General features: G+C 43.0%; 101 protein-coding genes, 3 rRNA genes, 2 pseudogenes and 1 riboswitch (1 of these 107 only partly in view). Of the genes and pseudogenes, 78 read left to right on the top strand and 28 right to left on the bottom strand.

From position 1 onward, the window contains the following. The 4 genes in view from GKZ87_19345 to lysA are tightly spaced (each overlapping or abutting the next) and all read right to left on the bottom strand, a layout consistent with a single transcriptional unit that may run on beyond the window. On the bottom strand, positions 1–793 hold the 5' portion of the coding sequence (locus GKZ87_19345; GenBank protein ID QSI27492.1) for a 4-hydroxy-tetrahydrodipicolinate synthase. Its footprint begins 89 nt before the window's first position; 793 of the gene's 882 nt are visible here — the first part of the coding sequence; the start codon lies at positions 791–793; the stop codon falls past the left edge of the window. After that, complete coding sequence (locus tag GKZ87_19340; protein ID QSI27491.1) at positions 786–1,607, bottom strand: diaminopimelate epimerase; 822 nt, start codon at positions 1,605–1,607, stop codon at positions 786–788. The genes GKZ87_19345 and GKZ87_19340 overlap by 8 nt, the downstream gene beginning before the upstream one ends. Then, positions 1,604–2,803, bottom strand: a complete 1,200-nt coding sequence (locus GKZ87_19335) for an aspartate kinase (protein QSI27490.1) — start codon at positions 2,801–2,803, stop codon at positions 1,604–1,606. The genes GKZ87_19340 and GKZ87_19335 overlap by 4 nt, the downstream gene beginning before the upstream one ends. Continuing rightward, positions 2,800–4,086 (bottom strand): diaminopimelate decarboxylase, encoded by a 1,287-nt coding sequence (gene lysA, locus GKZ87_19330; GenBank protein ID QSI27489.1) that lies wholly within the window; start codon positions 4,084–4,086, stop codon positions 2,800–2,802. Before lysA ends, GKZ87_19335 begins: the two co-directional genes overlap by 4 nt. Positions 4,087–4,462: 376 nt before the next feature. On the opposite strand from lysA, the gene GKZ87_19325 reads away from it, so the two are divergent. The 3 genes from GKZ87_19325 (at position 4,463) to GKZ87_19315 (ending at position 7,318) form a co-directional block, all read left to right on the top strand. Next, complete coding sequence (locus GKZ87_19325; protein ID QSI27488.1) at positions 4,463–5,569, top strand: amidohydrolase; 1,107 nt, start codon at positions 4,463–4,465, stop codon at positions 5,567–5,569. A gap of 268 nt (positions 5,570–5,837) precedes the next feature. Next, positions 5,838–6,254: a hypothetical protein gene (locus tag GKZ87_19320; GenBank protein ID QSI27487.1), complete on the top strand. Its 417-nt coding sequence runs from the start codon at positions 5,838–5,840 to the stop codon at positions 6,252–6,254. 689 nt (positions 6,255–6,943) lie between these two features. Further along, positions 6,944–7,318: a hypothetical protein gene (locus GKZ87_19315; protein QSI27486.1), complete on the top strand. Its 375-nt coding sequence runs from the start codon at positions 6,944–6,946 to the stop codon at positions 7,316–7,318. A gap of 190 nt (positions 7,319–7,508) precedes the next feature. Here GKZ87_19315 and GKZ87_19310 read toward each other — a convergent pair whose 3' ends face one another. Further along, the gene (locus GKZ87_19310; protein ID QSI27485.1) at positions 7,509–7,892 is read right to left on the bottom strand and encodes a hypothetical protein; all 384 of its coding nucleotides are present in this window, start codon (positions 7,890–7,892) and stop codon (positions 7,509–7,511) included. Between the two features lie 1,601 nt (positions 7,893–9,493). Between GKZ87_19310 and GKZ87_19305 the strand changes: the two genes are divergently transcribed. Then, positions 9,494–10,507 carry an Rpn family recombination-promoting nuclease/putative transposase gene (locus tag GKZ87_19305; protein QSI28024.1) on the top strand — a complete coding sequence of 338 codons (1,014 nt, stop codon included), beginning with the start codon at positions 9,494–9,496 and terminating at the stop codon, positions 10,505–10,507. 346 nt (positions 10,508–10,853) lie between these two features. Here the strand turns inward: GKZ87_19305 and GKZ87_19300 are convergent, their stop codons facing one another. Together GKZ87_19300 and GKZ87_19295 are read right to left on the bottom strand one after the other, a co-directional pair. Next, a complete protein-coding gene (locus GKZ87_19300) occupies positions 10,854–11,690 on the bottom strand; it encodes a Cof-type HAD-IIB family hydrolase (protein ID QSI27484.1) in 837 nt (278 codons plus the stop codon). After that, positions 11,687–13,615 (bottom strand): annotated as a pseudogene (locus tag GKZ87_19295) (PRD domain-containing protein). Before GKZ87_19295 ends, GKZ87_19300 begins: the two are co-directional and overlap by 4 nt. Before the next feature lie 331 nt (positions 13,616–13,946). Between GKZ87_19295 and GKZ87_19290 the strand changes: the two are divergent. The 27 genes and pseudogenes from GKZ87_19290 to GKZ87_19160 all read left to right on the top strand — a co-directional run bounded on the left by GKZ87_19290 (position 13,947) and on the right by GKZ87_19160 (position 41,252). Then, positions 13,947–14,261, top strand: a complete 315-nt coding sequence (locus tag GKZ87_19290; GenBank protein ID QSI27483.1) for a PTS sugar transporter subunit IIB — start codon at positions 13,947–13,949, stop codon at positions 14,259–14,261. Positions 14,262–14,367: 106 nt separating this feature from the next. Next, positions 14,368–15,621, top strand: coding sequence for a PTS sugar transporter subunit IIC (locus tag GKZ87_19285; GenBank protein QSI27482.1), 1,254 nt, complete (start codon positions 14,368–14,370; stop codon positions 15,619–15,621). A gap of 14 nt (positions 15,622–15,635) precedes the next feature. Beyond that, entirely contained in the window at positions 15,636–15,986 is a 351-nt protein-coding gene (locus GKZ87_19280) for a PTS lactose/cellobiose transporter subunit IIA (GenBank protein QSI27481.1), read from the top strand. Continuing rightward, positions 15,986–17,428, top strand: a complete 1,443-nt coding sequence (locus tag GKZ87_19275) for a family 1 glycosylhydrolase (protein QSI28023.1) — start codon at positions 15,986–15,988, stop codon at positions 17,426–17,428. The genes GKZ87_19280 and GKZ87_19275 overlap by 1 nt, the downstream gene beginning before the upstream one ends. After that, positions 17,421–17,999: pseudogene (locus GKZ87_19270) on the top strand (hypothetical protein). Before GKZ87_19275 ends, GKZ87_19270 begins: the two are co-directional and overlap by 8 nt. Before the next feature lie 71 nt (positions 18,000–18,070). After that, entirely contained in the window at positions 18,071–19,516 is a 1,446-nt protein-coding gene (locus tag GKZ87_19265) for a family 1 glycosylhydrolase (GenBank protein ID QSI27480.1), read from the top strand. 450 nt (positions 19,517–19,966) lie between these two features. Then, a complete protein-coding gene (locus tag GKZ87_19260; GenBank protein QSI27479.1) occupies positions 19,967–22,054 on the top strand; it encodes an EAL domain-containing protein in 2,088 nt (695 codons plus the stop codon). Positions 22,055–22,507: 453 nt separating this feature from the next. Next, complete coding sequence (locus GKZ87_19255; protein ID QSI27478.1) at positions 22,508–23,428, top strand: Rpn family recombination-promoting nuclease/putative transposase; 921 nt, start codon at positions 22,508–22,510, stop codon at positions 23,426–23,428. 408 nt (positions 23,429–23,836) lie between these two features. Then, the gene (locus tag GKZ87_19250) at positions 23,837–24,859 is read left to right on the top strand and encodes a gfo/Idh/MocA family oxidoreductase (protein ID QSI27477.1); all 1,023 of its coding nucleotides are present in this window, start codon (positions 23,837–23,839) and stop codon (positions 24,857–24,859) included. A gap of 35 nt (positions 24,860–24,894) precedes the next feature. Continuing rightward, positions 24,895–25,371, top strand: coding sequence for a PTS mannose/fructose/sorbose transporter subunit IIB (locus GKZ87_19245; protein QSI27476.1), 477 nt, complete (start codon positions 24,895–24,897; stop codon positions 25,369–25,371). A 22-nt stretch (positions 25,372–25,393) separates the two neighbouring features. Further along, positions 25,394–26,158: a PTS sugar transporter subunit IIC gene (locus tag GKZ87_19240; GenBank protein QSI27475.1), complete on the top strand. Its 765-nt coding sequence runs from the start codon at positions 25,394–25,396 to the stop codon at positions 26,156–26,158. 3 nt (positions 26,159–26,161) lie between these two features. Beyond that, positions 26,162–26,983 carry a PTS system mannose/fructose/sorbose family transporter subunit IID gene (locus GKZ87_19235; protein ID QSI27474.1) on the top strand — a complete coding sequence of 274 codons (822 nt, stop codon included), beginning with the start codon at positions 26,162–26,164 and terminating at the stop codon, positions 26,981–26,983. 72 nt (positions 26,984–27,055) lie between these two features. Next, on the top strand, positions 27,056–27,469 hold the full coding sequence (locus GKZ87_19230) for a PTS mannose transporter subunit IIA (GenBank protein ID QSI27473.1): 414 nt from the start codon (positions 27,056–27,058) through the stop codon (positions 27,467–27,469). A 16-nt stretch (positions 27,470–27,485) separates the two neighbouring features. Further along, entirely contained in the window at positions 27,486–27,893 is a 408-nt protein-coding gene (locus tag GKZ87_19225) for a hypothetical protein (GenBank protein QSI27472.1), read from the top strand. Between the two features lie 11 nt (positions 27,894–27,904). After that, entirely contained in the window at positions 27,905–28,555 is a 651-nt protein-coding gene (locus GKZ87_19220) for an HAD-IA family hydrolase (GenBank protein QSI27471.1), read from the top strand. Between the two features lie 219 nt (positions 28,556–28,774). Continuing rightward, positions 28,775–29,668 (top strand): SIS domain-containing protein, encoded by an 894-nt coding sequence (locus GKZ87_19215; GenBank protein ID QSI27470.1) that lies wholly within the window; start codon positions 28,775–28,777, stop codon positions 29,666–29,668. Between the two features lie 412 nt (positions 29,669–30,080). Further along, entirely contained in the window at positions 30,081–30,593 is a 513-nt protein-coding gene (locus GKZ87_19210; GenBank protein ID QSI27469.1) for a PTS glucose transporter subunit IIA, read from the top strand. After that, positions 30,590–31,447: a PRD domain-containing protein gene (locus tag GKZ87_19205; GenBank protein QSI27468.1), complete on the top strand. Its 858-nt coding sequence runs from the start codon at positions 30,590–30,592 to the stop codon at positions 31,445–31,447. The genes GKZ87_19210 and GKZ87_19205 overlap by 4 nt, the downstream gene beginning before the upstream one ends. A 23-nt stretch (positions 31,448–31,470) precedes the next feature. Then, positions 31,471–32,856, top strand: a complete 1,386-nt coding sequence (locus tag GKZ87_19200; protein QSI27467.1) for a PTS glucose transporter subunit IIB — start codon at positions 31,471–31,473, stop codon at positions 32,854–32,856. A 16-nt stretch (positions 32,857–32,872) separates the two neighbouring features. Further along, on the top strand, positions 32,873–33,826 hold the full coding sequence (locus tag GKZ87_19195; GenBank protein QSI27466.1) for an S-methyl-5-thioribose-1-phosphate isomerase: 954 nt from the start codon (positions 32,873–32,875) through the stop codon (positions 33,824–33,826). Between the two features lies 1 nt (position 33,827). Further along, on the top strand, positions 33,828–34,751 hold the full coding sequence (locus tag GKZ87_19190; GenBank protein QSI27465.1) for a pseudouridine-5-phosphate glycosidase: 924 nt from the start codon (positions 33,828–33,830) through the stop codon (positions 34,749–34,751). A gap of 389 nt (positions 34,752–35,140) precedes the next feature. Next, on the top strand, positions 35,141–35,848 hold the full coding sequence (locus GKZ87_19185) for a response regulator (protein ID QSI27464.1): 708 nt from the start codon (positions 35,141–35,143) through the stop codon (positions 35,846–35,848). After that, positions 35,845–37,080 carry a GHKL domain-containing protein gene (locus GKZ87_19180; GenBank protein ID QSI27463.1) on the top strand — a complete coding sequence of 412 codons (1,236 nt, stop codon included), beginning with the start codon at positions 35,845–35,847 and terminating at the stop codon, positions 37,078–37,080. Before GKZ87_19185 ends, GKZ87_19180 begins: the two co-directional genes overlap by 4 nt. 57 nt (positions 37,081–37,137) lie before the next feature. Further along, positions 37,138–37,827, top strand: a complete 690-nt coding sequence (locus GKZ87_19175; protein ID QSI27462.1) for a hypothetical protein — start codon at positions 37,138–37,140, stop codon at positions 37,825–37,827. Positions 37,828–38,045: 218 nt separating this feature from the next. After that, positions 38,046–38,720 (top strand): response regulator, encoded by a 675-nt coding sequence (locus tag GKZ87_19170; GenBank protein ID QSI27461.1) that lies wholly within the window; start codon positions 38,046–38,048, stop codon positions 38,718–38,720. Next, a complete protein-coding gene (locus GKZ87_19165; GenBank protein ID QSI27460.1) occupies positions 38,717–40,123 on the top strand; it encodes a HAMP domain-containing protein in 1,407 nt (468 codons plus the stop codon). Before GKZ87_19170 ends, GKZ87_19165 begins: the two co-directional genes overlap by 4 nt. 73 nt (positions 40,124–40,196) lie before the next feature. After that, positions 40,197–41,252: a peptidase gene (locus GKZ87_19160; protein QSI28022.1), complete on the top strand. Its 1,056-nt coding sequence runs from the start codon at positions 40,197–40,199 to the stop codon at positions 41,250–41,252. A 191-nt stretch (positions 41,253–41,443) separates the two neighbouring features. Here the strand turns inward: GKZ87_19160 and GKZ87_19155 are convergent, their stop codons facing one another. Beyond that, entirely contained in the window at positions 41,444–42,106 is a 663-nt protein-coding gene (locus GKZ87_19155) for a transcriptional regulator (GenBank protein QSI27459.1), read from the bottom strand. Continuing rightward, positions 42,087–43,604 carry a DUF1538 domain-containing protein gene (locus GKZ87_19150; GenBank protein QSI27458.1) on the bottom strand — a complete coding sequence of 506 codons (1,518 nt, stop codon included), beginning with the start codon at positions 43,602–43,604 and terminating at the stop codon, positions 42,087–42,089. The genes GKZ87_19155 and GKZ87_19150 overlap by 20 nt, the downstream gene beginning before the upstream one ends. 728 nt (positions 43,605–44,332) lie before the next feature. After that, positions 44,333–44,433: riboswitch (purine riboswitch) on the top strand. Between the two features lie 65 nt (positions 44,434–44,498). Between GKZ87_19150 and GKZ87_19145 the strand changes: the two genes are divergently transcribed. The 13 genes from GKZ87_19145 to GKZ87_19085 all read left to right on the top strand — a co-directional run bounded on the left by GKZ87_19145 (position 44,499) and on the right by GKZ87_19085 (position 59,128). Next, on the top strand, positions 44,499–45,809 hold the full coding sequence (locus GKZ87_19145; protein QSI27457.1) for a purine permease: 1,311 nt from the start codon (positions 44,499–44,501) through the stop codon (positions 45,807–45,809). Position 45,810: 1 nt separating this feature from the next. After that, positions 45,811–46,320: a hypothetical protein gene (locus GKZ87_19140; GenBank protein ID QSI27456.1), complete on the top strand. Its 510-nt coding sequence runs from the start codon at positions 45,811–45,813 to the stop codon at positions 46,318–46,320. Beyond that, the gene (locus GKZ87_19135) at positions 46,317–47,321 is read left to right on the top strand and encodes an ABC transporter substrate-binding protein (GenBank protein ID QSI27455.1); all 1,005 of its coding nucleotides are present in this window, start codon (positions 46,317–46,319) and stop codon (positions 47,319–47,321) included. The genes GKZ87_19140 and GKZ87_19135 overlap by 4 nt, the downstream gene beginning before the upstream one ends. 1 nt (position 47,322) lies before the next feature. Beyond that, positions 47,323–48,291 (top strand): iron chelate uptake ABC transporter family permease subunit, encoded by a 969-nt coding sequence (locus GKZ87_19130; protein QSI27454.1) that lies wholly within the window; start codon positions 47,323–47,325, stop codon positions 48,289–48,291. Then, positions 48,288–49,103: an ATP-binding cassette domain-containing protein gene (locus tag GKZ87_19125; GenBank protein ID QSI27453.1), complete on the top strand. Its 816-nt coding sequence runs from the start codon at positions 48,288–48,290 to the stop codon at positions 49,101–49,103. The genes GKZ87_19130 and GKZ87_19125 overlap by 4 nt, the downstream gene beginning before the upstream one ends. After that, positions 49,063–49,839: a 4-hydroxybenzoyl-CoA reductase gene (locus tag GKZ87_19120; GenBank protein ID QSI27452.1), complete on the top strand. Its 777-nt coding sequence runs from the start codon at positions 49,063–49,065 to the stop codon at positions 49,837–49,839. The genes GKZ87_19125 and GKZ87_19120 overlap by 41 nt, the downstream gene beginning before the upstream one ends. Further along, positions 49,836–50,297, top strand: coding sequence for a 2Fe-2S iron-sulfur cluster binding domain-containing protein (locus GKZ87_19115; GenBank protein QSI27451.1), 462 nt, complete (start codon positions 49,836–49,838; stop codon positions 50,295–50,297). Before GKZ87_19120 ends, GKZ87_19115 begins: the two co-directional genes overlap by 4 nt. Next, entirely contained in the window at positions 50,294–52,570 is a 2,277-nt protein-coding gene (locus tag GKZ87_19110; protein ID QSI27450.1) for a molybdopterin-dependent oxidoreductase, read from the top strand. The genes GKZ87_19115 and GKZ87_19110 overlap by 4 nt, the downstream gene beginning before the upstream one ends. Then, positions 52,560–53,105, top strand: coding sequence for an NTP transferase domain-containing protein (locus tag GKZ87_19105; protein ID QSI27449.1), 546 nt, complete (start codon positions 52,560–52,562; stop codon positions 53,103–53,105). Before GKZ87_19110 ends, GKZ87_19105 begins: the two co-directional genes overlap by 11 nt. A 789-nt stretch (positions 53,106–53,894) precedes the next feature. After that, positions 53,895–54,554: a uracil-DNA glycosylase gene (locus GKZ87_19100; protein ID QSI27448.1), complete on the top strand. Its 660-nt coding sequence runs from the start codon at positions 53,895–53,897 to the stop codon at positions 54,552–54,554. After that, positions 54,551–55,789 (top strand): bifunctional folylpolyglutamate synthase/dihydrofolate synthase, encoded by a 1,239-nt coding sequence (locus tag GKZ87_19095; GenBank protein QSI27447.1) that lies wholly within the window; start codon positions 54,551–54,553, stop codon positions 55,787–55,789. Before GKZ87_19100 ends, GKZ87_19095 begins: the two co-directional genes overlap by 4 nt. Beyond that, the gene (recQ, locus tag GKZ87_19090; GenBank protein QSI27446.1) at positions 55,786–57,582 is read left to right on the top strand and encodes a DNA helicase RecQ; all 1,797 of its coding nucleotides are present in this window, start codon (positions 55,786–55,788) and stop codon (positions 57,580–57,582) included. The genes GKZ87_19095 and recQ overlap by 4 nt, the downstream gene beginning before the upstream one ends. 631 nt (positions 57,583–58,213) lie before the next feature. Beyond that, positions 58,214–59,128: a carbohydrate kinase gene (locus tag GKZ87_19085; protein ID QSI28021.1), complete on the top strand. Its 915-nt coding sequence runs from the start codon at positions 58,214–58,216 to the stop codon at positions 59,126–59,128. Between the two features lie 215 nt (positions 59,129–59,343). Here the strand turns inward: GKZ87_19085 and GKZ87_19080 are convergent, their stop codons facing one another. Continuing rightward, complete coding sequence (locus GKZ87_19080) at positions 59,344–60,381, bottom strand: HD domain-containing protein (protein QSI27445.1); 1,038 nt, start codon at positions 60,379–60,381, stop codon at positions 59,344–59,346. A 73-nt stretch (positions 60,382–60,454) separates the two neighbouring features. Between GKZ87_19080 and msrA the strand changes: the two genes are divergently transcribed. The 5 genes from msrA to GKZ87_19055 all read left to right on the top strand — a co-directional run bounded on the left by msrA (position 60,455) and on the right by GKZ87_19055 (position 66,066). Next, a complete protein-coding gene (msrA, locus tag GKZ87_19075; GenBank protein ID QSI27444.1) occupies positions 60,455–60,961 on the top strand; it encodes a peptide-methionine (S)-S-oxide reductase MsrA in 507 nt (168 codons plus the stop codon). 29 nt (positions 60,962–60,990) lie between these two features. Then, positions 60,991–61,836 (top strand): MerR family transcriptional regulator, encoded by an 846-nt coding sequence (locus GKZ87_19070; GenBank protein ID QSI27443.1) that lies wholly within the window; start codon positions 60,991–60,993, stop codon positions 61,834–61,836. Positions 61,837–62,918: 1,082 nt separating this feature from the next. After that, a complete protein-coding gene (locus GKZ87_19065) occupies positions 62,919–64,142 on the top strand; it encodes an MFS transporter (protein ID QSI28020.1) in 1,224 nt (407 codons plus the stop codon). A 35-nt stretch (positions 64,143–64,177) separates the two neighbouring features. After that, complete coding sequence (locus GKZ87_19060; protein QSI27442.1) at positions 64,178–65,350, top strand: amidohydrolase; 1,173 nt, start codon at positions 64,178–64,180, stop codon at positions 65,348–65,350. 32 nt (positions 65,351–65,382) lie between these two features. Beyond that, a complete protein-coding gene (locus GKZ87_19055) occupies positions 65,383–66,066 on the top strand; it encodes a DUF554 family protein (GenBank protein QSI27441.1) in 684 nt (227 codons plus the stop codon). Between the two features lie 249 nt (positions 66,067–66,315). Here GKZ87_19055 and GKZ87_19050 read toward each other — a convergent pair whose 3' ends face one another. After that, positions 66,316–66,867 carry a folate family ECF transporter S component gene (locus GKZ87_19050; GenBank protein QSI27440.1) on the bottom strand — a complete coding sequence of 184 codons (552 nt, stop codon included), beginning with the start codon at positions 66,865–66,867 and terminating at the stop codon, positions 66,316–66,318. An 842-nt stretch (positions 66,868–67,709) separates the two neighbouring features. On the opposite strand from GKZ87_19050, the gene pta reads away from it, so the two are divergent. The 8 genes from pta to GKZ87_19010 all read left to right on the top strand — a co-directional run bounded on the left by pta (position 67,710) and on the right by GKZ87_19010 (position 77,223). Further along, positions 67,710–68,684 carry a phosphate acetyltransferase gene (gene pta / locus GKZ87_19045; GenBank protein QSI27439.1) on the top strand — a complete coding sequence of 325 codons (975 nt, stop codon included), beginning with the start codon at positions 67,710–67,712 and terminating at the stop codon, positions 68,682–68,684. A gap of 171 nt (positions 68,685–68,855) precedes the next feature. Next, positions 68,856–69,110, top strand: a complete 255-nt coding sequence (locus tag GKZ87_19040) for a hypothetical protein (protein QSI27438.1) — start codon at positions 68,856–68,858, stop codon at positions 69,108–69,110. A 160-nt stretch (positions 69,111–69,270) separates the two neighbouring features. Beyond that, positions 69,271–70,362: a patatin-like phospholipase family protein gene (locus GKZ87_19035; GenBank protein ID QSI28019.1), complete on the top strand. Its 1,092-nt coding sequence runs from the start codon at positions 69,271–69,273 to the stop codon at positions 70,360–70,362. Positions 70,363–70,449: 87 nt separating this feature from the next. Continuing rightward, positions 70,450–71,373 carry a collagen-like protein gene (locus tag GKZ87_19030; protein ID QSI27437.1) on the top strand — a complete coding sequence of 308 codons (924 nt, stop codon included), beginning with the start codon at positions 70,450–70,452 and terminating at the stop codon, positions 71,371–71,373. Between the two features lie 33 nt (positions 71,374–71,406). Then, entirely contained in the window at positions 71,407–72,477 is a 1,071-nt protein-coding gene (locus GKZ87_19025) for a glycosyltransferase (protein ID QSI27436.1), read from the top strand. 648 nt (positions 72,478–73,125) lie between these two features. Beyond that, positions 73,126–73,554, top strand: coding sequence for a MarR family transcriptional regulator (locus GKZ87_19020; GenBank protein ID QSI27435.1), 429 nt, complete (start codon positions 73,126–73,128; stop codon positions 73,552–73,554). Between the two features lie 53 nt (positions 73,555–73,607). Beyond that, positions 73,608–75,353, top strand: coding sequence for an ATP-binding cassette domain-containing protein (locus GKZ87_19015; protein ID QSI27434.1), 1,746 nt, complete (start codon positions 73,608–73,610; stop codon positions 75,351–75,353). Continuing rightward, positions 75,334–77,223, top strand: coding sequence for an ATP-binding cassette domain-containing protein (locus GKZ87_19010; GenBank protein QSI27433.1), 1,890 nt, complete (start codon positions 75,334–75,336; stop codon positions 77,221–77,223). The genes GKZ87_19015 and GKZ87_19010 overlap by 20 nt, the downstream gene beginning before the upstream one ends. Before the next feature lie 310 nt (positions 77,224–77,533). On the opposite strand, the gene GKZ87_19005 is transcribed toward GKZ87_19010, so the two are convergent. The 3 genes from GKZ87_19005 to GKZ87_18995 form a co-directional block, all read right to left on the bottom strand. After that, positions 77,534–78,487 carry an HNH endonuclease gene (locus tag GKZ87_19005; protein QSI27432.1) on the bottom strand — a complete coding sequence of 318 codons (954 nt, stop codon included), beginning with the start codon at positions 78,485–78,487 and terminating at the stop codon, positions 77,534–77,536. After that, on the bottom strand, positions 78,480–78,821 hold the full coding sequence (locus GKZ87_19000; protein QSI27431.1) for a phosphoribosyl-ATP pyrophosphohydrolase: 342 nt from the start codon (positions 78,819–78,821) through the stop codon (positions 78,480–78,482). The genes GKZ87_19005 and GKZ87_19000 overlap by 8 nt, the downstream gene beginning before the upstream one ends. 115 nt (positions 78,822–78,936) lie before the next feature. After that, the gene (locus GKZ87_18995) at positions 78,937–79,251 is read right to left on the bottom strand and encodes a hypothetical protein (protein ID QSI27430.1); all 315 of its coding nucleotides are present in this window, start codon (positions 79,249–79,251) and stop codon (positions 78,937–78,939) included. 137 nt (positions 79,252–79,388) lie between these two features. On the opposite strand from GKZ87_18995, the gene GKZ87_18990 reads away from it, so the two are divergent. Beyond that, entirely contained in the window at positions 79,389–79,775 is a 387-nt protein-coding gene (locus GKZ87_18990) for an NUDIX domain-containing protein (GenBank protein ID QSI27429.1), read from the top strand. Positions 79,776–79,780: 5 nt separating this feature from the next. Here GKZ87_18990 and GKZ87_18985 read toward each other — a convergent pair whose 3' ends face one another. Beyond that, positions 79,781–80,755 (bottom strand): HNH endonuclease, encoded by a 975-nt coding sequence (locus GKZ87_18985; GenBank protein QSI27428.1) that lies wholly within the window; start codon positions 80,753–80,755, stop codon positions 79,781–79,783. Between the two features lies 1 nt (position 80,756). After that, complete coding sequence (locus GKZ87_18980) at positions 80,757–80,981, bottom strand: helix-turn-helix domain-containing protein (GenBank protein ID QSI27427.1); 225 nt, start codon at positions 80,979–80,981, stop codon at positions 80,757–80,759. 1,119 nt (positions 80,982–82,100) lie between these two features. Between GKZ87_18980 and GKZ87_18975 the strand changes: the two genes are divergently transcribed. From GKZ87_18975 to rrf, 4 genes are all read left to right on the top strand, one after another. After that, on the top strand, positions 82,101–83,384 hold the full coding sequence (locus GKZ87_18975; protein ID QSI28018.1) for a DUF2399 domain-containing protein: 1,284 nt from the start codon (positions 82,101–82,103) through the stop codon (positions 83,382–83,384). Positions 83,385–83,695: 311 nt separating this feature from the next. Further along, positions 83,696–85,237 (top strand): 16S ribosomal RNA (locus GKZ87_18970). 235 nt (positions 85,238–85,472) lie between these two features. Then, a 23S ribosomal RNA gene (locus GKZ87_18965) occupies positions 85,473–88,381 on the top strand. A 50-nt stretch (positions 88,382–88,431) separates the two neighbouring features. Further along, positions 88,432–88,545: ribosomal RNA gene (gene rrf / locus GKZ87_18960) — 5S ribosomal RNA — on the top strand. The 16S, 23S and 5S rRNA genes sit together here, the layout of an rRNA operon. A gap of 1,059 nt (positions 88,546–89,604) precedes the next feature. Here rrf and GKZ87_18955 read toward each other — a convergent pair. From GKZ87_18955 to GKZ87_18920, 8 genes are all read right to left on the bottom strand, one after another. Continuing rightward, on the bottom strand, positions 89,605–91,647 hold the full coding sequence (locus GKZ87_18955; GenBank protein QSI27426.1) for an FtsX-like permease family protein: 2,043 nt from the start codon (positions 91,645–91,647) through the stop codon (positions 89,605–89,607). Next, positions 91,637–92,404 (bottom strand): ATP-binding cassette domain-containing protein, encoded by a 768-nt coding sequence (locus GKZ87_18950; protein QSI27425.1) that lies wholly within the window; start codon positions 92,402–92,404, stop codon positions 91,637–91,639. Before GKZ87_18950 ends, GKZ87_18955 begins: the two co-directional genes overlap by 11 nt. Further along, positions 92,401–92,607 carry a hypothetical protein gene (locus tag GKZ87_18945; protein QSI27424.1) on the bottom strand — a complete coding sequence of 69 codons (207 nt, stop codon included), beginning with the start codon at positions 92,605–92,607 and terminating at the stop codon, positions 92,401–92,403. The genes GKZ87_18950 and GKZ87_18945 overlap by 4 nt, the downstream gene beginning before the upstream one ends. Positions 92,608–92,765: 158 nt before the next feature. Further along, positions 92,766–93,779 carry a sensor histidine kinase gene (locus tag GKZ87_18940; protein ID QSI27423.1) on the bottom strand — a complete coding sequence of 338 codons (1,014 nt, stop codon included), beginning with the start codon at positions 93,777–93,779 and terminating at the stop codon, positions 92,766–92,768. Continuing rightward, complete coding sequence (locus tag GKZ87_18935) at positions 93,769–94,443, bottom strand: response regulator (GenBank protein QSI27422.1); 675 nt, start codon at positions 94,441–94,443, stop codon at positions 93,769–93,771. The genes GKZ87_18940 and GKZ87_18935 overlap by 11 nt, the downstream gene beginning before the upstream one ends. Before the next feature lie 81 nt (positions 94,444–94,524). After that, positions 94,525–94,743: a hypothetical protein gene (locus GKZ87_18930; GenBank protein QSI27421.1), complete on the bottom strand. Its 219-nt coding sequence runs from the start codon at positions 94,741–94,743 to the stop codon at positions 94,525–94,527. Positions 94,744–94,787: 44 nt separating this feature from the next. Further along, entirely contained in the window at positions 94,788–95,027 is a 240-nt protein-coding gene (locus GKZ87_18925; GenBank protein ID QSI27420.1) for a hypothetical protein, read from the bottom strand. A 195-nt stretch (positions 95,028–95,222) separates the two neighbouring features. Further along, positions 95,223–95,807 carry a helix-turn-helix domain-containing protein gene (locus tag GKZ87_18920; GenBank protein QSI27419.1) on the bottom strand — a complete coding sequence of 195 codons (585 nt, stop codon included), beginning with the start codon at positions 95,805–95,807 and terminating at the stop codon, positions 95,223–95,225. A 148-nt stretch (positions 95,808–95,955) separates the two neighbouring features. On the opposite strand from GKZ87_18920, the gene GKZ87_18915 reads away from it, so the two are divergent. Genes GKZ87_18915 through GKZ87_18905 form a run of 3 tightly spaced genes read left to right on the top strand, consistent with a single transcriptional unit; the run spans position 95,956 to position 97,908 of the window. Continuing rightward, a complete protein-coding gene (locus tag GKZ87_18915) occupies positions 95,956–97,206 on the top strand; it encodes a DNA polymerase IV (protein ID QSI27418.1) in 1,251 nt (416 codons plus the stop codon). Positions 97,207–97,214: 8 nt separating this feature from the next. Beyond that, positions 97,215–97,481, top strand: coding sequence for a hypothetical protein (locus tag GKZ87_18910; protein ID QSI27417.1), 267 nt, complete (start codon positions 97,215–97,217; stop codon positions 97,479–97,481). Between the two features lie 49 nt (positions 97,482–97,530). After that, positions 97,531–97,908 (top strand): VOC family protein, encoded by a 378-nt coding sequence (locus tag GKZ87_18905; GenBank protein QSI27416.1) that lies wholly within the window; start codon positions 97,531–97,533, stop codon positions 97,906–97,908. A 79-nt stretch (positions 97,909–97,987) separates the two neighbouring features. Here GKZ87_18905 and GKZ87_18900 read toward each other — a convergent pair whose 3' ends face one another. Beyond that, entirely contained in the window at positions 97,988–98,170 is a 183-nt protein-coding gene (locus GKZ87_18900) for a hypothetical protein (GenBank protein QSI27415.1), read from the bottom strand. Positions 98,171–98,335: 165 nt separating this feature from the next. Here GKZ87_18900 and GKZ87_18895 point away from each other — a divergent pair, with 165 nt between their 5' ends. Further along, entirely contained in the window at positions 98,336–100,267 is a 1,932-nt protein-coding gene (locus tag GKZ87_18895; protein ID QSI27414.1) for an AAA family ATPase, read from the top strand. Between the two features lie 330 nt (positions 100,268–100,597). Then, entirely contained in the window at positions 100,598–100,840 is a 243-nt protein-coding gene (locus tag GKZ87_18890) for a hypothetical protein (GenBank protein ID QSI27413.1), read from the top strand. Between the two features lie 295 nt (positions 100,841–101,135). On the opposite strand, the gene GKZ87_18885 is transcribed toward GKZ87_18890, so the two are convergent. Then, positions 101,136–102,224 carry a substrate-binding domain-containing protein gene (locus GKZ87_18885; protein QSI27412.1) on the bottom strand — a complete coding sequence of 363 codons (1,089 nt, stop codon included), beginning with the start codon at positions 102,222–102,224 and terminating at the stop codon, positions 101,136–101,138. 309 nt (positions 102,225–102,533) lie between these two features. On the opposite strand from GKZ87_18885, the gene GKZ87_18880 reads away from it, so the two are divergent. From GKZ87_18880 to GKZ87_18860, 5 genes are all read left to right on the top strand, one after another. Next, the gene (locus GKZ87_18880; protein QSI27411.1) at positions 102,534–103,976 is read left to right on the top strand and encodes an FAD-dependent oxidoreductase; all 1,443 of its coding nucleotides are present in this window, start codon (positions 102,534–102,536) and stop codon (positions 103,974–103,976) included. Continuing rightward, a complete protein-coding gene (locus GKZ87_18875) occupies positions 103,976–105,238 on the top strand; it encodes an FAD-dependent oxidoreductase (GenBank protein QSI27410.1) in 1,263 nt (420 codons plus the stop codon). Before GKZ87_18880 ends, GKZ87_18875 begins: the two co-directional genes overlap by 1 nt. A 3-nt stretch (positions 105,239–105,241) precedes the next feature. Continuing rightward, complete coding sequence (locus GKZ87_18870; protein QSI27409.1) at positions 105,242–105,592, top strand: DUF1667 domain-containing protein; 351 nt, start codon at positions 105,242–105,244, stop codon at positions 105,590–105,592. 477 nt (positions 105,593–106,069) lie between these two features. Next, complete coding sequence (gene mgtE / locus GKZ87_18865; GenBank protein ID QSI27408.1) at positions 106,070–107,410, top strand: magnesium transporter; 1,341 nt, start codon at positions 106,070–106,072, stop codon at positions 107,408–107,410. A 48-nt stretch (positions 107,411–107,458) separates the two neighbouring features. After that, positions 107,459–108,211, top strand: a complete 753-nt coding sequence (locus GKZ87_18860) for an SDR family NAD(P)-dependent oxidoreductase (protein ID QSI28017.1) — start codon at positions 107,459–107,461, stop codon at positions 108,209–108,211. Positions 108,212–108,297: 86 nt separating this feature from the next. Here GKZ87_18860 and mscL read toward each other — a convergent pair whose 3' ends face one another. Then, positions 108,298–108,783: a large conductance mechanosensitive channel protein MscL gene (mscL, locus tag GKZ87_18855; protein QSI27407.1), complete on the bottom strand. Its 486-nt coding sequence runs from the start codon at positions 108,781–108,783 to the stop codon at positions 108,298–108,300. Positions 108,784–108,810: 27 nt separating this feature from the next. After that, entirely contained in the window at positions 108,811–110,070 is a 1,260-nt protein-coding gene (locus GKZ87_18850) for a M24 family metallopeptidase (GenBank protein ID QSI27406.1), read from the bottom strand. A 452-nt stretch (positions 110,071–110,522) separates the two neighbouring features. On the opposite strand from GKZ87_18850, the gene GKZ87_18845 reads away from it, so the two are divergent. From GKZ87_18845 to GKZ87_18820, 6 genes are all read left to right on the top strand, one after another. Continuing rightward, complete coding sequence (locus tag GKZ87_18845) at positions 110,523–111,509, top strand: sugar-binding transcriptional regulator (protein ID QSI27405.1); 987 nt, start codon at positions 110,523–110,525, stop codon at positions 111,507–111,509. Further along, on the top strand, positions 111,506–111,970 hold the full coding sequence (locus GKZ87_18840) for a transcriptional regulator (GenBank protein QSI27404.1): 465 nt from the start codon (positions 111,506–111,508) through the stop codon (positions 111,968–111,970). Before GKZ87_18845 ends, GKZ87_18840 begins: the two co-directional genes overlap by 4 nt. Before the next feature lie 14 nt (positions 111,971–111,984). Then, entirely contained in the window at positions 111,985–112,524 is a 540-nt protein-coding gene (locus GKZ87_18835; GenBank protein ID QSI27403.1) for a PTS sorbitol transporter subunit IIC, read from the top strand. 3 nt (positions 112,525–112,527) lie between these two features. Then, positions 112,528–113,526 (top strand): PTS sorbitol transporter subunit IIB, encoded by a 999-nt coding sequence (locus tag GKZ87_18830; GenBank protein ID QSI27402.1) that lies wholly within the window; start codon positions 112,528–112,530, stop codon positions 113,524–113,526. Positions 113,527–113,537: 11 nt separating this feature from the next. After that, positions 113,538–113,903: a PTS sorbitol transporter subunit IIA gene (locus GKZ87_18825; GenBank protein ID QSI27401.1), complete on the top strand. Its 366-nt coding sequence runs from the start codon at positions 113,538–113,540 to the stop codon at positions 113,901–113,903. 126 nt (positions 113,904–114,029) lie between these two features. Continuing rightward, positions 114,030–115,322, top strand: a complete 1,293-nt coding sequence (locus GKZ87_18820) for an NAD(P)-dependent oxidoreductase (protein QSI27400.1) — start codon at positions 114,030–114,032, stop codon at positions 115,320–115,322. Positions 115,323–115,343 lie beyond the last annotated feature (21 nt).

The following is a 115,343-nucleotide window of genomic DNA, read 5'->3' as shown; positions in this document are numbered from 1 at the left end:
CGCCCTTGCCCATCATATTTAAAGCCTCTTTTACAGGAATCGGATTGACCTCGATAAACAGCGCATGAATCAGATCGAGACAGTTGAGCTGTGTCGCAAGCGCCGCATCGGTGTTGCCGTTTCGGTAATTGTGCACCATTTCATGTACTTCCTTCGGCATGATGTTCGCCCATACGGAAATAACACCGCTTCCTCCCAGAGCCAGCAGAGGAATGACCATATCATCATTTCCGCTGAACATAACGAAATCATCGCTGAGGTAACGTGCTATGCTTGCGGCATATGCAATGTTTCCGCTCGCTTCCTTGATACCGCAGATATTTGGATGCTTGCTGAGTACTTTGACAGCCTCCTCATTGATGCTGCAGCCGGTTCTGCCTGGAACATTATATAGAATAACCGGTTTGTCCACAGCGTCCGCAACCGCAGTAAAGTGGGCAATCATTCCCTGCGCATTGGCCTTGTTGTAATAGGGGGAAATCACAAGCAGTGCATCTGCCCCCATATCGGCATATTTTTTACTCTTTTCAACAGCAGTCTGTGTGCAGTTGGACCCGCTTCCTACGATAACAGGAATCCTTCCCTTAATCGTCTGCAGGGTGCATTCCACCACGGCGTCATCCTCCTCATGTGTCATGGTGCTGGATTCACCGGTAGTACCCAGAACAAGAATACCATCGGTTCCGCTTTCCACATGCCATTCCAGAATTTCCTTCAGCTTCTCAAAATTAACGCTTCCATCCTCATGGAACGGAGTTACCAACGCGACAATACTTCCTTTTACATCAAACATATGCAAATTCTCCTTTCAGGATCCTTTCCGCAGGACCAAACATGTGGACATGCTGCTGATCATCGATCTTGATATGCAGCTCTCCACGCTTTAACAGAACACGCAGCTTCGATGCACAGCCCTTTTTCTCATATGCAATTCTGGCTGCTGCACAGGCGCCGGTACCGCAGGCAAGCGTCATACCGACACCGCGTTCATACGTTACCATTCTTAATGTATTCACATCTGCAATTTCCACAAAATTGACATTTGTCTGTTCCTTATATAATGGGTGATGGCAGATTTTCTTACCGATATCGCTGTAATCAAAGGCAAAGGCATCAGAGACAAAAACGACGGTGTGTACCGTGGACATAAAGAAGCTGTATACAGAGACACTGGTATCTCCTACCGTTAGCTTATAGTCCATAATCGGCTCACTTTGACCCTCCACCTGTATGCTTTTGGGATCATCATCCCAGGTACCCATATCAATACGTACCTGAAACGGATCAAGGGATACCCTCGTCACATGCTTTCTGCCAGCCAAGGTTTCTACATCATATTCCTCGGCTGTTTCTATTCTTTCATCATAGCAGTATTTCGCAAAGCAGCGGATACCGTTTCCGCACATCGGTGCGCGGGAGCCATCTCCGTTATAGAATACCATTTCCAATGGATGCTGCTTTACGAGAATGCAGCCATCTGCGCCAATACCGGTATGCCGGTCACAGACCTTAACGACAAAGTCTTCGATATCGCAGTTCATAACCCTCTCCCAGTCGGTTATGATGAAATCATTTCCACAGCCGTGATATTTCGTTACCGGAATCATAGGTCAAATGCCTTTCCCAATACCTCGACAGCCTTCAGCTTATCCTTCTCTTCAATCGTGAGAGATATGGATATTTCACTGGAGGTAATCTGATAATAACGGATATTGTGATCGCTTAATGTCGTCAATACCTTTGCGGCAATACCGCTGTGTGTGGAGATACCTACTCCGACAATGGACAGCTTGACAAAGCCGAGCAGACGGGAGATGGGATAGCGGGAATGCAGACGGTCAATGTTTTTCAAAATTACATCCGATTGCTGTTTATTGCAATAGAAGGCGAAATTGACCTTGCCATCGTGTGTCAGCTGCTGGGATATCGTATCCAGATTGATATCCAGCTCGGATATCATCGCAAACAGCGAATTCAGAAACTTTCCATCGTTGGGCAGATCATTTACCCTCATAATTGCATAATCTTCTTTGATGCTGATACCGGTGATTGGCATATCTTCGAGATGCTTCGTTTTTTCCATAATATACGTTCCTTTGTTTAAATTCTCCTCTAATGCTCTTCCCAGAAATAATTTCACATTGTATTTACTGGCCAGCTCTACACTTCTTGTTTCCAGTACGCCTGCACCAAGACAGGCCATCTGCATCATTTCATTATATGTGATTTCCTGCAAACGTTTCGCATGCGGATACATTCTGGGGTCAATGGTATACACACCGTTAACATCTGTGAAGATATGACATTCCCAGCCCAGCTTTGCCGCAAGTGCAACCGCCGTTGTATCACTTCCCCCACGTCCAAGTGTTGTGATATCCCCATACTCATTCGCTCCCTGAAAGCCCGCAACCACAACAACCCTGTTGTCATCGAGGTGCTGCCTGAGCCGGGTGATATCTATATCCATTATGCGGGCATGGGAATGATGGTGGCTGGTTATGAAGCCGCACTGATATCCGGTCAAGGAAATTGCCGGAACACCTAACGCGTCGATTGCCATAGCAAGCAGGGTAATCGTCCTCTGCTCTCCGGTTGACAGCAAGGAATCCAGCTCCCGCTCATTGACGTGCTCTCCGATTTCGTTTGCCATAGCGATCAGCTTATTCGTTGTTTTCCCCATGGCACTGGCCACGATGACCAGGTTATCTCCTCGTGCCTTACATTTGGCCGCATGCGCTGCGATGGCTTTGATCTGTTCAATCGTACCAACGCTTGTCCCTCCATACTTCTCTACAACATTCATACTTTAATTTCCTCATCACATTCCAGCTTGCACATATCCTCATACGTTTCGCGTTTTACTACATAGCGCACCTTTCCATCCTTTACAAACACGACTGCCGGTCTGCCAAGACGGTTGTAATTGCTTGCCATGCTGTAGCCATAGGCACCGGTGGTATACAGGATGAGCAGATCATTCGTCTGTGCGTGCGGCAGTAAAGCATTTTCCACCAGGATATCTCCTGATTCACAGCACTTACCGGCAACCGTGACCGTTTCGCTTTTTTCCTCATCCATGCGGTTTGCGATATCACAGGCATAGGCAGCCTGATAGAGTGCAGGGCGGATGTTATCCGACATACCGCCGTCCACGAAAATATATTTTTTGTTTTCCGTCTGCTTCTGATATCCGATGCGATACAGGGTGGAGCCTGCCTCTGCCACAATGCTTCGTCCCGGCTCAATCATTAGCTTACGAATCGGCAGATGGTATCGTTCCCGTTCCCATTTGCATGTATTCAGAATTGTCTGACAAACCTCCTGCAGTGGAATCGGATGATCCTCACTTGTATAGTAGGCCGCAAAGCCGCCTCCCAGGTTCAGGGCAGTCGTTTTGATGCCGTAGCGCTTCTGCATATCATCCACAAATTTCATCAGAGTCTGAATTTCAGCGACATATGCCTCTTTATCAAATATCTGCGACCCGATATGGGAATGAAAGCCTTCAAAGGTGATATTCGGAATACTGGTCAGGGTATGGATCATATCCCGGATATCCTCCATACGGCTGATGGAAATCCCAAATTTGCTATCCAGATGGGCGGTGACGATATATTTATGCGTATGGGCTTCCACCCCCGGATTTACCCGGATCAGAGTACGCACTGCTGTGCCTACTCTGGCGGCAGCTTTTACCAGCAGCTCACACTCCATTGCATTATCCACCACGATACAGCCAACACCGGCCTCCAGCGCCATGATCAGCTCATCCCAGGTTTTGTTATTTCCGTGGAAATAAATTTTATCCATGGGAAAGCCTGCCTGCATGGCAGTATACAACTCACCACCACTGACGACATCCAGACAAAGCCCATGTATGGCAGCCATTTGAACGATTGCCTTGCAGGAAAATGCCTTAGAGGCATACAATACCTCAGTTTCAAAATCCTCACTCTGAAACAGCTCATGAAACTGACTCATTTTTTGTGTGATTTTATTTTCATCATACACATATAACGGAGTACCGCACGCATTTGCCAGTTGTTCCACGGAAACTCCCGAAATTTCCAATACCTTTTTACTCATTTCCATCACCTCATTAAAAAATGCCAGCAGGAGTATGCACCCTTACTGACATTGTAGTTCACCCTATGACAATAATGATAGCACATCTACTGATGGTAGACAGTCTTATGAATCTTCTTCATAAGCCCACCACAATCCTATGCCTAAGACTGCAGTTCGGCGGAATTGCTGAAACCAGCTGTCAGGTGTCTGCCGACTCCAGCTGATGTAGTCGCTCCCGCGCCTCTATCTATTTTTCTGTATCATATCACTATTCAAGATAAATTACAACCGTTTTATGAAAATAATGTGATTTGATTTCATAAAATGAAAATATTTACATGAGGGATGGTTTCCTATATAATAGACATAACATGAAACAGGGAGGATGAAGCATATGTTGGAAAGAATAAGGACATTTCGCAGAGATTTGCATCAGATTCCGGAACTGGAATTAAACCTGCCAAAAACACAGGCGTATATACAAGAGGCTCTCAGGGAGCTTCCCTGTACAGTAAGCTCACCAATTCCAAGCAGTGTGGTTGCTTTTTTTGATGCGGGAAGGGCAGATAGTATAGCATTTCGCAGTGATATGGATGCATTGCCGGTTACTGAGGCTACTGGAAGATCTTTTGCTTCCCGTCATGAGGGCTGTATGCATGCCTGCGGACATGACGGACATATGGCGATGCTGCTGGAATTTGCACATCAGCTGTCTACCTATTATAAGGAGCTTCCGCATAACGTGGTTCTCATTTTTCAGCCGGGAGAGGAAACCCCGGGTGGTGCAGAACCGATGTGTAAAAGCGGTATATTTGAACAGTATCGTATCAGGCGTATTTTCGGCTTTCATGTATGGCCGATGCTGGATAAAGGAGTCATTGCAACACGCAAAAATGAATTTATGGCCCGTTCCAGTGAGGTAAACATTGACATTACAGGCAAGAGTGCACATGCGGCTAAGTATAAGGAAGGCATTGATGCCATGGAAATCGCGGCGCGCTATTTGCTTGATTTGTATAAAATGGAAAAGGAAGAGCTGTCACCAGAAACCTACCGGCTGTTGCGTTTCGGACTGTTAAAAAGTGGAACTGTACGCAATGTAGTGGCGAATCATGCACGACTGGAGGGAACACTGCGCGCCTTTCAGGATGAAACCTATCAGTATATGAAGCAGCATATGTTTGAGCTTGCGAAGACCTACGAGGAGCAGGGAGCAGGCTTTACCTTTGATATCAATAGCGGCTATCCGGCTGTTATGAATGATGCTGCGCTGGTGGATCAGGTGTGTAGCATGGATCCGGATATCGTATTGCTGGAGGAACCGGAAATGATTTCCGAGGATTTTGCGCATTATCAGCGAAAGGTTCCCGGTGTATTCTTTTTCCTTGGGACAGGGACGGGAATTGCTTTGCATGCGCATGACTTTGATTTTGACGAAGAAGTCCTGTTGTCCGGTGTTGCACAGTATTGCAAGCTAAGCAAAATGAATTTCTTTGAGTAAGCGTAAGGAAATGTTGCCGGCATAATAGGAGGCTTGTAAAATGAATAAAGGAAGGTATCATAAAATATTGCGCTATGATTCACAGCTGAAATTCAGGGATGCGAATTATTTGAAATGTATATTTATGATATATGCTATCATTGTGTATTTCTTTTCATATCTTATGGGTTGATTTCTTATTAACATTTATTACGAGCTACGAAGCGTAACAGCTTACTATAGACATCATGAAGGCAAGGTCGGACTGAGCAGAAATGGAGGCAGGCATATGAAAAAGGATCCTATTACACGTATACGTTCATTTTGTTATCTGCTGTTATGGCTGTTGCCGGTTCTGTATTTTATACTGCTTGCTGTCTTAAATAAAATGGGATACTCTTTGCGTGTCTTTCCGAAGCAGTGGATGTACATAGGATATATTCTGCTGCTTCTTGTGACCTTTGTACTGCGCATGGCAAAAGCAAAACGCATACTGCCAGGGATAGTGATAATTCTTTACACAATAGGTGTAGGTACCTTGATGCCAAAGGGTAATGAGAAGCTGGTTTTGTATGAGGATACGTTATGTGTTTTAGAGGTTCGCGATGTATGGCTGGAAACATATCCACGGGTTTACTATTATCGTGTGAAGAATTGGTTTCTAACAGATAACCATGTGATATATTCTTACCGTCTTACCCGATGAAGTTCAGAGTATTTACATAGCTGTTAATCTTCTGCCTGCGTATTTTCAATAAAATTTTAAAAGGGAATCATTCTAATATGTAATGTTTGCTTTTTTACAAATGTATTCTGTTCTTTATAATACAATTTACGAATCATGCAGATGGCTTTATGATAGATTCTTCAAATCCAGTCTGAGCTGCCGTCGTATATCATTTATCGGTTTTTTATCGGCCTTTATCGGCTTCACGATATCAGGACGATAAAGGTTCACACGGAATGTATCTTTGATTTCCATAAATTCAGGTGTTGGAAGCTGATATTCTTCAGCATGCTTAAAAAAACGGCGAATACCTGTTTTCCAACCTTCGGTTACTATGGTGTATTGTTTTGTGTAAATAGATACTGTTATAACAATATATGATAAAGTTCCCAATATAACGGTTTTACTAACTAGGATAATAGGATTTATGAAGAAGGATTAAATGGAATAGATTAGCTGATCTAGCTGATTTCAATACTATTCTAACACATGACAGGAATCCTTTTATTTTCTGTGAAGGTGTTAAAAAAGTATGAGAAGAAAGAAGAATCAGATGTAAATATAAATAAGCCAGATAAAGTCTATTTTGCAAAAGATAAGGTGGTTATAAGGGATATGAAAAAATATAAGAAACGAATAATCACAGCATGCATTGTTCTCGTTACATTATGTGGTATTGCGGATACTACTATATATGGTGCTCTTATCATCCGGAAATCATTGTCCATGTTGGTGATGGAGGGATAGGAAAAGAAGGAGATTATAAGCTGGAAACACCTTATATTTCTTATGGGGAAAGGCATGGTATTTCAACTGCGGCAGCTGTAGAGCTAAAAATAACAAATGTAATGATGCAGCATGAGTATGTCATAAAGGATATTGGTAATTTGTACAAGGCATGTGATATAAAGCTCGATATTAAAAGAAAGGACGATCAAACAATACTTAAATACCATGGCACTGCAATCGATTTGAATGGTAAAAAGGTTGAGTATGACAATGAAATTGTCTTAGATTTCGTTTTGGATGCTGATTATAGTTAACTGGTATTTGCGTACACAGGATATAGATATATGATGCTTCATAGATTTTAGAAACATATTCCAGCAGGTCTGCGACTAATGAACCAGCCTTGAACATAAAAACACGCAAAATCTCAAGAGAGAAAAGCGTGTTTTTTTTTGGATACTTTAAGAGTACATAGGAGTAAGTATACAACTTACCCAAGGAGATTTATTGCTGGTATTTCGCTATTGCCTTATCAATGAACGCTTTGATTTCCTCTGCAGTTTTATGATCCTCTTTGTATTTATCGGAATTTGTGACTGTTTTAACCTTGGAGATATAAATTGCAAGAGTACGTTCATCCTTCATCGTAAGTTTTAGTCCTACATATACAGTAGGCTCTCCAATAAGGGAGACAAAGGCAGTGCCTCCCAACACCTGATGATGGAAAGGCTCTGTTTTGCCACGATATTTTGAATCTTCATTTAAAACAGAACATTTTATAATATCAGTATATGAATATGTTCCTTCTGTACCATCCAAAATAGTAAATGTTTTGTCGTCCTTGTTAAATACAACACTATCAAATGTAACTATAGAATCCTTCATAATGTGATTCCTCCTTTTTTATAAAACCTGAGCTATGTTTGTAAATGATTCGGGAAATACCTGAATACAACCGGATTGAACCATCATAATAGCTGTAAATTTTGACACATATCTTCGTTCGGTTAAATCATAGCTGGATAGTGATATACAAAAGAAATTTAACTTTTCATTCTGTTTCTCATGTTAGCTTATCGTGGTATGCACTCCTCCTAATTACAGTATAGAATAAAAAAAGCACAAAAACAGTCTTATAGTTACATACTATTTATGGTATACTATATAAGTAAGCGTTTTTATTTATATACATATTCATTTTTTAGGATAACTGATAAGACGGATGGAATTATTTCATTCGTTTTTTATTAAGGAATTGATAAACCTCTTTAGCAGGCTGAAAAAAAGGAAGCATTTGCTTCCTCTAAGGGATTTTGCATAGGCAACGGCTCAGCGAACCAGCGAAATTATAAGGATTATGACACCCAGTACAACCGCACTAAGTAATACATTGCGGAACGTAAAGAAGTCATAAGTATAGTTTCCTGTATCCTGTTCCATTTCTGTCTTTTCCCTCAAATTATGTTCTTCCACGCCATTCGGCGGTGAAAGCTTCTCCTCATTCATGGTATCTCACCCCTTACATGCAAAATCTCTTTCCTCTTGTTTCTGTAATCACATTATAGCACAACTTATAACGTTTGTATTAAAACTCATAAAATCGTAAGAATCGTTAAGATTCTTTATCCAAAAGAAGAAAACTCCACTGTGATACCCGGATGAGCAGCACCAGCGGAGAATCTTACTGTATGGATACGAGAAAGTTTAACACGTTTTATGCAGGAAATCAACCAGTATCAAAACAGATAGGTGCTGATAATAAATGCCAGCATGATTCCGGCCATAATCAGAATTTTTCGCATACTGATGATCTGTTTACAGATTGTGCAGTTTTTCAGAATCATCGGTTTTGTCGGTTGCTGTCTCATCAGGTCTCTGCTCATCATACTCTTTATCTCCTTCAGCCTGTATCCTGCTTCCTGCACAATATATGTGCCCCATGGGTAGAATCCCCTGCGGGTAAGGTGCCCTGCGGGTATATTTTAGCATAGGCAGCGGGTTCTTCGGCTTATGTTACTAAACTGTAATGGAACTGTAAGTTTTATTTGTTCCTATTATATAAACGAAGTAAATAGAGAAAAAGTTTCAAAGAATTTGAAAAAATTATAAATTATACAAGATTTAATTTTATGTAGGTGTTTATCTATTTATATTGTACGTCATTTAACTATAATTAGCAATACCTTCAGAAAAAAAAAGCAAACTTTTCAGCTTGCTATAGCTATTGTTCACCGATGCATAAGAAACAGCTTTAATTTCATAATACATAAATGAATGACTTGGTTAACAACCTGGTAAAAGAATTGAACAGATATATTTTTAATGGTCAATAACATCACTTGAAAATATAAATTATGAAATATATAAAGAATTTTTCTGATTTTTTAGGAGTTTTACATTTTCTTTACGTATGTAATAGTGTAAAGCATAAGTACATGTGAAAGGAAGTGAAGAATATGCTTACAAAAGATGTAATGGAGAATAAAGAAATGAAGGTAGAGGTGCAGGAACGACTGAAATATGATAACGATATTTTTTTTAAGTTCGCTCTTGGCACAGAGGATGAAGATGCTGCGTTTATCCGTAACACCATTATTGAACGAGTGACAGGGATTCATCCTAAGGAAAGTACCGTATTAAATCCTAATCTGGATCCTGCTATTCTCAAAAAGAAAAAAATGGTATTGGACATCCGTGTGAAGGACAGCGAAGGAAGAGAATACGGAATCGAGATGCAGACTACCTATTCAAAGCAATCAGAGTTAAAACGCTTTGAACTGTACGGTGCCAGAATGTTATCGAATCAGCTTGATAGCGGAGAAAGGTATTATGATCTTCTGCCTGTTTATCAAATTATCTTTCTTGATTCCTATGCAGAACACACGAAGAAGTTAATCGATACCTATCAGATGAGAAATGAGGAAGGAGAAGTAGAAAGTAAGCGCAGTTTAATGAAGAGGATTTACATCTATCTGCCGGAGATAAATGCAATCGTCAAGCGCAAAGGATTTGAGAAGCTGAATGACTTTGAACAACTGTGCTTTTTATTTAAAAATAATGATCAAGATGGTATACTAAAAACAGAGGAAAGGCTGGTGAAGAAGGTAATGGAAAAGTACAGGAAATTTCAAGATGCAGAAGACCTCTGGTCGATAGCGATGGCAACGCAGATACAGGAACAGCGCGAAAAAAATGCCATTTTGGATAGTTTTGAAGATGGTGTTGAACAAGGAATTAAGCAGGGAATGGAGAAAGGACTTGAACAGGGGATTGAGCAAGGAATCGAGCAAGGAATAGAGCAGGGGATCGAATTAGGAATTAAACAGGGACAAAAAGAAGGGGAAAGAACGTTGTTAAATCGACTGCTGGTAAATAAATATCATGAAGACTGCTCAACATGGTTATGTTCTTTGTCAATGGAACAGCTCGACCTTGTATCCAATTTGTTATTCACGTGTGATACCTTGCAGGAATTAAAGAATCAGCTTATAGACAACAAATAATACATATAAAGCCATAAAAAAACTGTTTTATGTGAACGAAAACAGTTTTTTTAATGCAGATTTTAAACGAAATGTTTATGAAACAGAGCCTCAAGATATGCTGATTTTATCAGAGAAAACAGCACAGTATAAATAAAAACATGGAATCATGCTCATTTGATCCATTTGTTATCTATTCTATATTGCTTCATAACTTTAAGATAATGTACCTATTCACAAAAAAAACTGGCAAGTGTTAACGACGTATCATATTGCGTGAATAGAAACACTACAGCAGGTCTTTCTCTAAGACGCTTTTCATAACACTCTTCCTAAATTTTATCTTTTATTAGTGAATAGTAGCTTGCTAAATGAGGTTCAGCGTTTTCAGACAATGATATATTCCATGCTCCTTACTTGAGGTAGTAACCATATCGCTGACCTCTTTCAGGGCATCGCAAGCATTTGCCATAGCAACGCCTGTATGACAGTGCATTATCATCTCAGCATCATTCAGACTGTCTCCGATAGCTACCGTATTCCTCACTGATATCCGGAAATGGTTCAACAGACAGTCAATACCTGTAGCTTTTGTTAATGCACGATGATAGATTTCACCATTTGTACAGCGATCGTTCTCTAAATGATGGAGATGCTTCAGATGAGGCGGCAGGTGCCTGTCAAATTCCTGCAGCTGTGAGTCTCTGGTAATAAAGGTGGCAATTTTCATGATTTGCTGCATATCCTTCTCCCTGAATTCATCCAGTTTATGCATGCGGATGGAAGCCATATATTGACGGACAAGCTCACTGTTTTTTTCCATACCTTTACCTCTTTGAAGCATGGAATGAAAGAAGGAATAGCCGACGGAATCAAGGAAGGATGCTCTGCTGCCTTCCAGATTAAATCCGATTGCATATCTTTGCAGCAGAGGAATCAGCTCTTTCACTATTTCCTTTTCTAACGGCTGATAGAAAAGAACACGGTCTCTGCTTTCCACCATAGCGCCACAGGAATATATATAACCGTCAAAGGGGATCGCAAGGATTTCCTCATCCATCTCCGTTTTTGGACGCCCGGTTGCCAGACATACCCTGTGACCGTTTGCCTGTGCCTGCGCAATCGCTGTTCTGCTGGATTCCTGAATGCCGATTTCATGATCCAGCAGAGTACCGTCAATATCCAGAAAGATACATGTTTTCATGCGGATTCCTCCTCCTGATAAGAAATGCTTGCGCAAATCATATGCTCAAACTGCTCGAAGGAGGTACATTCCTTCATACGTTCCATCACGTCGTCCTTACTGAATTAATCTACCAGCGCCTCATACAGGTCATGGAATATCTGCTTGTCAATTTTATTTAAAGCTACTAACAAAACCACATGGACAATATGATGATCCCATTGTATACCTTTTTGGGATATCGCAACTCCGATACAGGTTTTCAATGCTTCCATTTCCATGGAATGCGGAATCGCTATGTTGCCAAATGCTGTGGAAGCCGCTGTTTCACGAATCATAACACTGTTCAAAAAGCCTTCATTCACATACTCCAGCTGTTCCATACTGCCACATAGCAAAGGAAGCACATCATCACGATTTGGTGTATCTGCATTTGCGATGAACAGGGAGGAAGAAAAGAAATCATGAAACTTCTTCTTCAGGATATAATTACGCTTGTTTGTTCGATAGCGGTCTATCGTATTCTGAATTACCATACGGCTGTTACTGCTGGGAAACGGCGGAATCTGGCACACCTCTTTGCGAACAGGATGCTTTAATGGAACAGTGGTCAAAAGTATGTCATAGTGCTGATTTTTTAATTCATGCTCATAGGATACCGTCTTTCGGATATTGATCTGATTTCCAAAGTCAATCAGCAGCTTATTATAAATAGAGCTCGTTATATTCATATACTCCGGACAGAGCAGAACACATTGAATTTTTCCATCATTGGTTTTCTGCCGTTCTATATCTGCACCGATATGGAGCGCAAGGAAGGTGACCTCATCCTCATTGATGTCACAATGAAAGCGCTGCATCAGCTCCATGGCTATGAAAATGGCAATATCATAAACCGTGGGACAGCTTGATTTTATAGCATCCACCATGGGATTCTTCGTATAGGTGTCATTGCGTACCCGTAGCAGAAGGTTTTTTAAATGCAGAGAAAAGGGAGTAATGAAGTTTTCGTGATTCAGATCTATGTAATAGCTGTCATTTACCTTTCGAATAATATCTCTGGTAAGTGCGAGAATATCATCACCGACCAGCTTTTTCAGACTATCCTCTGAGCTGGGCAGGGAATAATTGGCATTTGTTTTAAAGAGCATATACACTTCAAATTGCTCATTGCGGTTAAAGCTGATGGAAAGCGCCTCCTCCAGGCGTAAACAAAGCTCCTTAACAAGGGCACGCTCTGTTTCGCTTTCAATCGTAAAATCGCGTTCCCTAGTCTCTACAAAATTGCCCTCCTTAACGCGGTCAATGATAATGGCAAAGTGCAGCAGCAAATTCACAAAGGAAAAGTCATTGATATAATAGTTATATTTCTGAAAGGTAGATCGAATGATGGCAGATACCTGTTCAACAGGGAAATCCGGAAAGCTGCTGGTAATGATGTTGGCATCCATAAACTGCTGATCCGTTTCCTCATACATCACATAGCTGACAAGACGGCGTTTATCCTTCTCACTTCCGTGCAGGCGTACCTCCTCATTTTCACATGTAAATTCAATATGAAAATTCGCAAATGCCTTATTCATTTTGGCAATGTCCGCTTTGATTGTGGAGTAGCTGACGTATAGGGCATCACAAAGGTCGTACAGATCCATGTGGGAAGAATGCTCCAGCATAATCTGCTTTACGATATAAAAGCCCCGCTCCAGGCTTGTCTGCGGAATGCTTTCCTCTTTGACAGACAAAAGCTCCTTTGCCTGCTCCATCTGAACAGTATATCCCTGTTTGCTGGAAAGGATCACCTTATGGTTTCCAAGCAGATTGATTTCATTTACATAATTTTTCACAGAGCGTGTGGAAATGGATAAAGCGGCAGCCAGCTGACGGCTGGTAACCGCTGTAGAGTGATTTAGCAGATATTGCAGTAATTCCATATGTTTTTTCTTCATAATACCTACCCCTCTTGGATGAAACCTGTGGCTTATTATTGTTATGTCTATTATAAATTAGACACGAACGGTGTACAACCAGAAGATTTCACCACATGGTGCAAATGTACTTTTTCATGTACTTTTAATCTTACAATAAAGAAAAATACTCTATCCAATATTTGATGAAAGCTGCAGTTATATATTATAAAGAGAGAATAAAAGGAAATTTCATCATGTCAGGAATGACTTGCACCACTCGGTGCAAAACTTCGGTTGAGAAGTGATGCCAATTTTAAGATAATGTGGGTGTACAAGGTACAGCGCTCATAAGAAGCGGAAAGGAGTTATCATGGACAAAATGTTCATCATGCTGTGCTGTGGAGCTGGTATGTCCAGTGGTTTTCTGGCAAATCAGGCTCGCAAGGCAGCAAAAAAACGCAAGCTAGACACAACGATTGAAGCACGCTCTCATACGGACGTCAGCGGTTATCTGTCAAGCATCAGTATTCTTATGCTGGGACCGCATTACGGAGGAGAACTCCCAAAATGGAAATCTCTCTGTGATCCATATAATGTTCCGGTTGTCGTAATACCACAGGATATCTATGCACAGCTGAATGGGGATGCACTGATCCAGCTGGCACTGGATACACTGGGGAAATAAAAAAGCTAAGATGGCAGTCTTAGCTTGAAGAAAATCACGCGTTTGTGAAATGATTTCCTCATGAATATTATATAAGGTTCATGAGGAAGACTGAGGAGAAAGAAAAATGAAAAAGTTTATGAATTGGCTTTCTACGGTGTTTGCTCCAAAGATGAATGAAATCTGCAGCAAGCCATGGATTGCCGCCGTATCATCATCCATGCAGAAAATCATACCGTTTATTCTGACGGGATCTGTTATCTACTTCTATAATGTATTCCGTTCCTATATTCCTGTACTTCCGGATTTGGGCATGATTGCCGATTACAGCTTCGGATTGATTTCACTGATCCTTGCCTTTGTTGTCGGACAGCAGTGTATGGAAAAACTAAATCACCCGTTTTATCTGACCAACTGCGGAATCGTTTCCATGGCAGTATTCATGATGTTTATCATTCCGGGAACGGATGAAGCAGGAAACATGGTCATTCAGGGAGGACGTCTTGGTGCAACCGGTATTGCTGTTGGTATTGTAGCCGGATTGTTTACCTCAATCATCTTTAATTTGTATTCAAAACTGCATGTTCTGGAGAACTCTACATCCATCCCGGATTTTGTCGTAGGCTGGATCAACTATATTTTTCCAACCCTGCTGACTCTGGGGTTAGGTATGATTCTGACAAAATATTGTAACTTTGATATCTTTGAAATTGTCATTTGGATTTTCTCTCCACTGGCAGGCTTTGCACAGACAATGCCGGGATTCATTCTATGCTGCTTTATTCCTGCTGTTTTATATAGTATGGGAATTTCCTCCTGGCTGTTTGGTGCAGTTACAACACCTATATTCCTTGCCGGTATTCAGGAAAATATCAATCTAGTGGCACAGGGGCTTCCGGCAACTAATATTGCGACAAGTGAAACTGTATTTACTGCTGCTTTAATTACGATGGGCGGTATGGGAGCTACACTAGCACTGAATGTCCTAATGTGCTTTTCCAAATCAAAGCAACTGAAAACCCTTGGAAGAATCTTTATCGGGCCTAGTATCTTTAATATTAACGAACCAATTATGTTTGGTGCACCTGTTGTATTTAATCCATTGCTGATGCTGCCAATGTGGCTGAATGCGATAGTCGGTCCTGCCCTGGTATATATCGTCATGAGTCTGGGCTGGCTGAATATTCCGGCAACACTGAATCAGGTAGGACAGGTACCTGTACCGGTATCTACGGTAATGATTACACAGGATATGCGCGGTATTATATGGGCAATCGTATTATTCGTCATTTACTTCGCTATCTGGTACCCGTTCTTTAAGGTATTTGAAAAACAGAAGCTGGCTGAAGAAGCACAGGAAAACGCTCCTTCCCAGAATTAAAGGGGGATGTAATTATGGATATTATGGAAAATGAACTCGTGAATGTAGCTATGCAGATCATATTGCATGCAGGCGATGCCCGTCTGCGTGTTGAGGATGCATTAGCAAATGCAAAGCAGTTTCAATTTACAGAAGCAAAACAGAAAATTACAGAAGCGGAAGAATGCGTGCATCAGGCACATGTGGCTCAGACGGAAGTGATTCAAAACGAAACAAGAGGAAAAACTTACGAACCATGTCTGCTGTTTGCACATGCACAGGATACACTCATGACAATTATGTCTGAATTAAAGCTGGCAAAAGAACTAATAGATTTTTTTGAAATAATGAATAATAAATTAGAAGAAAAAAAGGAGGCTGAATGATGAATAAAGGATTTCCAAAAGGCTTTTTATGGGGTGCCGCTACCAGTGCATATCAGGTGGAAGGGGCTGCCTATGAGGATGGTAAGAAGGCCAGTCAGCAGGATATCATCAATAAGGAAAACTACACAAAGCGCGGCTTTGCGACGGCAGATATTGCCAGTGATCAATATCATCATTACAAGGAAGATGTGGCACTGATGAAGGAGATGGGCTTTACAACCTATCGCTTCTCCATTGCATGGTCTCGTGTTTTTCCGGATGGAGTTGGAGAAGTAAATGAAAAAGGTATTCAATATTACCGAAATCTGATTGATGAATTGCTGGCAAACGGTATAGAACCAATCGTCACGCTGTATCATTATGATCTGCCATGGGCACTGGTTGAGAAATATAACGGGTGGCTGAGCAGAGAGGTTGTAAAGGATTTTGAATACTTCGCACGCTATGTTATCAATGAATTTAAGGATAAGGTAAAATACTGGACAACAATCAATGAGCAGAGCATCATTGTTCAATATTGGACACAGAAGTGTTATATACCTAAGGAACTGCGTGATAATAACCAGTTGCGTTATCAGATCAATCATCATATGAATCTGGCTCATGCGATTGCCTGCAAGCTGGTACACGAGCTGGTGCCCGATGGTTTGGCTGGAGCAGCTATCGGATATGCACCAGTCTATCCGCTGACCTCCAAGCCGGAGGATGTTATGGCTGCACAAAATGCACATGATTTGCGTAATGCCTTCTATCTCGATATTTATTTCAAGGGCTTCTATACAAAATCATCTATGATCTATCTAATGGAGCATGGTCTGGCACCGGTGATTGAAGATGGCGATATGGAGCTGATTAAAGAAGGCTATTCCGACTTCCTGGCATTAAATTATTATGCAAGTGAATGTGCCAAAGCATGTCCAATAGAGGATGGAAAGGAAATCCGATACAGCGGTGTCAACTGGTCAGGGAAAAAGGGAGATATTTCCGGCTTTGAAACACACCCGGGCTTCTACGAAATGTGCAAGAATCCAAACCTGGATACAACAGACTGGGACTGGGCGATTGATCCGACAGGTCTGGAATATATCTTCCGTGATATTTATACACGCTATAATAAGCCGCTGATGATAACAGAAAACGGTATGGGTGCTTTCGATGAACTAACCGCTGATGGCCGTGTCCATGACACTTACCGTATCAAATATCTGCGCGATCATATCGCTGCAATGAAAAAAGCGATTGACTATGGTGTGGAGGTATTGGCTTACTGTCCATGGTCAGCAGTAGACCTGCTTTCTACAAGCAATGGTGTAAAGAAGCGCTATGGTTTTATCTATGTTGACCGCACGGATGATGATGCTAAAGAATGTGCCAGAATACGAAAGGATTCCTTCTTCTGGTACAAGGATGTTATTGCTAGCAATGGGGAAATGCTTGATTAAAAACAAAAGAGGTTTTGCACACCGGGTGTTCTTCTATAGACTTATTCTGTGTGCCTTTGCAGGCATGCTAATGGGTGTCGCAGCCGTATTATTTATTGCAGGTGGCTATGGTGCAGATCCTATGAGTACGCTGTTACAGGGAATGAGTCAGACATTACAGCTATCTATTGATACCTGCAATAACCTGTTATCCTTTACATTTGTATTGACGGCATTTCTTATCGATAGAAAACAAATTCATGCGGGGACGGTTGTGTTCCCGCTTGTAACTACGATTACCATGTGGATTCTGACACCGCTTGTGCAGGCGGATACACAGCTGCACAGAGTCCTGTTTTGTGCAGCAGGCATTCTTATAATCGCAATATCTATTGCATTGAGCATTCGTGCGGACTGTGGAAAGAATCCCTATGACTGCGTAACCTTTGGACTTATGAAAAAGACTAAGCTGCCATATCATGTAATTCGGTGGATACTGGACGGCAGTATGCTGCTAACCGGTATCATGATGCAGGGAACCTTTGGTGTTGTGACCATCATCAATCTATTGGTACTTGGAAAGCTAATTACAGTGACAGGTTATCTTATGGATAGTTTATATAGGCTGCGAGGGCCAATAAAAAAAGAGGAGGAGATATCATTATGAAACAAGTACCTGAAACATTTCCTGAGAATTTTCTATGGGGAGGCGCATTTGCGGCCTGCCAGTGTGAAGGGGAATATGACAAGGATGGACGCGGTTTATCCACAAGTGATATTCATGAATATACAAAGGGATTAAATCGTGCGCATATAGAAAAAGAAGGAGGCGGAACACTTGCGGAAATTAAACGCAAGGCCGCAGATACAAAAGGATATTATCCGAAACGTTATGGCATTGATTTCTATCATACGTATAAGGATGATCTGGCTTTGCTGCAGGAGATGGGCTTTAAATGCTTCCGAACCAGCATTTCCTGGTCACGTATTTTTCCAAATGGGGATGAAACAGAGCCAAATGAAGCAGGCTTGAAATTCTACGATCATTTGATTGATGAGATCATAAAGGATGGCATGGAGCCCATTATCACCATGTCTCACTATGATATTCCACTGCATCTGGTCACAGAATACGGCGGTTTTGGTAACCGAAAGGTGATTGATTTCTTCGTGAATTATGGAAAAGTGCTGGTAGAGCGCTTTAAGGGCAGAGTGAAATACTGGATCGTATGCAATCAGGTGAATCTGATTCCAACTGTACAATTTGGCTCTCTCGGTATTTATGATGATCAGGCGGAAAATATGGAGGAGCTGATGTATCAGGCAGCACATAATCAGTTTGTAGCCTGTGCGAAAATCAAGGAAATCGGACATCAGATTGATCCGCATGCCGTCTTTGGAACTATGCTGGCAGATTGTACCTTCTATCCGGCTACCTGTCGTCCGAAGGATGTCGTTTTGACTATGAAGAAAAACCGTATGCAGTATTTCTTCTCCGATGTACAGCTGCGTGGTGAATACCCGGTATATGCTCTGCGGTATTTTAAAGAGCGCAATATCTGTATCCATATGGAGGAGGGCGATGAGGATGTAATTCGCAATAACCCAATGGAATTCCTGGCGATATCTTATTATTACAGCAGAGTTGTAGATTCTGATAAAAATGACATGACACCGATGCAGGCTGAGCAGAATCCAAACCTGGAGCCGACACCGTGGGAGTGGAGAATGGATCCGCTAGGCTTCTATAACTGTCTGTCACAGTACTGGGATCGTTATCAGGTTCCACTTATGATTGGTGAAAATGGCTTTGGTGCTCTGGATACCGTGGAGGCTGATGGAAGTATACATGATCCATACCGTATTGATTTTTTAAGAAAGCATATTGAACAGCTGAAGGAATGCATTAAGGATGGTGTGGATATCTTTGCATACTGTGCATGGGGACCAATTGATATCGTTTCCTCCTCTTCTGCGGAAATGAGTAAGCGTTATGGCTTTGTTTATGTGGACCGGGATGATTTAGGAAACGGTACGCAGAAGCGTATGAAGAAGGATTCCTTCTACTGGTATCGTGATGTCATAGCCTCAAATGGAGAGAAGCTGTAGCATGCTGTTATTGCACACAGGTGATTAAAACAAGAGAAAATGAATATAAGCGTACTTTCAGAGTACAGGTGATAAAAGCTGATATTTAGCTATTGAGTGTACATTCTGTCTATCCTTATGTAAATGATACCCGGGTACTGATCTTAAACGGTATGCTATGGTGTGAAGCAGAGTGATTAGATATGAAGAATATATCTCGTTAAATGTATGATGAGTGCTTTTCCTTGTATGAAAGTAAGCTATACTGAAAAATCTTCAGGACAATGCTCCTGAAGATTTTTATACGTTATGTTTTTGTTTCCCTTTTTGTTTTTTTTTGATGATTGAGTAAGTATTAAATCAATTCATGTAAAGGGCTAATGCATATAGAATCTGCATTGCGGATATATCTGAAAGCATTGTTACGACCCTGGTTCTATGGTAAAATAAAGGTATTGTTGAGGGCAGCGTATGAAAAAAAGATACCGGAGATTTTTTGATTCCATATTTATATTGTCAATAAAACGCGGATTGATGCTGGCAATCCCTTTTCTTATCCTAGGTAGCTTTGCATTACTGCTGGCAAGCTTTCCACTCGACTCCTATCAGGCGTTTCTTGCTTCCTTTCATCATGGAGCCCTGCTCGCTGTCTTGAACAGCCTATATGAAATAACCTTAAATTCCCTTGCATTGATTTTAATCATAACCATATCTCTATCCTATGGCCAGCTGCATGCCCTGGATGATGTATTCTTTTATCCGGTTGTTGCCATGGTTTCCTATCTGGCATTTTGTGGCGGAATGAAATATGCAGATGAGGTTTTTCATCCGGAGTGGGTTTTTACTGCTATGTGTATTACTATGCTTTCCTGCTGGATTTTTCACAAAGGTATGAATTCAGGACGGCGGTTTGAAAAGCTGCATACAGCTGGTGCTGATTACACCTTTAACAAGGCAATACAGGGGATTTTTCCGATTGCTGCAATAGCATTGCTTTTTGCATTTATCGGTGCTGTTTTGCGTGCGCAGTTTGGAGAAGTCAACATTACTAATTTTGGCGCATATTTATTTATGGGTCTGTTTGAAAAGGTTGGAAAAGGGTTGCCGGGCGCTTTGCTGTATGTGTTTTTTGTTCATTTTCTCTGGTTTTTCGGGATCCATGGAACCAACACGCTGCAAATGGTCGCAAAGCAATTCCTGGAGCCGGGTATCCTTATTAACCAGCAGTTGGTGCAGGCTGGACAACTGCCGACAGAGATATTCACGAAAACATTTCTGGATACATTTGTGTTTATGGGTGGTTGTGGTGCGGCACTCTGTCTGGTGGCTGCCCTGTTATTAAAAGCAAGGAAAAGTAATAATCGCAAGCTGGCTAAGGTTGCAGGTATTTCTGTTTTATTTAATATCAATGAAATCGTGATTTTCGGCTTTCCTGTTATATTCAACCCGTTAATGCTGATTCCATTTCTATTAGTACCTCTTGTTTTGACACTGACGAGCTTTTTTGCTATGCAGCTGCATCTAGTACCTTTGCCAACACATTCAGTGGAATGGACTGTTCCGATTCTGATGAGCGGATATGAGGCCTGTGGCTCTGTAGCAGGCAGTATTCTACAGCTTTTCAATCTGGTACTGGGGACATTGCTGTATATTCCTTTTATCCGTTTAAGCGAGACAAGGCAAAGTGAGGAGTTTGAAGCTGCAGTTCGCACAATGGAGACAGATATGGCCGAAGGAGAGGTCAATGGGCAGCTACCTGAATTTTTAAATGATCATTACGGTTACCATTTTCCTGCCAAGACACTGGCGATGGATTTGAAAAATGCCATGCAGAGAAATCAGATACATATGCATTATCAGATACAGCGCGATTGCAGAGAACATATTCATGGAGCTGAGGCTCTGTTGCGCTGGGAGCATCCGGTTGCCGGAAAAATATCCTCCCCTTTGATGGTAAAGCTGGCAGAGGAAGAAAATTTTCTTGATGAACTGGGCTTATATATCATCAGGGAAGCGTGTAAGGACGCACAGTGCTTTCAAAGAGAAGGAATCCCTTTATCCATTTCTGTCAATATTTCCCCTAAGCAACTGGAAAGTGCTGCTTTTGTTAAGGAGGTACGAACCATTTTACATGATGTTGATTTATCCGGTATTCAACTGGTGCTGGAAATAACAGAGCGCTCCTTGCTAAGTACTTCGGGACGGATACTGGAACGTATCCGAGAGCTGAAACAAATGGATATTAAAATGAGTATGGATGATTTTGGTATGGGACACAGCTCTATGATGTATCTTCAGGAAAATGTATTTGATGAAGTAAAGCTGGATGGTAGTCTTGTACATCATATTCTGGACAATGAACGATCCCGGGATATTGTACGTGGAGTTACCAGGCTTGCTCAATCGATACATTTTCATGTGGTAGCAGAATTTGTGGAAACAAAGGAACAGATGGAATTGCTAAAATCACTGCATTGTGATATTTTTCAGGGCTATTATTATGGCAAGCCTTGCAGCAGTGCTGAGTTTATTGAGTATTATCTGAAACAGAATATCTGATATTGTAAGTATATTCAATAGGAAATGCTTATAGGTGGTTCAATTTCGTATAGCATATCTTTCTAATTTAGGCTGCAAGTATAAAAATTTGTTTATTGTAAATATAACAGGGATTTGTAGGAAGCGAGTGGTTGTGGCAAAGCTGCTTTTCAGATTATACAACTAAGGACTACATGATAAAGGCTGATAGGATGACATTACACAGGGCCGGTGTGGTGTCGGATAATCAGTTTTTTATTTGCATAGATTTACTTATGAGCAGCTTTTTAAAAATTTAGTTCGTATAGCAGTTTTTCCTTTTTCTTATGACGAAATATTACCTGTTGTGGGGAAACAGGAGTGCATGCAGCTTTTTATAAAAATAAAAAAATTAAACATATTTTAGGAATTACAACATTTCTTTTCGTATATAAGAGTGTAAGGAATAACCTTGCAGAAACGAGGAAATGTCAAATGACAAGAAAACAACCAGAAGATGTATTGAATTACCGCAATGATTTGTTCTTCAAGTACACCCTCTCTCGTGAGGATGAAGGCTCCATCTTTGCGCGCAACACCATTATTGAACGTGTGACTGGGATACGGGTTAAGGAAAGTACGGTTATGAATCCTAATCTGGATCCCATGACCATCGGAAAGAAAAAGATTATTTTAGATGTCCACGTAAAGGATGAAAACGGCCAGCTGTTTTGTATCGAAATGCAGACAACGTTTTCTGAAACAGAAAAGAAGCGTTTCGAATTTTATGGGGCAAGAGCGCTGAATGATCAGTTAAACAGCGGGGAGAAGTATGAGCTATTGAAGCCTGTACATCAGATAATTTTTATTGATGAATATCCATGGAATAATCAAAATCTGATGAATCATTACCAAATGCGTACCGAAAAGGGAGAGGTGGAGAATAAAAAGGCACTGATAAAACGCAGCTACATACATCTGCCGGTGATTAATGAGCTGGTAAGAAAGCAGGGAATTTTGAAGTTGAATGACTTTGAGCAGTTGTGTTTCCTATTTGAAAATAATGAAAATGATGCTATACTAAAAACGAAGGAAAGGCTGGTGAAAGTGTTCGTGGAAAAGTACAAGGAAATGCAGAAAAATGACAAGCTATGGTCAACGGCAATGGCAATTCAGATGGGAGAAGCACGCTATCGCAATGGTTTGAATGACAGCTATAAAGAGGGGCTCGAAAAAGGAAAGGAAGAAGGAGAACGCCAGCTTCTGAAGCAGATGATTGAGAAAAAATATCATGAGGATGCCACAGAATGGTTACAAACACTCACAGTCCATAAGCTCACTGCGATTTCAGATTTATTATTTACCTGTGAAACACTGGATGCTTTAAAAGAACAAATAAAGAAGGAAACATCATAATGTAACAGTCATGTAAAATGAATATCATATGACAAGCTGCTTTATGGGATCTTACGATCTTAATGAGGCAGTTTTTCTTATTACCCTTTGTTTTATTATGAATACATCATGAGATTGAAAAATGTATGAATTTTTGCTTCACATATTATAGGCTCTGACCATTCTTGATCTGTTTTCAATCGCAGAACTGTGTCAGATACTCGCAGTCAATAGACTGTATACAGTTGTTTATGAAGCATTTCTTCACAGAATATAACAATGATTACGGTGAAAGGTCTTACATATGATATTTATGGTCTTTTTTATATCTAAAAGAAGTAAAACTACAAATTTATAAAAATATATTGAAGTATTACTACTTTTATGATATATTCTAGGTAGCAATACTTAAAGGAAGGTGAGCAACGTATGAAAAAACTGAATATTGCTGTTGTAGGAGCCGGTATTTACGGGAAGAATCACCTGGATGCCTACACTTCAAATCCCAATGTTAATCTTGTTGCAGTCTGTGATTTAAAGAAAGAAATCACAGATAAGGTAGCACAGGATTATCAGGTGAAAACGTATAACGACATGGAGGAAATGCTCAATCATGAGGAGATTGATGCAGTTTCCGTAGCAACCCCGGATCCCTACCATAAAGATCCTGTCATGACGGCGATTCGCCATGGAAAGGATGTTCTGGTGGAAAAACCACTCGCAACGACTTCCGCAGATGCCTATGAAATTATGGAGGCTGCAGAAAAAGCCGGTGTGCGTGTTATGGTGGATTACCACAAACGCTGGGATCCGGCATCCATAGCAGTAAAAAACAAGCTTGCAGATGAGGGGACAGGAAAACCGGTACGCGGCTATATGCGCATGGATAACATCTATGATGTCGCAATCAACTGGCTGAACTGGTCATCCAGCTCCAGCCCTGTCCATTTCGTTGGAACGCACTGCTATGATTTGATTCGCTGGTATATGGGCTGTGAGGTCGTACAGGTGTATGCAGTCGGCCATAAGGGGATTTTAAAGGAAAAGGGTATCGATACCTACGACAGTATTACGGCAATTCTGGAATTTGAAAACGGATGTACCTGGACAGTGGAAAATGCATGGATTCTGCCAAACGGCTTTGCGAAAGCAGACGATGGATGTTCAGAAATTCTCTGTGAAAATGCAATGATTCGTGTGGATTCCCAGAAGCGCGGTGTGGAATTCTTCGATGATAAAAAGCAATACACGCCAAACATCTGCTTTATTCAGAACTACAACGGCCGTGCCATTGGCTTTGGCATTGATCCGCTGAATGATTTTGTGGACTGCATCCTGCATGATAAGCCGTTCGTGGCAAATCTGAATGACGGTCTGGAGGCAGAGCTGATTGCAGAGGCTGTGCACAAGAGTGCAGATACACGCCAGGTTGTAAAAATCGAAAGAAGATAAAGACCCCACAGGGTGAAAAGAAAAGAGGAAAAGCTATGGGCAAACTGAAAATGGTTCGTGTTGATTATCGTATGGTACATGGACAGATTGTGGCAAAATGGATCAAATTCCGTCCGGTTGATCGTTTGATACTGGCAGATGACAGCCTGGTGGATGATCCTTTCATGGGTGATATTTATCGTATGGCAGTACCTGACCGTGAGGTTGATATTGTCAAGCTGGGGGATATTCAGACAGCGATTGATCGCAAGGATGACACCGTACTTTTAATTTTTAAGGATGTGGCATCCGCATATACGGTATATAAAAACGGACTTCAGTTGCCGGAGCTGAATGTCGGAGCAGTACAGAACAGCGCACAGCGCAAGTCCGTGGTTCAGGGGGTTGCACTTTCCGCTGAGGAATACGAAAAATTATGCGAAATGAAAGCAGAGGGTGTGAACGTATTCTTACAGCCGATACCGGAGAATGATCCGGTAAGTCTTGGATCGATTGAAAAGAAACTGAAATAATGAAAGGGAGTGTGAGGTTATTATGAGTGGTACACAGTTGGTTATCATGGCAGTAGCGATGGGGCTGATGTATTGGATTGCCCGGGGGATGATTGGCGGATATTTTGCATTTTTCTTTATCGCGAGTCCCATCGTAGTAGGCGTAGTAGCTGGTTTGATTTATGGTGATTTGACAAAGGGACTGATTATCGGCGGAGGAATAGCGGCTGCATTTGCAGGCATTATCGCACCGGGAGGAAATCTTCCAACCGACTCGGCACTGGCCGCGACAACCGTTATACCGATTGCACTGGCAACGGGTCTTACTGCAGAGCAGGCGATTGCATTTGCTGTTCCGATGGGGCTTCTGGGATCCTTTGTCACCAACCTGCGTAAAATGATCAATGTTGTATTCGTACACCGCGCGGATGAATTTGCGGCGAAGGGAAACCTATCCGGAATTACAAGATGCGCTGTCATATATCCACCGCTGATTGAAATTCCATTACTGTTTTTACCGGTATTTTTGATTGTTATGTTTGGTCAGGATGCAATGCTTACCTTTATGAACTCTGTACCAAGCTGGGTAATGCATGGTTTGGAGGTTGCCGGCGGTGTTATGCCTGCGATTGGTTTTGCACTGATTATGAATATGATTGGTAAGCCGAAGATGATTCCATATACAGTACTGGGCTTTATTATCGTAAAGGCAGTCGGGCTGAATACCCTGACAGCCGGTCTGGTTGCGGGCTGCGTAGCGGTGCTTGTCGTGCTGGAAAAACGTGAAAGAGAAAAGGAGGGGGCATAGAACATGGCTGAGGAAAGAAAAACATCACTGACGAAACGAGATATCAACCGTGTTATCGCCAGATGGTATATCACCACGGAAATGTCACTGAACTATGAGCGTATGCAATCCATTGCATATACGTATGCTTTGATTCCCGCTTTAAAGAAATTGTATCCGAATAAGGAGGATATGATTCCTGCACTGCAACGGCATCTGGAGCTGTTTAATACAAATGCTACAGCAGGCGGTCTGATTCTTGGTACAACACTGGCGATGGAAGAAGAAAAAGCAAACAATCCGGATGCAATTCCTTCGGAATCTATCGTAGCAGTAAAAACCGGTTTGATGGGCCCGGTTGCGGCATTGGGAGATTCCTTCAGTGCCGGGACGATAACAACACTGTTTATTCTTGCATCCTGTTCTCTGGCACAGGGCGGATCCATTGCCGGCTTCTGGCTGCTGCTTCTGGGTACGATGTATACGCTGGGTGAACTGATTATCTTTACGAAAATGACCTATACAAAGGGTAGATCAGCAATCAAGGATATCATGTCCAGCAAGCTGATGACCAATATCATTGAGGGAGCCAATATCCTTGGTATGGCGATGATGGGGGCACTTACAGCTTCCATGGTAAATCTGGCTGTTGCGATCACAGCGAATTTTGATGAAGCGACATTGAGTGTACAGGAAAAAATTGACGGTATCATGCCGGGAATCCTGTCTATTGCTGTCTTGTTTATCTATTACTATCTGATCAGCAAAAAGCATGTCAGTGTGGCGAAGCTTGTATTCTTCACCATCGTAATTGCATTGGTTTGTGCAGCTATCGGTCTGTTTTAATATCATTTCATTCTGTATGCTACGGGCAATTCCAGGGAATGCCCGTAGGATGCAGGTACAAGGAGGAAGGCTATGAAAGGAATCATATTGGCAAGCCACGGACGCCTGGCGGAGGGATTACTGGATACGTTAACCATTTTTTCCGGTGAGCCGCAGCAAATCAGAGCGCTGTGTCTTTTACCGGGTGAGGAAATTACGGATTTTATGAAAACGCTGGAGGAAGCGATTCAGGAGGTGGATACCGGAGACGGTGTTGTGATTTTCTGTGATCTGCTGTTTGGTTCTCCGTGCAACTGCAGTGCAAGACTTTTGCAGGATCCGGTATATGCTGAAAAAATCAGCGTGATAACCGGAATGAATCTGTGTATGGTACTAGAATACATCGGCTCCAGAGAAGCAGGTATGAAGCGGGAAGCATTGGTAAATACCGGACAACAGGGCATTGTGGATTTTAATAAAATGCTGGCTGAACGCAAGGGATCATAAGGTAAGAGGTACGGCAATGAAGGAAGAGGAAATCAGAGAGCTTCTAACAGAACAGGGAATTGACTATGCTGCACACGGGTCAATATGTGCAACTATAAAGGCCTCTGTGGGAGCCTATAAAAATGGAATTGGGGATATCATGCATACCATGAAGGATCATATCCTGCATATCAACGCACAGGGAATTGCCATTCTGGCGATAGATGATATCAACGGGATCCCGCATGCGGATACCCTGCAATTTATTCCCCGGGAACACATTTTGTCTACAGATATACGCATACGGCTGTTTCATTTTCTTTTTACAATAGAAACAGAACAGGGATGTATTCAGTATAAGCTGCGCAGAAATGTACTGGCTTCCCCTTGGCACAAGGAGAATCTTTCCTTACTTCTTCTGCAGGCAAGCTCTGCCGGATTGTAAAGGAGTAATATATGAAACAGGGAGCAATATTTGATATGGATGGACTGCTGTTTGATACGGAACTGGTATATAATAAGGAATGGTATGCCATCGCTGATAAATATAATCTTCAAATAGATCCGCATATGCTGGATGCACTGCGGGGAACCAATGGGGAGCGTATGCATGCTATTGTAAACGCCTATTGGCCAAAGGCGGATGCCCCAAGACTATGTGATGAATTGTTTCGTAATGCACAAAGGTCGTTATCGCATAAGGTTCCAATGAAGCAGGGAGTTGTCGAGCTATTGGAATATTTGAAAGGGAATTCGGTAAAGCTGGCGGTCGCAAGCAGTGCCCCTATACAGCTTATAAAAAATAACCTGTGTCTGGCAGGAATCGCTTCCTATTTTGATGTCGTTGTCAGTGGAGAGCAGGTAATGCATGGAAAGCCGGCACCGGATATCTTCCTATTAGCCGCAAAGCTGCTGGGGTTACCGGCAGAGGATTGCTATGTTTTCGAAGATGGTATTCATGGGGTGCATGCAGGGCTCAATGCCGACTGTTCCACTATCATGGTACCGGATCTGATACCACCAACAGCTGATTTACAAAATCGCTGCACCGGTATTTATGATAATCTGAGTGAGGTTCTCAAAGCCCTGCAGACCAAAGCCTGTTAGATACATGATTTCCATAGTAAAATTCCCATGATTACCAATGGGATTTTTACAATATCAGCACAAAATAGCCTTTGCGCATAGGAATCCACAGGTTTCCTTATGGGGAATATATTGCAATTTTTCCACTGCATTGGTAGAATGGGTAATATAAGTGTATGATTATGAAAATGAATGTAGATGGTTTCATCCGAGGTGCTGGAGCCAAGTGAAGGAGAGTATATGCAAGCTGTTAATATAATATCAAGCCTGGAATCGGTTATGCCGTTTCTATCTTCAAAGGAAAAAAAATTAGGTGAGTATGTCCTGAATCACAGTCAGGAAATCCTTTCTTTCACACTGAAGGATTTATCCTTGCAGGCCGAGGTGAGTGAAGCTACCATTATACGCTTTGCCCGCAGGCTGGGCTGTGAGGGATATTCTGATTTTAAGCTCTCTCTGTCAGCGAATCTGTCTGCTAATTTCTATAATGAAAATTCAGATATGATTCTGGATAAAATCATGCCGAGTGATACACCGGATACCGTGCTGAAAAAGCTGAGTGCCTTTGTTGTAACATCGGTACAATCCACCACGGATATCATTGATTCCCAGGAGCTGGATAAGGCTATCAAGCTGATACGTGAAACAAATCAACAGAAACGGAAAATTTATCTGAGCGGTCTTGGTGCCAGCAGTACGCTGGTAAAACAGCTGCAGATCAAGTTTATGCGCCTGAATATTCCTGTTATTTATTACGAGGATGTGCATCTTCAGCTTGAATCGAATCTGAATATGGCAGAGGATGATCTTCTGATTTGTTTTACAACCCTTGGAAAGTCTGTCCAGTCACATCAGTATATCAATATTGCAAATCAGAAAAAGGCGAAGATTATTTTAATTACACAATATGGCAATCAGGAGCTTGCCAATAAGGCTACCGTAACGCTGTTTGTATCCGCAGTGGAAAATAATCTCAGACTGGCAAGCCATACTGCGTTGATCGTACAGTCTTTGATCGTAGATACGCTGTTTCTGTCTCTTGCTTTGGAAAATCTGCCGGACATCCAGGAGGGAGTCGCAGAGAAAAATCGTATTTTTTCAGAGCTGGGATATAATATGAATGATTATAAATAGATATTCTGTAGGAAGCAGATCAGATAGCTATTGCAATAAATCCGGGGGAGCATTGGATTATTGGATATGTACAGGATGAAGCGCTTATGATATAAAACGTATAGGCTGATAAACATATTCTGCTTACAGGCTGTGTAAGAATAAGTATTCCACTTCATAGCATATAAGCAGATAACAGGGGATACATGCTTTTGAATTGATTTTTTCTGTGGTTTTTAAAGCATAATAAAAAATGGCAGAAATAGGAAATAGAAAAACTAAAAAAAAGATTGACATAAAAATGTGTCGGTGTTTAAATAAAGGTGTAAAAAGAATATAAATGAACTTTCGAGTTTGTTACTTATGAATATAGTAAGGCAAGGCTCAAAACGTAGAAACGTTTTGGGCCTTTTCTATGTTATCGGAGGAAATTATGAAATTACTGAGAAGAAAAAAGAACAGCAATCCATCATCAAATATTTATATTGTATCTCCCTGTGATGGTGAAGTCCTGCCCTTACAGGAATCAAGGGATCCCATGTTCCGTGATGAAATATTAGGGAAAGGATGCTTTGTCTATCCGAAGGATGATTATATATATGCACCAGTTAATGGAATTGTGGAAGCGGTATTCCCTACCATGCATGCTATTGGAATCCGCAGCCAGAGCGGTCTGCAGCTGCTCCTCCATTTTGGGATAAACACTGTACAGTTAAACGGGTTGTATATGAAGACCCATGTAGAGAAAGGAGATGTGATAACAGAAGGCATGCTGATTGCCGAATTGAACGTAGCTGCCATTAAAAGGGCAGGCTATGATCCCGATGTGTATGTCATCGTTCTTGAATCTGAAAACGAAATAGTAACAGTTTTCGAACGAGAGGTCTATCACGGAGAGGCTTTGATGGAAATCCGTGAACATACGGAAAGGATGCAGATAGAATGAATTATACATTTGTCCGTGTTATCAACAATAACGCGATTGTCGGGGCTGACCGCAGGGGGGAAGAAGTGATTCTTTTGGGCAAAGGAATCGGTGTTCGCTGTATCAAGCACAGGCGTTATATTGTTGCATCCAGTCTGATAGAAAAGGTATTTGTCGTAGAAAAAAAGGCAAATGAAAGCTATGTTGAGGAGCTGATTAAAACCATTCCGTTTCCCTATATTGATACGGTTAATAAGGTGGTTGCTCTTGCGGAAGCCCTGTTGAATTATAGCTTTAAGGATCAGCTCTTTCTCACTCTGCTGGATCATATCTCCTTTTCTGTAAAACGTCTGCGCGCGCATGAGGATATAGAAAATCCTCTCTTGAATGAAATACGGCAGTTTTATCCAAAGGAATATGATGCTGCCCTGCAGGCAGTAAAGCTGATCAATCAGGAGCTGCAGGTTCATTTTGATGATAATGAAGCGGCATTTATCGCGTTTCATCTCATCAATGCTATGTCCTCCTACGGACATAGTCTGAATAAAAAAATGACCATTATCATGCGTGAGCTTACAGACATTATTCAGGATACATTTCAAATGGAGCTGGATGAGCAATCTATTTATTATACACGCTTCATAACGCATTTAAAGTATTTTCTGGGCAGAGTGCTGAATGACAGACATGAGAACTGCAATCTGCGTGAGGAACAGAATATCCATCAGCTGGTAAAGGAGAAGTATCAGCAGGAATGGGAATGCTCCTTACAAATCCAGGAACATCTCCGGCAGAAATACAATGTGGAAACATCGGATGAGGAGCTGGGGGATCTGACGATGCACATTGTACCTATGCTGACAAAAAGAAAATGAATGAAAAAATGGAGGAAATAACCATGGCAATACAAAAACAAAAGCTTGCTGCCGATATTCTGGAATATGTTGGCGGTGTAGACAACGTTCGTGATGTAGCGCATTGCATGACGCGGCTTCGTATTGTTGTAAAGGATGAAAAGGCTGTACAGCTGAAAGTGCTGGAACAGCTGGAAGGGGTTATGAAGGTTGTAATCCTGGGAGGACAGTATCAAATCGTTTTAGGCGGTATTGTCGATGATATATTTGATGAAGTGGCTGCATTATGCGGCGATCGCGTCAATATCAATGAGGACATGATTGCGGAAAATCTGGATGCAGATACAAAAGGAGTGAGGAGATCCATTCTAGGGATGCTTGTGGAAACAATTTCAGCAATCGTTACCCCGATTATTCCGGCAATGCTGGCCTGCGGATTCATAAAGACGCTTGCGGTTTTATTTACGGTTGTGTTTAAGGTGGATGAAGCGAATAGTACGATACAGGTATTAAATGTAGTATCGGATACGCTATATGCCTTTTTCCCTGTAATCATCGGATGGTCTGCCGCAAAGAAATTTAAAACCAATATGGCAGTGTCACTCGTTATCGTGGCATTGTTGGTAAATCCTGCATTTACCGGTCTGTTTGCGGATGGAGCCAGTGTAACCTTTCTGGGGATTCCCGTAACGGATGTGTATTATGGCAGTTCTGTTCTTCCTGCCATCCTATCTATTTATCTGCTATCCAAAGTAGAGCTGTTGCTAAGAAGACTTATACCGGGAGCACTGCGAAGTATCTTTGTACCCTTCCTGAGTACGCTGATTGTATTTCCGCTGTTGATTCTTGCAATCGGGCCGATTGGTGTATGGGGAGGAAATCTGTTTGCTTCTCTGTTTACCAGCATGTATGATTTCAGCCCTATTCTGGCTGGAGCTTTGATTGGAGGTACCTGGCAGATTCTGATCATTTTCGGTATGCATATCGCAATACTCGGGTTAGTTTCAGTACCAAATATTGCTGCGTTTGGTAGAGATACCGTGATTATGACACATGCACCAAGTCTGATTTGTCAGGTGGCGGCAGGGCTGGCTGTTGGTCTGAAGGCAAAAAATCCGGAAATCAAGAAAAATGCAATTACCCTGTCTTTGACCTCATTCTTTGCAGGAAGTGTGGTTGAACCGGTTATGTACGGGGTAAATCTGAAATATAAAAAACCGTTTATCGCAGTATGTATCGGCGGAGCAGTAGGGGGAGCGATTACCGGGGCAAGTCTTGCGGGAACCACAGCAGCGGTAGCGTTTAGCTTATATACGATTCCGGCATATCTTGGCGTTGGCTTTACAGGGCTTTTGATCGGCTGTGGTGTTGGAGCCTGTGTCACCTTTATTCTGACTTGGATTCTCGGCTTTGATGAACATACAATATAGGAAAGAGGTATTCAATATGCGTGTAAAAGATATAGCGTTTAAAAATGCAGAGCATGTCATTGAGGAAATAAAGAATATGAATGTAAAGGGAGGCAGTCCATTTGGAAGAGCTGCCGCATGGGCCTTTCGTCTCGCCTGTGAACAGGAGGAGTTTGAAAATCCGGCAGCGCTGCAGAAGCGTATGCGGGATATTGCTGAACAGATGCTTGCGCTAAAGCCTACAATGGCAACCATTTATAATACATGGCACCTTGTGGAACAGGTGATGATGGAGAGCGGCGCTGCTGTGCAGAATCTGAAGCAAAGCATTATCAGACTTTGTACGAATATCATTACATACTCATTTGATGCGGTGGAACAGCTTGGAGAATACGGTGCTGCAATGATTCAGGAGAATGAGGTTATCATGATGCATAGCTACAGCTCGACATTGATGGGGATTTTTATCAAGGCTGCTGAAATGGGGAAACGGTTCACCGTTATATGTACAGAGTCCCGTCCGTTAAGAGAATCCCGGTTAGCTGTTAAAATGCTGCGAGGGGCAGGAATATCCGTTATCTATATCACAGATGCGTCCATTTATGAGTTTTTACCGAAAGCGGATATCGTCATTATGGGGGCTGATACATTATGTGCAAACGGTTCTGCGGCAAATAAGATGGGAACAGCGATGATCGCAAAGCTGGCAAAGGCCTGTAAAAAGGATGTGTATATAGCCAGTGAGCTGTATAAGCTGGATGTGCGCACACAATACGGTTATCAGGTCGTTTTGGAACGGCGCAGCGAATGGGAAATTCTGCAGGCGGATGATTTTGAATCGCTGGAAGGAATCGATGTCGTGAATCAGTTCTTCGATATTACACCTGCTGCAGATATACAGGGAATTATTTGTGAATATGGTATTCTGCCGCCGTCCTTGATGCTGACTTACTGGAATAAGTTGGAATGCAGGGTGAAGGAGGGAATTTAACATGTGTAAATATAACAGCTTTCTTGATATTAAGGATGAGGTAAAAACAGCATTGGCTGAGCATCGCGCTGTAGTTGCTTTGGAGTCAACGATTATTTCACATGGTATGCCTTACCCGCAAAATGTGGAAATGGCAGAAAATTGTGAGCGGATCATACGGGAAGCCGGTGCTGTTCCTGCAACTATTGCGATTATCGACGGGAGAATAAAAATTGGTCTATGCAGAGAGGAGCTGAATAAGCTTGCCTGTGCTGCTGATGTTATGAAGGTATCCAGGAGAGATTTAGCAGTGGCAGTTTCAGAGAAAAGAATGGGGGCAACGACGGTTGCGACAACGATGATTTGTGCAGCCATGGCAGGGATTCAGTTTTTTGTGACAGGCGGTGTTGGCGGAGTGCATAGAGGCTATGAGGAAACGATGGATGCTTCTGCCGATCTGGAGGAGCTTGCACAAAGTGATGTTACCGTTATATGTGCAGGGGCTAAGTCTATACTGGATATACCTCGTACACTGGAATATTTGGAAACAAAGGGTGTTACCGTCATCGGATATCAGTGTGATACGCTTCCTGAGTTTTTTACGAGAGAGGGAAGCTGTAAGCTGCAGCAGAGAATGGATACGGTAGAGGAAATTGCGGATATGCTGCACGTGAAAAAAAGCCTTGGCTTAAAAGGCGGGGTACTGGTTGCCAATCCGATTCCGGAAGCGTATTCCATGGATGCGGCTTATATGAATGCTGTAATTGAAGAAGCGGTGCAAAATGCAAAGGCTGCTCATATACAGGGCAAGTATACAACGCCTTATCTGCTTTCACAAATTGTTAAGGCTACAGAGGGAAAAAGCCTTGCGGCAAACATACAGCTCGTATATAACAATGCAAGGGTTGGAGCGGCATTGGCTATGGCATATGTTAAAAAGGGATAAAATGATTAGATTATGATAACTGTAGGAAGGAAAGGCTCTATGACAAGCTTTCCTTCCTGTAGAGGATGGGGATAGAGAAAATATACATTTTCCAATGAGTTCTTTATATGAGGTACAGTACAGTTTTAGAAAAACTTCTTTATAAATTTTCATAAAAGTAGTGATATAATCAATTTACTGTAGTATTATAATTGAAGAGAAAAAGCGGTGAACTCTACCATAAAGATATTTATAAGTGAGAGCTATAAAAGCGGTGTACTCTACCATAGAGTAATCTAAAAGTGAGAGCTAAAAAAGTTGCTAGCGTAAGCTAGCTTTTTTTTAAGGGGAAATTCATATATGTGATATAATGCTTATATAGCCTACAATCAGGACAAGGGGAGATACCTATGTATAATATCGCAATTCTGGATGATGAAATACAGGAAGCACAGCATTTGCGTGAGATCGTTTCAAGATATTTTGATAGAAAAGAGCTAATGGAGCGGCGTATTGATTTGTTTACCAGCGGAAGGGAGCTGTTAAACCATGTTAAGGCCATTTCCTGTGATTTGCTGTTTCTGGATATCGAGGTCGGACAGGAAAACGGAATCGAAATCGGCAGACAATTACGGCAAATTGCTCCGGATATGATTATGATTGTGATAACCGGTTATCTGAAATACAGCATGGACGGTTATAAAATACAGGCAGCCCGCTATCTTTTAAAGCCGGTACCTGCACTGCTTTTATACAGTGAACTGGATGAGGTGCTTGCTTTGGATGACCGGCAGACGCTTATGCTTATGGATCGTGAAACCTGTCATAGAATCAAAAGAAAAGACATTTTATATGTGGAAACGGTGGGGAGATGTACCTGCTTTCATACAGCAGAGGGGCTGTTTCACAGTAAAGAAGGTCTGCGTATATGGCAGAAAAAGTTGGATTCTTCACTATTTGTGGAATGTCATAAGGGGATTCTTGTACATGTCCGCTGGATTCAGTCCATGGAAAAGGATACGATATTACTCGAAACAAAAGAAACACTGCCACTTGCCAGAAGACGTGTGGAAACGGTACGTGCTGTGTGGAAAAACTTTCAGGAGAAATGTGCATGAGCCTGTTTCTGCGGATGCTGGAGATTATGCTGACAGGTATGCTCGGTTACACCTACCAGGCAACCATACGTATGCAGTATCGCCCCTTTATTTCCCGTGTTCTGCCTTATCCCGGTGTCGGACTGATCTTAATTCTTATATCTCCCTGGCTTTCCGTTACGCTGCTGCGTTTTCTTCTTCTGCTTTTACTGCTGTTATCTGTATTACTATACCAGGACCAATGGCTTTCCCATTTATCTTTTATCGCCAGCCTGTTTGTGAGTGGAGTCTTTGTTCAAATCGTAAGCAGTCATATGGCTGCCCTCACACAGGGAACTGCAATCTGGCTGAAGGGCTGCCTGTTTTTGGCGGCAGCCTTTCTGATACAGCTTATCCTGATTTACTATACGCATAAGCAGTATGAGCAGCTGTATATCCCTGTCTTTTCAATTATCCTATGTATCTATATGGGAATCAGTATGTATATTGTACACATGGGCATGAGCGCATCTATAGATATCTCCATCATATGCTGTATGCAGCTTTTACTTCTGCTCCTTATGCGCCTGTATCGCACCTGCTTCTGTTTGGAAATCCGGCGTGAAAAGGAAATGCAGGCATTATTGAAAACACAACGAATGGTGGAAAACAGAGAGCGATATGATCGGGTACAAAAGGAAAATGCCTTTATCATGAAATCTATGCATGATTTAAAAAAACACGTCAGTCTGCTGGAGCAGCTGGAACAGGGAAGTACTGCAGTGGATGCCTATCGCAATGATATAGTTCAGAAAGCAGAGCAAATGCTGAACGTTCAGAAAACCGGTGATGAGCTGATTGATAAGGTGCTGCAGCTGTATCATCCACGCTTTCAGGAAGCAGGAATTTGCTTTCAACTGGAAAGTGATGTTATTGACTACAGCTTCATGGATTCTGTGGATCGTTGTGCAGTGCTCTGTAATCTGCTGGATAATGCACTGGAAAGCTGCCGCATGCTAAAACAGCCCTTCATTCTATTGCGTATGGTGGAACAGCATTCCACAATCATATGGAAAATGAAAAACAGCTGTCAGGGTGTGGAACAGGAGAAAGAGGATGCTTTTGCACACGGCTTTGGTATGCAGAACATACGGGATATCGCACGCCGTTATCAGGGGACCCTGAATGCAGTATGGGAACAGCCGCATTTACTGTTTCGCACAACGGTTACCTTTGAAAAACCGCTGATGTCGGAAAATGAACCGCTTATGTAAAACAGCAGTCCAAAGCCGGATATCCGGATATACTGATAGTGAAAGAAGGGATATATCATGTTGGACACAGCAAAATTGAAACAAAAGGCTTTGAGCAGAAAGAAAATCATTATCAGCGTTCTAGTTATTCTGGCACTGTCTTTGGGACTTGGCAGCATTATGTACGGACTTGCGGACAGCTTTGAGGAGTTTGCGGATATCCGGATTCTTCAAATTGTCTTTCTTGTTTTATTTCCGTTGTTTACCCTTGTTCTGTGGGTGCCTCTGTGTCTTGGCGGTGGACAGATTTACGAGCTGCGGGAAGATGCATTTGTCATTATCCCTGCCTATAAGGATCACAAAAAATGGAATATGATCCTTCATGTATTATGCAGTGATGACGTTACACCATTCCTACAGGAAATACGCTATGCGGATATCGACTATGCCAAATTCACCGTGGATCGTAAGGCGGGGGTATGGGGCTTGTCACGGTACAGCTATATGCTGAAGCTGTATGATAAAAAGCAAGCATTCATGACGCTGTATATCAATCCCATGGATAACGGTATCCTGCTGCCAAGCAGTAAGGGCGGTATCGTTCTGAGCGGGTTTCGTACAAATGAGGATATATTGAATATGATGCAGCTGCTTTTGGCCAGTGGTATGCGTCTGGAAGATCCATATCACATTCTGGAAGCAATGAAGCGCAAGGATATAGAAATCTATGATTATCTGGAAAGCCTTCAGATTAAGAAACGGTATTAGCAATTCGGATGGTCAGAAACGGCTGATGAAACAAACCAAGGGCATTCTGTGCACCATGTGCAGAATGTCTTTTCTAATGGGAGCGAAGAATGAAATAAACATGCAAAAGCGTTGGAGATTGGTACATAATACTGATAAGATAAAGATAGAGGATTTCTCATGTTTCTTTCATGTTTTTGTAGGATACTATATACGATGGAGTTTAGGGAGGTGCTGGTATGAGACTGCTGCTTGCAGAGGATGAACGCGATTTGAATGAGCTTGTATGCCGAAAGCTGAAAAAGGAAGGCTATAGCGTGGATGCCTGCTATGATGGACAGGAGGCGCTGGAGTATGCTGCTGTAACAGAGTATGACGGTATTATTCTGGATATCATGATGCCGAAGGTGAACGGCTATGAGGTATTGAAGAGTCTTCGTGCAGAAAAGAATATGACACCGGTTTTATTTCTTACGGCCAGAGATGCCATAGAAGACCGTGTGCTGGGACTGGATAGTGGAGCTAATGATTATCTGATTAAGCCGTTTTCCTTTGCGGAGCTTACGGCAAGAATCCGCACCATGATACGGCTGGCAAAGGGAAGTGCAACAACACACTTACAGGCTGGTGATCTGATACTGGATACGGCAACACATACGGTTCACAGAGGCGAAAAGCTGCTGCTTCTGTCTGCCCGTGAATATGCTCTGCTGGAGTATATGCTGCTGAATAAGAATATTGTGCTTTCCAGGGAAAAAATTGAAAATCATATATGGAGCTATGAGTATGAGGGCGGTACCAATCTGGTAGATGTTTATATCAGCTATTTGCGTAAAAAGGTGGACGGTGGTTTTTCCTGTAAATTGATTTATACCGTCAGAGGCAGCGGCTACGTGTTGAAGGAGCCTTCATGAACAGGCTGCGTATCCGGACAAAGATTACCATATGGTTTGCATTTGCAATGATTATTCTGGCAGGTCTGACTCTTGGCTGTGTACTGATGATCAGTGATAATGTCGTACAAAAAAATATCAAGGATTCTCTGGTGGAAACGGTGAGTGACAATATTGATGAGGTGGAGTATTACCATGATAAGGCGGATGCCAATCCGGATGGAGATAAGGATGTCTATATTCAATATCAACATGGTTATTTGGAAATTGATGACGATTATCTTGATGAAATGAATGGTATTTATACAACCCTGTACAACGAGGATGCGACATTGCTGTATGGTGAAAATCCGATTGCACAGGCAACCGGTAAGCTCGCTTTTTCTGACAATGAAATTCGTTCTGTTCCATATAAAGGCAGCACCTATTACATATACGATCGTTCACTGAAGGGGGAGGGCTTAAAGGATTTGTGGCTGCGTGGGATAGTATCCCGTAATCAGGGAGCCCGGTGGATGGATTCGATTGTTATTTTATCCATGTGGCTGATTCCCGCCTTAATTTTACTGGCACTTGCGGGCGGTTATTTTCTGGCCGGGCGGTTTCTGCGACCGATTCAGCATATGATTCAGGCTGCCTCCGGGATTCAGCAGGGCCAGGATTTGAAAAAACGAATCCATTTAGGTAAGGGACAGGATGAGCTGCATCAGCTGGCAGATACCTTCAACAGCATGATGGACCGTCTGGAGAAATCCTTTCAGGCAGAGAAGCAGTTTACCAGCGATATGTCGCATGAGCTGCGAACACCGGTTAGCGTTATTCTTTCGCAATGTGAGCTGTCCCTGGAGGAGGAACAGGATCAGCAGGCATATCAGGATGCATTGCACGTAATTAAACGGCAGGGACAAAAAATGTCTGCCATGATCAATGACATGCTGACAATGACGCGTATGGAGCAGCGAACGGATCGTATTGTGATGAAAGAGCTGGATTTCAGCCTGCTGTGCGATACGGTATGCCAGGATTTATGTCTGCTTCATGAGAAGGGAATCCAGCTGGAATATAGGCTTACTAAGGGGATTATTGTTTGGGGAAATGAAGAGCTGCTGCGCCGTCTGCTTGTGAATTTGATCAGCAATGCTTATCGCTATGGGAAAGAAAACGGGCACATATCCGTAGTTCTGCAAAAAACGGGAGAGAATGTTCTGCTGTCTGTTTCGGATGACGGTTATGGTATAGGAAAAGAGCATATTGATCACATATGGCAGCGTTTTTATCAGGCGGATACCTCACACACTCATCAGGGAAGCGGCCTGGGGCTGGCGATGGTACAGGAGATTGCGCAGCTGCATGGGGGATGGATGGAGGTTGAAAGTGAGGAAGGAGAGGGCTCCTGCTTTAGCCTGCATTTGCCATTGAAATAATATACAGGCATTTGCTTTCATGTTGCTTTAATCTTTCTCTGTTATACTACGGTTGTAATGAGAAAAAGGAGTGATGTATATGAAAAAGCTGCAGCAGCTATCAACATCTGTAAAGGCTCTGGTTGCGATTGGAGGAATCTCTGTCGTTGCCGGCGGAGGCGTAATGTTAGCCAATGCAATGGAAACGGATAACCGTATCAATGCAGATAGGGCGAAACAGATTGCACTTCAGGATGCAGGAGTAGATGCCAAACAGGTACAATTTGAAAAGGCAGCGCTGGAAAAGGAAGACGGGCAGAGCGTTTATGAAGTGAAATTCCGAAGTGCACAGTATATATACGATTATACGATTGCCTCCAGGGATGGTGATATCCTGGATCGGGAAGTGGAAGGCCTTAAAGAAAACGTTCCGTCACAGGCGGTCTCCTCAATCACACTGGAGGAGGCAAAAAAGCTTGTGCTTCAGGATGCCGGAGTAAAGGCAGCGGATGGAAATTTTACAAAGACAGCTTCCAAGCAGGATGATGGCTTGGCGGTTTATGAAATAGAATTTCAGACAGCACAAAAAGCATATGAGTATAAGCTGCTTGCCAAGGATGGTACGATCATAAAGAAGGATGTGGAGAATAACAAAAAGGCAGGCAATGCTTCCGGTGTGGATACAGCCGTAAGCATTAGTAAAGCAGACGCCAAAAGCAAGGCGCTGGCAGATGCTAAGGAATCCGCATCTCATGTGACATTCACAAAAGCCAGGCTCGATTATGAGGATGGTCAGCCGGTGTATGAAATTGAATTTATAAGCGCAACAACAGAATATGATTATGAGATTGATGCTGTGAAGGGAACCATTATTGAACGAAAGGCCGAGAAACGAAAGATACAGAGTCAGGAGCAGTCAAAGCCATCCGCTTCGTATATCGGTGTGGATAAGGCGAAGAATACGGCATTGAGTCATGCCGGCTTGCAGGAGAAGGAAGTGCTGTTCACAAAGGCAAAGCTGGAAAATGACGATGGACAATCCGTGTATGAAATCGAATTCAGAAAGGGGAATACAGAGTACGATTATACAATAGATGCCTTTAAGGGGAGCATTTTGGAATGGGATAAGGATACGGATCATGACGATTAGCAAACAGAAGCTTTCATAGCAATAGAAATTTTGATAAGAAAAAACAGAAGCATGCCGATTATCCTGTGATTCAGTGATTATCAGCAATCGCTCCTGTTTTTTCGTTTAATCTTCTATTTGATACGAATAGAATAATCTTACAGCGATTCTTTTAAGATCGTTTAAGGGCAGTTTCAGCTTGTAGTGAAATCCTACATACCGATAAATTCATCCACCGGCATGGAGAAGATAAGTCCTTTGGCCTCTGTCTGAAACCCTGCAGCCTTATTGACGGTATCCATGATATGCTTGTAATTCTCGTGAGCGGACAGGATGACGACGACATCTTTTTCTCCCTGCAGCTTAATACCGAAAAATGTTGCGGAATCATCCTCGTGAAGGGACCGTGCATGCAGTACGGTTCCTCCCGTAGCATCTGCTTCCCGGGCAGCCTCCATAACCTGATCGCGCCAGCCGTGTTCAACGACTGCGACAACTAGCTCATATTTGCGTTCTTTTTGTTCCATCTGTTTCTCCTCATTGGTTCTTCCACATAATATTTTGCTCTGAAATAAACTGCTGATTCCACTCAGCGGTATCGTAAACATAACACCATGACCCATTTTTCTAATCTGTGTTTCAGCTGCCACCTTATGCATGACTTCCTTTTCCAGCCAAGCCGGAAGGCAGCAGAATAACAGCTCCTTATCTGTTTCACCAATACCCAGGTAGTCAAGAAGATCAGAGCCTGCTGTTCCAAGCGCCAGAATGCCATAGGTGAAATACAGCTGATACTGTTTGCATATGTCTGCGACCAGCTCTCCCTTATCCCGATTAACAATAACTACCAGACATTTAACTTTCTGTCCGTTCATTTGCGGCTTCCTCAAATTCCATGATAATATCCTCCTGAAGTGTATCCGTATCCTTTTTCTTCTTTTTCTTCATAAACAGACCCAGAATCTGAATTGTTAATAGCGGGGTCATGGCAACCATCGCGACGATTCCAAAGGCATCCAGCATGACATTGCCGCCAAGCTGTTCACACGCACCCATGGCAAGAGGAAGAAGAAACGTAGCCGTCATCGGCCCGCTCGCCACACCGCCTGAGTCAAAGGCAATCCCGGTAAATACCTTGGGAACAAAAAAGCTGAGGCTGATTGCTATAAGATAACCCGGTATCAGGAAGACCATAATACTGACTCCGGTAAGGATGCGCAGCATCGCAATTCCAAGTGATAGCCCTACCCCTATGGACAGGGAATAGAGCATAGCCTTTGTGGATATCGCACCGGAAGACATATCCTCTACCTGTCGTGTAAGTACATGGACAGCCGGTTCCGCCTTTACTACGAAGAAGCCAATCAGCATACCGATTGGGATGAGAATCCAGTTATAGGATAAAGCAGCAATTTCAGTGCCTATAAAATAGCCGGCAGGCATAAAGCCCACATTTACACCACACAGAAACAGAATCAGTCCAATATAGGTGTATAGCGATCCTATCAGGATTTTTATGATTGAGCGTCGATTGAAGTAGCTGCTGATAAGCTGAAATATGAGGAAGAAGCACAGGATCGGAAGCAGAGCCTTGCTGACCTCCCACATATAATGCGGAAGCTCTTGCAAAAAGGTTTGAATGACATCCTTACTTGTTTCCACATGTACCATCTCAAACGGTGTATAGGTTGCACCCTGAGGCTCATACAGGATACCCAAAAGCAGTACCGCCAGTACAGGACCAATGCTGCACAGGGCTACAATACCGAAGCTCTCCTCCTCTGCATGCTTCTGTGTGATATTCGCCATACCGACACCCAGAGCCATAAGGAAGGGAACCGTAATCGGCCCGGTTGTCACACCGCCCGAGTCAAAGGCAACGGCCATGAAGTTATCCATAGAAAAATAAGCAAGTACGAATACCAGACCATAAAACAGCATAAGTAAATATCTCAGCTTCCAATGAAACTGAATTCTTAACAGGGCCATTACCAGAAATATACCGACACCGGCAGCTACCGTCCAAATCAGTGTATTGTCAGGAATACCGGGTACCTGATGTGCAAGCACAGTAAGATCCGGCTCTGCTATTGTTATGATAAAGCCGATTATGAAGGTGATACATATCATCAACACTCGTTTTCTGGAAGTCGTGAGTATCGTACCGATGCCTTCTCCCATAAGCATCATTGACATATCTGCCCCCAGTGAGAAGAAGCCCATGCCGATAATCAGCATGACAGCACCGCATGCAAACAGAAGCATAGTTCCGATTGGCATTGGTGTAATTGTGATGCTTAATAAAAATACAATACAGGTAATTGGTAATACAGAAGTTAATGCTTCGTTGATTTTTTCTTTCAGTTTTGTCATTGATTCACCTCTCTTTGCGTTATCTTTATATTCTATAGTATTATTTTAACATGTATGCATACCTGGAAACTATTTATCTATGGTTAATGATGATTTATTCTGTTTATAAAATTTATAAACAGAAGTATATTTTTGTTATTGAAAATGCGGGTATAGTATGAATTGGGGCACTTTAGAAAGCTATTGATTATGCACCCTCTAACCATTCATCGTCGGAAAAGATCGTTAGCAAGTTTCTTTTAATTTCATTGATATACTTTATCAACACTGTGATTGCATAGGATAGAAATACATGCATGAAACAGGAATCTATGTCATAGGGATGCTATATAGATAGAAAAATAGAACAGCAATTCCCTTTTATCTGAACTCCATGTTGAGTGGCTGCAATTCAACAAACACAAGACGATGTACATGTGGCAAGCATAGGGGATAAAATTGCCTTCATTATCATTCTTTTACCTTCAAAATGTATGCAAGATGTATGTTGCCCGGTTGTTTTACTTACATCTTATTTGTAAATCGCAAGTACCTGCTGACCGATTTATATAGGAGAAAATAGCTTAGCCAAGGGCAAAAAGACAAAAGTATCGTATGGCTGTAAGCTCATAAGTAACGAGTACCCTCTATCAGATACCTTATGGATTTCTTAATCCTCAATGTACAATAACAAATCGTAGCAGTTCTGACAGGTAAAGTGTTTATTTGTGTAGAAAAATAATACAATATATGGTAAAATCTTTACGTTTCGTATAATTCGCGTGGTATGGTGCGAATGTCTCTACCCCAAACCGATACTTTTGGGACTACGGAACTAATCATTTTATTATCTGCATGATAAAAGATTGGTTCCCGCATGTTTGACGGGAGCTTTTTTATTTGAAGGAGAAAGTTATGGAAGAAAAAAAGAAAGATTCCATCTATGAACTGGATGGAACGGTACCGCTGAAAAAGGCGCTGCCACTTGGGATTCAGCATATCCTTGCAATGTTTCTGGGAAATGTATCGCCGCTGATTATCGTCTGCGGGATGCTGGAAATGAGCGGTGTGCTGAAAATGACACTGATTCAGAACGCTATGTTTGTGGCTGGTATTGCGACTTTGTTTCAGCTGTATCCGTTTTGGAAAATCGGAAGCGGATTGCCGATCGTTATGGGGACAAGCTCCGGCTTTATCGGTACGGCGAAGGCAATCGGTGCTGCCTTTGGATATGGCGCACTGATGGGGGCAAGCCTTATCGGCGGTATTTTTGAAATGGTGCTCGGGTATTTTATCAAGCCGCTGCGCAAGCTGTTTCCTCCGGTTGTTACAAGTCTGGTCATCATATCCATCGGGCTGTCTTTGCTGCCAGTTGGAATCAACTACTTTGGCGGTGGTAACGGTGCTGCGGATTTTGGAAGTACCAATCATCTGCTGGTGGGAACCTTTGTCATTATCGTGATTCTGGTTGCGAAGCAGTTTAAGGGAGCTATCAATAACGCTTCTATTCTGATTGGTATCGTTGCAGGCTATATTCTGGCAATCATGCTGGGCATGGTTGATTTCACACAGGTAGCCTCTGCCAGCTGGTTTGCGCTTCCTGCCTTTATGCCGGTTGCCTTTGAATTCCATGGACAGGCGATTATCGCAATGGGAATCATGTTTATTGCGACGACGGTGGAAACCATCGGTGATGTATCCGGTGTGGCAAACGGCGGCTTGGATCGCGAGGCAACAGATAAGGAGCTGCAGGGTGGCGTTATGGCCGATGGTCTTGGTTCCATTCTGGGGGCAGTCTTTGGCGTCCTGCCAAACACCTCCTTTTCACAGAATGTCGGCCTAGTCGCAGTAACTAAGGTAGTCAACCGCTTTGTCATTATGACAGGGGCAGTCTTTCTGATTTTATGCGGCTTCTGTCCTAAGCTGAGTGCATTATTCTCTGTAATGCCGCAGTCAGTACTGGGTGGAGCTGCTGTCATCATGTTTGCGATGATTCTGGTGAGCGGTATTCAATCACTGACAAGAGAACCGCTGGATGAGCGTAACGGTTTAATTGTCGCACTTGCGATTGGTCTGGGTGTCGGTATTGGAAATGTACCGGCTGTTCTTGCACAGCTGCCCTCCTGGGTAGGAAACATCTTTGCACAGAACGGTATCATCATGACCTTTGTAATAGCTACGTTGCTGAATCTGGTTTTACCGAAGAAAAAAAGCGAAAAGAAATAATATGAAGATTTTCCTGACCGGACAAAAGCAGATTGGAAAGTCTACCTGTATTCAGGAATGTATCCGGGAGTGTCATAAGTCTGTCTGCGGCTTTGTGACGCTCCCTTTTTATGAGGGAACAAGACGCAGTGGCTTTTATCTGCATGCTCTTCATGCTATGGAAAACAACGATCAGCGCTTTTCCATCCAGCATGAGACATGGAATGAAGTGATACCTGGGGTATTTGATACCTTTGGTAAGGAGCTTTTGATACAGGCTAAAGCCTATGAAAACAGAATACTGATTCTGGATGAAATCGGACATCTGGAACAAAATGAAGAACACTATCTGAAAACACTGCTGGAAGTGATTGATAAATTTCCAAACATACTTGGTGTTTTAAAGAAATATGATATACAATATATTCATGAAATAGCAGCCAGAGAGGATGTAACTGTCCTTGATCTGGATAAGGAATCGTATGAGGATGTAAAGCATTACATTCTCACAGCAATGGAGGCTGAGAAATGAAAAAGTTTTTAATGACAGCCATGTCCCTGCTGATGGCAGTTTCGGTACTGGCATGCAGTGACAAGGGCAAGGATGAGGAATTAAAGAAGCAGGAAGGCTTTACTGTCACGGATCAGGCAGGGAGAAAGGTAACCTTTGATAAGCCTGCTGAAAAGGTAATCAGCGGATATTATATCGCAACGAGTACCGTGATTGGGCTGGGGCAGAAGGATAAACTTGTCGGTGTGGAGATGAAAGCGGGTCAGCGGGAAATTTATAAGAAGGCTGCTCCTGAGGTTGTTTCACTTCCGGCTATGGGAAATAAAAAATCCTTCAATGTGGAGGCCGCTATCAAAACAAAAGCGGATGTAGCCTTTCTTCCAGTCAGCTTGAAAAGCTATGCAGGTAAGCTAGAAGATGCCGGTATGAAGGTGATTCTGTTAAATCCGGAAACACAGAGCGATTACGATGAAGCAGTGAATCTGATCGCAAGCGTATTGGGGGCGCATGAGGAAGCAGAGAAGTACTTTACATATCGTGACGGGTTGCTTGAACAGTATATTACGGATACCGGTGTTGCGAAAAGCGTGTATATGGCGGGAAGTACACTGCTGGAGGGGGCAGGAACGGATATGTTCCAGAATGGTCTGTTGAAACAAGCAAGGGCTGAAAATGTTATGTCTAAGGCCGGTAAGGGCTGGAGTACGATAGGAAAGGAAACGCTGCTGGAAAGGAATCCGGATGTGATTTTCCTTGAAAACGGCGGTGCCAGGGTCAGTGATGTACTGGATGATGCTGCACTGGCTTCCCTGGACGCAGTAAAAAATAAGCAGGTCTATGAATTTCCAAGTACGCTGGAAACTTGGGATACACCGAATCTTTCGAGCTGTCTGGGAACATTGTGGGCATATGCAACGCTGTATCCGGATAATCTGTCCATGGATACTGTGAAGCAGGAGGCTAAGGATTTTTACAAGACTTTTTATAAAATCGATGTAACAAACAGCGATTTGGGACTTTGATATGAAACGCAGATTCTGGCTTGTGTTGCTGCTGGCAGTGCTGGTTTTGTGTTCTCTGTGTGTGGGAAGATACGGCAGCAGTCTTTCCGATATCGGAAGGGCGCTGCTGTTTTCCGGTGATGCGCTCACCCGTTCCCTTGTTTGGAATCTTCGAATGCCAAGAATTCTGCTCGTATGCATCAGCGGAGCAGCACTTGCTGTATCCGGTGTTGTCTATCAGACAATTTTTCGAAATCCGCTGGCAAGCGGGGATGTGATCGGGGCAAGCAGCGGCTGTTCCCTGGGGGCAGTCTTTGCCATTCTGGTTTATCAGGAGGCGTGGTTTGTGGAGCTTTGTGCCTTTCTCATGGGAATGGTGCTTGTTATCCTGACCTTTTTCATGGCATCCCGTATCAGAGGGAATCGGATTTTAAACCTGGTGGTTGCCGGACTCATTCTGCAGGCGGTTGCGACTTCCCTCATGATGATGATGAAATTATATGCGGATCCTGCGACACAGCTGGCCAATATGGAATACTGGCTGATGGGAGGCTTTTCCGATGCTTCCTGGCCTTCGGTTCTTATCACCCTTGTATTATGTTCCTTTGGAATGATCGGACTGTATCTGTTACGCTGGCAGATTCAGCTGTTAGCGTTTGGCGAGGAAGCGAGTACGCTTGGTGTCAACACGAAGGTGATTCGCTGGACGTCTCTGTTACTGGCAACACTTCTGATATCCAGTGTTATCAGTGTAGCGGGAATTGTCAGCTGGGTATCCCTGCTGATTCCGCATATCATACGCATTGCAGTAAAGAAGCCTGTTTCCCAAACGATGGGAATTACCGCAATCAGCGGAGCGATCTTTCTGCTTGTATGTGATACGCTGGCAAGAACTCTTTTGACCATTGAAATTCCAATCAGTATCCTGACCAGCCTGTTTGGGGCGCTGGTATTGATTGTTTTATTTATGAAGGGAAGGCTGCATGTATGATTCGTGTACAACATCTTTCTGTCAGGCTGCAGGACAATGTGATTTTGCAGGATATCAGCTTTGCTATAAAGAGCGGCCGTATTGTGATGCTGCTGGGGGAAAACGGCAGTGGAAAAACGACGCTGATACGATCTCTGCTGCAATATTATCCCTATGAGGGAAGCATTCTTTCTGAGCAAACAGATATTCGCAGCTTCAAGCAGAAGCAGCTGGCTGCCCTGTTCAGCTATGTGCCTCAGATTAAGGAAACGGTGGAGGATTTCGTGGTGGAGGAATGTATTGTCAGCGGCTTTGCACGACACATCTCACCCTTTGCCTTGCCTTCAAAAAAGCAGTATGAACGTGTGGACAGTCTGTTACAGGAATGGCGGCTGTCGCATTTGAAAGGAAAGCTGTTACAGGAAATCAGCGGGGGAGAGCTGCAAATGACCTATGTCGCAAGAGCCTTTTTACAGGAAGCGGAGGTTATGGTTATGGATGAGCCATGCACCTATCTTGATTATCGCCGCCAGCATCAGTTTCTGCAGGAGGTCACCAGGCTGAAGCAGCAGGGGAAAAGTATGCTGATCAGTATGCATGATCCCAATCTTGCATTGCAATATGCCGATGAAATTCTGCTGCTACATCAGGGAACGCTGTATGCCCGCATGACAGGGAGCCGTGTGGAAATGGCCAGGGAATGCGCCGGTTATTATCAGGCCCTGTACGGAGACACCTTTACGGTAACAGGAACGACAAGTGAACCAATACTTATATGGAAGGAGAATTGTTATGCTGAACATTCTGCAATACCACAGGGCCGCAAGCCTTGATGAAGCAATGGAGCTGCTGCAGAAAAACCGCATGAATCAGATCATGGGAGGAATGCTGTGGCTGCGTATGCAGGAGCGAACCATTCCGGTAGCGATCGATTTATGTGATTTGCATCTGGATACCATTCAGGAGGGTGAAAACGGGTTTTTGATTGGAGCGATGACATCCCTTCGATCACTGGAAACCCATGAGGGCCTGCGTAAGGCATATGGAACACTGCTGCAGGATGCGTGTAAGGATATCGTCGGCGTGCAGCTTCGCAATACGGCAACTCTGGGAGGCTCACTGTATTCCCGTTTTGGATTTTCCGATGTTTTGTGCGCACTGCTTTGTCTGCAGGTCGAGGTACATCTGTATAAGCAGGGAATCGTATCCTTACAGGACTATGCCGCAATGCCTTATGAGCGGGATATCCTGACGCATATCTATATAAAGAAGGAGCCGGTTAAGACCGCCTATGCCTGTGTGCGAAAGAGTGCGACGGATCTTCCGGTATTGAATATGGCAGCTGCCAGAATGGGGGATGAGCTGCGTATTGTGGCTGGTTCCCGGCCAAAGCGGGCCATCCGTTATGATCGAACATGGAGCAGTGATCTGCAGGCAGTCGCAAGGCAGCTGCAGGAACAGGTGGAATGTGAAGATAATATGCGGGGAAGCGCATCCTATCGTCGTGCACTCGTTTATGCGCTGACACTGCGTCTGTTGAAAAAGCTGGAAGGGGAGACACACGTATGAAAATAGAAATCACGGTAAACGATAAACGTATCCAGGAGGAGGCTTCTGCGGAGCTGACACTGCTGCAGTTTTTACGCAGTCACGGATATAAGAGTGTGAAATGCGGCTGTGAGACGACAAACTGCGGACTTTGTACCGTATGGATGGATGAACAGCCTGTGCTCTCTTGCAGTGTTTTAATTGGACGTGCCAACGGTCATCGCATAACAACGCTGGAGGGACTGGAACAGGAGGCAAAGGAGTTTGCGGATTTCATGGCAAAGGAGGGCGCAGAGCAGTGCGGCTTTTGTTCCCCGGGCTTCATCATGCAGGTATTAGCCATGAAAAAAGAAAAGAAAAGCTGGAACAGGGAGGAAATCAAGCATTGGCTGGCAGGCAATCTCTGTCGCTGTACCGGCTATATGGGACAGCTGCGTGCGATTGAAGCATGGCTGCAGAAAGGAGAGCATACGGTATGAAGTACATCAATCGTTCCGTTGTAAAGAAGGATGCGTATGCATTATTAAGCGGACAGCCGGTGTATACGGATGATCTTGCACCTGCGGATTGTCTTGTGATCAAGCTGCTTCGCTCTCCCCATGCTCATGCAAGAATACGCGCAATTGATACGAGTAAAGCAAAACGTGTTCCCGGAATTGAAGCGGTATATACATGGAAGGATGTTCCTGCCTCACGCTTTACCTTGGCTGGACAGACGTATCCTGAGCCTTCCCCCTATGACCGCAAAATACTGGATGAGGTTGTGCGTTATGTGGGGGATGAGGTCGCAATCATCGTAGGCAGGGATGAAGCCTGTACAGAAAAAGCAAGAAAGCTGATTCAGGTTGATTATGAGGTATACGATGCTGTCCTGGATTTCACAAAGGCGCTTGATCATCCGGTGATCGTTCATAAGGAGGATGATTACAAGCTGCTGTGTGATATAGGAAATGAACGGCTGCGTAATCTGCATTCTCACGATGAAAGCATCGTTGGTGATGTGGAGGAGGCATTTTCAGAATGCGATGTGATTCTGGAGCGTGATTACCATACCCTGGCCAATGCGCAGGCGATGATGGAAACCTTTCGTTCCTATGCATTTATGGATACCTACGGGCGTCTGAATGTGGTTAGCTCCACACAGGTACCCTTTCATATCCGCCGCATGGTTGCCAACGCTCTGGAGCTTCCCAAATCGCAGATTAAAGTAATCAAACCGCGCATCGGGGGCGGCTTTGGTGCCAAGCAGACCGGCTGTACAGAAATTTTTACTGCTTTCGTGACATGGAAGCTGAGAAAGCCGTGTAAGCTCGTCTATACAAGAGAGGAGACCTTCATGGCCAGCAATTCCCGCCATGAAATGCGCATGCATGTGAAAATCGGTGCCACAAAGGATGGAACAATCCTGGCAATCGATCTGCATACCCTTTCCAATACCGGAGCATATGGGGAGCATGGCTCTACAACGGTCGGATTGAGCGGTCATAAGTCCTTACCAATTTATAATCATGTAAAGGCAAGCCGCTTTGTTTCTGATGTCGTTTATACCAATACCATGACGGCGGGCGCTTACCGCGGCTATGGGGCAACGCAGGGTCAGTTTGCAATCGAATCTGCGGTGAATGAGCTTGCGGATGCGCTGCACATGGATCCCTGTGAGCTGCGCCTGAAAAATATGGTGCAGGAGGATGAGATCATGATGCAGTATTATGGTGAGCATCTGAACAGCTGTGCATTGGATCGCTGTCTGAAAAAAGCGATGGATATGATTGGCTGGAAAGAGAAAGGGCTGCGGCGTGATATGGGCGATAAGGTTCGCGGTCTTGGTGTGGCATTATCCATGCAGGGAAGCGGTATTGCGAATGTGGATATCGCATCTACTGTTATTAAGCTGCAGGATGACGGATTTTATACATTATCTATCGGCGCGACGGATATGGGTACCGGATGTGATACAATTCTTGCACAGATGGCCGCAGAATGTCTGGATTGTGATGTGGATAAAATCATTACGCAGGCGGTGGATACAGACGCTTCTCCTTACGATACCGGATCATATGCTTCTGCGACAACCTATGTAACCGGTATGGCTGTTGTGAAAACCTGTGAGGAGCTGCGAAAGCAGATAATACGGGAAGCAGCCGTTCTTCTCGAGGTAGATGCAGAGCATATCACCTTTGACGGTGAGAGCATCTATGCCCTGGAGGATGGCAAAGAAATGATGCTTGCTGACTTTGCGAACCGCTGCTTTGCAGGTGGAAGGGGAGAATGTCTGATTGCCAGTGCGTCCCATTGTTCCCCGACATCTCCACCACCGTTTATGGCAGGAATCGCAGAGGTGGATGTGGATAAGCTGACCGGAGAGATTACGATGGTCGATTATGTGGCAGTCGTTGATTGCGGAACGATCATCAATCCAAATCTTGCTAGAATTCAGACAGAAGGTGGTATTGCACAGGGAATCGGTATGGCGTTATATGAGGATATCACCTATTCACCAAAGGGCAGAATGCGCAACAGCTCCTTTCTGCAATATAAAATACCGACCCGTCAGGATGTCGGTGAAATCCGTGTTGATTTTGAAAGCAGCTATGAGGATAACGGGCCGTTTGGGGCAAAATCCATCGGTGAGGTGGTAATCAATACCCCGGCGCCTGCGATTGCTTCGGCGGTTGCGCATGCAAGCGGTGTACAGGTGCGTACCCTGCCAATCACAGCGGAAAAGGTGTTGCTGAATAAGGATGAGGACTGATCTGATTCTTATGGCATCGGGATATTCACGTAGATTTCAGGGCAATAAGCTGCTGTATGAGCTTGAGGGTATGCCCTTGATTGCGCATACCCTGCAAAAGCTGGCCAGTCTGAAGCAGGATAAACTCATCGTTATAACACAGTATGATGAAATTGCGAAGCTGGCAATAGCCTATGGTGCTGTCGTTATTGCAAACCCGTATGCCGATGAAGGACAGGCTGCTTCCATTCGTCTTGGTATCGCACACAGTACAGGCGATCAGGCACTGCTGTGTGTGGCCGATCAGCCGTATCTAAAGCTGTCCACTCTGCAAAAGCTGCTCAAGTGTTCCGATGGAGAGCATATCGTCTGTACCTCCTGTAACGGCAGCTATCGAAATCCTGCTATCTTTCCCAGAAAATATTACAGGGAGCTGCTTGAATTGCAGGGAGAACAGGGTGGAAAACAGCTGTTAAAAAAATACACAGAGACAGTTTTGAGCGTGGAATGTGACTCGCATCAGCTTCGTGATATTGATCAAAAAACAGATATATAGAATACATAAAGTGCCAGATATAGGGATGAGCTCATCGCTGCATATCCGACACTTTTTCTTTGGAATTCATTTTTATAGGTTAGACAACATCAAAACTGAATTATAGAACTGAATGTTTCAGCAGCTTTAGGAAACACACAGTGCATGGATACCTGGATGCTTAATATTTCAGCCTGTGATCAATTTTCTATGAATTGTGTTGGCGTTCCTTGAAATGTGCGTCAAGAAACAGATAAATGTATAGGATGATCAGTGTGAAACCCATCAAAATATTTGAATTAAACTGACTAAAAAACATATGCCACATACGGTTGTTAAACCAGAACAGGGGCGATAATAGAAGAATTTCAAGAATACCTGCAAGCACCCATCTGCTGGAAACCCTGCCCCTTATGATCAAAAGCGCTATGACGCAGAGGAAATACAAGATATACGACAACAGCCAGTACAGGATATGAAACGCTCTCTGTTCAGAAAATGCAGGAATTTCAAAGAAATAGAAATTTAACCGTACGATGTAAAGAAACAACAGGGGAAGGGAAATTATGATAATGTGTGAGAAGAGCTTTCCATATTTACGCATGTAAATCACGCTCCTTTATCTATACATAGCATAGCATGTAGACGCATAATTGGCAATGTAAAGGTTTATTTATGGTTGCGACACTGACCATCATGAAAGACCGTAAATCATTATCCTATGAATTTATATACTACAGGTTCATCGCTCTTGTACTGTTACCTGAACCTTATTTATGGTATGATTATACCGTTTGAGGAAGTGATAACATGAAGAACTGGGAAGAACTTTTCCGGCAGGAAGAACAAAAGGAATATTATCGAAAGCTCATGCAGTTTCTGGATGAGGAATATGCACAGAAAACAATTTATCCTCCAAGAGAGGATGTATTTACCTGCTTTACCAGCTGCCCGTTACAGGATGTCAAGGTCGTTATACTGGGGCAAGATCCGTATCATCAGCCACAGCAGGCACACGGGCTATGCTTTTCCGTTAAAAAGGGTGTACCCGTTCCCCGCAGTCTGAAAAACATCTACCGGGAGCTGAAGGATGATCTTGGCGTGGATGCACCGTCTCACGGCTGTTTGCTGGAGTGGGCTAGACAGGGTGTGTTCTTAATGAATACGGTTATGACGGTACGGGAAGGGGAAGCGTATTCTCATAATAAAAAAGGATGGGAAGTCTTTACAGATACTGTGATTTCTGTTTTGAATGAACAGGAACAGGGAATCGTGTTTGTACTGTGGGGAAATCACGCACAGAAAAAAGCACGGTTAATTACAGGGGCACAGCACCGCATCATTCAGTCTGCACACCCTTCCCCCCTTTCTGCATCCAGAGGCTTTTTCGGAAGCAAGCCGTTTTCCACGATCAATACCTGTTTAAAGGAAATGGGAAGAACACCGATTGACTGGAGGCTGAGCGAATGAAATTTCAGCAGGCGGATGCCGTCATTCGCATTATTGAACAAAGAAAAAACCGCGGCTATGGACTGGAGCACTTCAAGCAATACATGGCAGCTTTGGGAAATCCGCAAAATCAACTGAAAAGTATACATATTGCAGGAACAAACGGCAAAGGAAGCACAACCAACGATATCCGCAGCATTTTACAGACTGCTGGCTACAAGGTGGGCAGCTTTACCTCTCCGTATATGATTACTCACCTGGATCGTATCCGTATAAATGATCAGGATATCCGTGAGGATGCCTTTGTGGATATTGCCAATCGGTATTATGACAGCTGGATGGAATGGGATCTCAGTATGTTTGAAATTGACATGTGTATCGCAGTTATCTATTATCTGGAGGAGGCTGTGGATTTCTGTGTGTTTGAAACCGGGCTCGGCGGCAGACTGGACGCAACCAATATCCTGATTCCACTGGTATCTGTTATCACCAATATCGGTATGGATCATATGGAATTTCTCGGTGATACGTTGGAGAAAATTGCCGGTGAAAAGGCCGGTATTGTGAAAGAGGGCGTCGATTTAATTACTGCAGAGGAGAAAGCATGCTGTCTAAAGGTGTTTCAGAAGCATACAGCTGCTGCACATGCCGCCTGTATACAGCTGCAGCGCATCAGTGATATTCAGGAAACACAGGATGGATTAACCTTTACTTATGGAGACAGGAAGGACATTTCCTTGGCGGGAAAGGCCCGGTATCAATGCCGCAATGCCGCATTAGCCATTGAGGTATGTACCTATCTGCAGGAGCACCGCTATATTCAGCTTGAGGAAGCACAGTTGAGAGCAGGACTATCTGCGGCGGTGTGGATTGGACGCTTTGAAACGATTTCAAGGAATCCTTTGATTATACTGGATGGTGCACACAATGCGGACGGAATTCATGCGCTGTGTGATAATCTGAAGCGTATGAAGGAGGTACAGGTACTGTTTTCTGTATTAAAGGATAAAAATTTCGAGGATATGCTGTGCGAGCTGGAAACGGTGTGCGATGATATCCTGGTGGTACCGTTTCAGAATGAGCGCGCTCTGGATGTGAGTCTGCTCAGGGGAAGGGATCATGTTCATATCATGGAGAGCTATGAAAGAGCGATTGCTTATGCATTGCAGAACGACAGACCTCTTGTCATTACAGGCTCCCTGTATTTTATTAGTGATGTACGTAAATATCTGATCAAGGAAGGGTACTCTGTATGAAAGCGACAGAGATTTTAAAGAAATATTTCGGGTATGAAAGCTTTCGCGAGGGGCAGCAGGAGCTGATTGACAATATCCTAAAGCATCGTGATGTTTTGGGAATTATGCCGACAGGTGCAGGGAAATCCATTTGCTATCAGGTACCCGCGGTTATGCTGGAGGGGATTACCCTGGTCATTTCGCCTCTGATTTCCCTGATGAAGGATCAGGTGGGAACATTGAATCAGGCAGGTATCCGAGCTGCCTATCTGAATAGCTCCTTATCCTATGCACAATACCGTAAGGCGCTTTCGCTTGCCCGCGGCTATACGTATAAAATTATTTATGTGGCACCGGAACGGCTGATGAGTGAGGAGTTTTTGAGCTTTGCAAAGGAAATGAAAATATCTATGGTCTGTGTGGATGAGGCTCATTGTGTCAGTCAGTGGGGACAGGATTTTCGGCCGCATTATCTTCAGATTCGTGAATTTCTTCAGGAAATGCCGCAGCGCCCGATTATTTCGGCATTTACCGCAACAGCTACAACGCAGGTAAAGGAAGATATTTTACAGCTGTTGGACATGAAAGAGCCATACACGATTACAACAGGCTTTGACCGCAAAAATCTGTATTTCGCTGTGGAGAAGCCGAAGGATAAATATCAGGCACTTTTGCAGTATGTGAAAAACAATACTGAGTATGCAGGTATTGTATACTGCCTCTCGAGAAAAACGGTAGAGGAGGTGTGCGAGCGCCTGTGCAGCGATGGATTTGCGGCTACCCGCTATCATGCAGGATTGAGTGATGAAGAACGTATGCGCAATCAGGATGATTTCATTTATGACAGAAAGCCTATCATGGTCGCTACCAATGCCTTCGGGATGGGGATCGACAAGTCCAATGTCCGCTTTGTCGTGCATTTCAATATGCCAAAGAATATGGAAAGCTATTATCAGGAGGCAGGCAGAGCCGGACGGGATGGTGAGGCTGCAGATTGTATCCTTCTCTACAGTGGTAAGGATGTTCGCCTGAATCAGTTTCTGATTGAGCAGGGGAGTGGCCATGAGGATATGGATGAGGATACGCGCATGGAGCTGCTGCAGAAGGAAAAGGACCGGTTAAAGTCTATGACCTTTTATTGTACGATTCCCGGCTGTCTGCGGCATTATATGTTGAAGTACTTTGGTGAGGAACGTGAAGGCTATTGCGGAAATTGCTCCAACTGTTTGACGCAGTATGAGGAACGCGATATTACACAGGATGCGGTATGCCTTGTGGAATGTATCCGTCACAGCGGCGAACGCTTTGGAAAAACGATAATCGTGGATATTGTCAGAGGAAGTGCCAATGCAAAAATTAAAAGCTATCATCTGGATCGTAATCCATCCTATGGAAGGCTGAAGGACAGCTCCCGCAGTTATCTTTATGAGGTGCTGCAGCATTTGCAGTTTCAGGGGATTCTGAAGCAGAGTGAGGATGGATATTCTGTATTAACAATTCATCAGGAGGAACTCCTAGAGGAAAAGGAGCCGCTGATGATGAAGGTTGTTAAAGAAAAACAGACGCGTACTGCACTACCGCAAGCTGCGGCTAAGGACAGCCAACTGTTTGAGCTTCTGCGGATTTGCCGTTCTCAACTGGCAAGGAAAGCCCATGTTCCACCGTACATGATATTTTCTGATAAGACATTGCACGACATGTGTGCAAAGCTGCCGCAGTCCAAGGAGGAAATACTAAAGGTCAGTGGTGTGGGAGAAGTGAAGTATGAGAAGTACGGGAACGCATTTCTGGACATACTTGTATCATATCAATAAAACCGGCTGAATCAAGCGGCCCTGTGCATTTCATTGTGAAATTATCAGGCAGCCACTTTTTTATATATGTTAAGAATTTTAGTGCGTTGAAGAAAGAGCGAAAAACAAATTCGTTAGTCAGACAGAATATTTGAGAAAGTCTCCACATTTACAATTTACGTATATACAGAGATAATCTACATATTACAGGATTCAGCTTTTAATTCAGATATCAAGATTCCAGTAATGAATCATTATAGAACTCCTTTTGATACTATAAAAGTGTGGTCTGGTAACTGCGAAGGAGATCAAAAGAAGGTTAATGAAATTAGTATGTAAGGCGTACATACATTATCACATACACTATGGATGCACAGCATGTAACATGGAATTTGAACTACCATATCGTATTTGCTCCTAAATATAGCGTCATTACTTAACTAAAGAATGTGGCAAGCGTTTGATGCTATCTACAATTTTGTGAAAACCATCAGCAAAATCTGTAATTTTTTATGCCAAAATCTGAAAAAACATTTGTATTTCTTAATTTATCTCAGATTTATGAATGAGCATTCACGCAGCTTCTCTTGTAAAGTATTACAAGTATGATATCATTAAGACATATGTGAATAAGGATATGGAGGTTGTATTTATGAGTATCGTGTGTATAGGGCAGTGTGCCTATGATCTGACATTTCCAATCCATGAGCCATTGATTGAAAATCAGAAATATAGAATTATGGAGCCGTTTTCCTGCATAGGAGCTCCGGCAGCTAACGCGGCGTATCTTTGTGCACTTTGGAAAGCGGATACTGCGCTGATTTCACGATGTGGCAGGGATTTTTATGGTACAGAGATACGCAGGGTGTTAGAAAGAGCTGGTGTTGATACAAGGTATCTGATTACGGATGAGCATTTCACAACTCCGCTTAGCGCCATTATCGCTAACTCCTCGAACGGGTATCGTACAATATTCAACTGCCCGGGTGTACAGGGAAAGCTGAATTTTAAATTTCCGGAAGATGCTGATATTCTATTACTGGACGGTCATGAGCTGCAGGCATCCATGGAAGCATTGCGTAGGTTTTCTGATATTGATAGTGTGATGGATGCCGGTACTTATCATGAAGAAACCAAAGTACTCGCTCAGCAAGTGACCTATCTTGTCTGTTCACAGGATTATGCAAGACAATACAGTAATATAGAAATTACTGTTCAGAATCCGGATAGCTGGAAGCAAACATTTAAAGCATTGCATACCTTGAATCACAGGAATATCGTTGTGACGTTGGGAGATCAGGGACTTTTGTTTGAGGATGCAAAAGGAATTCATCATATGGAAGCATTCCCTGTTTCTGCGGTGGACACAACAGGAGCAGGAGATATCTTTCATGGTGCATTTACGTATTGCATACATCATGGATATACATTACAGGATGCTTTGTTGCTTGCATCTGCCACCAGTGCGATATCCGTACAGACACTTGGCGGACAGACATCAATTCCCAGCAAGGAAAGCGTGAATCAGTTTTTGAGAAAGCATGAATGTGATGTAGCTTTAAGATAGACGCTACATTTCAAGGTCTTATATGAGAAGGACTAATCCTGTAACTAAAAACTAGCATCCAAATACAAAATGAAAGTTATCCCTAATCCTGTGAGCAAATTAGAAGTATGTGTTTATATACGAATATATTGATAATGTTTGAAATAGATTTCATATTATATTTGAAATCCTTTGCGTTTCGCTGAATCTGACTATATTAAAAGTAAGTCTCTTATTTATTCGGGGACACCAACCCAGTAGGAGAAATCGGTGTGTAAGAATTTTTCAAGGGAGCAGTTGAAGTCCGGGAAAAGTTTTGATGCTCTTTCACCACAGGAGCAGAGACCGTCAATATAACGTTTTTTTGCATCGACTTTAAACCAAATTCCTTTCTCTGGATGAATAATGCTTCTTTTTATCTGACAGGTTGCAGTAAATTGTTCCCATTTTTTTGCACATAAAGAATCAGCACAAAGTTTTTTAATAACATATGGTTCATCGGCATATAAATCGGTAATCGTAAGAACCCGCTCGGATAAAGCATAACGTAATATTTCTGCCAGTAGCTGCATAGAGAAGCGATCCTCATCGGAAACATAAGATTTTGATGTTTTTAACATGGAATAGGAAAACTGCTTTAACACTTCTGGTGTCTGAAATAACAATTCTTTTAATCCATATTCATTATAGCCTACACAAATATCATGATAAAAAGTTTTTATTTCATCTATTGTTGAAAAATTATAGTTTAAAAGATTTCCCAACGTGTATTCCAATCTGTCAGCGGAAAGCTGAGGGGTATTGTTATCCGCGATTGAATAAACGTGATAGTCTTTCACATCTTCTAATTTGATATTGTATTTCTGTAGTAGAGTCATCAGCTCTTTTGATTCTATAATTACAGCTTCCGTAAGATGTTCTGTAGATTCCTGATTAAGATGGTCATTATTAAGAAAATCTATGACATGTGCAAAAACAGGGGTCGCAATGTCGTGAAGTAGTCCAGCGATTGTTTGTGCCATATCCTCTGTGAAGTGCCATATAATAAGCGCAACGCCAATGCTATGATCGTAACGAGAATATCCGGCTATTTGATGATAAAATGGGAAGCTGGTATACTCACACCCACAATTCATTCCTATATGCTTTAACCTTTGCATAGCCTTTGCTTTTATGAAAGAAATCAAAAAATCAGGCATATCCTGATGATAAACAGACCAGAGATTATTCATGAAGATGCCTCCTTCTATAACAGCTATTTTATCATAGATCATGGTAAATGAGTTACACTCTGGAAGTAATCACTTCTTTACCGTATAATAAAAGCAGAGCTATGGAGGTAAGAAAATGAAAGAAATCTATTTAGCAGGAGGCTGCTTTTGGGGAATGCAGGCATACTTTCAGCAGCTGCAGGGAGTTATTGCGACAGAGGTAGGCTATGCAAACGGAAATGTGGAAAATCCAACGTATGAAATGGTTTGCAGTGGAACCAGCGGTTATGCTGAAACACTGCATATACAATATGACGATACGGTTTTGACACTGCCTTTTCTGCTATCCGTTTATTTTAACGGTATTAATCCGACAAGCTATCATCGGCAGGGAAATGATATCGGCGAACAATACCGCACGGGTATTTACTATGTGGATACTTCTGATCGGCAGTGTATCGAAGCATCCCTGCAGGAACTGGCTAAGCATTATGAACAGCCAGTTGTTGTAGAAGTCAAGCCCTTGATGAATTTTTATGCCGCAGAAGAATATCATCAGGAATATCTGAAAAAGCATCCTGGCGGCTATTGTCATATTTCAAAAGAAAAAATACAGGCAGCGAAAAATATCAGCTTGGAGTGAGCGTCCCTTCTTCTTAGAAATCTGGTATAATGAAAGAAGAACTACAGGAGGGATGCGGCTTGAAAACCTATAAAATTGGAGAAATTGCAAAGATGCTGGGCATTAGTGCTGAAACAATACGGAATTATGAGAAAAAAGGTTTGATATGCCCCTATAAAGAAGAATCCAATTATCGCTATTTTGATATTATCCAGATCAATCATTTGCTAAATCTGCAAAAGTATCAGAAATATGGATATACGCTGCATGAAATTCGTGAAATCATGGAAGAGGACAATATGCTGGAAGTGGAGTTGTCTCTCGAGAATAAAGAGCAGGACTTAATGAATGAAGCTTTTCACCTGAATCTCAAACTAAACAGTATTCATACAACCATCAACTGCATGCTGCAGGCTCAAAATGCCAAACAGGGCTGCTTTCTGGGAAAACGGCCAGCCTTGTACCGTCTGAATTATCAAAAAAACCATGAACTGATAACAGATGAGGAGGTTCAAAAAGAGCTTGTACGATGGCTGAAATATGCTGATCTTCCTTTTATGTCCGGTTCGGCACAGCTGGATACCATGGTGAATCTTGAACATGCGTTTGATTTTGGCTTTTGTCTGGATCAGAAAACTGCTGAATTTCTGGGTATTCAGGAAAGCGAAATCGTAAAGCTTTATAAGAGCTGTCCGGCAATCGTGTTTTATTATGAGGCGACACCGCATCAGGACATGGCTGAGGTTTCCCGTATGCTTATGGAATATGCGCAGAAGCAAAAGCTGAGAATCAGCGGGGAAAGCATCTCCAGGGTAATCTTTGCCAGATGGGGTCAGCATATGGAATATCATATATCCCATCTTGTCTGGGTTCCATATGAACGACTGAATACATGATGAAAATGATGCAGAAGTCGCAATCAGGCTCTTACTGAATGAGAGGGATATGCTGTATCTGTAAACAGAAAATAGAAGGAGAGCTCCAATGCACAGGAGCATGCCTTCTATTTTTTATTTATATTTATACTATATCATTTATACTTTACCGCGAACGTGAGTACGAACCCTAAACCGGCTTTCTGCTTTTTTTGTACCCAATCCTGCATTTGTTTTTAAAAACTAATCGTCTGCTTTAGAAAAAGGATAGGCAGCATTCATCATGAAGAAATATTGCGCATGTATACATGATAACTGTCGGATGTCTAACAACTGGTAAGATAAAAAAAGACGAATATTAAAAAATCATAAAATGCATTGACTTTACATTATATTGAAGGTTTATCATACCTGTGTTCCCAATAAACAGGGAATACAGGAGGCGTATTTCCATGAAATAGCATGGATATCTGAATTTGATGAACGGGTGATACTTACCGTTAGTAGAGCATTGTATCAGTAAGAGAGCCATTTTTTAGGAAGGAATAAGCATCCGTCCTTTTAAGGGGCGGTTGGATTTCGTTTCCTATTTCCTATAGAGACGCATTATCTTTCTCATATTGTGTATAAAAATACCGCGACTTATATTTTTTCAAAGAGAAATGATAGCACGATATCACCATGTACACATAGAAATGCCAGGCTTAACGATAGGAACACGGAATCTTTTCGCGTCAGAGTCAAAGAAAACACATGGCTATGGATCCAATGACTCAGATTGAGGATGGACTGTTAACGGTCGTACCACTGTAATGGTAGAGAGACTTGCGCTTGTTATTATGCGAAAGCATTGAAAAAAGACAGGCAGATATAACAGCTATATTCCAGCGGAAATGTGAGTATGCATACAACGTTAAAAGCCTTTCTCTGTTATATAACTGAATTATTGAAAAGACGCAAACGACTATGATGATTGCAATGACCATCAAATTCAGAATAAAGCAATACCTTTCGCGGCGGTGAAAAGAACAACGAATTAACCGTCAAAATTATTTGAAATCAATAAGGAGGATGTTATGAACTTAACAAAAAAACAATGGATCGTGTTTGGCGTGATTTTCCTAATTGGAATTTTTGCAAATCTTGATAAGAGCATGATCGGATTTACTGCAGATAAACTGATCAGTACTTATGGCTTTACAAAAGCACAGATGGGAAATTTATCATCCGTCTTTTATGTCAGCTTCATTCTGGTAACCATACCGGGAGGCTGGCTGGTGGACAGATTTGGATATAAAAAATTTGTTGTGATTTCACTGGCAGTGCTCATGGTATTTTCTTTCCTGTTTGGTACTGTAAGCTCTCTGTTTGCCATTCTGCTCTTGCGTTTTATGGTTGGCTTTGGTCAGGCAGGATATACGAATGGTTCTCCAAAAATCATCAGCGACAGCTTTGAAGCAGATCAGTGTGCAAGGATACAATCCTTTGTAGTAGCCACTGCCGGAATTGGCGGTATTCTGGCCAGTACGGTAGGAGAAAGTATTATTCATACCAACTGGCATCATGCTTACTGGTTTCTGGGATTTGGCTATTTGGCAGCCTTATTACTCGCAGTTATCTTTTTGAAGGAGCATAAAAAAGAAGAGCCGCTGGAACAGACAAAGACGATAGAGAAAAAAGAGAAAATCGGGTTTTTCGATGCCTGGAAAAACAGAAATACCCTGTTGCTGGCAGGGGCTGTGTTGTTCAGTAATCTGGTTGGTGTCGCAATGATGTTCTGGCTCCCAAATGTATTTCATGTCAATTTTAATATCGAAAATCCTGCCATGCTGAGTAGTGTGATGGTAGGCTTCTATGTCATTATGACGATTGCTATGGCTTCCAGCGGTATCATCCTGACGAAATACTTTAAAAATAAAGAGCTTACCTTTATCTTTTGGGCATCAGTTTTAACTGCTGTCTGTCTGGTTATTTTCATAACAGCGCCTCTATATCAGCTTGCGATTGCGGCACTGTATGTTGGTGACTTTGCAATGATGCTGGCGTTTTCCGGTTTACTGGCAGTGCCTTATCAACTAATACCGAGAAATATTATAGGATCAGCATTTGCTGTATTAAATATTGGTGCCTTTGTTGGAGGAATCGTTTCTCCACAGCTTGTCAGTACATTTGCAAGGTCTGGAAGCTATACGATTTCCTTTATCGTTTTAGCGGTCTGTATGGTGATATCCGGTGGCTTGGCATTGCTGGTGAAAAAGCCGGGGCAGGTAAAGGAAACCGAAAAGAATCAGCAGCTGCGAAAGCAGATGAATCATGCGAAAGCATAAACTGGAAGCACAGAGTGCACACAATATAGGAGGTCATGATTATGAATGAATGGTTTGAACATATTCCAACAGCGGATATGATAGCATGGAGGCGGCATATTCATCAGCATCCGGAGCTTTCCTTCAATGAATACAAGACGAGTGCCTTTGTGGAAAAAACACTTCGATCCTTTGGAGATATAGAAATTCAGCATCCTGCGCAAACCAGTGTACTGGCAATCATACACGGAGCACAGGAAGGAAAAACCATACTGCTGCGTGCGGATATGGATGCCTTACCAATGCAGGAGGAAAGTGGGCTTTCCTTCTCATCGGACGTTAACAATGTTGCCCACACTTGCGGACATGATACACATACCGCTATGCTGCTGGCAACTGCCAAGGTACTGTATGAGCTGAAGGATTCCCTGCATGGCAGCGTTAAGCTCATCTTCCAGCATGCAGAGGAGCTAAACCCTGGAGGATCCCAGGCAATCGTAGATAGCGGTTTGATTGATGATGTGGATGCGGTTGTCGGTCTGCATATCATACCGAATCTTCCCTGTGGAAGTATTCATGTGCATCCCAGCGGCCCTGCAACTACAGCAGCTGACGGCTTTTTCCTGCATATTCAGGGAAAGGGAAGTCATGGCTCCATGCCGCAAAACGGTATCGATCCTATCATTATCGGGACACAGATTATCACGCAACTACAAACCATTGTTTCCCGTATGGTGACGCCGGGTGAGCTGGCTGTCCTAACTGTCGGTGAATTCAAGGCAGGGGAAGCTCCCAATATCATTCCGGATAAGGCATATATGAGTGCGTCTATCCGAACGATTCATGAGGATACCAGACAGAGCATCGCAAGCCGTGTAAAGGCTGTTATTCAGCATACCTGTGCTGCCTATGGAGCAAGCTACGATCTCGATTATCAATTTTCCTATGCGGCTGTCCTTAATGATGCCAAGGTTTCCCAACTGGTAATGGATAGCGCCGCACAGGTACTCGGTAAAGAAATGGTATATGAAGCTCCCTTGACGAGTGCCAGCGAGGACTTTTCAAATTATCGTCAGATTGCACCGGTATGCTTTGTACAGCTTGGCGGTGGAACTGCAGAAGAAGGCTGCGGCTTTGCGAATCATAATCCAAAATTCAAAATTCAGGAGGCTGCTATGATAAATGGTGTAAAAACTGAGGTACAGACAGTATTAAACTATTTGAAATAAGTGTTATTGGATAAAAAGAAGGGAGTGTTGGTATGCTGTATATTTTTCTGAATATGGCTGGTATTGTAGCCGGCGGTTTTTTCAGCAGATATTGCAAGAAATTCATGAGTAAGGAACAGGTAAATGCTATATTGATAATTGCAAATCTATGCATTGCCGTTGTCGGAATACAGGGAGCTATTGCGACAAAAAATACGGTCTTAATGATTCTTAGCTGTGTTATTGGCGCAATCATCGGTACAGGTGTTGATCTTGATGGAAAATTTAACCGGCTTGCGGTGCTGTTAAAATCCCGCTTTCAGCATGCGGATGAAAACTTTGTGAAGGGCTTTATCACCGTATTTATGATTCAGTGCATCGGTTCTATGGCTATTGTAGGCCCTCTGGATATCGGATTGAAAAACGACGCCTCTATTCTATCCTTTAAAATTATTCTGGATACCTGCAGCTCTTTGATTTACGGGGCAATTTACGGACCCAGCGTCATGCTGTCAGGCCCCTTTGTATTTTTGTATGAAACAGGGATCTTTCTTTTAGCGGGTGTTCTGCAGCCGTTGCTTACACCCTATGTAATCAATGAGATATCTGCTATCGGCTCCCTGTTGATTTTTGGATTATCCTTGGATTTGCTGGGGATTCTGCATTTGAAAACAGCCAATCTGCTGCCAGCAATGCTGGGCCCAATTTTCTATTATCTGATAACCATGATGATTTAAAAACGGGGAGATTCTATAGAAAAGTTTAATCTCATCACCTATTTAGAAAAGGAACCTGTGTTTTTCTGCTTGCCCGTTTGTTCTGCCTGTATATAAAAAAGGAGCCTGACGATTGCATGAGAGACGATATGGAAGGGATGCTTTTCATTTGTATCCCTAATATATTCTCGTCTTATTCAATAGATCGTAAGGTCTCCTTTTTCAATTCAGCTCATTCTACAGGTTCATATATGCATCTGCTTTGTCTTATCAGACTGTCTTGCGTATTCTTTCCGCACCCTTTAATGCCGCATACAGCAGTGCTACATCTACAGGGAACATTACGACGTTTTTTATGAGCCGTATCATGGTGAACAGCGGACTCTGATACATCATGTTTAGCCAGAGAGAGGTTAGCATCAGATTGATGAAAATCGTGATACAGGCTCTGGCGATAATTACTCTTGGCAGGGTAATTTTTTTCTGGTAGAAGAAGCAGCCGTATATCATTCCGGTTAAAAATTCATTGATGGCAAACCCTGGGAAGTAAGGGCCGTCAGGCCGAAGGATATATTTCAGCGTGTCTGCGATCACACCGGCAAATCCGGTACATACCGGCCCGTACATCATGCCGCAAACAGCAGCAGGAATACTGGAAAAACCAATACGTAAGGTTGGTGTGATGGGGATGAACAGCGTACCGACAACGACATTCAGTGCTGTCAGCATAGCGGTTCCGGTAAGGGCAGGAACCCTGCGCAGCTGTTGTGCGCTTGTTTTGATCAAACCGGGTAATCCGGTTATTTCTTTCGCAAAGTTCATAAAAAAATACCTCCTTTCCGATATTGCATATAGAAAAGAGATAGAAAAATTTTCTCATGCAACAGCGGGATGCGACCAGGAAACCGCAAGATAAACTTTTCGCCCGTCTGACAACTCCCCGTTCAGATGGTACTTAACGCTTCCTGACCTACTCTGCTTATGGGTAGATTATAGAGCAGCTAATAAGAAATTACAAGTGTTTTTTACACAACCTTCTGAAATTCACAGTATGTGCTACGATACCCTGGGATACAGAAAAAAAGCGGAGGAGCGATAAGAAGGAAACCGGGCAGATGGAAAACCGTAATTGTATATCCTTCTTTGCATGTAAACATGGAGAATGATAAACATCCAGTACCATCTATGCTTTCCTGGCATTCCGCTATAATGAACGCAGCTTGTGCAGCTGCATAAACAGCGACATTTATCTATGGAAAAGGAGACTGCTTGTGAAAAATGCTGTACTGTGTAAAAAAACTTACATATCATATTACAAAGCTTCCGGATAAAGCTTGCTCTGTAAAGGAAAAAGAAAGTGCAGATAAATGAGAATTCAAGGAAGAAAATCCAATGCTTCTGCATTATTTATTTCGATTCACTGCCCATAAAGCAATGGATGCTTTCTATTCGAAATCAGGGAAAACGACGGATAGTAACAGTTTAATCTATAACAAGCAGTTACAATTTCAGCATGCTGTGATAGCATTTTTACTGCCATTCTATTTTAAAACTGTAAAACGTGACGCTTTTCACTTGTGAAATCATTGATTTGTGAAAATTTCCTTTTTTTATGCAAAGTGTCGGTGTATAATAAAATATGGCAAGGAAAGTGAGGATTTTTTATGATCAAATCTTTAATTGAAAAAATCAAGGGAAAGGGAACTCGTATCGTATTTACAGAAGGCTCTGACCCGCGTATTCTGGAAGCAGCAATCCGTCTGCATAAGGAAGATATCGTTGTACCTGTTCTGCTGGGAAATCGTGCGGAAATAGCTGGGGCTGCTGCAGCAAACGGATGGGATATTGAAGGCATCGAAACACTGGATCCAATCGAATATAAAAATATGGATATGATGGTAACAAAGGTTATCGAGCTTCGTAAAGGTAAGCTGGATGAAGCGCAGGCAAGAGAAGCATGTCTGCATAGAAACTTTTTTGGTACCATGTATGTTAAGCTGGGCTGTGCAGATGGTCTGCTTGGTGGTGCTACATACTCTACTGCAGATACGGTACGTCCTGCTTTACAGTTGATTAAAACAAGACCGGGAAACTCCATCGTTTCCAGCTGCTTTATCCTGATGAAGGATGGCGAGGAAAATTTGGTTATGGGTGACTGCTCTATCAATATTGATCCGAGTGCAGATGATCTGGTGGAAATTACACTGCAGACTGCACATACTGTTCGTCAGTTCGGTATTGAACCAAGAGTCGGACTGCTGTCTTACTCTACACTGGGTTCCGCAAAGGGTGCCAGTGTTGCGAAGGTAAATGAAGCAGCAACCCGCTTAAAACGTATGCCGCTGGATTTCGCTGTAGAAGGAGAAGTACAGTTTGACTGTGCAGTTGCTCCGGAAGTCGCAAAATTGAAAGCACCGGATTCCAAGGTTGCCGGAAATATCAATACCTTTATCTTCCCGAATATCGATGCCGGAAACATCGGTTATAAAATTGCATCCCGTCTGGGGGGATATGAAGCGATTGGGCCAATTCTGCAGGGTCTGAATGCACCAATCAATGACTTATCACGCGGTTGTAATGCGGAAGAGGTATTTAAGATGGCCATTGTGACTGCTGCACAGAAATACATGGATATCTAATATATATAAAGAAAACAAACAGGTCTGTCATAAACGGTGGCAGGCTTTTTTGTCTTGTTCAGAAACGCAGTAAAGCAGGATATAGCATCGCCTCTATGAAAACCTTACGGTATATATACATAAGAGGAGAAAGGGAATATAATAAAGGAAAGAGCAGGAAGGGGAATGGATATGATAGCAATTTGGAATCGAAAGGAAATCATGGTAACGGATAATATGGAGCGTCTGTCAAAAGCACGCTATGCATTACAGGGAGCGGGAATCAAATATTCGCTGATAACGAAAAATCTCTCCGCTGTAAATCGCAGTGCTCCACCGATTGCTCAGGGTTCCCACCACAATGATGCAATGTATTATCTTTATGTTCACAAAAAGGATGAAGATATGGCATTGCATGTAATACAGGAGGCAATACGCAGCTTCTAAGTAATATTCAGAAATGGTTTTATCGTAATAGGATACTGACTTGAACGGATGCATACACGATAAGAATATAATCCTTATAGATAACAGATGAAAAACAGACGGTACTGCAGCCGTCCTTTTTGCATACGCTAAAAGGGGTGAAAGCTTGAAAAAAGATCAAATGCGCATCGGACTTGCATTATCCGGCGGTGGTATGCGGGCGGCTGTTTACCATCTTGGTGTACTAAAATATCTCGCAGAGAAAAAGCTGCTGGGGAATGTAAAGCATATATCCACTGTCTCTGGTGCTAGTATCTGTATGGGACTGATATATGCCTGCAATGCCAATCAATGGCCCAAGGATACACAGCTTTTAAAGCAGGTGCTGCCGGAAGTAAAAAAATGTATTACGCAAAAGGATATCCAGTGGCATGCGGTATTACGACTGTTTCTACAACCCTATTACTGGGATAAAAAGGTAAATCTGCTTGCTAAGGTCATGGAGCAGCGCTGGTCAGTGAAGGGCTGTTTACAGGATATTGCCGCATCTCCTATGTGGACAATCAATACAACCGCCTATGAATCCGGAAAGGATTTTCGCTTTTCCAAAATCAGAATGGGAGAGCGGGATTCCAGCTTTGTGATGCATCCATCCTTTGCTTTATCACATGCAGTAGCGGCCAGTGCAGGCTTTCCGGTATGGATTGGGCCGTATAAACTGAAAACGGATCAATATGTGTGGACGGATGCAACCGGAACGATAACGGTTCGGCCACGAGATCGTGTGTTACACCTGTGGGATGGCGGTGTCTATGACAATATGGGGCTGGATCCGGTATTCACAACGAAACAGGATGGTGGATTGCTGCCGGATATCAATTATCTGATTGTTTCCAATGCATCTGGAAATATCGGGCATAAAACTCGTAAATATTCCTTTTCTATTGAAAACTTAAAACGTCTGCTTGATATCAATATGGATCAGGTGGAGGCATTGCGCAGTCAGGAGGTAATCGACTTCTTCCGCAAATATCATAATGGTGTTTATCTGAAAATCGGCACAACGGTAAAGGAAATCATGAAGCATAGCACCTGTTCAAAACAGGAAAAGGAGGACTGGATACGCTGCAGTATGAAGGAGGCGGAGGTACAGCGGGTTGCGGATTATAAGACAACATTGGAAAAGGTATCCTCCCTTGATTTTGACGCCATCCTGCAGCATGGCTATGAAACAGCGAAGGCTACACTGGAATGCTTTGGGAAATTCGCCTAAGTGTGTGTATTTTGACTAACACAAATGCCCCTTTGTGCATATAGTGAAGTGAGTAAGGAAAGAAAAGCTCTTGAAAGGGGAATAGCTATGTATCGAAACAGATATGACAAGAACTGCGAATATGACGACTATGATACCTGCCGTAGTTTTGACGAATCTCAGGCTGAGAGGGAGTGCAGCTGTGGTGAGCGTGCGTATGACGGCTTCCAGAACATGAATGACAATGCCTATGATTATGATTATAATCAAGGTTCAGCTTGTGATTGCGATTGTGACTGTGACTGCAATCGTCCACCGCGTCCGCCACGCCCATATCCGGGTATTGGTCCTACCGGGCCTATGGGGCCTCGAGGGCCAAGAGGGCCGCAGGGACCACGTGGATTGCAGGGATCTCAGGGACGGGAAGGTCTTCAGGGCTTACGTGGCCCACAGGGAAATACCGGACCACAGGGAGTACCGGGCGTTCAGGGCCCTACCGGATCGACAGGACCGCAGGGAATGCCGGGTGAGCGTGGAGCGACTGGAGCCAGAGGTGCAACCGGTGCCCAGGGCCCGCAGGGGCCTCAGGGAGCAACCGGCCCTGCAGGAGAATCAGCACCGGTTATACAATTTGCATCTGTCAGTATGCAGTCTTATACAGACAAGCAATTCTGCGCGCAGGAGGCCTTTGTCTTTGATATCGGCTCTATCCAAAGCGGATTTACAATATCTGATGATTATCGCAGTGTGATTGCAGGACATGCCGGTACTTATGTAGTACAGTTTGGCTGTTTGCCTGCTTCCCAGCCCTGCGAAGGAGATGCTGTTGCATTAGAGCTGAACAATACAATGATCATTGAGGAATCCAGAATACCGATGCTTTGTGAGGGAAGCTTTGTGAATGGCACCTGCATTGTTGAATTAGGTGAGGGAGACAGTCTGTGCATGGTGAGCGACACAGCACAGGGTGTGAATGTATGCAGCTTTAATAATACCGTTAATGCTTATCTAATCGTCTATCAGATCAACTGATAAAGGAATTTGGATAAGGAAAGGGGACGATGTATGGCGGGGATCAGTGTATGTATGATTGTCAAAAATGAAGAGGAGGTATTGGCACGCTGTCTTGCCTGCATTACCTCCTTTGCGGATGAAATCGTGATTGTGGATACTGGAAGTATAGATAAAACAAAGGAGATCGCGGCCAGCTTTACAGATAACGTGTATGATTTTCCATGGTGTGATGATTTTTCCAAAGCGCGCAATTATTCCTTTTCCAAGGCAACCCAGGACTTTATCATGTGGCTGGATGCGGACGATGTGATTTTACAGGAGGAGCAGGATAAGCTGGTGGAATTGAAGCAGCGCCTGCAGCCGGAGGTTTCTATCGTGATGATGAAGTATCATACGGCGTTTGATGAGAAGGGAAATCCTACCTTTTCCTATTATCGGGAACGTCTGATGAACCGGCAGATGCAGCATCAATGGATCGGTGTTATCCATGAGGTGATTCCATTAAGCGGAATTGTGCAATATGAGGATATCGCTATTACACATCAAAAGCTGCATGTGAGTGATCCGGATCGTAATCTGCGTATCTTTGAACATATGATTGCATTAGGAACACGTTTAAATGCCAGAGAACAGTTCTATTATGCCAGAGAGCTGTATTACCACAAGCGCTATGAAGAAGCATTGCAAACATTTGAAGCCTTCCTGAAGGAAGGGCAGGGCTGGGTGGAAAACAATATCGATGCATGTGAAATGATGGGGTATTGTTATCAGGCACTCCGGCAAAAGGATGAGGAGCTGCAGGCCTATATGCGCAGCTTTCAATATGATGTGCCAAGGGCGGAGCTGTGCTGTGATATTGGTAAATACTTTTTCGACATGGAGCGCTGGAAAGAGGCTGTATTCTGGTATGAGACTGCAATGCATCGGCCACGCAATGATCAAAGCGGCGCCTTTGTCCGGGTGGACTGCTATGGATATCTTCCGGCAATTCAGCTCTGCGTCTGTTACTGGCAGCTGCATGACCGCCAGGCATCCATGCATTATAATGATATTGCGGGCAGATACAAGCCCAGCAGTACTGCCGTACAACAAAATCGAAAGTTTTTCGGGAATGCACCCTAAGAAAGATGGATGTATTCCTTTTTTATATGAGAAAGAGGCAAGGCTGGTATCTATTTTGTGAAGAAGGAAACCATCGAGTTTGCTGATGAAAATTATGGTAGTAAATGCTAAACCGCTCGGTGTATAGCTGTTTTATATAATGCAATCCTGAAGGGTAAAACAATATCCTGTTTACAGATGTTTTTTATATAGGAAGCTGTTACGAATTTCAGCCATAGCGAAGACTGAATCGGCAGTCATTCATTATTTATTTGATTCTTACACCATATACAGGCAAGTGTGTTTGTGATGGGTTCCATTTTCAACTTGTTTTCAAGAGAAAGGGAGCAGGATATCTTTATAGAAAGCAGTGCATGCACAGATGGACGATAGGGAAGCACAGGGGAATTATTTTGAGTATTGAAAAAATGATGAATGAAGGCTTTACAGGATACCTGAGAATAAAAAAGTGTAACAATTCTTTCAAAAAAACAGCTATTCTATGTACAGAAATAATCTTTAATCAGCTGTTTTAACAAATTCACCTCTTACATTACTTCCAGGTTGAATTACCGAAATGGTCAAAGTAAAAATATTTGACAGGAGAGGCTGTCAGGTGTATAATTCATAGCGTGCTATATATTAGCTTGCGAAGTGTGAGGTGAAAGCATGGCGGATAATCATATCGGATATCTCATCAAACAGGTATTTCTAATGAATCAGGCAAAGCTGAATACGATGTTTGCGGAATTTGATTTAACTGCTTCCCAGACCTTTACCCTGATCTACCTGTTTAAAGCCAATGAACGGGGACAACAGGTGCATCAGAAGGACATTGAAAATGCGATGGATATATCCAATCCATCGGTCACCGGTATTCTCAACCGTCTGGAGCACAAGGGACTGATACACCGTGTTTCCAGTGCAAAGGATGCACGGGTGAAGAATATTGTTGTCAGTGAACAGGCTCTGGAGCTGGATAAAATACTTCGGGAGAAATTTAAGGAGAACGAGCAGGAGCTGGTATCCGCATTAGATGATAAAGAAATCGCATGTATGAGACACTGCCTGCTAAAAATGCTGGGACAGGAGCACTAATGCTTTTCTTTTCAGTAAATACATAGCATGCTATCGAAAAGGAGATGACAACGATGATCAAACGGATTTTACAGGAAGTAAAAGAATATAAGAAATCCTCCTTTATAGCTCCGGCCTTTATGGTGGGAGAGGTTGTACTGGAAATTTCTCTGCCGTTTCTGATGTCCTTTATCATTGATAAGGGTGTGAGTCAGGGCGATATGGCGGAAGTAACAAAATATGGACTCATTATGATTGTGGCGGCCTTTGGTTCTTTGTTCTGCGGGGCAATGTCCGGGAAATGTGCGGCCTATGCATCTGCAGGCTTTGCTAAGAATCTGCGCAAGGCGATGTTCTATAATATTCAGGATTTCTCGTTTCACAATATTGACAAGTTTTCCACAGCCGGTCTGGTAACGCGATTGATGACGGATGTGACGAATATACAAAATGCCTATCAGATGGTGCTGCGTATGTGCGTACGTGCTCCGCTGACGCTGATTTGTGCGATGGCGATGACCTTTATTATCAATGCAAGGCTGTCTATGGTATTTTTATATGCGATTGCTTTTCTGGGTGTTGTACTAATTTTTATTATGAAATTCGCACATCCGATTTTCCTGCATGTATTCAATAAATATGATGATCTGAATGCAAGTGTACAGGAAAATATAACGAATATGCGAGTGGTTAAGGCGTATGTGAAGGAGGAATATGAAATATCGAAGTTTCATAAGGCCTCTTATAATATATATCGTCTGTTTAAAAAGGCAGAGAATATATTGATTTTCAACTCTCCGGCGATGCAGCTGTGTATGTATGCCTGCATTATAGCGATATCCTGGCTTGGCGCAAGGATGATTGTCACTGGCTCCATGACGACCGGTGAGCTGATGAGTATGATCACGTATACTACGAATATTCTGATGTCCCTGATGATGCTGTCTATGATTTTTGTCATGCTGTCTATGAGCTTTGCGTCAGTACAGCGTATTGATGAGGTACTGGATGAAAAGAGTACTATTGTTTCACCTACACAGGCTGTTACCGAGGTGAAGGATGGCTCGATTGATTTCCATCATGTCAGCTTTGCATACAGTGCGGATCAGGAGGCGGATTCTCTGGAGGATATTGATTTGCATATCCAATCTGGTGAAACCATTGGTATCCTGGGAGGAACCGGCAGCGGGAAGTCTTCCTTCGTACAACTGATTCCTCGTCTGTATGATGTGACAAAAGGCAGTCTCTGTGTCGGCGGAGTGAATGTGCAGGACTACGATTTGGATGTGCTGCGAAACCAGGTTTCCATGGTATTGCAGAATAATGTGCTGTTCAGCGGGACGATTAAAGATAATCTGCGTTGGGGAAATCCGAATGCGAGTGACGAAGAAATGCTGCAGGCATGCAGGCTGGCACAGGCGGATGAGTTTATTCAGCGGTTTCCGGATGGTTATGATACACATATTGAGCAGGGTGGAAGCAATGTATCCGGAGGACAGAAGCAGCGTCTTTGTATTGCCAGAGCCTTGTTGAAGAATCCGAAAATTCTGATTTTGGACGATTCTACCAGTGCAGTGGATACACGAACCGATTATTTGATACGAAAGGCGTTTCGAGAGGAGCTGGCGGATATTACAAAGCTGATTATATCCCAGCGTATTTCCTCCATCGAGGATGCGGATAGAATTTTCGTGCTGGATGATGGAAAAATCAATGGTATCGGAACACATGAGGAGCTATTGAAAACAAATGCAATTTATCAGGAGGTGTATCGTACACAGGTGAAAGGAGGCGGTGAGGATGCAGGTCAGGAAGAATAAAATCAAAGCAGACCGTGATTCCTTACAGGTGCTGAAGCGTCTGTGCGGTTATGTGATTCGCAATTATAAGGTTTCCTGCTTCTTTGTGTTGATTTTCATTATCGTAAGCTCCCTGGCAACCGTCGCAAGCTCCCTGTTTTTAAAGAGTCTGATTGATGATTATATCGCACCGATTCTGACGTCCAGCGGACCGGCTGATTTTCATCCGCTGTTTCAGGCATTATGTGGCATGGCAGCCATTTACGCATGCGGTATTGCATCCACGTATTTATATGCCAGGATTTTAATCAATGTGGCACAGGGGACGATGAAACGGATACGGGATGATTTGTTTGCACATATGGAGAAGCTGCCAATTCGTTATTTTGACACGCACCATCATGGAGATATCATGTCGGTGTATACGAATGATACAGATACGCTGCGGCAGGTGATTTCACAAAGCATTCCACAGCTTTTATCTTCTGCGATTACTGTGGTGAGTGTCTTTCTTTCTATGTGTGTGCTGAGCCTTTACCTGACAGCTATTGTCGTGGTCATGGTGATTGTTATGAAAACGGCGATGTCTAAAATTGCCGGTCAGAGTGCTGTTTATTTCAAGCGTCAGCAGACTGACCTCGGTATTGTGAATGGCTATATCGAGGAGATGATGAGCGGTCAAAAGGTCATTAAGGTGTTTACGCATGAGCAGGAAACAAAGGATGGCTTTGACCGGGTGAATGAGCAGCTGTTTGACAGTGCCTATCAGGCAAATAAGTTTGCGAATATCCTGATGCCGGTTATGGGGAACCTGGGAAATATATCGTATGTATTGACAGCATTGCTGGGTGGCCTTGTGGCAATCAATGGTATCGGCGGTCTGACATTAGGCGGTCTGGCATCCTTTCTGCAGTTGAACAGGTCGTTTACGATGCCGATTACGCAAATTTCCCAGCAGCTGAATTCTGTTATAATGGCATCCGCAGGTGCTTCCCGCATCTTTGCGTTGATGGATGAAGGGCTGGAATTGGATGATGGTCTGGTGACATTGGCAAATGTAAAGGATGTTGACGGTGAATTGGTAGAGAGTGATGTACCGACAGGAAGGTGGGCATGGCGGCATCCGCGTAAGGATGGGGCTGTGCAGTATGTACCGCTTGTTGGAGATATCATATTTGATGATGTTGATTTTGGCTATAATGAAAATAAGCAGATTCTGTATAATATCAAGCTGTATGCCGAGCGTGGTCAAAAGGTGGCATTTGTCGGTGCCACGGGAGCTGGAAAGACGACGATTACCAACCTGATTAACCGTTTTTATGATATTCAAAAGGGTACGATCACGTACGATGGAATTGATATCAAGCTGATTAAAAAGGATGATTTGAGAAGGTCTTTGGGAATTGTTTTACAGGATACGCATCTGTTTACCGGAACGATTCGCGATAATATCCGATATGGCAAGGCGGATGCTACAGATGAGGAGGTCATTGCGGCGGCAAAGCTTGCGAATGCACATGGGTTTATACGGCATCTGGAGCATGGCTATGACACGCTGATCAGCGGGGATGGGGCTTCTCTTTCCCAGGGACAGCGGCAGTTATTGTCGATTGCCAGAGCAGCACTTGCAAATTCTCCTGTTCTGATACTGGATGAGGCGACAAGCTCTATCGATTCCCGTACAGAGAAGATTGTACAGGATGGCATGGATAAGCTGATGGAGGGAAGAACGGTGTTTGTTATTGCACATCGGCTTTCTACAATCAGAAATTCGGATGTGATTATGGTAATGGATCAGGGAAAGATCATTGAACGTGGAAACCATGAGAAGCTGATGAAGGAGCGGGGAACGTATTACCAGCTGTATACCGGAGGATTGGAGCTGGATTGAGTTAATTGTTAGAATATGAAAAAGGACTGTCCGTATGGATATGCTGATTTGATCAATCATATCATAGGGCAGTCTTTTCTTTTGCGTATGAAGGCATAAATTTCTTTATAAGGATATACTCTGCAATTTTCTTAACTCCATAAGAGTATGGCCACACAGCATCATCATTGTTTGATATTAAGAAGGATACACCCTTGTCTTTACCATGTATGTATCCTCCATTCTTATTTTAATGTATATGTCCATCATGTCGTTATTCATAAACAGATAATTTATATTTGATTAGTATGCAAACTATAATATTCGTTACTTATATTTTCATATTCATGTAGAATTTGTCAACATAGTTATGTTCCACTGCTAGTTTTAATGCATCTTTTAGAGCTGGATCTTTTATAATATTAACAAGCTTTTTATTTCTATCATTAAGCCGTTTGATAGTAGCTTCATCCGGAATTGAATTGCTCTTGCGGGAATTATGGCTTTTGGAGGTAAGGACAAGGTTCCAAAGGTCATCGCTGTATAGGAAAGACCATGGCAGGACATGATCTACAGAGATATCTTCTTTTTTTAGAATTTCTCCAGTATAGAAATCTACGGGGCAATCCTCGTCTTTATAGCTCAATAGAATATCACGAAATTTTGCTAGGTTTTTCCTTCTCAATTTATTATCTGAAATTCCTTTCACCTTTAATGCAATTTTAGGACTAGTGTTGAATCGCTCCAGCAGCTGTGCCCAGCGATAATTCAATAATTGAGATAATACAAAGGCATAGTCTTTTAGCTCTATAACCTGCTGCTTCGTGAAAACTACTGTTTTTTGTTTCAAATTCAAATCATAGATCGGATAATCATGTGTTTTGCAACGCTTAAAGCGCCAGGAAACATTCTCTTTAAGTGTATTGGAGGAGCGTCGTATGATGCTCTTGTAGAAATCTAAATCTGATTTAAGAACAGATTCTGCATAGTCAAACCAGACTGGTATAGTAGACTCTTGTTTTGTAGTATAATAATGTATGCATTCTTGCGTTAGCTGTACAATAACAGGTATTTTTGTAGGTCCTTGCTTAAGCTTAAAGAAAAATACCTGATTCCAGTAATATTTTAGCATGCACCTGGATATTTCATCAAAAGAAATCGTAAGATCATCACTTGGTGCATAAAGAATGCATTCTAGTAGCGCTCTACCCCAGGCTAGCTTATAGGTGTTGTCATTATTCATATTTTCAATGATGTCCAGCCATTGCCTTATGTAATCACTCATTGTCTGTTACCTCTACATATTCCAGAAATAAATGCTTAGTAAATGTACCGTTCTGATGCGCTTTTGTAATTCTTGCATCTTCTATTTCTGCAGATGTTATTTGAAGGGAAGCTTTTAAGGCGTGCATAACCTCAAGTAGATCAGCTAGCTCTAGGATGATTTCCTTTTTTGTTGAGGCTTCCTGCACCTCCTGAGCTTCTTCAATGAGTTTTTTCTTTAATTGCTCAATGTAAGCTGTATCGTGGAGTATAGATACTTTGCATCGTTTATTATCCTTTTGGATGATTTGCGGAATATGATCACGTACTAATTTATTATGGATAATTGTTTTCATATGTACAGTACCTCCTTTACTTTTCTATTATACTAGATTTTCAAGGATAAAGGTTTAAATGTAAAATAAAAGTATGAATGTGTCAGTTATTATGCCATTCATACTATATATGTATCTAAAGCATTGATACAGCGTCTTCGAATTCCTTCATAATATTATGGTGTGCCAGAAATTCATATAGTTCTTCATCAGTCAAATCCTTTTCATATTCATCGATTACATTGCATACAGTATCGCTTAATGGATATGGCTCACCGCTTTGGGTGCGGATAAAGTGAAGATGCCAGGTGTCATTAACAACGGTAAGTGTGATGGAAGCTGTATCTTCGCCCATGTCACCCCAGATGGGTTTGGTGAAAATGTCGGTGAAAAATGCGTAATTGGTAATGATAAATTTATTTTTAAAATCGTTGATTATTTGTGTCGTCATATAGTCCCTTCCTTTATTTCTTTATCATTTTAGCATTATTTAAACTTAAGTACAAATGTTGTGGATAGTGTAGTGCTTTGCTTAAGAAGATTGTATTTCAATACTCAATTTGATATGATACGTTCAGGTGATGTACTATGAAAAAAGTAAATGTTGTAGCCGCAATCATAAAGAAGGATGACCTATATCTAATTGCTCAGCGTTTAAAAGGTGATTTTGCTGGGCTTTGGGAATTTCCTGGAGGTAAGATCGAAGAAGGAGAGTTACCTGTTCAAGCCTTAAAACGGGAAATAAGAGAGGAATTGAACATAGAAATTTATAATGAAACGTATTTTGTGACTATCCAGTATGATTACCCTACATTTCATTTAAACATGGCATGTTATATTTGTGAAATAAAAAAAGAACCTTTCCATTTATACGATCATTCAGCTATTCAATGGCTACGTATAGATGAAGAAAAAATAAAAAGCATCGACTGGGTACCAGCGGATGCTTTAGTTATCGAACAGCTAATGAAATAATTATGTTAGAAATAGTATTCATTAAATATTTCTAACATTTTTTGCTTATTGAAACCTACTTTTGCAAAATCTGTTTTTCGCTTGTGATAGATACTCCAAAATACTGCTTCTTTAGATGGCCGATCGCCATAATGTATTTGCGCGTGACATAAAGGGCAAAGGCATACAAGGTTGAATAAGTCATCCAACCAAAGGTCGGGAAAATCCTTCTGTGCCTTCATAGGTATTAAATGATGACATTCCATATACTGATGTAATCCAGTGGTGTTTGAGAAGGTTTCATGATCCTTGCTTATTTCACATTGATAATTATGATTTTCTAAGCATGTTGCTTTGAAATGCGGGTCTGTTGCTACTCTATTATGCACTGTTGTATTTTCACAAGGCTTTTTGTGTTTGCGTTGTTCAGCAATTTCATCTAGCTGTTTCTTATTATAGCCTTTAGTTTTTCCTATGTGGATGTCTTGGAATTGCTTCTCATCTTCAGCGGTTTCTTCGAAATCAAGAAAATCTTCTTTGCCTATCTTTTGCACGACATCCATTTTAATAGGCGTTGTATTCACTAGATCGAATAGATAATCAAATTGTCCCTTACTTAATGAAAATAAGTATCCTTCGTTTACACGAAGACCTTTGTTAAAAGCACCTTTACTTGCTTGCAAATATAATAATTGCCGAATATGTTCAGAATACTTGATTGTAGGTTCAATTTTGTAATAATCAACATCTACCTTACGTCCAGATGTATCCCAGTCCTCTGTAGGAAATGGATTATCAAAATCATAACATGCTCCTCTTGCTATGCCATAGTATGATAGATACCCACCTTTATTACTGAAAATGATGTCTCCCTTTTCAATTTTTAACATGGCATCCCAATGCTGCTGTTTCCGACCTTTTTTATCTTTAGGTGCCCAAAGATAGCCTCCAGATATCTCTTCTTTTTGTGTACGGTTTTGATTAACAATAAAATATTTCATATCAGTTAAAGAACTCCTTTACATTCACTTCTAAAACTTCGGCTAGGATAAATAATGCGTCAAGTGAGAAACTCTTATTACAATTTGGTGCTTCTATCTTACTAATATAGCTTAGACTTAATCCTGATAACTCACTTAATTGCTCTTGGGTTAAATGTTTAGCTTTTCGTAGAGCTTTAATGTTTGAAGCAATTCGCTTATATTCTTCGAAATAATTTTCTTTCATTTTACTTTGTTAACATTTGTTCATGTTATCTCCTTGATTAAATTATAGAAGCATTAGGAAAATTCATCCTTTCACTTATAGTGAACAAAGTATATCTGTAATAAGTAGGGATGAGAAAAGCTGCTCATATGATCTAAATTACTTTAGGAATAGCTTTTCGTATTTATTCATATATCATCCTCGATCAGCATCTGCATAGATTCCATCCCTTATGATTACGATGAGAACTAGGCGTGTGCAGATAGAATGACCTTTCTTTGTAAGTAAACGTTTTGTGGAAGATATATTAGATACTTGAAGTTATCAATACGTTGATATGTAGAAAAAATGTTTGAATGCTCTGAATTAAATGCAAAAGCTGTTTGTTCTGTGATAATGATAGTTTAACTGTTTTTTACCACAAATATGTTATCTCTTTCCAGTGAATTGTCATTTCACAGGCGATAAAGGATGCGCATTTGCAAGCATATAAGGTGTATTATGGAAACTATGTTCAGCAGGCGGAGACACATGTTCATATGTATGAAGAAACAGATGGGATGCCGGAAAAGAAAATTTATGATATCTCCAGACTTCATGGTATTAAGAAATTTATATTTATATCGATATTCGCTGTTGTGACGATTATGCAGCTTCGGCTTTTTTGTTATCCTCAATCTGATTGCTGGACTGATGAAGAAATTTCTGGCCTTGTATTTTGTTCTTATAGGAAGTATGGTTATAAGTGGACTTATGGGAGATACGATTCCATGTCTATCCATCAGTATCCTTACTATCATACTTATCTGCTTTGCGAATCTACGGAAATGGGATACGGATACTTTGAACGGTTTTTGAATATGCTATTGGACAACTTATATTATCGGCTTATGTAACTTAATCGTATGCCTGTTAGAATCTATGATAAAATAGGGTAGAAAGGCAGTGAAGGGGTTAGTATTATTTGATAAGCTGTTAAAGCCAATACTAAGCTTTCACCAGCTGATGCGCCAGATTATGAACTATGAAACTGGTTTGAATTCAATATCTTGTCACAGAAAACCGGAGAATGCTCGCTTTGTAACTATGACCCCATATGATTGGGATGGACATTTGGAATATATGAAAGGGGGACAGCTTATGATAGAAGAACAATTTGCACAGTATCTTATAGAGGAAAAAGGCTTTCATCGCATTGTAGAGCTTTGGATTCGCCAATATCAAAGGCTGCAGCATTTCGGTGGTAAGGTATGTATAACGGATCCTGAAGATGATGAGCGTGAGGCAATCGGCGCATTGCTTGGAAAGGATTACTGGGGAGTACGCGATATATCCATACCATATACTGTCTGGAAGAAGGGAATCGAGGAGAGCCGTTTTGCCGGAAGCGATTTTCTTCATGTCCTTGAAATATATAAGGGTGAAAAGATTCTGACGAACAAAGAATTGAAAAAATTAAAATCCCAAAAGGAACAAAAGGAAGCTGAAGCCTTATTGAAACGCTATGAAAATACAAAAGCCGGTGAATGGCTGTGCTGGATGCAGAAAACCAATCATAAAAGCTATGGGAATATCCGTCAGCTAATGAATAACGAAAAGCAGCAGACCGTGTACTATATCCTGGATGCAATCAATCAGCTGCCTGTCTGGAAACAGGAAATGAAAACGCTGGCGGTATTCGCTTCTTCCATATCGCAGGATCCTCATTTTTTCGATAAGGGTATAGAGAATACGCTGCTGCTTCAGGGAATCTGTTATATCTTTGAAGTGGAAGAACAGGATCTAAATCTGGCAGAGAAAAATAAACTGTATTATGATGCAGGATTATTAAAGGATGATTTATCCAACATATGCATGATTGCCCATCTCAATGGTATATATAAGGATGGGACAGCGCATACGGCGTGGGCGGCATTTTTCAACCTGTATGAAGCCTGGACGGTATCGCTTTATAATCTACAGCAGATCAATAGCATAGCAATAGATATACGTAAGGTTTATATCGTGGAAAATCCATCAGTATTCCGCTCCTTGTTTCTGGAAGGAAAACGGCTTGAGAAAGACCATATCGGTTTTGTTTGTACAAACGGCCAGTTGAACCTGTGTGGATATGTACTATTGGATTTGATCCAAAAGAGTGGAATTCCCATGTATTATGCCGGAGATTTTGATCCTGAGGGGATTTTAATTGCAGATAAATTGAAACAGCGGTATAAGGATAATCTTCATTTATGGAAAAGTAGCGTTGAAGAATATCGTGCAATACTATCTTCAAGCTCTATTAGTGAAAAACGTTTGTTGTCTTTGCAAAGCTGCAGGTCAGAAGAATTGCAGGCACTTTGCAGGGAGCTTGAACAGTATAAGTACAGCGGTTATCAGGAAGCGTTATTGCCGTTGTACCTTGAAGAAATAAGAAATGCTTAGGAATCGGGAGCTAACAATAAAAAGCTCCCTGTAATCATAAGTAAACAAAATGATTGTACATACAAACCACATTTCATTAGAAGTAAAAAAACATTAGAAATAAAAAAATGAAAAAAATGAAATTTATTGTTGACACAAGGAATGATTCGTTGTATTATATACGAGCGCTGATGAGAAACAGCGGCGCACGAAATAGAAATTTCGGTCTTTGAAAACTGAACAGGAAACGTCAATTATTTGAGAAAACAATATTCTCGGAATAACGATAACTAAAATGAAATTCAAACGCAAGTCATGCGTTAGAGCTAAATCAAATGGAGAGTTTGATCCTGGCTCAGGATGAACGCTGGCGGCATGCCTAATACATGCAAGTCGAACGAAGTCTCTAGGAAGCTTGCTTCCAAAGAGACTTAGTGGCGAACGGGTGAGTAACACGTAGGTAACCTGCCCATGTGTCTGGGATAACTGCTGGAAACGGTAGCTAAAACCGGATAGGTATACGGAGCGCATGCTCTGTATATTAAAGCACCCCTCAAGGTGTGAACATGGATGGACCTGCGGCGCATTAGCTAGTTGGTGAGGTAACGGCCCACCAAGGCGATGATGCGTAGCCGGCCTGAGAGGGTAAACGGCCACATTGGGACTGAGACACGGCCCAAACTCCTACGGGAGGCAGCAGTAGGGAATTTTCGTCAATGGGGGGAACCCTGAACGAGCAATGCCGCGTGAGTGAAGAAGGTCTTCGGATCGTAAAGCTCTGTTGTAAGTGAAGAACGGCTCATAGAGGAAATGCTATGGGAGTGACGGTAGCTTACCAGAAAGCCACGGCTAACTACGTGCCAGCAGCCGCGGTAATACGTAGGTGGCAAGCGTTATCCGGAATCATTGGGCGTAAAGGGTGCGTAGGTGGCGTACTAAGTCTGTAGTAAAAGGCAATGGCTCAACCATTGTAAGCTATGGAAACTGGTAGGCTAGAGTGCAGAAGAGGGCGATGGAATTCCATGTGTAGCGGTAAAATGCGTAGATATATGGAGGAACACCAGTGGCGAAGGCGGTCGCCTGGTCTGTAACTGACACTGAGGCACGAAAGCGTGGGGAGCAAATAGGATTAGATACCCTAGTAGTCCACGCCGTAAACGATGAGAACTAAGTGTTGGAGGAATTCAGTGCTGCAGTTAACGCAATAAGTTCTCCGCCTGGGGAGTATGCACGCAAGTGTGAAACTCAAAGGAATTGACGGGGGCCCGCACAAGCGGTGGAGTATGTGGTTTAATTCGAAGCAACGCGAAGAACCTTACCAGGCCTTGACATGGATGCAAAGGCTCTAGAGATAGAGAGATAAATATGGATCACACAGGTGGTGCATGGTTGTCGTCAGCTCGTGTCGTGAGATGTTGGGTTAAGTCCCGCAACGAGCGCAACCCTTGTCGCATGTTACCAGCATCAAGTTGGGGACTCATGCGAGACTGCCGGTGACAAACCGGAGGAAGGTGGGGATGACGTCAAATCATCATGCCCCTTATGGCCTGGGCTACACACGTACTACAATGGCGACCACAAAGAGCAGCGACTTGGTGACAAGAAGCGAATCTCATAAAGGTCGTCTCAGTTCGGATTGAAGTCTGCAACTCGACTTCATGAAGTCGGAATCGCTAGTAATCGCAGATCAGCATGCTGCGGTGAATACGTTCTCGGGCCTTGTACACACCGCCCGTCAAACCATGGGAGTCAGTAATACCCGAAGCCGGTGGCATAACCGTAAGGAGTGAGCCGTCGAAGGTAGGACCGATGACTGGGGTTAAGTCGTAACAAGGTATCCCTACGGGAACGTGGGGATGGATCACCTCCTTTCTAAGGAGAAAGTACAAAAGAAGTAAGATGGTTAAGGAACATTTCCTGTTCAGTTTTGGAAGGCTGAGACTTTCCAAACGAAAAAGAAGTCGATCTTTGAAAACTGAATAACAGAAGACATATGAAGGTCTATAACGAAAGTTGTAAACGAACATAGATATTCACGAGTAGAAAGTTAAACAAAACAGAAAACTCAAGCAAAAACCTAAGCAAGAAAAGAACGCTTAAACTTAATCGTGATTAAGTGAATAAGGGCGTACGGTGGATGCCTAGGCACTTGGAACTGAAGAAGGACGCAACAAACGGCGAAACGCGACGGGGAGTGGTACGTACACAAAGATCCGTCGATATCCGAATGGGGAAACCCGGCAGCAGTAGTGAGCTGTCACCGATGAGTGAATACATAGCTCATGCGGGAGGTACCCGGAGAACTGAAACATCTAAGTATCCGGAGGAAAAGAAAATAAGAATGATTCCGTAAGTAGCGGCGAGCGAACGCGGAGGAGCCCAAACCAGATCTTGATCTGGGGTTGTAGGACCACGATATGGCAAGAGCATGGCTAAGAGAACGGCATTGAAAGGCCGACCGGAGAGGGTGCAAGTCCCGTATCTGAAAGTCTAGCGAAGCCTAGTGGTATCCTGAGTACGGCGAGACACGAGAAATCTTGTCGGAAGCAGGCGGGACCATCCGTCAAGGCTAAATATACCCAAGTGACCGATAGTGGACCAGTACCGTGAGGGAAAGGTGAAAAGAACCGCGGGAGCGGAGTGAAATAGAACCTGAAACCGTATGCTTACAAGAAGTCAGAGCCCGTTAAAGGGTGATGGCGTGCCTTTTGTAGAATGAACCGGCGAGTTACGTTATCGTGCGAGGTTAAGTAGAAGATACGGAGCCGAAGCGAAAGCGAGTCTTAATAGGGCGGCAGTACGATGATGTAGACCCGAAACCGTGTGATCTAGCCATGACCAGGTTGAAGTTCAGGTGAAACTGAATGGAGGACCGAACCGACCCCCGTTGAAAAGTTGGCGGATGAGTTGTGGCTAGGGGAGAAATTCCAATCGAACACGGATATAGCTGGTTCTCCCCGAAATAGCTTTAGGGCTAGCGTCGAGGAAGAGTCGTATGGAGGTAGAGCACTGAATGTACGATGGCCCCATCCCGGGGTACTGAGTATAATCAAACTCCGAATGCCATACAGATATACTCGGCAGTCAGACTGTGGGTGATAAGGTCCATGGTCAAAAGGGAAACAGCCCAGACCGCCAGTTAAGGTCCCAAAATGTATGCTAAGTGGAAAAGGATGTGGGGATGCACAGACAACTAGGAGGTTGGCTCAGAAGCAGCCATCCTTGAAAGAGTGCGTAACAGCTCACTAGTCGAGTGACCCTGCGCCGAAAATGTACCGGGGCTAAGCATACTACCGAAGCTGCGGATTCAACTTCAGAGTTGAGTGGTAGGGGAGCGTTGCATGCACGTAGAAGCCATACCGTAAGGAGTGGTGGAGAGCATGGAAGAGAGAATGCCGGTGTGAGTAGCGAGATGTAGGTGAGAATCCTACACACCGATAGCCCAAGGATTCCAGGGGAAGGTTCGTCCGCCCTGGGTAAGTCGGGACCTAACGCGAGGCCGAAAGGCGTAGTGGATGGAAAACAGGCAGATATTCCTGTACCCGCGATGGAAATGAAGGAATGACGGAGAAGGCTAGTGTGAGCCACTAAATGGATTGTGGTCGAAGCATATAGCAGGCTGACAGTGAAATGCGTCAGCGGGATGTAAGATGTGACAGGTAAGGGAACGCCTTCGGGCAAGTACTGAAGCACATGATGCCAGCTTCCAAGAAAAGTTTCTAGTGATAATTCCATAGCGGCCCGTACCAAAACCGACACAGGTGGGCAAGGAGAGAATCCTGAGGTGAGCGAGAGAACTGTTGCCAAGGAACTCGGCAAAATGACTCCGTAAGTTAGCGATAAGGAGTGCTCTTGTAAAAGAGAGCCGCAGTGAAGAGGCCCAAGCGACTGTTTAACTAAAACACAGCTCTCTGCAAAGTCGCAAGACGAAGTATAGGGGGTGACGCCTGCCCGGTGCTGGAAGGTTAAGAGGATTTGTCATCCGAAAGGAGAAGCAATGAATTGAAGCCCCAGTGAACGGCGGCCGTAACTATAACGGTCCTAAGGTAGCGAAATTCCTTGTCAGGTAAGTTCTGACCCGCACGAAAGGCGTAACGATTTGGGCGCTGTCTCGGCAGCAGACTCGGTGAAATCTTAGTACCTGTGAAAATGCAGGTTACCCGCAACTAGACGGAAAGACCCCATGGAGCTTTACTGTAGCCTGATATTGAATTTTGATCAAAGATGTACAGGATAGGTGGGAGGCGAAGAGACGTGTACGCCAGTATACGAGGAGCCGATGTTGGGATACCACTCTTGTTTGATTGAAGTTCTAACCTGCACCCATAAGCTGGGTGAGGGACCGTGTCAGGTGGGCAGTTTGACTGGGGCGGTCGCCTCCTAAAGAGTAACGGAGGCGCCCAAAGGTACGCTCAGATTGGATGGAAATCAATCGACGAGTGCAAATGCAGAAGCGTGCTTGACTGTGAGACAGACAAGTCGAACAGGGACGAAAGTCGGGATTAGTGATCCGGCGGTGCCGAATGGAAGGGCCGTCGCTCAACGGATAAAAGCTACCCTGGGGATAACAGGCTGATCTCGCCCAAGAGTTCACATCGACGGCGAGGTTTGGCACCTCGATGTCGGCTCATCGCATCCTGGAGCTGAATTCGGTTCCAAGGGTTGGGCTGTCCGCCCATTAAAGCGGTACGCGAGCTGGGTTCAGAACGTCGTGAGACAGTTCGGTCCCTATCTGTTGTGGGCGTTGGAGATCTGAGGAGAGCTGTCCTTAGTACGAGAGGACCGGGATGGACCTACCGCTGGTGCACCAGTTGTTCCGCCAGGAGCATAGCTGGGTAGCTAAGTAGGGAAGGGATAAGCGCTGAAAGCATCTAAGCGCGAAGCCTACTCCAAGATGAGATCTCCCATTCGTCAAACGAAGTAAGACCCCTTGAAGACGACGAGGTAGATAGGTCAGAGATGGAAGTGTAGCGATACATGGAGTTGACTGATACTAATAGGTCGAGGACTTAATCACAAAGAAACAAGTCAACTGTTATTCAGTTTTGAGGGAACGACCTCAAAGAGATCTGGTGGCGATAGCGATGTGGACACACCTGTACTCATCCCGAACACAGAAGTTAAGCATATCAGCGGCGACAATATCTGGACGAGCTCCAGTGAAGATAGCACGCTGCCAGGTAAAGTGACTCATCTTTGGATGGGTCTTTTTTTAGTTTCTGGAGCACATGATATTGATTATAGAGTATGATGTTGATTGTAGGATATGACATCGGTTATAAAGCGTGAGGCCTGTTTTAAGATACTATGCCACAGCCTTGTGCCTTCCATTATGCTGGGCGGATAGTAGGCTACATTACATAATAATCCTATAATGATGCTATAAGATTATAGCTGTTGCTTTGTATGATTCTTATTTTACGCTTTGAGATAGATTTGGTTATTATGATAAGATGTGAATCATTTTATAAATTGCGTTAAATTATTAAGGGTGGATGGCAGTACGTATTTTATTAAATTGCTTTATCTTGAATTCTGTTTGATCTAAAATTTTATACATCCAATAGCATGATAGCGTGAGAATAAGACCATACACTCCCCCAGGTTAGCTTAACAGATGTCAATGCAATTCGAAAGATATAAGGTCTATTCATTTCCTAGTATTATCGAAATGCTAAAACCTTACTACTGAAATACATATAATTAAAAAGACCTTTATTCCTATGCTTGATTGATCTACTGGGGATCCTGCTCATTCCTTTTCTCTTACTTAAAAAAGGGAAGGAGGATACATATATGAGGTAACAATGATTGTGTATCGTATATCATTTTTTCTTAAATTATTTGAATCATGCTTAATAATCGAAAGATTATCATAACCCGTTCTTTCATATCTTTTTATGTAATAAATCTATCCTATAGATCAAAGCCGTTAAATCCTCCAATCATATGCCTTTTCTTAACCTTGTATTTTATTATATAAAGCTTATCATGTCCTTTTCCTGATGTCTGTTTCTTTTAATGGAAGCTTAGTCATAATCTGCTGTAACCTTTGTATCTTTTTAATGCATATAAGCGATTTTAATAAGTAGGCGATCTTAATAAGTAGAAAGAAATCTTAATAAGTAATAATTAAGAACTGACCCTCCTTTATAATATTTGGTGATTCGCGGGAGCTTCCTATAATCAAATCGCTGGCCTGTGTAAAAAAGCTCTGTTTTTTTACGACAGAGCTTTTTGCTTAGGATTTTAATATATTTTTATAACCAGCATAGGTTACCAAGAAATAAGAACCATAGATCACTAGAATGATTGCGGCAGTAAACATTGAGGATGTCATGATATCCCCGCGTCCAAACATAATTACCAGTGTATTCACCATCTTGATTCCGACAATGCTGTGAACAATGGCAAGTGCCAGAGGCATCATGAAGTAAATAGCAATTTGTAATAATATTGAGCGATTGATCATTCGCTGCTCAGTTCCTATTTTATTCAGGATGAGATAGCGCTTTTTATTATCATTCGCTTGAGACAGCTGCTGCAGTGCGAGAATAACAGCACTGGCAATCATAAAGACTGTACCTAAATAAATTCCTATATACGTGAATGTTACTGCCATTCCCTTATTCATATCATATACATCCTGCTTAGAGGCACGCATATAAGCAGGGAATTGCTGCTCATTCGGATGATTTTCGACTAGCGTGCTAATCTGCTTTTCAATATACGAATCAAACCTTTCACAGTTGATTTTACTTGTCAGGTCAATATTCCAGTATATTTCGTTAATTTCTGCTTGCTTGGGAATCAATGCATCCGGTACAACGATTGCCATTAGATAACCGTTCATGCTGCTGTTGGTTCCTAATGAAAAGGAGTCATAGGAATCGTTTGCAATGCGCACCTTATTACCAAATACGGTAACCTCCGGTTTCGCATCCAATATTTCATTCACAGCAGTGGATATTGTTTCCACACTAGTATACAGATAGATTTCATTATTTTTGAGCTGAATGGTATCATAACCAAGACGCTTGCGAACCGTATTGTAAGAGGATAGGGGTATTGCGACAACAGCTTCCTTGGTATAGCTTTTAATCAACTGGCGGCCTGTGCTGTCTGAGACAGCAGCGATTAGCTTCTTATCGTCAACCGTTAACTCTGGTGTATAGGTTGTTATGAAGCTTTGTGATTTGATATAGGAAGGATTCAACTGTAAACGTGCTGCTGCATCCTGAAGCGGAATATCCTCCTCATTCCTTTTTGAACCATTCGGATAATAGCCGTACTGTGCTATGAGGGTGTAATCATACGGTGTATTGTTTTTAATTGATTTATTCATAGTGTTATTCAGACTCAGCCCTGTGGAAAGGGAGCCGATGCTTAACAGCAGCATAATACATACAATGCTCATGGAAATGAAATTTGTATTGATATTGGAATTGATCTGCCGCAGAATGAAGCAGTTCAGATTCTTGAAATAGATTCCCTTACTTGATTTTACAACAGTCAGAAGGAAGCCCGCCAGTGACAGGAAGAAAAGAACTGTACCGATGCTTCCCACCAGAATAATGGAGCCGAGCGAATTAAATGCCATAATTCCATTATCAAGCGCCTGATAATATGCCCATCCCAGACATGCGATGGATATTACAAACAGAAGCAGTGACATCCAGACCTTTTTTATTTTCAAATCATCATTTCTTCTGTCTGCATTTAACAGGTCAATCAGCTTGTAACGGTTCAATACCATCGTATTGAATATCATTGTGATGAAGAAAATCATGGAGAATGAGAATACGGTCATGATAGTTGCGGATGGAGAAAAGACAAAGTGGTAGTCCAGTGGAACTGCGAACAGATTTGCCGTTACTGCGGTTAATACCTGAGAAACAATCAAGCCCAGTACCATTCCGGATATCAGAGAAACAATTCCGATCGTCAATGTTTCATATACAAGAATCCTGGAAATCTTGCCTCGCGGCATCCCCAGCATCGTATACAGTCCAAGCTCCTTTTTCCTTCTTCGAATAAGAAAGTTATTAGCATACAAAATCAAAAAAGCAAGGACAACCGCGACAAAGATGGAGACAAGCCGCATTAACAGACTTAACTGATCTACAATCATAAGCTGAGATGAGTTCAGCTTCATGACAGCCTGCTGTGATTGAAAGGAGTTAAAGGTATAGAATAGACATACGGAGAAGGTCAATGTCAGAAAGTAAACAAGAAAGTCCTTAAAGCTCTTTTTGACATTGCGCAGGGCTAGTTTAAAGTACATTGCTCGTGTCACCTCCCAGCAGGGTCACAACCTCCATGATCTGATTGAAGAAATCCTTACGTGAGCTTTCTCCACGGATAATCTCATTGAAGATTTTTCCATCCTTGATAAACAGAATACGGTGTGCATAGGATGCGGTAAAGGCATCGTGGGTGACCATCATAATGGTGGCATTGTATTCTTCATTCAGGCGCTCCATGGAATCCAGAAGCATGCGGCTGGATTTGGAATCCAAAGCACCGGTTGGTTCATCCGCAAGAATCAGACTCGGATTTGTAATCAGGGCTCTGGCTGATGCGACACGCTGCTTCTGACCACCGGACATCTGATAAGGATATTTCTGCAGCACATCCGTGATATCGAGCTTCTTCGCAACATTCTCAATACGTTTTCCGATCTGTGCCGGTTTTACCTTTTGTATGGTTAAGGCAAGCGCAATGTTTTCATAAGCCGTCAGGGTATCCAGCAAATTGAAATCCTGGAAGATAAAACCAAGCTCCTTCCGGCGAAAGCTGCTTAGATCATTTTTCTTTAGTCGGGTAATATCATTCCCGTTAATATAAATATGACCGCTTGTGACATTATCGATGGTGGAAATACAGTTTAACAGGGTCGTCTTTCCTGAACCGCTTGGTCCCATAACGCCGACGAATTCGCCTTCATCCACAGAAAAGCTGATATTATCCACAGCCTTTGTGATATTGCTTCGATTTCCGTAATACTTTTCAATATTTTCTACAGTTAATATGGTTTTCATAAAATTCCTCCTCTGTTTGTTTTATCTTTCATACGTTCACTGATATTGGACAGCTTTAACAGCAGGATGCTTACCAGAAACAGTATCAGCATACAGCTGTATATACCCTCGCTGAGAAAGGCAGGAAAGAGTAGATTGATGATAAGCAGTATTCCCATCAGTGCAATTCCGATTTCAAATGCATAGGCCCATATCCGTTTCATGGGATCACCTCCTGTATACCTGTATTGTACAGGAGCTGTTGTATATGCGCCATGGATAACAATTACATTATACTTACAAACTTGTAAGTTAGCACGTAAGAAAAGCAGGGGACATCCCTGCTTTACCGTTAAGGTTAATAGGCTTGTTGAAACGACTTCTATTTCAGCAGCATTAGCTTGGAAATCGGAAAGTCAAGTGTGATTGTAGTTCCCTGACCCAGGATACTGTCCGCATGAATCCCCAGATACAGCTTTTTACACAAGGTTTTGCACAGATACAGCCCCATCCCGGTTGCCTTTTCATTTAATCTGCCATTTGTTCCTGTAAAGCCCTTATCAAAAATTCTTCCCAGTTCACTGGAGGATATACCACTTCCATTATCCTGTATGTGCAGTGATACAGCATTATCACCCGTTGTAGTCCAGATATGAATTTCTCCTGTTTCCTTCGGTGTATATTTCAAAGCATTTGTTATGATCTGGTCGAGTATAAATTCCAGCCACTTGCTGTCACTGAATATAAACATATCCAAATCATCAAGCTGTAGTTTGATTTTTTGATAGATAAAGCTTTTAGAATGCTTCCGGATCACTTTGGTTACGCAGTCCTGAAGATTCAGCTCCTTGATAATATAATCCTTTTCCGGGGTTGTGCTGCGCGCATAAAACAATGCCTGTTCGACAAAGCCTTCCACTTTTTCTATCTCCTCCTGAAGACTCTTTGTTACCTCATTGAGGTTATTGGAGATAATCAGCTTGCTGGCAGCGAGCGGTGCCTTGATTTCATGAACCCACATTTCAATATAATCCTTGTATTCATTTTGAGAAATACGATAACGGTTTACATTATCCGCCATGGATTTATCTACAATGCGCAGCGTTTCATACAAAATCTTACCATCCATAAACAGCGGTTCATCCATGATTTCGGTAAGCAAATATTTCTGATCCAGGCCGTCCAGTGTCTGCTCCAGCCGGTGATAGTAGGTGGAACGCCGCAGATATTCAATTATCAGACTGGCAAGCACCATCCCCCATTGCAGCAGGGAGATGATAAGAATGACCTGTCCGTTTACCTGAATGGCATACAGAAACAGGATTGTGATAATGCTTGTCAGAAAGGAAATCATGATCAGATACAGCTTTTCGCGTATAAATTCACTAGTCCTCATATATGATGTATCCCATACCGCGCTTTGTCTGAATCAAATCATCCAGGCGCAGATATTCCAGCTTTTTGCGCAGCCGGTTGATATTGACTGTCAGAGTATTGTCATCCACAAATAAATCGCAGTCCCACATATGCTGCATCAGTTCATTTCGGGATACGATTTTGTTCTTGTTCTGAAACAGGCAGTGCATGATGCGCAGTTCATTTTTGGTTAGGTCGATGCTGTTTCCCTTCCACGTCAGCGTGCTTTTGGAAATATCCAGGGCAATATCATGAATCGTCAAAATATTACTGCTGGCATGCTCATAGGTTCTCTGCAAAACCCGTGCAATACGGGCAAGCAGAATCTGCAGATTATACGGCTTGGTCACAAAGTCATCGGCGCCAAGGTTCATACTGATCAGCTCATCCATATCGGAATCGCGGCTTGTCACGATAATGATCGGCATATCGCTGCTTTTGCGTACCTCACGGCATATAAAATGACCATCCACAACCGGAAGATTCAAATCGAGCAGCAGCAGATCCGGCTGTTCCCTATGAATGATATCCAGTGTATGCTCAAAATCATCTGTTCCAAGTGCTTCATAACCGTTTTTACTAAGAAAATCGCATAATTCAATTCTTATTTTTTCATTGTCTTCAATAATCATAATTCGATACATGACAGTTCACCTCTTTTATTTTCTTCTTATAGCTTACCATAAGCGAAAGAAAAAGGAAATCCGCTAATTGCGAATTTCCCGTCAGGCCGCATGCTCCTGTATGTGCAGATCCACTTCCAAAATCTCATAGGACTGTGGAGAAAGATGGTTAAGCAGCAGCTCTACTCTTGCCATTTCCTTCGTACGAAACAGTGCTGGCAGCATATCATCCATTTGTATACGCAGGGAGCTTCCCACTCCTGCCTGTGCATTGATACCGTGAAACCACCGGTTTGTTTTTTTACTGCGGATAGCGTACATAACGATGACCTCCTGTAGCTACAGGATTGCCAGGTTCTTCCTGTTTATACCTGATGACACCAGGAATCAATCTTTTTTCGGATTGTTTCAATCGTTGTATCCTCGCATTTCTGTCCGGTAATGTATTCATACAGATAGCGCCACTGTCCTAAGGAGAAGGATGTCTTGTCAATTTTATGCAAAAAGCTGAGACACTCTTTCAAATAAAAGGGATTCCTTAAATCAGATATATAATTCAGCTCACAATGCGTCTGTATATACTCCAGCAATTCATCTGTTTTCAATGAAATCCCTCCCTCTGTATTAAAAACTATACATTTCTGTATATATGCAATTCCTGCCATTTTTCAAGAAATAAAGCAGGAAATGCATGAAAAAAGGATGTTTAGAAGGGAAAAAACATCCATCTCATATAGTATGATATTATACACAAACCTACTCCACTAGTATGACATAATTTCCATTATTTTACAATATTTTTAGAAGCGTATTTTGGAATGCAGAACCTTGCCGATAATCTGCATTTGTCCTTCCTCTATCTCCTGCCTTGTAAAAACTCTCGGCTCCACAGTCGGATTTGTAGCCATCAGGATGACCGTATTCTCCTTTTTCAGTATTTTCTTGATGGTTACCTCGTTATACTCCAGCAGCACAACGGCGATAGCACCGCTCTCCACATTGCTGCAGCTTTTCACATATACCAGATCACCGTCATATATACGGGAGCCTGTCATGGAATCCCCCTGGACACGTAGATAATAATCCCCCTGTGCTGCCTCTTTACCGGTAACCTCCTCATATCCAAGCAGGTTTTCGTTCGCAAATAAATCATAACCGGCTTTGACATAACCGAGAATCGGCTTTACATTTCCCTGCAGACAGGCATTTACATCTATTCCAAACAGCTCGGAAAGCTTATCCAGACGTGCCTGAGAAACATTGCTCGATTCTCCGGATTCCCAGCGCTTGACAGTGGATTTCGATACCCCGGCATAATCACCGACACTTTCCAGACTCAGGTTGTCACGATGGCGGTAATAGGTTAAAAGCTCACTTAATTTCATTGCGGTATCCTCCTGCTTTCTATTATATCATAAAAAACCAGTAATTATAAAAATATGGAATAATAACACTTCCAATTTCTGGTATTGTTCCATAATGTATTGAAAAACGGAACGAATTGCATATAATAGGTGTGTGAGGTGATTCCCTATGCAAACAAAGGAACGTATTATTGTACACAGTGATATCAATCACTGTTATGCACAAATCGAGGAAATGAAGTATCCTGAGCTGCGGGATATTCCCATGGCGGTGGGGGGCAGCGAGGAAGAACGTCATGGAATCATACTGGCTAAAAATGATAAGGCAAAAGCCTTCCAGATCAAGACAGGGGAATCTCTGCGGGAGGCGCTGGCGAAATGTCCGCAGCTGCGTATTCTGAAGCCGGATTATGAGGAATACATGTATTATACGGAGAAGGTTAAGGATATTTACCGGGAATATACGGATCAGGTGGAATCGTTTGGCCTGGATGAGGCATGGATGGATTTGAGCGAATCAACAGCATTGTTTGGAGATGGAAGGTCGATTGCCCGCCGGATTCAAAACCGTGTGGCACATGAGCTGGGAATGAGCGTATCCATGGGAGTCAGCTATAATAAAATCTTTGCGAAAATCGGATCGGATATGGATAAGCACAGCGGTCTGGTAGAAATAACAAGACAGAATTACCGGGATGTTATCTGGCCGCTGCCTGTGAGTGATCTGTTTTATGTAGGAAGAGCTACAAAGCATAAGCTGGCGCATTATGCGATTGAAACGATTGGACAGCTTGCACAGCTTCCAAAGGGCTGGATGAAAGACCGCTTTGGAAAGATGGGAGAGCTGATCTGGTGGTTTGCGAATGGTGAGGATGTATCCGAGGTAGCTCTTATCTCACATCAGGACCCGGTGAAATCGGTAGGAAATGCGATCACAGCACCAAAGGATGTCTGTACCTATGAGGAGGCGAAGCTGGTTTATTATGTCCTAGTGGAATCCGTCGCTTCCCGTCTACGTGAACAGGGACTGCGCGGCAATGTGATTTCCATAACGCTGCGAAGCACAGAGCTTTCCTGGTTCAGCCGTCAAAGAAAGCTTACACAGGCGACCAATATCGCCGCGGAAATCATGCCGGTTGTTCTAACCCTATTACAGGAGAACTATGATTTTACCATACCGCTTCGCACCATCGGTGTCACTGTGAGCGGCATTGAAAAGGATACCGGATTTACCCAGCTGAATCTGTTTGTCAGTGAACAGGAGCGTCAGCGTCAGAGAAAACTGGAGGAAACCATGGATGCAGTCCGTGAGCGTTTCGGCTTTGCGAAAATACAGCGGTGCTCTATGCTGCAGGACAGACATCTGACGGACTTCAATCCGAAAGAGGATCATGTCGTACATCCGGTTGGATTCTTTTGAGGTAGTGTATGCAGAAGCTGCATGAACCAAGACCCCATCTGTATAAGCGGTATGTGGATGTTCTTACCATCATGGGGAAAAATGAAGTATTGAAGCCGGTGGCTGTATTATGGGATAACGGCGTGAAATATGAAATTGACAGAGTGCTGCAGATTCGTAAAAAGGCTTCCTCGGTAGGCGGCTGCGGGTTATGCTATGAATGTCTGATTCAGGGGCAGAAAAGAGATTTATATTTTGAACGGACACGCTGGTTTCTGGAAAGTACAAAGCCATAATCGTATGAAACAGGCAGAGAGCCGCATACTAACAGCGGAGGGATAAAAAATGATATCCAATTTAGCTAAAGTAACCGTATATGTAAACAGCAGCATTGAGGCAAAGAAATTCTGGACAGAGAATATGGGCTTTGTGATTCGTGAGGAACAGGCTATGGGTCCCGGAATGGTCTGGCTGGAAGCTGCGCCAAGCTATCACACACAAACTACGCTTGTTTTGTTTGAACGCTCCCGTATGGAGAACGCAAATCCGGATATATCCTGTGCCCATCCTTCCCTCATGTTTACCTGTGATGATATTGAGGAGGAGCACCGTCGTCTTTTACAGAACGGTGTCATTGCGGATGATATCCAAAGCTACCCTTATGGAAAGATGTTTAGCTTTTATGATCAGGATCACCAGGTATATCTGTTGCGGGAAGCATAAAGGACAGGAAAATACACCTGTCCTTTTTCCTTGCATTAGTTTCAAATAAAAACGCTTCCCTGATATATATCCCGTGCTGTTATTTTTTACGGCAGGGATCCTGACTGCGGCTCAGCAGCAGGATAACAGCAGCCACCAGCAGAACACTGCCGATTCCTAGAATCGGAAACAGCACAACACCGCCGATGATGGTAATACTGATGACGCTGACAGAGAGAATAACAGACGCTGTTTTCGGACTGGAGCGGACACGCCTTGCCATTTTTGTCACCTCCTTCTCTCTACTATATGATTTTCTGTCTGTATTCGTCGAATTGTTTTGCCCGTATCTGCTCAGGATGATGAAATATTGTGAAATAAAGTGGTTATACTAACAAAAGCAGCGTATGAAATTCATATGCTATAGAATGACGAGGATGGTGAAGATATGAAATATCGTTTAAATACACAGGTTTCCGCAATCCTGGATACAGCAAGAGAGGAAGCCAGGGAGATGGGCAACAATTATATCGGAAGTGAGCATCTTCTGCTTGCGATTCTGAAAGATACCGCAACACCGCTGTCACGGCTGTTATGTGCACAGGGAGTATATTATTTTCAGCTTAAAGAGGATTTAATGGTTCTTTTTGGTTTAAAGGATCAGGATGTGGAGGAGCTGCAGATTACACAGGTTGTGGATGATATCCTGGAGCGGGGAATGTCACTGTCTTCCAAGAAACAGAATACAGCAATGGACGTGGATTCATTAACCCTGGCATTATTGCAGACAAATAGCTGCGTTGCCACGGAGATACTGCATCGCTATGATGTGGACGAGGAGGTTGTGCTGCTGCAAATGGAGCATGGCAGTATGAGTGAGCTTGATAAAATCACAGAGCTTCGCAATCTGAATCTGTGCGGCGCAAATCAAGACATTGTAGGCAGAGACGATGAGCTGAATTTTATGATTTCCGTATTATCCCGTAAGGACAAGGCAAATCCTTTATTAATCGGAGAGCCGGGAGTTGGAAAAACAGCGCTTGTGGAAAAGCTGGCAGGTATGATACAGCAAAATCAGGTGCCTTCTCTAAAGGATGCCTGTATATATGAGCTGCATTTGAATTCTCTAGTGGCTGGTACGAAATATCGCGGTGATTTTGAGGAAAAACTGCAAAATATCATCCGTTTGCTGGAGAAGTATCCCAATGTCATTCTGTTTATTGATGAAATACATTTGATGATCGGCGCAGGAAAATCGGAGGGCTCAATAGATGTTTCCAGTGTCCTGAAGCCATATCTGGCAAGAGGAGTGATCAAGTGCATTGGTGCGACAACGATTGAGGAATACGAAATGTATATTGAAAAGGACCGGGCACTGGAGCGCCGTTTTCAGATTATTACCATACGGGAGCCAGATGTGGAAGATACTATCAAGATGCTGAAAGCAAAGAAAAAGGAATATGAGGATTTTCATAATGTGAAGATTCAGGAGAAGGTTCTGGAACAAATCGTGAAGTATTGTGCATATTATATGCCGCAGCGAAAGTTTCCAGATAAGGCAATCGATGTGCTGGATCTTGCCTGTGTGGGAGCGAAGCGAAGCAGTGAACGGATCGTGAGCGAGGATATGGTGCGTGATGTAATTGAAAAGCTGACGGATATCCCCCTGGCATCCCGTAACCGTCTGCAGGAGCTAAGGACGCATCTGGAGACAACGATGGTTGCGCAGAAGGATGTTATCCGCAAGCTGATGGGACAGCTGGAATGGATCGAGCAGGGAATCATTAGTGAGCGGCCGCTTGGGGTCTGGCTGTTTCTCGGAAATCAGGGCGTCGGGAAAAAGACGCTGACGCATCAGTTTAACCGTCTGTATTTCAACCAGGAGGATATGGTGGAGCTGGACATGGCAGCACTGGATCGTAATCTGGAGCATAATCTTTCCAAGCTGCGCAGAAATCCATATACCATTGTGAATGTTACCAATCTGCATATGGCAAATGAGGCGATGCTGCAGTTTTTAAAGCAGGGGATTGAACGCGGATATCTGGAACGGGATGTACAGAAAATTGATTTGCGGCATAGTATTATGATTATGAGCGGTGATTTTCCATGCTCTGCTCACAGTACTATGAAATTTCAGGAAACCAGTGATCCGCTGCTGCAGGTAAAGCATATGCTGGGAGAATCCTTTGCGTCATTGTTCGATGAGGTTTTTATCTTCCATGACCTGAATCAGGAGGATAAGGTTACGGTAATGAAGAATATGCTGAAGAAGTGGGAAAAAACGATGGAGGAAACTGCAATTCTGGAAGCGATTGAATCCAGTGCCACCTTGGATGAAGCCGCAAAGAAGCTGAAGAAAAAAATCGTACGTGTCTGATCAGCACATCATGCGTATACAATGAAATGGAAAGCAGCAGAATTTCTGTCCCCCTATAAAGAAAACGATGGAGCTTCCTATGGAATACACTCATTTTTATAAATAGGAAAAATAATTTGCATAGCCGGATTACTTGGTAAAGCAATGATTGGTTCTTTCAGTGGGAGTCCAGGATTTTGTGAATGTAAATGAATAAGGGCATGATGATAAAGTTATGCTCTTTTTTCGCATTTTCTTTGGTATAATAGCTATGATATATGGAAAGGAGCGGCAATATGGATTTTACAAAAAATCTGGAATGTAAAATTCCTAAATTTTATGGAGGCAGTCATGTCAGAAAATGAACAGCGCGACAAATACAATAGACGGTATTTTGAAGTAAATCTTCCACCCTATCTTGAAAAAGATATCAGGCAGCTTGTGGAAGCTAAAAACAGAGAGGATATATATTACGATAAATATATGGATGAAGTGTATGGCTCTATCAATTCAGCGCTATATTCAAATGAGATAACGAAGGAGCAGGCAGATTACTTACGGGATAAATATTATTTTAACCTGTTTGAATGGTAATTCTCTTTGCTGAACAAAACTATGGAATCCTTTCATGATGTCATGAGTGAAACAGTATATCGCTTTTCTATAATAAAAAGATGGCAATATCTGCACAGAACAGGTTCTTATGCATATTCAGGTGTAATAAAAAAGAGACTTTCGAATCCATTGAGCTGCAATAGATTTTGAAATCCCTTATGTTCAATTTCCATATTCGATTAGAGGACAGTGGCAGTATCGCTGTCTTTTTTTGTCCTGCAGCTTATATAAAGTAGTGGTATTCACATTTAGCCCGTGTCCTCACGGATTCCTGTCAGCTATTCTGACTGCGGCATTTTCCAGTCGATTTGCGTATAATCAATTCCGGCTCATATTCCAGGCGCAGGATATATTTATGTCCTTTGCTTCTGGTATCCTTATTGTTTTTCTTATAAATCATATCTACAGCCTCTTTGCCTTTCAGTATAGAGGCATGCTCAACGCTGGTTAGCGAAATATTCGGCATGGAGGATAAGTGGATATTATCAAAGCCAGCTACCGAGTAATCCTGTGGAATCCGGCATCCCTGATCCACAAGAGCCGCCATGACACCGAATGCAGTCATATCGTTGTTTCCTACAAAGGCTGTGGAGACTGTATGCTCTTGAAGGGCTTTTACTGCCAAGTCATAGCCGGTCATATACTCTGCGGATTCTGAGGGATAATGCGCATAGGTGGAAATGGAGGGGGTTTTTACCATGATATTGTTCTGGCTTTGTCCATAATCTTCAAACGCTGCCTTCAGGCCTTCTAACCGGTGCAGTCTGGATATTTCCTTTGCCTTGATGGGGGTGGATATAAAGGTAATGTGTGTGTGGCCGAGACGTACAAGATATTCCCCCATCAGATATCCGGTCTTTCTTCCATCTAGCTCTACGGAGTCAAAGGTGCTGCCCTTTGGCTTGTCACCGATGGACACAACAGGAATCTGCTTTGCCAATGCATTGGCTTTGGTAATATGTGTCGGCGGATACAGACAGACAGCACCTGCTAATTGCAGTCCTGCCAGCATATCGAAATAAAATTCCTCCTGTGCTGCATCCCGCATCGTCGTGACGGTGAATACGGAATAGCCGTACTCTCTGGCCTGTTCGGTAATGGAATGAATGAGGGTAGCGTAATAGCCGTTGGAAAGCAGCGGTGTCAATACCACGATTGTTTTATCCATGGGTGTGGATAAGGCAGTCTGCTTTTTTACCGGCTTCTGATATCCCAGCTTTTTTGCCGCAGTAAGCACAAGCTCGCGTGTTTCCGCTGAAAAGGATACGTTTTGTTTATTGCTGAGAATCATGGATACACTGGACTGTGATACACCTGTGTATTCCGCAATATCCCGTGTTGTGACCTTATTTCTTTTTCCCATGGCAGCCTCCTGAAATTTTTATGATTTATTTTGATTAACAGCAGATTAGTAATCAGATTTGTATATGATTACTAATATTATATCTTTGATTAACAGGAAAAGCAAGCAGACATGCCGTTGTTTACTGTCATAGAAATAAGCATTGTGTAAGAATGCGTAAGATAAGCATACTAATCAAAATAAAATGATTTATAAAAAAGCTCATAAACCGCTGTATTTAAGGCAATCTGTGCGTTTGACAGTTATATGGTAATGGAGTACATTAAGGGTGTAAAGGAAGTCTGAAAAGGCTTACGGGAGGTTGATAGAATGTATGATGTAGCGATTATCGGAGCAGGCATCGCCGGCTGTTCTCTGGCATATGAGCTTGGAAAATATCAGGTGAAGGCGGTACTGATTGAAAAAGAAAATGATGTATCTGTAGGGACAACCAAGGCAAACAGCGCTATTATCCATGGCGGCTATGATCCGCTGCCGGGCTCTAAAATGGCAAAATATAATGTCGCAGGCAACGCATATATCAAGGAGCTGTGCGGGAAGCTGGATATTCCGTACAAGCAGATCGGTGCGCTGATTATGGCATTTTCCGATGCGGATGAAAACACACTGAAGGAATTGAAGGAGCGCGGTATGCAAAACGGTGTGAAGGGTATGGAAATCTGGGATAAGGAGCGTTTGCATAGGGAAGAACCTCATGTATCCCAAAATGCCAGAGCTGCCCTATATTCACCGAATGTCGGTATCGTGAGTCCATGGGAGCTGGCACTGGCACTGGCAGAGGTTGCGGTTGAGAATGGTGTTGAGGTGAAGCTGAATACAAAGGTAAACGGCATTGAGAAAATAGAAAACGGGTATTCCATTGAAACCAGTCAGGGCGTGATTGAAGCAGCCTGTGTATGCAATGCGGCGGGTGTATTTGCTGATCAGGTGAATGAGATGGTGAATGATGCTGCCTTTAAAATCGAACCGAATAAGGGAGAATACTATTTACTGGACAAGAGTCAGGGAAATCTTGTTCATCATGTGATATTCCAATGTCCAAATGAAAACGGAAAGGGCGTTCTGGTTGCGCCGACAGTGCATGGCAATCTGATTGTCGGCCCGGATTCCCAGCCAACCTGCCGAGAGGATGTTTCCACAACTGCTCAGGGCTTGAATTATGTACGCAATACTGCACTGAAATCAGTTCCGGATATCAATTTCCGGGAATCTATCCGTAACTTTGCGGGTGTACGTGCGAGAACAAAGGAGGATGACTTCTTTGTATATGAGGATCCAAAAAACCGCTTGTTCTTCAATATCGCAGGGATGGCATCCCCGGGCTTATCATCCGCTCCTGCAATCGCAGTGGATGTGGTAAGCATGATGAAGGAATCCGGGTTGCAGCTGACACAGAAGGACACCTATATTGATACAAGAAGTGTTGTACGCTTTCGTGAAATGAGCAATGAAGAGCGCAAGGCTATGATTGAACGAAATCCGGAGTATGGAAAAATTATTTGCCGTTGTGAGACGGTAACGGAAGGAGAAATCATCGATGCTGTGCATCGTCCGATTCCTGCTGTATCCATAGATGCGGTGAAGCGCCGCTGCAATGCCGGTATGGGCCGCTGTCAGGGAGGCTTCTGCGGGCCGCGTGTACAGGAAATCATCGCAAGAGAGCTGAAAAAGGATATCAGAGATATACCGCTGGATCGGGAAGGTATGATTCTGATTACAGGAGAAACAAAATCCTCTGGAGGTGAGCATTAATGAAATATGATGTTATCGTAGTCGGCGGGGGGCCGGCAGGTCTGGCATCCGCATTGGAGGCATGGAAACAGGGTGCTAAGCACATTCTGATTCTGGAGCGTGACCAGGAGCTTGGCGGCATATTAAACCAGTGTATTCACAACGGATTTGGTCTGCATCACTTTAAGGAGGAGCTGACCGGACCGGAGTATGCAGGAAAATTTATCGAGATGCTGAAGGATACCAACGTCGAGGTGCTGCTGGATACGATGGTACTGGATATCGATGAAGAAAATCGCTGCATTCATGCAATGAATAAGAAGCAGGGCTATATGCAGCTGGAGGCAAAGGCAATCGTATTGAACATGGGGTGCCGTGAGCGTACCAGAGGTGCTATCGCGATTCCCGGAGACCGTCCTGCTGGAGTGTTTACTGCCGGAGCTGCCCAGCGGTATGTGAATATTGAGGGCTATATGGTGGGAAAACGTGTTCTGATTCTGGGGTCTGGAGATATCGGCTTAATCATGGCGCGCCGTATGAGTCTGGAGGGGGCAAAGGTTGTCGGCTGTGTGGAGCTGTGCCCGTATTCCAACGGATTGAACCGAAATATCGTACAGTGTCTGAACGATTATGATATCCCGCTGTATCTCTCCCATACGATTACGGATATACAGGGAGATAAACGGGTGGAGCATGTCATTGTACAACAGGTTGATGAAAAACGACAGCCGATTCCGGGAACGGAAATCACCTTCGATGTGGATACTGTCCTGTTATCTGTCGGTCTGATTCCAGAAAATGAATTGTCCAGAGCAGCCGGACTACAGATGGATCCAAGAACCAATGGACCTGTTGTTTATGAGAATATGGAAACAAGTGCAGAAGGAATTTTCGCGAGTGGAAATGTCGTACATGTACATGACCTGGTGGATTTCGTTACTGCAGAGAGTGAGCGCGCCGGAAGAAGTGCCGCAAAATTCGCATTGCAGGGAAAAACTGCATCCAATTCCTGCATAGCTGTGAAAAACGGAAATGCGGTTAATTATACCGTTCCGCAGAAAATCCGCATGGAGAATGTAGATAAGTTTGTGGAAGTGATGTTCCGCGTGAATAATGTTTATAAGGATATGGAAATCCGTGTAATGAGCGGTGATCAAAAGCTGGCAGGCTTTAAACGCGAGCATATGGCTCCGGGTGAAATGGAAAAAATTGTGATTCCAAAGCAGCTGCTGGAAAAGGCAGAGGATCAGCTGATAATCAGTGTGGAAAAGGCAGGTGCATAAGCAATGAAAAATTTAATATGTATCGTTTGTCCAAAGGGCTGCCATCTGTGTGTGGATGAGCATAACGGTTATACAGTAACCGGAAACAGCTGTCCAAGAGGTGCGGAGTATGGGAAAACAGAGCTGACAGACCCAAGGCGTGTCATCACCTCAACGGTGAAAATCACTGCCGAAACAGCTAGAAGAATTCCAGTAAAAACAATACAGAGCATACCAAAGGCAGGCATCATGGATGTGATGAGGGCATTGGATCATGTGGAGGTAAAGGCACCGATCGCTGCAGGTGATGTGGTATTACACGATGCCGCAGGGCTTGGTGTGGATATCGTTGCGACAAAAACGGTTGCACACTGATCATCAGGCTATAAAAAATTGTCCGCATAGTATGCATGGAAGTATAGGAAATATGATTTCTTTAACAGCATAGCCTCGTGAGTAATCACGGGGTTTTTGCATTCTCTGTACCGTTAACAGAGTATGTCATGAACACATTGATTTATATGAAATTTCGATATGCATCAATACCGTACTGCCAGGTGAGGAATGAGCTGGCGATTACTGCACGTCAGTGTTGTGTACCTATGTTTTTCTTATAATACTACGATATGTTTGAAGAGGAATGCTCCTTCCTTCGATGAAAAATCTGTAGAAGCAGTCTTGCGCATATACATAACCTGTTGTTTTCTGTTATAATGAAGGCACAAAGCAAAGAAAGTGTGGTGGTTATGAATGAGTCCCAAGCCTGAGGGTATACAGATAATAGAAACAGGGGATGATCACTTGCCGCCATCGTGCAGCTGATGATTCTCCTATACAGAAAAGGAGAAGAAAATGAAAAGAACAATAACAGAAGAGAATCTGCTGGATCTTTTGCTGCATGGAACACTGCAGGATTTGCAGGATACGATTGATACGATTCACCCTGCGGATATTCTTGATCTGCTGCATAAGCACAAGGAGCATGCACAGGAAATTTTAAACCGGTTGCCGGATGATATGCTGGCGGATATCGTCGAGGAAGAGGATGACGAAGATAAATACGAGCTGTTAAAACGCTTTTCAGACAGTAAACAGCGTCATATCCTGGACGAAATGAGCAGCGATGAAATCACCGATTTAATGGGAGAGCTGGAAGAAGAGGAACAGGCTGACATTCTGAAGAAAATGGATTCTGAGGATCAGGCGGATGTCCGAAAGCTGATGAGCTTCGATGCCGAGAGTGCCGGCGGTATCATGACGACGGAATTTATCCGCATCTTTGCGAAAAATACAGTTCAGGATACTTTGCATTTTCTACAGAAGAACACGGATGAGGAGACGACCTATTATTTGTATGTTGTAGATAAACAGGATGTCTTAAAAGGGGTGGTTTCCCTGCGGGATATCGTAACCTCGTCTTTTGATACACCAATCATGGATATCGTGAATCCCAATGTGAAAACAGTTTTGTACAGCGATGATCAGGAGGAGGTTGCGCACCAGTTTGAGAAGTACGGCTTTATCCTGATGCCGGTTGTGGATGAGCAGCAGCATATGCTGGGAGTCATTGAGTTTGACGATATCATTGATGTCATTCAGGAAGAAAATACGGAGGATATCCATCATTTGGGTGGTGTCAATAAGGAGGAGCGTGTGGATTCCACGGTTAAGGAATCCTTTTCCAGCCGGATACCGTGGCTCATTGTGAATCTGTTTACTGCAGTTCTTGCGGCTGCTGTGGTCAACATGTTTGAAGCTACCATCGCACAGGCGGTTGCGCTTGCCACAGTAATGCCGATTGTGACAGGGATGGGTGGAAATGCCGGGACACAGACGCTGACGATTGTAGTACGTGGGCTGTCGCTTGGAGAGCTGACAAAGGAAAATGCCTTTGTGATTTTAATGAAGGAAATCGGTGTCGGTATGCTAAGCGGTATTGTCATCGGTGTTGTTGTGGCTTTCGGGGCGATGCTGATGGAAAGCAATCCGGTTTTCGGTCTTGTTACCGGTGTTGCTATGTTCTTAAACATGATTCTGGCCAATCTGGCCGGCTATTTCATTCCGGTTATTCTGGAAAAAATGCATGTGGATCCAGCACTTGCCAGCGGTGTGTTTGTAACGACAGTAACGGATGTGATGGGGTTTTTCATGTTTCTGGGGCTGGCTACTCTGGTACTTCCGTATATCGTATAATTTTGGAAGCAAAATATGAGAGAGCAGTTCGTCGGAAAGGAGCAGTATATGAAAGCATTGATAACAGGTGCAAGCAGCGGTATCGGCCGCGATATGGCAAGGGTACTGGCTGCCATGGATGTGGATTTGATTCTGGTCGCAAGACGCGGGGAGCGTCTGCGTGATTTACAAAAGGAGCTTCGTGTACCCGTACAGATTATCGTACTGGATGTTTCGGTAAAGGAAAACTGCCTTGCCCTGCATCAGCGCCTGCGTGATGAATCTATTGATATCCTGATCAATAATGCAGGCTTTGGAGATTTTGGAGAGTTTCCACAGACTGACCTGGATAAGGAGCTGGAGATGATCAACACCAATATCCGGGCAGTTCATATTCTGAGTAAGCTGTTTTTACGAGACTTTGTAAAAAAAGACAGCGGCTATATTTTGAATGTGGCATCCAGCGCCGCGTTTTTACCCGGACCTCTCATGGCAACGTATTATGCCACAAAAGCATATGTACAGCGTCTGACACTGGCTATGCGCAAGGAGCTTCAGAAACACAATAGTCATGTTTCTGTCAGTGTTCTTTGTCCGGGACCGGTACAGACGGAGTTTGATCGTGTTGCCAATGTGAAATTCATGATGAAGGGTAAGACAAGCATGGACATAGCGGAGTATGCGATCCGTACAATGTTTGAGAGAAAAGCCATGCTGATTCCCGGCATGCTGATGAAGGGAAGCTATCTGTTATGTAAGTGCCTGCCATTGGCAGTGCAGATGGAGGCCTCATATCATATTCAGCATCGCAAAAACAGGTAATTGAAAAAAATATAATCATAAGAAAAACAGGAAAGCAGAACTCTTATTGCAGAGTACGGGCTTCCTGTTTTTTTTCGTATGGCTTTCTATATTGCAGCCTTATTTTCTGTTTTTTCAGTGGAGTCAAGCTGTGATGTGCAGTGAGGGCAGCGGCTTGCATCTGCAGCGATCTCTGTCTTACAATACGGACAGATTTTTACTGCTGGACTAGCCGTTTCCTCCGGCTTTTTCACCTTTCTGGAAAGCGAATTCATTGTTTTCACCATCATAAAAATAATAAATGCCATGATGATAAAATTTATGACCTCTGTCAGAAAGGTACCATAGTTCAAGGTGGATGCTTTAGCCGCTGTCGCAGCCTGCAGAGTGTCGTAATGATGACCATCGAGTGCAATAAACCAGTTGGTAAAATCAATACCGCCAGTACACAGCGTAATCACCGGCATGATGACATCATTTACAAGGGAGGAAATGATTTTCTGGAATGCCCCGCCGATAATTACACCAACGGCCAGATCCAGTACATTTCCCCGCATGATAAATTCTTTAAATTCATTGATAATCGTTTTCATATTGTCTCCTGTTTACAGCCTGTTTTCTTATACCTGCAGATATTCGTTGTGCTTCTGCATATATGCTTCGATTTCACCCGGATCCTTCATGATAGAGGCGGACAGATTCCTGCATCCATCCTCTGTAACGAGTACGTTATCCTCAATGCGGATACCAATGCCTTCCTCTTCCAGATATAAGCCCGGTTCAATGGTGAATACGTTCCCCGGACGCAGCTTGTAACCGGCTAAGGAAACATCATGCGTATCCAGACCAAGCATATGGGATACTCCGTGCCAGTAATAATCTTCCACACCTTTGCCGCGTTTCAGCATACCCATCGGCTTCAGCTTTGCCTCATAGAAGCGAATCAGCTCCTGATTCAGCTCCTTCAGGGTGCGTCCGGGACGAACCAGTGACATAATATAGCGGTTAGCTTCCAGCACAATATCATAGATTTCTCTTTGCCGCTTAGTAAATGACCCGTTTGCCGGGATGGTGCGGGTGATATCAGCATTCATATATTGATAGCTGGCACCCAGATCACACAGCAGCAGACTGTTCTTTTTTATGCTCCGGTTATTTTCATCATAGTGCAGAATGGTCGCATTTTTTCCACTGGCAATAATAGAGGGAAAGGAATGCTGACAGCCATTGGTTTTTAATACAAAATCAAACCAGGCCTCTACCTGATGCTCTCCCATACCGCAGCGGACATGATCCATCATGGCATAGATTCCCTTACGCGTTACTTCAATGGCCTGCTGTAGCTGCTCAATCTCCGTTGTATCCTTGATCAGCCGCAGACTGCTTATATGTGGGGCTGCATTATGCAGTGTGATGTAGGGATACCGGCACAGCAGCTCTCTGGTAAAACGATGAGCTTCACTATCCGCCTGATATGCCTCCTGTCTTGTGAAATCCGCATAAATATCTACCCGTGACTGGTTATCAAACAAGCGGGATATTTGCAGTCCGAGCATCTCCATCGCTTCCTCGACCCAGAATATTTCTTCAATCTCACTGACTTCTGCAGCTTCCTCCGGCAGCATTTTTCCGCCAACCCATTTGGCCTGCTCCTCATCGTATTGTTCCAGAAACAGCTGTTCTCTTACTTCCCCGTTTATGCGGAGAATGACCAGTATCATATGCTCCTTATCCAGGCCGCTGAGATAGTAGAAGCTTCGATCTACACTGAACGGATATTTCTCATCACCTGTTTTATAGGGAGCTTTGCCACTAAAAAACAAGGCGATGGCGTTTTCCGGCAGCAGCTGTGCCAGAGCAAGACGTCGTTCTTTATACATGCTATCAGTCCTCTTTTCAGGTCTATTGTATCATGAAAAAACGATTCCGTAAAAAGCATACTATCTCTGTTACGAAGGTAGCTTATACATTCGTACAATTCCTTTGCTAATTGTATGGGTTATTGTGTAAAAAAAGCTGTGAAAATATCGATACTTTCACGACTTTATCCCGTGTTATTCATGAGAAGACAGAAAATATGTAAACATTGAACGAATGTAAAGAACTATAAATCTTTATTGAAATACGAAAAAATGCTTTATTTATCGCTCTATTTTGCTTTTGTGAAAAAGTTATCATTTAACCATTATTTCAATGAAGAACAAAAGATTAAGATAATAACACTTGAATTTTCACTTATACATATGTTCAGCATATATGCATTGACCTCAATAAAATGCTGTGGTAATCTAGAGACAGATAAAGGAACCGCTTACAGAGAGGAGGCGCAGAAATGAAAAAAATTGTAGACGATGCCCGTCTGATTTATAAATGCTGTTATCTCTATTACATGGATGGTCTTGGACAAAAGGAAATCTGTGATCAACTGGGTATCTCACGGGCAACTGTTTCACGGCTGTTGAAGGCAGGAAAGGAAAACGGTGTCGTACGGATAGAGCTGGACAATCCGGACAGTATCCTGTATGGCGAGCTGGAACGGAGAATTGAACAGCAGCTTGGCTTGAAGGAAGTTCTGATTGTCGATGAGATGGAGCTGGAAAGCAAAGCAGATCATATGCAGAGAGTAAATGAAGAAGCACTTGCCTATCTGGCCCGCATTTTCCATAATCAGGATTACATTGGTGTTTCTATGGGAAAGACGCTGTATAATCTGGCAAATGTGAAAAACAGTGTAGAGGAAATGGAGTGTACCTTTGTTCCGGTTGTTGGCGGTGTTGGTACACAGCTACAATCAGATGAGGGCTATCATTCCAACGAGATTGCCAATGCGTTCGCAAAGAAATTCCAGGGCAGAGCCGTCCAGTTCTTCGCTCCGGCCATGTTTCAGGATACCAATATCATGGAGGGCTTTCTGAAGGAACGCCCGGTACAGGAAGTGACCGCATTGTTCAAAAAACTGAAGACCGTTATTATGGGAATCGGCTCCTGCAGCTCCAGGGATTCCACCCTTGTGAAATGCGGCTATCTCAGTAAGGAGGATTATGAAGCATTTAAGGAGCAGGGGGCAGTTGGTGATGTGCTGCTGAGGTTTCTGGATAAAGACGGAAACAGTGAACCGTTTCACGAATTCAATGAGCGTGTGATGGGGCTGTCTGATGAGGCGCTTATGCAGATTGAAAACCGTATCGGTATCGCGGTTGGTGAGGAAAAAAGCAAGGCGATTCTCGGTGTGATTCGCGCAGGAAAAATCAATATTCTGATAACAGATATCAGCTGTGTAAAGAAATTGCTTACGCTTATGGAGGAGGAAACGTCATGACAAGAGATATGATGCTGATTTTTATGATTGCTATTGCACTGTTTATAATGCAGGCCATTGGCGGTGTATTTCAGATTAGAAGCTACAAAGCAGCGATACGGCGTGTTCATAAAAAGGGAAATGTTGGAATCGGACAGAAAAGAGGTCGGTTCTTTAATGGAAATATTGTAATCATGGCCTGTGATAAAGAACAGATCATTACGGATTGTGAGATTATGGATGGAAAAACCTTCCTGGCAAAATTTCATCCGGTTAGGGAATTGCTGGGAAAAGCATTGATCGGGGTATCAATCGATGAGTTTCTGCATATGTTTCGTGCCATGGAAACGAAGAAACAGAAACAATATCGAGGATATATACAGGCATTGGAAGCGCTGGAGCTGCGTTTCCGTAATGCAGACTGCACAGTTGAGATGGATACGGCCGAGCATCTTGAGCTGCGTAAGCCAGAATTGACATAAGGAGGAAGTGACGTATGGAATTCATATCTGATTTTGCACAAGGATTCATGGCATTGTTTCAGGCAGGCGGAGAAACATTCGTAGGCTGGGTTACAGGAATTATACCTATGGTAATCTGTCTGATGACAGCCATTAACTCCATCATTAAACTGATTGGAGAAAAACGAGTAGAGAACTTCACGAAAAAGCTCACACGATTCACAATAGCGCGTTATACCGTCGTACCGGTACTGGCAGTACTGTTTCTGGGAAACCCGATGTGTTACACCTTCGGGCGCTTCGTTGAGGAAAAGTACAAGCCTGCGTATTATGATTCCTGTGTCAGCTTTCTGCATCCGGTTACCGGACTGTTTCCACATGCGAACCCCGGGGAGCTGTTTGTATACATGGGAATTGCGGCAGGGATTACAAAGCTGAATCTGCCACTTGGTGATTTGGCAGTCCGCTATTTCATCGTCGGTCTGATCGTTATTCTGATCAGAGGCGTCTTGACGGAGAAAATCTATCTGCGTCTGACTTCAAAATTCACAAATACAAAAAATACGGAGGACTAGGATATGTACAGAAAGGTAAAAATCACAAAGGGAAGCAGCGGCTGGGGTGGCCCGCTGGTATTGGAGCCCACGGAAGTACGTAATAAGGTCTTGTGTGTAACTGGAGGAGGAATTCATCCGATTGCCGCAAAAATTGCAGAAATGTGTGGAGCTGAAACAATAGACGGATTTAAAACAACAGTACCGGATGAACAGATTCTTGTCGCTGTTGTCGATTGCGGCGGTACTGCACGCTGCGGTGTCTATCCGAAAAAAAGAATCAGCACAGTTAATCTTGTACCGGTTGGTGCTGTCGGCCCGCTGGCACAGTTTATCACGGAGGATATCTATGTATCCGATGTAAAAGAGGATAACATCGTATTTACAGATGAAGAAGTGAAAACAGAAACCATCACAGAAGAAAAGAAGGAACCAGGTGCCCCAAAGACAAAGGCACAGGCCAGAAAAGAGCTGGAGGAAGCCAATCAGGGGAAAAAGCCGGGTATCATCACCCGCATCGGTATCGGTGTCGGACAGGTGGTAAATAAATTCTTTGCGGCCGGGCGTGAATCGATTGAAATGGTTATCAAAAACGTATTGCCGTTCATGGCCTTTACATCCACAATTCTTGGAATCATTCAGGTCAGCGGACTGGGAAATGTCATCGCAAATACGATATCTCCGCTTTGTTCGACCATGCCGGGTATGATTGTTATCTCACTCATTTGCGGTCTGCCATTTTTGTCACCGATTTTAGGACCGGGTGCAGTTATCGCACAGGTGGTCGGTACCTTGCTTGGTGCTGAGATCGGATTGGGGAATATTCCTGCACAGTATGCGCTTCCTGCATTGTTTGCTATCAATGCACAGGTCGGTGGTGACTTTGTACCCGTTGGTCTGTCTCTTGGGGAAGCAGAACCGGAAACCATTGAATTTGGTGTTCCTGCCGTCTTATATTCCCGTGTGATTACCGGCCCGCTGGCTGTTATTATCGCCTTCGTGTTCAGTATTGGAATGTATTAAAAGGTGAACTCATGAAATATCAGGCAACGATTACAGGACTTGGCTCCTGTGCACTGGATTTTCTGGATGAATGCTGTAACTTCATTATTATCTTTAATGAGGATGCACCTTCGGAGCTGGCAGATATCTCTGTGCTGCATACCAAAAGCGAATTGAAGGAAGATCCGAAAAAGGGCGATACTGTCCGCATCTGCGGTGTGGAATATACGATATCCGATGTTGGATGGGAAGCCCTCAACACACTGAAGGAGCTGGGGCATTGTACTTTGTCCTTTAAGGGACTGGACACTGTGGAACGACCGGGCATTATCGAGCTGATTGGAGAGCCGATCAAAGCGGAACAGCTGGTTGTCGGTGGAACGATAGAAATCGAATAGCATATTGATTAGCAGCTAGAAAGCGAAGCAGTACAGTGGAATTTATAAAGCAGGGAATTAGGGTATTGATAGAAATGTAAGGAAAATAACAGGATATATATAGATAAAAAAAGGAGGATATCTGTTATGTTAAACATGAACAAAAAGCTTGCGAAAAGAGAAGAAGAAGGGAAAATCATCAAATGCGGTATTGTTGGTGCCGGTCAGATGGGGCGCGGTATGGTTACGCAGATGGTGCTGATGAAGGGAATCACACCAGCTGTTGTATCTGATATCGACCAGGAGCTTGCAGTTCACGCATTTAAGTATGCAGGCGTAAAGGATGAGGATATCGTTTGTACCAATGATATTGCAGAAGCAGACAAGGCGATGGAGGAAGGAAAGTATGTCGCTACGACAAATTCTAATCTGATTTCCCAATGTCGTCCAGTAGAGGTGGCAATCGATGCTACCGGTGTTCCTGATGTTGGCGCAAAGGTCGCAACCGATGCAATTAAAAACAAAAAGCATGTGGTTATGCTGAACGTGGAAACGGATGTCGTTATCGGACCTCTGCTGGATAAAATGGCAAAGGATAACGGTGTTATTTATACAGGCAGTGCCGGAGATGAGCCGGGTGCCGTTATGGAGCTGTATGATTTCGCAACCGCTATGGGGTTGGAAGTTAAGGTTATGGGAAAAGGAAAGAATAACCGTATTGATAAAAGCTGTAATCCGGATACCGTTCTGGAGGAGGCTACAAGAAGAAAAATGTCACCAAAGATGCTGTGTGCATTCAAGGATGGAACAAAGACGATGGTGGAAATGACGGCAATGTCAAATGCTACCGGTCTGGTACCGGATGTTATCGGTGGGCATGGTATTGCCAGTGATGTAAAGAGTCTGAATGAGACCTATAAGCTGAAAGAGGATGGCGGTATTCTGAATCAGCATGGTGTTGTTGAGTATGTAAACGGAATTGCACCGGGTGTATTTGTGACCGTTGCTACGGATAATGAGGAAATCGCATACCAGATGCAGTATCATTCCATGGGGCCTGGCCCGCTGTGGACATTGTATCGTCCATACCACCTGTGCAATCTGGAAACTCCGCTGACTGCCGCAAAGGTTGTTATTGACGGGGAGCCGACAATCGTACCAAAAAACGGCTTAGTTTCCGAATGTATCACAGTGGCGAAGATTGATCTGAAAGCAGGACAGACCATTGACGGTATTGGCGGCTATACAACCTATGGGTCTATCTGTAAGCATGAGGTAGCTAAGGAAAAGGGCTATGTTCCATATGGTCTTGTAAATAATAAGGCAGTGATGAAGCGCGATGTGAAAAAAGGGGAATTGATTACCTATGATGATATTGAGCTTGATACAACTACGCTGATTTACAAGCTGCGTCAGGAACAGGATAAAATTTTCGGATAATAGAATATTCTTTGTCCTGCA

Source organism: Erysipelotrichaceae bacterium 66202529 (assembly GCA_017161075.1).
Taxonomy (GTDB): domain Bacteria; phylum Bacillota_I; class Bacilli_A; order Erysipelotrichales; family Erysipelotrichaceae; genus Clostridium_AQ.
Note: the sequence above shows the minus strand (reverse complement) of the source record. Positions and strands in the feature narration are given on the sequence as shown.

What these genes read in the sequence shown, in the direction of transcription:
- GKZ87_19010 (QSI27433.1), top strand. Translation starts at nt 75,334, where the DNA reads ATGCAGGTCAGGAAGAATAAAATCAAAGCAGACCGTGATTCCTTACAG.
- GKZ87_19255 (QSI27478.1), top strand. Translation starts at nt 22,508, where the DNA reads ATGACAAGAAAACAACCAGAAGATGTATTGAATTACCGCAATGATTTG.
- GKZ87_19085 (QSI28021.1), top strand. Translation starts at nt 58,214, where the DNA reads ATGAGTATCGTGTGTATAGGGCAGTGTGCCTATGATCTGACATTTCCA.
- GKZ87_19110 (QSI27450.1), top strand. Translation starts at nt 50,294, where the DNA reads ATGAAGTACATCAATCGTTCCGTTGTAAAGAAGGATGCGTATGCATTA.
- GKZ87_18915 (QSI27418.1), top strand. Translation starts at nt 95,956, where the DNA reads ATGCAAACAAAGGAACGTATTATTGTACACAGTGATATCAATCACTGT.
- GKZ87_18870 (QSI27409.1), top strand. Translation starts at nt 105,242, where the DNA reads ATGAAAAATTTAATATGTATCGTTTGTCCAAAGGGCTGCCATCTGTGT.
- GKZ87_19115 (QSI27451.1), top strand. Translation starts at nt 49,836, where the DNA reads ATGAAAATAGAAATCACGGTAAACGATAAACGTATCCAGGAGGAGGCT.
- GKZ87_19315 (QSI27486.1), top strand. Translation starts at nt 6,944, where the DNA reads ATGTGGTATTGCGGATACTACTATATATGGTGCTCTTATCATCCGGAA.
- GKZ87_19160 (QSI28022.1), top strand. Translation starts at nt 40,197, where the DNA reads ATGTATATGAAAAAGCTGCAGCAGCTATCAACATCTGTAAAGGCTCTG.
- GKZ87_18955 (QSI27426.1), bottom strand. Translation starts at nt 91,647, where the DNA reads ATGTACTTTAAACTAGCCCTGCGCAATGTCAAAAAGAGCTTTAAGGAC.
- GKZ87_19150 (QSI27458.1), bottom strand. Translation starts at nt 43,604, where the DNA reads ATGACAAAACTGAAAGAAAAAATCAACGAAGCATTAACTTCTGTATTA.
- GKZ87_19060 (QSI27442.1), top strand. Translation starts at nt 64,178, where the DNA reads ATGATTATGAATGAATGGTTTGAACATATTCCAACAGCGGATATGATA.
- GKZ87_18860 (QSI28017.1), top strand. Translation starts at nt 107,459, where the DNA reads ATGAAAGCATTGATAACAGGTGCAAGCAGCGGTATCGGCCGCGATATG.
- GKZ87_18890 (QSI27413.1), top strand. Translation starts at nt 100,598, where the DNA reads ATGTCAGAAAATGAACAGCGCGACAAATACAATAGACGGTATTTTGAA.
- GKZ87_19185 (QSI27464.1), top strand. Translation starts at nt 35,141, where the DNA reads ATGTATAATATCGCAATTCTGGATGATGAAATACAGGAAGCACAGCAT.
- GKZ87_19055 (QSI27441.1), top strand. Translation starts at nt 65,383, where the DNA reads ATGCTGTATATTTTTCTGAATATGGCTGGTATTGTAGCCGGCGGTTTT.
- GKZ87_19000 (QSI27431.1), bottom strand. Translation starts at nt 78,821, where the DNA reads ATGAAAACAATTATCCATAATAAATTAGTACGTGATCATATTCCGCAA.
- GKZ87_18895 (QSI27414.1), top strand. Translation starts at nt 98,336, where the DNA reads ATGAAATATCGTTTAAATACACAGGTTTCCGCAATCCTGGATACAGCA.
- GKZ87_19100 (QSI27448.1), top strand. Translation starts at nt 53,895, where the DNA reads ATGAAGAACTGGGAAGAACTTTTCCGGCAGGAAGAACAAAAGGAATAT.
- GKZ87_18910 (QSI27417.1), top strand. Translation starts at nt 97,215, where the DNA reads ATGCAGAAGCTGCATGAACCAAGACCCCATCTGTATAAGCGGTATGTG.
- GKZ87_18975 (QSI28018.1), top strand. Translation starts at nt 82,101, where the DNA reads ATGATAGAAGAACAATTTGCACAGTATCTTATAGAGGAAAAAGGCTTT.
- lysA (QSI27489.1), bottom strand. Translation starts at nt 4,086, where the DNA reads ATGAGTAAAAAGGTATTGGAAATTTCGGGAGTTTCCGTGGAACAACTG.
- GKZ87_19125 (QSI27453.1), top strand. Translation starts at nt 48,288, where the DNA reads ATGATTCGTGTACAACATCTTTCTGTCAGGCTGCAGGACAATGTGATT.
- recQ (QSI27446.1), top strand. Translation starts at nt 55,786, where the DNA reads ATGAAAGCGACAGAGATTTTAAAGAAATATTTCGGGTATGAAAGCTTT.
- GKZ87_19220 (QSI27471.1), top strand. Translation starts at nt 27,905, where the DNA reads ATGAAACAGGGAGCAATATTTGATATGGATGGACTGCTGTTTGATACG.
- GKZ87_19285 (QSI27482.1), top strand. Translation starts at nt 14,368, where the DNA reads ATGAAAAAGTTTATGAATTGGCTTTCTACGGTGTTTGCTCCAAAGATG.
- GKZ87_19070 (QSI27443.1), top strand. Translation starts at nt 60,991, where the DNA reads ATGAAAGAAGAACTACAGGAGGGATGCGGCTTGAAAACCTATAAAATT.
- GKZ87_18885 (QSI27412.1), bottom strand. Translation starts at nt 102,224, where the DNA reads ATGGGAAAAAGAAATAAGGTCACAACACGGGATATTGCGGAATACACA.
- GKZ87_19200 (QSI27467.1), top strand. Translation starts at nt 31,471, where the DNA reads ATGGCAATACAAAAACAAAAGCTTGCTGCCGATATTCTGGAATATGTT.
- GKZ87_19215 (QSI27470.1), top strand. Translation starts at nt 28,775, where the DNA reads ATGCAAGCTGTTAATATAATATCAAGCCTGGAATCGGTTATGCCGTTT.
- GKZ87_19015 (QSI27434.1), top strand. Translation starts at nt 73,608, where the DNA reads ATGATCAAACGGATTTTACAGGAAGTAAAAGAATATAAGAAATCCTCC.
- GKZ87_18945 (QSI27424.1), bottom strand. Translation starts at nt 92,607, where the DNA reads ATGAAACGGATATGGGCCTATGCATTTGAAATCGGAATTGCACTGATG.
- GKZ87_18950 (QSI27425.1), bottom strand. Translation starts at nt 92,404, where the DNA reads ATGAAAACCATATTAACTGTAGAAAATATTGAAAAGTATTACGGAAAT.
- GKZ87_18845 (QSI27405.1), top strand. Translation starts at nt 110,523, where the DNA reads ATGAAAAAAATTGTAGACGATGCCCGTCTGATTTATAAATGCTGTTAT.
- msrA (QSI27444.1), top strand. Translation starts at nt 60,455, where the DNA reads ATGAAAGAAATCTATTTAGCAGGAGGCTGCTTTTGGGGAATGCAGGCA.
- GKZ87_19290 (QSI27483.1), top strand. Translation starts at nt 13,947, where the DNA reads ATGGACAAAATGTTCATCATGCTGTGCTGTGGAGCTGGTATGTCCAGT.
- GKZ87_19050 (QSI27440.1), bottom strand. Translation starts at nt 66,867, where the DNA reads ATGAACTTTGCGAAAGAAATAACCGGATTACCCGGTTTGATCAAAACA.
- GKZ87_19025 (QSI27436.1), top strand. Translation starts at nt 71,407, where the DNA reads ATGGCGGGGATCAGTGTATGTATGATTGTCAAAAATGAAGAGGAGGTA.
- GKZ87_19275 (QSI28023.1), top strand. Translation starts at nt 15,986, where the DNA reads ATGAATAAAGGATTTCCAAAAGGCTTTTTATGGGGTGCCGCTACCAGT.
- GKZ87_19205 (QSI27468.1), top strand. Translation starts at nt 30,590, where the DNA reads ATGAATTATACATTTGTCCGTGTTATCAACAATAACGCGATTGTCGGG.
- GKZ87_18990 (QSI27429.1), top strand. Translation starts at nt 79,389, where the DNA reads ATGAAAAAAGTAAATGTTGTAGCCGCAATCATAAAGAAGGATGACCTA.
- GKZ87_19105 (QSI27449.1), top strand. Translation starts at nt 52,560, where the DNA reads ATGAGGACTGATCTGATTCTTATGGCATCGGGATATTCACGTAGATTT.
- GKZ87_19240 (QSI27475.1), top strand. Translation starts at nt 25,394, where the DNA reads ATGAGTGGTACACAGTTGGTTATCATGGCAGTAGCGATGGGGCTGATG.
- GKZ87_19340 (QSI27491.1), bottom strand. Translation starts at nt 1,607, where the DNA reads ATGATTCCGGTAACGAAATATCACGGCTGTGGAAATGATTTCATCATA.
- GKZ87_18985 (QSI27428.1), bottom strand. Translation starts at nt 80,755, where the DNA reads ATGAAATATTTTATTGTTAATCAAAACCGTACACAAAAAGAAGAGATA.
- GKZ87_19280 (QSI27481.1), top strand. Translation starts at nt 15,636, where the DNA reads ATGGATATTATGGAAAATGAACTCGTGAATGTAGCTATGCAGATCATA.
- GKZ87_19005 (QSI27432.1), bottom strand. Translation starts at nt 78,487, where the DNA reads ATGAGTGATTACATAAGGCAATGGCTGGACATCATTGAAAATATGAAT.
- GKZ87_19140 (QSI27456.1), top strand. Translation starts at nt 45,811, where the DNA reads ATGAAGATTTTCCTGACCGGACAAAAGCAGATTGGAAAGTCTACCTGT.
- GKZ87_18920 (QSI27419.1), bottom strand. Translation starts at nt 95,807, where the DNA reads ATGAAATTAAGTGAGCTTTTAACCTATTACCGCCATCGTGACAACCTG.
- GKZ87_18850 (QSI27406.1), bottom strand. Translation starts at nt 110,070, where the DNA reads ATGTATAAAGAACGACGTCTTGCTCTGGCACAGCTGCTGCCGGAAAAC.
- GKZ87_19235 (QSI27474.1), top strand. Translation starts at nt 26,162, where the DNA reads ATGGCTGAGGAAAGAAAAACATCACTGACGAAACGAGATATCAACCGT.
- GKZ87_18900 (QSI27415.1), bottom strand. Translation starts at nt 98,170, where the DNA reads ATGGCAAGGCGTGTCCGCTCCAGTCCGAAAACAGCGTCTGTTATTCTC.
- GKZ87_18905 (QSI27416.1), top strand. Translation starts at nt 97,531, where the DNA reads ATGATATCCAATTTAGCTAAAGTAACCGTATATGTAAACAGCAGCATT.
- GKZ87_19190 (QSI27465.1), top strand. Translation starts at nt 33,828, where the DNA reads ATGTGTAAATATAACAGCTTTCTTGATATTAAGGATGAGGTAAAAACA.
- GKZ87_19130 (QSI27454.1), top strand. Translation starts at nt 47,323, where the DNA reads ATGAAACGCAGATTCTGGCTTGTGTTGCTGCTGGCAGTGCTGGTTTTG.
- GKZ87_19030 (QSI27437.1), top strand. Translation starts at nt 70,450, where the DNA reads ATGTATCGAAACAGATATGACAAGAACTGCGAATATGACGACTATGAT.
- GKZ87_18830 (QSI27402.1), top strand. Translation starts at nt 112,528, where the DNA reads ATGTACAGAAAGGTAAAAATCACAAAGGGAAGCAGCGGCTGGGGTGGC.
- GKZ87_18875 (QSI27410.1), top strand. Translation starts at nt 103,976, where the DNA reads ATGAAATATGATGTTATCGTAGTCGGCGGGGGGCCGGCAGGTCTGGCA.
- GKZ87_19170 (QSI27461.1), top strand. Translation starts at nt 38,046, where the DNA reads ATGAGACTGCTGCTTGCAGAGGATGAACGCGATTTGAATGAGCTTGTA.
- GKZ87_19325 (QSI27488.1), top strand. Translation starts at nt 4,463, where the DNA reads ATGTTGGAAAGAATAAGGACATTTCGCAGAGATTTGCATCAGATTCCG.
- GKZ87_19335 (QSI27490.1), bottom strand. Translation starts at nt 2,803, where the DNA reads ATGAATGTTGTAGAGAAGTATGGAGGGACAAGCGTTGGTACGATTGAA.
- GKZ87_18930 (QSI27421.1), bottom strand. Translation starts at nt 94,743, where the DNA reads ATGTACGCTATCCGCAGTAAAAAAACAAACCGGTGGTTTCACGGTATC.
- GKZ87_19095 (QSI27447.1), top strand. Translation starts at nt 54,551, where the DNA reads ATGAAATTTCAGCAGGCGGATGCCGTCATTCGCATTATTGAACAAAGA.
- GKZ87_19040 (QSI27438.1), top strand. Translation starts at nt 68,856, where the DNA reads ATGATAGCAATTTGGAATCGAAAGGAAATCATGGTAACGGATAATATG.
- GKZ87_19225 (QSI27472.1), top strand. Translation starts at nt 27,486, where the DNA reads ATGAAGGAAGAGGAAATCAGAGAGCTTCTAACAGAACAGGGAATTGAC.
- GKZ87_19080 (QSI27445.1), bottom strand. Translation starts at nt 60,381, where the DNA reads ATGATCTATGATAAAATAGCTGTTATAGAAGGAGGCATCTTCATGAAT.
- GKZ87_19180 (QSI27463.1), top strand. Translation starts at nt 35,845, where the DNA reads ATGAGCCTGTTTCTGCGGATGCTGGAGATTATGCTGACAGGTATGCTC.
- GKZ87_19260 (QSI27479.1), top strand. Translation starts at nt 19,967, where the DNA reads ATGAAAAAAAGATACCGGAGATTTTTTGATTCCATATTTATATTGTCA.
- GKZ87_18835 (QSI27403.1), top strand. Translation starts at nt 111,985, where the DNA reads ATGGAATTCATATCTGATTTTGCACAAGGATTCATGGCATTGTTTCAG.
- GKZ87_18995 (QSI27430.1), bottom strand. Translation starts at nt 79,251, where the DNA reads ATGACGACACAAATAATCAACGATTTTAAAAATAAATTTATCATTACC.
- GKZ87_18940 (QSI27423.1), bottom strand. Translation starts at nt 93,779, where the DNA reads ATGAGGACTAGTGAATTTATACGCGAAAAGCTGTATCTGATCATGATT.
- GKZ87_19195 (QSI27466.1), top strand. Translation starts at nt 32,873, where the DNA reads ATGCGTGTAAAAGATATAGCGTTTAAAAATGCAGAGCATGTCATTGAG.
- mgtE (QSI27408.1), top strand. Translation starts at nt 106,070, where the DNA reads ATGAAAAGAACAATAACAGAAGAGAATCTGCTGGATCTTTTGCTGCAT.
- GKZ87_19230 (QSI27473.1), top strand. Translation starts at nt 27,056, where the DNA reads ATGAAAGGAATCATATTGGCAAGCCACGGACGCCTGGCGGAGGGATTA.
- mscL (QSI27407.1), bottom strand. Translation starts at nt 108,783, where the DNA reads ATGAAAACGATTATCAATGAATTTAAAGAATTTATCATGCGGGGAAAT.
- GKZ87_18980 (QSI27427.1), bottom strand. Translation starts at nt 80,981, where the DNA reads ATGAAAGAAAATTATTTCGAAGAATATAAGCGAATTGCTTCAAACATT.
- GKZ87_18840 (QSI27404.1), top strand. Translation starts at nt 111,506, where the DNA reads ATGACAAGAGATATGATGCTGATTTTTATGATTGCTATTGCACTGTTT.
- GKZ87_19250 (QSI27477.1), top strand. Translation starts at nt 23,837, where the DNA reads ATGAAAAAACTGAATATTGCTGTTGTAGGAGCCGGTATTTACGGGAAG.
- GKZ87_19035 (QSI28019.1), top strand. Translation starts at nt 69,271, where the DNA reads ATGCGCATCGGACTTGCATTATCCGGCGGTGGTATGCGGGCGGCTGTT.
- GKZ87_19120 (QSI27452.1), top strand. Translation starts at nt 49,063, where the DNA reads ATGCTGAACATTCTGCAATACCACAGGGCCGCAAGCCTTGATGAAGCA.
- GKZ87_19165 (QSI27460.1), top strand. Translation starts at nt 38,717, where the DNA reads ATGAACAGGCTGCGTATCCGGACAAAGATTACCATATGGTTTGCATTT.
- GKZ87_19320 (QSI27487.1), top strand. Translation starts at nt 5,838, where the DNA reads ATGAAAAAGGATCCTATTACACGTATACGTTCATTTTGTTATCTGCTG.
- GKZ87_18825 (QSI27401.1), top strand. Translation starts at nt 113,538, where the DNA reads ATGAAATATCAGGCAACGATTACAGGACTTGGCTCCTGTGCACTGGAT.
- GKZ87_19145 (QSI27457.1), top strand. Translation starts at nt 44,499, where the DNA reads ATGGAAGAAAAAAAGAAAGATTCCATCTATGAACTGGATGGAACGGTA.
- GKZ87_19305 (QSI28024.1), top strand. Translation starts at nt 9,494, where the DNA reads ATGAAGGTAGAGGTGCAGGAACGACTGAAATATGATAACGATATTTTT.
- GKZ87_19020 (QSI27435.1), top strand. Translation starts at nt 73,126, where the DNA reads ATGGCGGATAATCATATCGGATATCTCATCAAACAGGTATTTCTAATG.
- GKZ87_19155 (QSI27459.1), bottom strand. Translation starts at nt 42,106, where the DNA reads ATGAACGGACAGAAAGTTAAATGTCTGGTAGTTATTGTTAATCGGGAT.
- GKZ87_18880 (QSI27411.1), top strand. Translation starts at nt 102,534, where the DNA reads ATGTATGATGTAGCGATTATCGGAGCAGGCATCGCCGGCTGTTCTCTG.
- GKZ87_19245 (QSI27476.1), top strand. Translation starts at nt 24,895, where the DNA reads ATGGGCAAACTGAAAATGGTTCGTGTTGATTATCGTATGGTACATGGA.
- GKZ87_18820 (QSI27400.1), top strand. Translation starts at nt 114,030, where the DNA reads ATGTTAAACATGAACAAAAAGCTTGCGAAAAGAGAAGAAGAAGGGAAA.
- GKZ87_19265 (QSI27480.1), top strand. Translation starts at nt 18,071, where the DNA reads ATGAAACAAGTACCTGAAACATTTCCTGAGAATTTTCTATGGGGAGGC.
- GKZ87_19210 (QSI27469.1), top strand. Translation starts at nt 30,081, where the DNA reads ATGAAATTACTGAGAAGAAAAAAGAACAGCAATCCATCATCAAATATT.
- GKZ87_19300 (QSI27484.1), bottom strand. Translation starts at nt 11,690, where the DNA reads ATGAAAACATGTATCTTTCTGGATATTGACGGTACTCTGCTGGATCAT.
- GKZ87_18935 (QSI27422.1), bottom strand. Translation starts at nt 94,443, where the DNA reads ATGTATCGAATTATGATTATTGAAGACAATGAAAAAATAAGAATTGAA.
- pta (QSI27439.1), top strand. Translation starts at nt 67,710, where the DNA reads ATGATCAAATCTTTAATTGAAAAAATCAAGGGAAAGGGAACTCGTATC.
- GKZ87_19175 (QSI27462.1), top strand. Translation starts at nt 37,138, where the DNA reads ATGTTGGACACAGCAAAATTGAAACAAAAGGCTTTGAGCAGAAAGAAA.
- GKZ87_19135 (QSI27455.1), top strand. Translation starts at nt 46,317, where the DNA reads ATGAAAAAGTTTTTAATGACAGCCATGTCCCTGCTGATGGCAGTTTCG.